The organism is Candidatus Neomarinimicrobiota bacterium (genome assembly GCA_041154365.1).
Lineage (GTDB): Bacteria > Fidelibacterota > Fidelibacteria > Fidelibacterales > Fidelibacteraceae > Fidelibacter > Fidelibacter multiformis.
The window spans coordinates 2133845-2249187 of record AP035449.1; the positions used below are offsets into that span (position 1 = coordinate 2133845).

A 115343-nucleotide genomic window follows, 5' to 3' on the forward strand; every position below is an offset into this window, starting at 1 on the left:
CGGACGGTCCGCCGATTTGCACAGCCTTGAACCGCCGTCCGTCCGGAATGCCGCCGCCCACATCAAAGACGATCTGCCGAAGGGTGGTACCCATGGGGACTTCCACCAGGCCCACATTTTTCACCTTGCCTGACAGGGCAAAAATCTTTGTCCCCTTGGAGGTGGCGGTCCCGATGGACGCATACCAGTCCGCCCCCCGGCGGATAATGACCGGTACATTGGCAAAGGTTTCCACATTGTTGATCACCGTCGGTTTACCCCACAGACCTTCGGTTGTGGGATAAGGGGGACGGGGCCGGGGCATACCACGGTTCCCTTCGATGGAGTTGATCAGCGCCGTCTCTTCTCCGCACACAAAAGCACCGGCGCCTTCTTTGATTTTCAGTTTAAAATTGAATCCGCTGTTTAAAATATTGTCACCCAGCAATCCGTACTTTTCCGCATCTGCCAGTGTTTTTCTCAGGCGCCTGATGGCCAGGGGATATTCGGCACGGCAGTAAATATATCCTTCTGAGGCTCCAATGGCATAAGCTGCTATCACCATGCCTTCCACCACCCGGTGAGGATCCCCCTCCAGTATGGCACGATCCATAAAAGCTCCCGGATCACCTTCATCGGCATTGCAAATCAGGTACTTCTTATCGCCTTCGGACTGACGGGCAAATTTCCATTTCATACCCGTTTTGAAACCTCCGCCGCCACGACCCCGGAGACCGGCTTTCAGCGTATCCTCGATCACATCCTCGGGGGACATGTTTTTCAACACGCGGCTGAGTCCCTTGTATCCTCCCCGGACAATGTATTGATCGATATTCTCAGGATCGATGATCCCGCAGTTTTCCAAAACCACTTTCTGCTGGATTTTGAAAAAGGGAATATTGTCGATGACCGGCAGGTTCTCCCAACGCTTTTCACTTTTTTCGTGATACACCCCCAGCACCTTGTCCCGCAACGGTTCATGGTTGATCAGGGTGGTTTCAATCAGGTTGGAAACATCTTTCGGAGTCACCCGGGCATAGCTGAGACGGGGATATCCGGGAAGTTTGATATCCACAATCACCTCTTCTGCGCAGTATCCCACGCACCCGGTGGAAATCAGCTCGGCTTCAATACCGCGTTTTTCCAGCTCTTCCTTAAACGTGTCGTACACACCCTGGGCTCCGTTTGCCAGTCCACAGGTCCCCATTCCCACAATAATCGCCGGTTTGTCCGTCTTTTCCAAAGTCAGGCGGGACTTATACTCCCGGATTTCCTGTGCCGTTTTGGCAGGAAGGGTGATGTCCGGGGACTCATGGATAATATCCATAAAAAGATCGGGGGTGACTTTAAAGTCTGTATGTTTTCGGCTTAGTATGTCAAAAAAATCCTTCATGGAATCTATCCTTTGTCTTTGAATTTTTTAATCAGCTTCTGGATGGATTTGGGGGTGAGTCCGCCGAAATACTCGTCATTGATCACGATGACCGGGGCAATGCTGCAGGCACCGATACAGGCCACGGTTTCAATGGAAAACATTAAATCTTTCGTTGTATCACCGGCCTTGATTCCCAGCTCCGATTCCAGGATCCGTAAAATATCCAGGGAGCCTTTTACATGACAGGCTGTTCCACGGCAGACCCTGATCACATATTTTCCCAGGGGTTTCAGACGGAACTGATTATAAAAGGTCGCCACGCCATACACCCGGCTTAAGGGGATGCCAATGTGTTCGGCTACCTTTTCCAGCTGATCCTCCGGCAAATATCCAAATTCTGTCTGGATATTCTGCAGCAGGGGGATCAACAGGGAGGCATCGTTCCGCGGATAGGCTTCGAAAATGGACTGATTGTTCATTCCTCTCCTCATGTTTTTCAGATCTGAAAGATATCCTTTTTCATCTGTCCAATAATAAGGAAATTTTTCTCTATTGGGGAGAATTTTTTACAGATTTTCCATCATCCGTATATTTAATTCTTAAATATTTGAGAGAATTTTCCAAGAGGAGAGAATGGGATGTGACGCGTGACAAGTAACGAGGGACGAGGGACGAGGGACGAGGGAGTTCAAGCACCTCACTGCGTTCGGTGTTCAAACGCTGCTGCGCAGCGTTCAAGGATCTCACTTCGTTCGATCTTCAATTCCGGCTATGCGGATTTAATGAGTGATTTCTTTTTTGAACACTGCGAAGCAGTGCTGGAATGCTGAGCGCAGCGAAGCAATTGAACGGCACAAAGTGCCGCTTGAATATTTAAACGCCACCTCGTGGTGTTCAAGCACCTTACTGCGTTTGATGTTCAATAGCCGCTGCGCGGCTTTCAAACCCCATTTCATGGGGTTCAAGCACCTCACTGCGTTCGGTGTTCAAACGCTGCTGCGCAGCGTTCAAGGATCTCACTTCGTTCGATCTTCAATTCCGGCTATGCGGATTTTAATGGGAGATTTCTTTTTTGAACACTGCGAAGCAGTGCTGGAATGCTGAGCGCAGCGAAGCAATTGAACGGCACAAAGTGCCGCTTGAATATTTAAACGCCACCTCGTGGTGTTCAAGCACCTTACTGCGTTTGATGTTCAATAGCCGCTGCGCGGCTTTCAAACCCCATTTCATGGGGTTCAAGCACCTCACTGCGTTCGGTGTTCAAACGCTGCTGCGCAGCGTTCAAGGATCTCACTTCGTTCGATCTTCAATTCCGGCTATGCGGATTTTAATGGGAGATTTCTTTTTTGAACACTGCGAAGCAGTGCTGGAATGCTGAGCGCAGCGAAGCAATTGAACGGCACAAAGTGCCGCTTGAATATTTAAACGCCACCTCGTGGTGTTCAAGCACCTTACTGCGTTTGATGTTCAATAGCCGCTGCGCGGCTTTCAAACCCCATTTCATGGGGTTCAAGCACCTCACTGCGTTCGGTGTTCAAACGCTGCTGCGCAGCGTTCAAGGATCTCACTTCGTTCGATCTTCAATTCCGGCTATGCGGATTTTAATGGGAGATTTCTTTTTTGAACACTGCGAAGCAGTGCTGGAATGCTGAGCGCAGCGAAGCAATTGAACGGCACAAAGTGCCGCTTGAATATTTAAACGCCACCTCGTGGTGTTCAAGCACCTTACTGCGTTTGATGTTCAATAGCCGCTGCGCGGCTTTCAAACCCCATTTCATGGGGTTCAAGCACCTCACTGCGTTCGGTGTTCAAACGCTGCTGCGCAGCGTTCAAGGATCTCACTTCGTTCGATCTTCAATTCCGGCTATGCGGATTTTAATGGGAGATTTCTTTTTTGAACACTGCGAAGCAGTGCTGGAATGCTGAGCGCAGCGAAGCAATTGAACGGCACAAAGTGCCGCTTGAATATTTAAACGCCACCTCGTGGTGTTCAAGCACCTTACTGCGTTTGATGTTCAATAGCCGCTGCGCGGCTTTCAAACCCCATTTCATGGGGTTCAAGCACCTCACTGCGTTCGGTGTTCAAACGCTGCTGCGCAGCGTTCAAGGATCTCACTTCGTTCGATCTTCAATTCCGGCTATGCGGATTTTAATGGGAGATTTCTTTTTTGAACACTGCGAAGCAGTGCTGGAATGCTGAGCGCAGCGAAGCAATTGAACGGCACAAAGTGCCGCTTGAATATTTAAACGCCACCTCGTGGTGTTCAAGCACCTTACTGCGTTTGATGTTCAATAAAGCCCATTATTTTTTGACATATTTATCGCCTTTTAATTTGCTGCGATAGATATAAGTGATAAAATTTGAAATCTTAATACTTAATGACACACACTGTTTTAGAATATTTTCATATTCTTGTTGATCAATATACTGAAAATCAAAAGCTCTATGAATCTGTGATCTTGTTTCTCCACATGAACCCTTTGCAATATACAAGAATTGAATAAATTCTTTGTTGCCTCCTCGTTCATAACCTTCCGCAATATTATCCATAATTGATCCTGATGATGATCTTATCTGATCTCTAAATCTTAAATCCTTCTTAAAAGAATTATTTTGTGTTAATTGAAAAATCTTTTGACTTAACATTCTGGCTTCTTTCCAAACCTCAATTTCTTCAAACCGCATATCCCATCCCTTAATAAATTCACCTCGAAATGATAACAACAATAAATTTAATTATCAATAGATAAATAAATTATTACTATTCCACTATATTATGATTTTCTTCATCTTGAACATCGAGCGCAGCGAGATGCTTGAATCCTTGAACGCCGAAGGCGTTTGAATGCTGAGCGCAGCGAAGCTATTGAACGCCGAAGGCGTTTGAATGCTGAGCGCAGCGAAGCTATTGAATGCCGAAGGCGTTTGAATGCTGAGCGCAGCGAAGCAATTGAACGGCACGAAGTGCCGCTTGAATTTTAAATCGCCGAAGGCGTTTGAAACTGCGCGCAGCAAAGTACCAATCCCTCACCACTCTCCACTCACAACTCTATTTTCCCATATAAATAAGCCTGACCGATAAGCCCGTGACAGGATGGTGACCTGTCGGCAGGTTGGAATCGGGATCCTGTTTCATGGTATTGAGGGCAAAATCGTGGGTGTATCCCGCTTCCAGCAGAAGGCGTTTACGAAAAGCCAGTCCGCCGACACATCCAAAACGGAGGGCTTTATCCTCCCGGACATCCTTCAAAATCCAGGTAATCCGGGGACCCAGCATGATGGAAGAAAGTTTTGATGTCCGATGATGCCATTCCCGGACGATATTGAGTTCCACACTCTGGTTTTGCTGGTAAATGTATCCGGCATTGATTTTGGTAAAGCGTGTGGCGCCGGGGATTCCTTTGGCCAGGTAAGTCATACTGAATCCGGATCCCCAAAAAGGGACCCCCACATGGAGATTCAGGTCCATTTTCGGACTCACACTCTGGTGCAGGCTGTAAACGGGAAAGAGATTCTCCCCGGAAAAGGCAAAGCTGTACGTGCGCGTGCCCGGTTCCATTTTTCCGGGATAGATGACAGGATGTCCGGCACAACCGGCCAGTCCAATCATCAGCACAAGGCTCAAAATGCTTTGCTTATATCTTTCCATACAAGATAAAGCAATTTATGCATAAGCAGATTTGAAAAAAAGTGAAAGATATCCGGAAGCTTATCCGGGTCCGGATTACGCCTTTAAACATCCGGAAAAAAAGTGACAACTTTCTGATGGGTGTGCTGTCTTATGATTGAAAAACGGAGAAGAACCATGAGAATACAACTGACATTAAGAACCATTGCTTACATTGTCCTGATCGTGATCGGCCTGTTGATGGCCAGCGCTAACGAGATGACCTGGATCTCGGCACGTTTCATCCTGGATCCGGTCCATGAGGCAAGTGCCGTCATTTTTCCTTTCTGAGAAAACCCAGGAACACGCCACAAGTCCCATCGTTATAGATGACAGTGACTTAAGTTTCACTTACCATACATCAAGGGGTCCCAATTGGGACCCCTCTCCCGTTTAGAGAGATTCTTTTTTTAAAACATGGGGATGTTTATCCATCCAGGCCAGGAATTCAAGGTCCCCGGCCAAAAGATCATAGTGACGCAAATTCTCCGGCCGGACCCATTCTATGCGTTGAAAGGCTTTATTTTGTATCCTGCCGGCAAAGGAGAGGATTTGAAAAAAATGGAGGGTGATGATTTCCCGGTGTTTGTATTGGTAGGGATAGGACACGATTTTGTTGACCCCGGTCACATGGATGGCGAGTTCTTCCGTCAGTTCGCGGATAAGGGCCTCTTCGGGTGTTTCACCTGCTTCTGCTTTTCCACCCGGGAATTCCCATTTCAAAGGATGGGGATCCCGGGGCAGACGCCGGCAAAGGAGAATTAAACCATCGGCCATAAGTATGCCTGCAGAAACATGTATCATGAAGTTTTCTTCCGCCTGAAAATCATGAGGTTTTCAAAACGTCCCTCTTCCCCCCTTATCAGATTTTTTACATTGCTCCGATGAGTCCACACGATGAAAAAAGGGATGATGATACTGAAAATCAACAACCACCGGCTGATCTCGTATCCCAGAAAATAGAGCACAATGTGAATCAGCCCGAAAAGACTCACCGCCAGCATGGAAGCCACGGAGACATAGCCGGTGAGAAGGGTGGTGAGGATAAAAACCAGGGCACATATCAGGACGATAAGCGGTGCAATGGCCAAAACCATCCCTGTGGCGGTGGCTACCCCCTTGCCGCCCCGGAATCCTCCAAAAACCGTAAATGTATGTCCCAAAATGGCACTGACACCTGCCAAAATCATGAGTCCCACCGGATCTCCACTCCCCAGCCGTGAAATCCAGTAGGCCGAGGCAAATCCCTTGAACATATCCAACAAAAGGGTCACAATCCCTGCAGCCACTCCCAACTGACGAAAGACATTTGTCGCCCCCATGTTGCCGCTTCCCAGGGTCCGGATATCCACCCCCTTCAGGATGTAACCCATGATCAGGGCCGTGGGAAAAGATCCGGCCAGATAAGACAAGACAATCACCCAAACATGATTCATGATTCATCTCCCTTCTCGTCTGGAGTCTTGAGAGAATCCGTCCCCCTGTCGGGATTCAGATCCTGGTGGACTGTCAGGCGCTTCTTTCCGGGAAAGGGCATCCTCGGTGGTGAAACCATCCCCCCGGAGATCAACATTTTCAATCCTTCTTCAATGGTCAGCCTGGTATCCACCGCATCCTCCCAGGGAATAAACACCATGTAGCCCGAGGTGGGGTTGGGGGTTGTGGGGACAAACACGTTGTACATGCGCATGCCGTCTGCCGCCAAAGACTGACCGGTGACAAAGCCGATGGTCCAGATCCCCTCGGCAGGATACTGAAGGAAAATCACCTTCTGAAATTCTTTCCGGCGGGATGAGCCGATGATTTCCACGATCTGCCGGGAAACCGTGTATAAACTCCCCAGAATGGGCAATTTGGACAGGCGCTTTTCGATGCGCTCAAACATTTTTTTTCCCAGCCAGTGGTTCACAAAGGCACCCAGGAGGAATATGATGAGAAAGGTGGCAATAAAACCGATGCCGGGAATGTAAAAGGGAAGAATTTCCCGGATATAACGGCCAAAAATATTATCGATAAAGCCAAAAATAAACTGAAAGGTAAAAATGGTAATTCCCAGGGGGATGGCCACGAGGAGGCCGGAAATAAAGGCTGTTTTGACATTCTGTCTTTTGAACAGGTTTTTCCACATGCTCATGGGATATTTACTCTCCTTCGCTGATACGTTCCGGATGTTCCGGGCACGTTTTCGGGATTTTCTCTCCTTTTTTAGAATAGGGACCGGGACAAAGGTCACACAAGCCGCAGATTTCACAGCGTGGATTCCGGGCGGTACATACGGCCCGGCCATGGTCAATAATCATATGATTCCACTTGATCCAGTGTTCCCGGGGGAGGATTTTCTGCAGATCAAATTCCACCTTTACCGGATCGGTATGCCGGGTAAAACCCAGGTGTCGGGAGATCCTTCCCACATGGGTATCCACCACAATGCCCGGCTGATGATAGGCCACTCCCAAAATCACATTGGCCGTTTTCCGTCCCACACCCGGCAGGCTGACCAGTTCCTCCAGGGTATGGGGGACTTCCCCCTTGTATTTATCTACAATCATTTGGGATGCGGCCAGAATATGTTTCGCCTTGTGGTTAAAAAAGCCGGTGGACCGGATGACGTCGATCAATTCAGGGAGGGGTGCCTGTGCCATGTCTTCGGGAGTATTCCAGCGCCTGAAAAGTTCGGGGGTGACTTTATTCACCCGTTCATCGGTACACTGGGCCGAAAGAATGGTTGCCACCATCAGCTGGAAAGCATCCACATGGAGCAGCGAACAGGCACTGGCAGGATACATGCGGTACAGGCGATGGATAATCTTTTCCGCTCTGCGCTGTTTGGATTCACGGCTTTCGGTGTCCTTCTGTAAATTCACTTTATCATCCCTTCGGTTTCGTCGTAAATTAGCAAGGATAGAAAGGAAAGCCTAAAAATTAATACACCATGAATCTTGACCTTTTACAGCATTTTCTCGAAGAAACCCCCTTGCTGAACATGCATGACGCCACCCTTTTTGCGTTGAATGAAAAGCACCGGTGGGATAAAGCCGATCCGGAAACCCGTACCCGGCAGATCTATGAATTTGTCCGGGATACCATCGCCTACGGGTTTCCCAAAAAACCCTTTCAACCGGCATCGGAAGTTTTATCCGCCGGGTATGGGATGAGTGTTTCCAAAAGCATCCTCCTGATGGCCCTGCTGCGGTATGTTCACATGCCCTGCCGATTTCACGGCTTCCTCATCAAAAAAGAGTTCCTCCGGGGCATTCCCGAAGATTCGGTCTATAAAAAAATCCCCCCTCTGCTGGTCCACGCCTGGGTGGAAGTCCTCCTGGATGACCGCTGGATTATCCTGGAAGGTGCCACCCTTCCCAAGGCCTTCATCGAAAAACAGGCAGCGAAAATTCCCTTCGGGACCGGTGAATTCAACGGATTGGGACTGGGTGTCCACGAACTGGATAACCTTTTGTACGAATGGACGGGGAAACATACCTATATCCAGCGGAATGCCATCCTGCGGGATTATTCTGTCTTCAACGCCCCGGATCACTATCAGATGGTTTTCGGAAACGAACTGAAAAAAATCCGGACCTATTATCCCGGAAAACGGCTGATCAAAAAGCTGAACAAACACCTGAATGCCCTCCACCCGGCGTAACACATCCTCACAGACCTCCCCCATCCCCGGAAAAACATTCCTGTTGACCTTCCTTCAGGGCCTGAGTATCTTACCATGCAGGCAGTCGTAGAAGAGAGGAGAACCGATGATTATAGGAACGACTGTTAAGCAGACACGGCAGACCACCCGGTCTTTTTTTATCAGACACATCAAAACAAAGGGACACTTTATATGGATTTAAAGCGCGCTTTAGGCATTGACCCGGACGGAGGGATTCAGCTGAATCATTCCGAACGACTGATCCAATACATCAATTTAAAACTGGCAGCCCTGGGGGAACCGGTCTTCGGAACCCTTCACGATAAGGAGTTCATTGAGCTGGCCCGGGATCTCATCTACAATCACCAGGAGAAAAACCGCCTTCTGTCCAATTACCTGTGTCCGGCGGATCAGCGTATTCAGAATTTCATCAACAACTATTTCAGCGACACCGATGAGGAGTGTTCCGTCCGGATCCCGTCAGACACCTTTATCCTGGATCATCACGGCATTGCCCGCATGTTGTCCATCCCGCCCGATGAAAATGAATATCACAACGGGCCGGTGTCGTCCTACCGGATCGAGCAGGGAATCCTCCATAATCCCAGGCACGACCGGCGGACCACCAAGGGAGTTTTTCATGTAAGCGAAGGAGGCCTGCCCATCCCCGATGATAAAAAGGCGGTGCCTAAAGAGACCTTCCGGCGCATTTTAAAGAAGGCCCTGGATGTTCCCAAAGAGATCATGGAGCTGCCCTTTACTGCCTCCCAGGATGAAAAGGCCTACGTGTGGACCTCCCTCCTGCTCCGGCCCACCGTGGTTCCGAAAGTCCCGGGATATAATGCCCGGAAAAGCATGGAAATCCGGTTTTTCGCCCCGGGTTGTCTGGTAAGCAACCTGGATTTTGTGGAATCCATTTTTGGAAATGCCGGAGACCCCTACCTTCCCCAGAATGATGCCGCGTTGGATATTGACCACTGGACGGGACACACAGGCTGTGTGATCCTGGCACCCCATCTGAACAGTCTGACCAAAAAGGAGATGGGACTTCCACCGGTGGATAAAGCCACCAAGCGGCAAAAGCGGGACGGCATGTGCTGGGAAAAGGAGGATGAACTCTACAACGACGGCCAGCCCTTTAAAATTACAGCCCGGACCGATGAAGGGGTGATTTTGACCATCATTTCGGATAATTACTTCGGATATTCCAAAAAAGAGGTCAAAACCCAGATCAGTTTTTCAGCCAACCTGTATGGGAATTCGGAGGAGGAACACGCCGGCGGGGCCCTGGTTTTTCCCACCTATGACCTGGGGGATGAATTCCGGGACGACAACCTGATTCCCCATAACGGGCTGACATTCAGCGAGATGGCATCCATGTACAAGGAGATTATGGAGGAAAAACCGGAAGGATACGCCGTCGATAAAACCTATCCCGAAATCAAGTATGTCCCGGAGGATATTCAGATCAACCTGAAAGAACAGGCCATCCGCTGGAAGAAAGGGAAAAAGCCCCAGACATTAAAACTCCTTCCGGATCATATCTACCTGATGCCGTCGGGTTACCAGATCCGGATGATCAAACAGCAGGATGCCCCCTTTTGGCAGTTGATCGGCACGGTGGCGGAAGGGACCTTCATCCACAAGCCCTGTACCGTCTCCGGCGGCGGCAAATCGGAAATATCCAAATCCATCGCCAATTCCATCATCTACGGTCCCTTTTTCGTGGCAGATGTCCGGAAAGATTTCAAATTGCTGGATGAAATCATCAAAAAGGATTATTCCACCCGTTTCAAGGATCCCAAGCGCAAAGATGACCGGCCATTTCTGGATCCGGAGCGCTCCATGGGATCGGTCATCAAGCTGCTGACACCCTCGGGAAAATACACGGATGAGTACAACAAATGGCTGCGCTCTATCCCCATGTACGTAAAGGGACTGGTTTTCATCGTCAAACGCTTTTATAAACAGGAATGGGGGGATAACTGGCGCGAACATTTTACGGTGGACAGTGTGAACGGCAAACCGGGGAATGAGCTCCGGCTCCGGAACCACCGCCTGTATGCCGCCTATCTGCGGGTGGGATTTGAAAAGGACGGAAGCTGGCGGACCTACAAGCTGCGGCAGGATTTTGTAGGGGCCCATAAATTGCAGATGGAGGATGATATCAGCGCCTCGACGGTGGTCCCTGCCCGGGAGTTGAATTACCTGAACCCGGATTACGACAATCCCAGCGTGAAAATCACGGAAAACTGCGAATTCCGCTTTTTCCAGCGGCCGGACGAGGCGATCAACCGGGGGTACGACAAGCAGGCCGAGGCGGATCTGGCCAAACCCAATACCTTTATTTCCAATTTCCAGCCCCTTACGCCTGAAGATGCCCGGGAAATCATGGATAATGCCATCCTTTTTGACAAATACACCGAACCCATGAAAAAAATCATCCGAAAAGCAGCCCGGAATCCGGAAGGAACCTATTTTGTGAGTTCCTCCCATCCCCGGATTGTGAATGGAAAACCGGGCAAGAATGTCCGCTATCTGCAGGACCGGCCCGATATTCTGAATCCCCGGGAACGTTACCTGGCCCAGATGGGGATCCGCCTGTACCGGAAGATTCCGGCAGATTCACCGGTCTATTTCCCTGTGAATACGGTCCTCCCCGGCCGGCGGAACAATCCTCCGGAACCGGGCATCCGGCCCCTGGCGGTGTATAATCCCATCCATTACCAGGAGCTGCCGGAACTCTTTATGGATTTCATCTGCAGCCTGACGGGGAAATCCCCCTCCACCACAGGTGCCGGTTCGGAAGGCGCCCTGACCAAAGCCCCCTTCAATGCCCTGGTCCCTACGTCGGATTTGAACAATGCCCTGGTTTCCTTTATTCTCACGGGATACGACGGATTTACCACGGCGGCAGGATATGTGGGACCCAAATACCGGGTGGATCACGATATCAGTCTGCTGGTCCCGGAAATCTGGTGCCGCCTGAAGGTGAAGGAGCGGGATCCGGAATACCTGAAAAGCAACGGATACCTGGAGAAAATCCGGGATTTCAAACACAAGGGCAAAATGGTTTATGCCAGCCGGCTGGGATACCGGATTACGGAAAAATTCGTTCAGGACTTTTTCGGGCGGGTGTTTGAAGACCCCCATACCGTTTTCAACGAAGAGATGCTGAAACCCGAGCTCCAGAGTATGGATGATTATGTGGATGGTATATTGAACATCACGGAATCCCAGGAGCGGGTGGCCAAATCGTACTTCAACGACGGAAGCGTGGCCGCTGCGTGTCCGCCCCTCAAGGCTTTGCTGGATATCATGGTCTACGGAAACCACCAGGGCAAAACCCTGGACGATCCGGAGATCCGGAAGATGTTCACCGAAGAGTACCTGCTGAACAGCGAGTGGTACCGGGAACGGCTGATGAACAAACAACTGACGGACATCGCCCACTGGCAGCAGCACATCAGTTATCTGAAACATTTCCTTAAGAAAACCAATTACACGGATGAAGCCGACCGCCTGGGCATCCGGGAGCGCCTGGACCGGGCCACCGAAATGCTGGAGCGTGTAAAATCGCCCTTTTACCTGAAGCGCCTGAAAGGGACGTTGGGGGCGGATATGATTTTTAAGGAATGAAGAATGATGAATGATGAATGATGAATTGAATGATAAATGATGAATTGAATGATGAATGATGAATGATGAGTTGGCAGTCGAAAGTCCAAAGTCGAAAGTCGAAAGTCGATAGTCAGTAGCGAGGGACGAGGTACGAGGAGCGAGGGGTGAGGGGCGAGCCCCGTGAAATACGCTTCGCTGATTTCACAGGGTAGGGACAAAGAAGGCTGGGGATTGGTGATTAGGAACTAGGGACTGGATAAAAAGGTTAAGGTTGCATCTCGATACAATCCGCCCATATGAATGGGCGGATCACTCGATGACCGAGGTTGAGGTTTAGCTTGGTTGGGGGCATCAATTGATCTACGTGACCCAATTCATCCCGTGAAATTCCCAATCTTGATTGGGAGCCCTATTTCACGGGATTCATCATTCAATCATTCCGGGCTCTGCGGGAGGATAAGCTCAAACTCAGAATATTCCTTTCAAACAATTTTTCATCCAATTGATTTAATTTGCCTGAAGATTTCATGTTTCTTTTTTTTGGCTTCTTCAAGGTCATAATCGGCTTGTAAGCCAAGCCAGAATTTAGCAGAGTTTCCGAAATATGCACTGAAGCGCAGGGCTGTATCGGCGGTGATACTGCGGAACCCTTTTAATATTTGTGAAATCCGGGTCTGGGGAATTTTTGTCTCTTTTGCACAGCGATACGCAGAGATATTCAGGGGTTTTAAAAACTCCTCCTTCAGAATTTCTCCGGGGTGAATATTTGAAAGTTTTTCCATCATCCTGACCTCCCTCATGTATGATAGTCTATAATCTCCACATCACATACCTGATGATCAGCCCATCTGAACACAATTCTCCATTGATCATTTATTCTGATACTGTAAGCATTTTTCCGATTCCCTTTCAGTTTTTCAAGTCTGTTCGAAGGGGGAATTCTTATATCATTCAAAGAATGAGAGTTGTTCAGCATCCTCAGTTTTCGTCTGCCGATGTGTTGTATCTCATCAGGTATTTTTTTTACACGTTCTCCTCTCCAAATTTTTTCAGTCTCTTTTGAAGCGAAGGATACAATCATATTAACGTTCTGCGTTACTAACGCTAAAGGTAATTAATAGTTTCAAAAAATGCCAGTCGAAAGTCGAAAGTCGAAAGTCGTTAGTCGGCAGCCTGCCCTGTGGAATGAGCGAAGCGTATTTCACAGGGTCGAAAGTCGAAAGTCAGTGACGCGTGACGCGTGACGAGTAACAAGTGGTTTTTGTGGAATAATTATTGTTTATTGTGATATTTATTAGTATAAATTAGTTAAGTGTATAAAACGGGGATTTGTTTTGAAATCGCACAAGGATTTGGATGTTTGGAAAAGAAGTGAGGAAGTGACGAGGGGGTAGGGATTAGGCATTGGTGACTAGTGACTAGGTTTGGTTCCGTGCGTCGATTAACCACTCAACCAAATTCATCATTCAGCAATTCAATTCATCCCGTGAAATTCCCAATCTTGATTGGGAGCCCTATTTCACGGGATCATAATTCATAATTCTTAATTCAATTCATAATTCTTAATTAAATTCATAATTCTTAATTCTTCATTCATCATTCATTTATCAATCTCCTCGTCAAATAAACAGGCAAATAATATCTTTTTCCGGCAATGTGTACATTTCGACTGCTCAGGATAATACTTTTTTCCGGATGATAGCGTTCTTCAAAAACTTTCAGACTTTTTGCTTTTGTATTGATTCCTGATTTCACTTCAACAGGGATAATTCCCTGTAAGGTATGGAGAAGAAACTCAATTTCGGAGGTTCTTCCTTCCCAGCAGAAAAGTTCTTTTATTCCCATAGAAACAAGTTCCTGCGCGACAAAATTTTCGGCGATATAGCCTTTATACCGTCCGAATTCCATATTATAAAGGACTGCCGGAGACAGACGGTTCATGGCACCCAGGAGTCCCACGTCGAACAGATACAGTTTGAACCGGTTTTCCGCCATCTGTCCAGACAGAGGTCTTTCCGCGGTATGAATAATAGATGTCTTCAGAATCAGTCCCGCTTTTTCAAGCCAGTTCATGGGAGCGGACAGTTGTTCATACCCTCTGAATCCGGGTATGGCATCTTTAAATTTAAATTTTGGTGCGGATCCGTCCTGTGTTCTTGCAAGTTGAGCAGGGACATTTCGCCACAATCTTTCAATATGCATGGCATTGATTTCACCGCTGTGTTTGGCGATATCTGCCATATAGGTATCCAGCAGATCATGTTGAACGTCCCGCACCTTTTGAAAAGCAAGGTACAAATTATCCTGAAATTGTCTGTATGTATCCACAACTTCCGGGAGTCCGCCTGTAATCAGATAGTGTTTCCACAGTTCCCATACTCTGTTGTGGAGCCATTCAGGCAGGGGTTCGGTCCGTGAATGATTTTTTAAGTAATTCAGAAGTTGTTCATTTCCACTCCCCAGAAGAAACTCCTCAAAGTTCATTGGACAGAGGTCCAAAAAGGTGACTTTTCCAACGGGGAAAGACTCTCCGCTCAGTCCCACCCCCAACAGGGAACCGGCGGCACAAACAGCCATTTGGGGCATTTTTTCATAAAAATACTTCAGACTTGTAAGGGCATTGGGAGCGTGTTGAATCTCGTCAAAAATGAGTAAATCTGTTTCAGGATGAATCAGTCCATCCAAAAAGAGTTGAATTTCATTCAGGATTCTGGCAGGATTCAGGTCTTTATCAAATATTTTCGTTGCCGTTGGATATTCTTCAAAATTCAGGACATGAACATTTGGAAACTCTTTTTGACCAAATTCTTTCAGGAGATATGTTTTTCCCACCTGTCGCGCCCCCCGTAGGATGAGAGGTTTTCTTTCTGTTTTATTTTTCCATTGAATAAGATTTGATAAACGACTTCGAAGCATCCCGCACCTCATGATTTTTGTCAAGGAATAATACGTGTATTATCACAATTTTTGCAAGGAATATTTTGCGTTTGTTGGTATTTTATGCAAGGAATGTGGGGCAGTCGAAAGTCGAAAGTTGAAAGTCGAAAGTCGAAAGTCCAAAGTCGTTAGTCAACAGTCGGCAGCCTGCCCTGTGGAATGAGCGAAGCGTATTTCACAGGGTCGAAAGTCGAAAGTCGTTAGTCGTTAGTCGGCAGCCCGCCCCGTGAAATGAGCGAAGCGTATTTCACAGGGGATTGGGGAAGTGACGCGTGACGAGGAACAAGGGGGGTGCGTGTGTCTATTGATGGTTATATTTTTGGCAGAGGGCTGGCACGAGCACGGTTACTGAGTGTAGTCGAAGTATGCTCGTGCCCTACGTTCTTTTCCAGGTTAACCTAAAACAAAATGTAGGGAACAGGCATGCCTGTTCCAGTCTTTGTGTACGTATCGAGATGCCGGACATCGAGTAGAACGCCGCCAGGCGATTGAATGATTATGTAAACATGCATTGGCATTGCAAGATTACATAAAATATCCCCGAAAACGGGGATAAGAAAGCGACTGGTTTCGAGAGCTTATGCTCTCTGACAGAGAAGCTTGGCAACTCATACCAGACGCAATGATTTAAAGTGTAAAACAATATAATAATACTAATCTATAAATTCAGCCACTTTTTTAAGACTGACACCGATTTTTGATGTTTTTCATGAGACATTCTTGAGATGTTTAAAAATTTCCATTGGACGGACGGTAAATCTTTAACATGCGGGATGTTTAACAAATCCCATTCGGGTTTATTTTCCTTTACAGACAAGATAAAGCGCTTATCTGATTCATTAAAAGCTATTTTCAACTAATTTATTAAGTCCTATCGTGAGAATAATGGCAAAAAGCACAGATCAATATCAATAGAGAGGCGTGGCATATTTCTGACAAAGAAATTTATTGCGGTCCCTCCTTTTAATGCTAAGGCCTTCTCACTGCCAATCAGGGGTAAAATTTTCAACAACAAAGATGCTTTTTGATAATATAATTCATCAATCATTTACATACTCTTCCGGGACAGTTATAAGAAATTCTTTATCCAGTTTTCCATTTTTAATGATTTGCCTTTTTCCGGAGCCCAAATGTATAAGATCTGTTTCCAGTTCATCAAACCAGGGATAATGGAGGCGTTTCGCCATAAACATGAACAGCCGGTTCACTTTGACCGAGGTACAGGAATTCAGTAGTGCTTGCATCACAGTAGGCCGCAGTGATGGAAGCATTTCCATCAGTTTAATGGCTTCATCAAACCCTTGTCTGTCCGGAATCAGATATAATATTTCCAGAAGGGCTCTTTCATTCGAGGAGATTTTGAAAGAATACTCATTTCTTTCAAAAGAAGTAAAAGAATCCTTAACTGAATAATCCAAAAAATTTGTCCGGATGAATTCAAATCGCCACGTTTTTTTATGGTTAAGAAACCACTCCGGCAGGTTTTCCTTCACAGGCGAAAACAGATATACTGTTTCCTGATTTAATTGGATATAGTGCGATATGCCCTGTAAAGACAGAGATGTTTTCCCCCCGCAATGAATATTCTTACCTAACTGTTGCTGAACCGCAGCCAGGGAACCAAGGCAATCAACTGTATCATGATATTTTTTAAAAGCACCGTTTCCCACACGTTCTATCCATGAACTTCTTACATAATGTTGGACAAGATCACTGTTGTATCCAAGCTTATTCAAATATGATTGGGTATAAACCAGACCATTGGGCCATTCAGAGATGAGAGAGTTTATTTTTGTTCTATTTCTTGTAGTCATGCTACGATTATACTATTTATATTAAACTATTTCAAAGAAAAAAGTCGACAATCGACAGTCGAAAGTCAAAAGTCGAAAGTCGAAAGTCGAAAGTAGCGAGGTGCGAGGTGCGAGGTGCGAGAAAGTGACGCGTGACGCGTAACGCGTAACAAGGGGGTGCGTGTGTCAAGTCCCCTCTGGAGAGGGGATTTAGGGGTGTGTAGGAGAGTAACGCGTGACGCGTGACGCGTGACGAGAGGGTTGGGAGCGTCAATAGACGGTGAGGGCGAAAAAGTCCCCTCTTGAGAGGGGATTTAGGGGTGTGTAAGGCGGCGAAGCCGCAAGGAGCGAGGGGCGAGGAAGGCTGGCACTTCGTGCCTTTTTGGAAGTTAGAAGCTGGAAGTTAGAAGTTAGCGCCACTTCGCGGCTGGGGATTGGGAACTGGGGACTGGGGATTGGGGACTGGCTGGGTGCGTCAATTGATCTACGCAACCCAATTCATAATTCATCATTCAATTCATAATTCTTAATTCATCATTCATCATTCTACCACAATGTTTTTATATTTTCCCGGTCATAAAATCATTCCACCCCATAATTTGGATATCTGTCATGGCGGTAGATTCTTTTCCTGCATAAATCAAAATTTTATGAACAGGGATATTGGGGTTGTGGAATTTTTTCAAATTTTTCAAATAATCCCGGTTAAATGTCATTCCGCCTTTTATTTCAATGGCGGTGATTTCCTGATTCTCTTTTTCCAGAATACAGTCAATTTCGGTCCCATTACTTTCCCGCCAGAAAAAAACAGCCGGTTGTTGACCGGAATGATACGCACGTTTTACCAGTTCGCTGATGACAAGATTTTCAAACAGAGCTCCATAGGCATAATGGGTTTGAACCACATCCGGATCTTTGATGCGCAGGAGAGATGACAGGACACCGGTGTCATAAAAGTAAATTTTGGGTGATTTTATCAATCTTTTTTGAAAGCTTTTATGATAAGGTTGCAGGAGAAAAAGGATATAACTGGCTTCCAGGAGAGAAATCCACGATTTTGCCGTATTAATACTCACGCCGGCATCATTGGCAAGTGAGGTAAGATTAAGTAATTGTCCGGCGCGGCCGGCACACAATCCCAGAAAGCGCATAAAGGTATTCAGATTTTCTATTGCTTTCAGTGAACGAATATCCCGCTCGACATAGGTTTGAATATAGGACGGATAAAAATCTCCAGGGTCTATTTGCTGATCATAGAGTCTGGGATAAAACCCGTTTACAATCAGGTTTTTTGGATCCTGATGATTCATTCGGGGTAATTCTCTCAAGTCAAAGGGAAATAAATGTCCAATATAAACTCGTCCGGCCAGGGATTGAGAAATCCGTTCATTCATTAAAAAACTTTGGGATCCGGAGAGGATATACTGCCCCGGTATATTCCTTTCATCGGAAATGTCCTGAATATAACTAAACAAATCAGGGAGATATTGGGCTTCATCAAAAATAATCCTGCTCCCCTGTGTTTCAAGAAAACCACGCATATCTGCAAGAATCAGTTCACGATGATCGACACGTTCAAGATTGAAATATTTGAAATCAGGAAATGACTTTTTCAGCAGTGTCGTTTTACCTGATTGACGTGGACCTGTCAGACTTAAAACAGGAAACTGCGTCATCATTTTTTTTAGATGTTTAGAAAGGCTTCGTTGAACATACATTTTATGTATTCCTGCATTTGTAATGCATATTTACATAATTATTTCGTGCAATGCAAGATGAAAGAGTCGTCAGTCGGTAGTCGGCAGCCTGCCCTGTGGAATGAGCGAAGCGTATTTCACAGGGTCGAAAGTCGAAAGTCAGTGACGCGTGACGCGTGACGAGTAACAAGGGGGTTGATTGGAAAAATTTCAGGTTGGGAAAACGGGCTTTTTTTGACGAGAAAGATATCGGATAAGGCCGATAGTCATGTTTTTGATTTCAAGTATTTCTTTTTGAAGTGATTCTAATAATTCTTCTGAAATGTACTCAAGATTATTTGAGATGATGAGTTGTGTTTCCAGTTCCGATAAACTGCCAAGAGCAACATATAAAAATTGGATATTCTCTTTTTTAGAATGTCTTGCTGAACCTTCTGCTATATTAGACGGAATAGAAACAGCAGATCGTCGCATCTGATTGATTATACCATATTTTTCTTTATCCGGAAATGTTTTGGTAATTCTGTAAATCTCCGTGACGAATACAATGCTTCTTTTCCAAACATCTAAATCTTTATGCGATTTCAAAACAACCTCACATGTTATACACTTAACTATAATATACTAAAATATTTCACACTAAACAACAGTTATCCTACAAAAACCACTTGTTACTCGTCACGCGTCACGCGTCACGCATTACACATCAACGAATTAAGTTGCATGAATTAATAAAAATATTTCATAATCGTCGCAGTCACCATGGAATTTTCAGTGGAAATGTTGCTGTCTATGTGAAATGCAATTTTATTAAAAGGCTGATATGCCGCCCGGATGCGGAGGCCGGTGCGGGTTTCAACGGAGAGGGGGTCAACGTATTCGCGAAGGTGGCGTTTGTCGGGGGTTAGGGATAGGATGTCTGCATATTGACCGGTCCAGAGGTCTGTGATCAGGTGCCACCTCTCCCCTATCCACACAGCAGATAAGGCGCCATAGCGTGTACGGCCGGTTTCAGTAGGCAGGAGGGGATACTCGCCTACATAGAAATCGGTAAAGAGTCCTTTGTGATAGCCAAATCCTGCAGAGGAAAAAGACACTGTGGCCAGAAGGGTTTGGGGCATCCAGGGGGACCGGTTTTCCGGGAGCGTGTAAACCAATTGTGTATGACTGAGGATTTCATCAGTCCGCACTTCCCGGTCCGGGGCATCGACCTGGAACTCATCTACATAAAGGCGGGAGGTGACTTGCAGGTCCCTTCCCTCCCACTTCAGATCGGCGTAAATGAGTCCGTTATCCGTATCCCCGTCAAACTCAGAGGCATGCTCCTGATCGGCATAGGTATCATAGTTGTGGACCACATAGGAAATAAAGGGATTGGACCAGGTCCAGTCGATTTCCTGATTGAAGCCGGTATAGAGTAAAAATTCTCCCAGTCCCAGGGACCATTTCTGATAGGAAAGTTCCGCCCGGTGAAAATTAAAAATCCGGTTTATGGCCTGTCCCTCAAACCGTTCATTTTTAAGGAACTGGATCCGGTTCTCAAACGCCCAGAAAGAACCTTTCAGGGACCAGTCCACCCCATCACCGGAAATCGTCTCCCGGGCATAGGGTGAAATCTGCAGATAGGGGTGATAATCGGGAAAGAGTCTGCCCAGGCGGAAATTCAACATATCTCCAGAATAGCGAACTTCTCCGGAAAAAAACCGTCCCGTGGAAAAAAAGACGGGCAGATCGGGACGGGCGTGGGTGGCACCCACGTAGGAGCGGTCGCGGTCGGTGACGAAGCAGGAAGTGGTAAAATGCCAGCGGGGAGTCAGGGGTTGATTTAATGTGAAGGCGGCGTCGGTTTCGCCACTAAAAGACTGTGAGAAAAAAAGCAATAAATGTGTACGATGATCATTCAAGCGCTGCTGCGCAGCGTTCAAACGCCTTCGGCGTTCAAGCACCTCACTACGCTCGGTGTTCAAGGAATCTATTGGCACTTCGTGCCGTTCAATTGCTTCGCTGCGCTCAGCATTCAAACGCCTTCGGCGTTCAAGCACCTCACTACGTTCGGTGTTCAAGGAATCAAAGAATGTTTTGCTCGTTTCAATTGTTTGTTTTGGGGTGTGGAATGATGTGTTAAGCATGTAATGATCCCATCCGGATAAAATTTGGCCATAAGAAACGGAGGAAATGAAAATGGATAGAAATAAAAAAAGCACCGGAAATGTTGGTGCTTTTATTAAGGATATCATTTTGTTTATCTTAGTTTCCATGAATTGAATTTAATTCAATGGAAATAGAATATTAAGAGAATTCTTTCATTATGCCGTGTGACTCAATATATTGATTTAGGAAAGAAATTGAGGAGGATTATTTCATGCGAACATTCATTTGGATCTTGATTGGGTTATCTGCTTTGGGTTTTATCCTGGCGGTAATATCTGCTTTATTTAACGTGTCTTTATTCGGTGTAACCGCTGAGGGCTTATCCCGGGCGTGTTCGAATCTGGCACTGATTGCCATAGCGGTGCATCTTGTTATGAAAGAGAAAGGATATAACAAATAGCACATTTTGTATATAGTAGCGAATTTACCAGGAACGTGAATTAACGGATGGAGACAGAAAGTCCCCTCTGGAGAGGGGATTTAGGGGTGTGTAAGATAGTAACGAGTAACACGTGACGAGGAGTGGGGATTGGGAACTGGGGACTGGTGACTGGGCTTGATTTGGGTGCTTAGACAAAAACGCTTTTAATCTAATTTATAATTATTTATATTTCTTTGCCCCCGAAATCAAAGAAATCTTTTATGATCATGAAAGAATTCACCTTCTTACATTACAACCCTAAACTAAAAAAATATGCCCGTCAACTCCGGAATAACAGCACTAAATCCGAACGGGAACTCTGGAAATATCTAAAGGGACGAAACATGAAAGGGTATGATTTTCATCGGCAAAAACCCATTGATGAATATATTGTGGATTTTTTCTGTCCAAAACTTATGCTGGCCATCGAACTTGATGGATACAGCCATTTATTGGAAGAATACCAGAAAAAAGATCGTCGCAAAGAATATCAGTTAATGCAATTAGGAGTCAAAACAATCCGGTTTTGGGATGATGAGGTTTTGGATGACATTGATAATGTTTTACGTGTTATTGAAGAGATTATAAAAGAAAGAGAAAAAGAATTAGAGCTATAAATGTATGTTAATATACAACTTACACACCCCTAAATCCCCTCTCAAGAGGGGACTTTTTTGCCTCCCCGTCCATTGACGTTCCCAACCAATCTCGTCCCTCGCACCTCGTCACTCGTCACTCTCTTACACACCCCTAAATCCCCTCTCAAGAGGGGACTTTTTTGCCCCCCGTCCATTGACGTTCCCAACCAAGCCCAGTTACCAATCACCAGTTCCTAGTCCCCAGCCGCAAAGCGGCGCCAACTTCTAACTTCCAGCTTCTAACTTCCAAAAAGACACGAAGTGCCAGCTCCCTCTCGTCCCTCGCACCTCGTCCCTGCGGCTTCGCCGCCTTACACACCCCTAAATCCCCTCTCAAGAGGGGACTTTTTTTGCCTCATAAGCCAATAAACGCCTCTTCCTCAAACCCCCTTGTCACGCGTTACGCGTCACGCGTCACGTACATAAAGATTTAATTATTGAAGAATGATTTCTTCCACAAATTTCCATTGAATAAGTCGTATCCCATTCCGCTTACAAATATCCCTGGCGATTTCAATGTTTTCCGGTTTGATGGTGCGGGTGGTGATGATGACGGTGTCGATTTTCTTTTTTTGGGCGAGGAGGGTGAGGTCGGTGATATTGCCCAGGACTTTCTGTCCGTAGACGTTTTTATTCCAGAGGCCGGGGTTGTCATCCAGGAGTCCCACAACACGGGTGGGATCCTGTTCAATATTGGTGGCGATTTCCTGGAGGTAGTACTGACAGCGCACGCCGGCGCCATAGAGGATGACGTGTTTGATGTTTTCATGGTTATTGCTATCCAGATAGATGGTATGGAGTTTCATGTGGAGGAAACGGAGAAAAATCCGTTCGGAGATCACCACCAGGGAGACGAAGGTCCCGAGGAAAATGAGCCGTTTCAGATAGCGCCAGAAGAGAATCTCCTCCAGGGAAAAATAGAGAAACACCGTCGCAAGGGCGTGTCCCAACAGCAGGGCACCTACCAGTCGCATATAATCTTCCGGTGTGGCCCGGAGCCAGAAGCGGTTGTAAACACCGGAGATCACCAGGCTGATAAAGAGCAGGAACGTAATCACCAGATTCAGGGACGTATGACTCATCATGCCGGATGAGAGGGTGAGTCCCTCCTTGGCGATATAAATGCGGTCAATCCCCCAGTAGGTGACAAAGAGGACGATGAGATCAAAAATCGGGTGTGAGAGTCCTACCAGGGTGGAGCGACTGGGTTTGGAAAAGCCCCGGATCAGGGCTTTGGAGGACTGGTGGACCTCCGTATTGATCAGTTGCCTCATGGAAAGGTAGACAGCCATAAGGATCATGGTCAGCATGAGTCCCAGAGAGGCATCTTCAAGGAAAAAGAGAAGAAAAGCCAGGAAGGAGAAAAACAAGGCCAGCATATAGATAAATAGCACTGCCCGACCCTGGTTTTTCGAAACGGCCAGGAGCCGATGGTGTAGATGTTCCTTATCCGCTCCCATAATCCGTTCGTGATTGGACCCATTGGACTGGCGGTTCAGGATTTTTTTCACACTTCTGCGCCAAATCGCCAGGAGCACATCAAAAAAAGGCACCCCAAGGATCAGAATAGGAATAAAAATAGCAGACGTGGTAGCCAGTTTATTGGAGGCCAGGATGCCTGTGGCCGCAAAAAAATAGCCCAGGAACATGGAGCCCATATCCCCCATAAAAATCCGGGCAGGATAGAAATTATAGCGGAGAAAACCTCCCACGGCACCGGCCAGGATCAGCATCATCACCGCATTAAGCCAGACGCCTTTCAGTCCGAACATCACGGCCAGGGTAATCGACGCCACAATGGCCAGTCCCCCGGCCAGGCCATCCATCCCGTCTATCAAATTAAAGGCATTGATAAAGCCTACAAACCAGATGATGGTAAGCACCAAAGACACAGTGTCAGAGAGAGGAATGCCGAACATGGCATCCAGGCGGACACCCAGAAGCCAGGAGAGCACGGCCACGACAATGTGTCCGGACAATTTCACCAGGGCATGGATATCATAGCGGTCATCCAGGTACCCAACCAGCGTCAGCAGTCCTACGGGACCGGCAATCATCCCCAGAAAATGCACATCCATGGTTCCGGACAGGGAGATGGTATGGGAGAGGTTAAAGAGTATCCCCGTGATAAAAAAAGAGAGAATAAATCCCAGACCGCCTCCCTTGGGAGTGGGCATCGTATGGATATGCCGCCCGCCGGGGGTATCCACCAGGCCGATAAAAGGGAGAAACTCAATCAGCAGGCGCACCAGTACCATACTGATGACAAAGGCAAACATCACAAGGAGGGTTGATACAAGGATGGTCGTGATCATACGCTTAAAACTCCCATAAAATTTTTAGGCTGTATCCTGACATAAAAACCATCCTTTATTTCAAGCACATTGAATCTAATCTAATACATCTCATACCGGTCTCCTCAAGAGAGAACATAATCACAAATTTATTATTGGACAATAATAAAAATGGCTGGCGAAAATTACATATAGCCAGCCATTATTGTATGATAATACTTTAATTATAATTATTATTTAGAATTTATCCCAATCGAACCATAGATCTTTGTCGAATCGAAAATTATCTGTGCCAGATTCATTTAAAGTAAAATTTGAAAAAACCAATAATTCTGAATTATTTTCAAGAGCCTTCATTCCATTCGCAAAACCAGGTGGAATAGAAAGAACGAGTTGATCATCTTTTCTTAAAATTTTATAATCAGTTAAATCTTTATCATTAATATTTGGATAGTTACTAATATCTTTCCATACAATTACGAACTTTCCTTTAATACACATAAAATATTTATGCTCTTTTAAATGTCCCTGCCATGCCCTTATCACGCTATCATCCGGATGCTTTATAATATACATTCTTTTTATTGGAGATAAGTCAAATTCATTATTGAATACCAAGATACCTCTTCTATCCTGATGAATATTACCAATTATTAATTTGGGGAATTCTCTATTAGTCATACTATAAATAATTATTATTATTAAACTTCATTCCATACTGTTCTTTTAATGTAATCGACATAACTTAAAATAATCCTCACTACTTTTTCACTCACATTTGGCATAGAATAGTCGCTAACCTGGCGGAAGTTTCTTTCACTCCCTGTTTTTTGGGTTTGCAGTTGAACCAAGCCTTGTAATATCCGCTCAGGATTCAAACCCACCAACATTACTGAGGATTCTTCCATGGCTTCTGGTCGTTCATGTGCCTCACGAATATTAAGCGCACGAAAATTCAAGATTGAAGATTCTTCACTAATTGTACCACTATCAGAAAGTACGGCGTATGAATTCATTTGTAAGGCATTATAATCGCTAAAACTCAATGGTTTCATCCATTTAACCAGTTCATGTATTTTAACTCTTTTAGATACTAGCATCTTTCGTGTGCGAGGATGAGTACTTACTATTATTGGGTAGTGATATATTTCTGCTATATGATTCAAAGATTCAAGAAAAGCTTTAAAATTCTTTTCATAGTTTATGTTCTCCTCTCTGTGGGCGGATACCACAAAAAACTTCTCTTTTCTAAGGTTGAACTGTTGAAGAACATCAGATTTTTTAATATGTGGTAAGTAGTAATTCAAGACTTCAAACATGGGACTTCCCGTTTTGATGATACGATCGGCAGGGAGACCTTCGCTCAGTAAATATTCACGAGCAATGCTACTGTAAGTCAAATTCATATCTGCTATATGATCTACAATTTTTCGATTCGTTTCTTCAGGCACTCGTTGATCAAAACAACGATTTCCCGCTTCCATGTGAAAAATAGGGATGTGTCGCTTTTTAGCAGGGATTGCACAAAGGCAGCTATTGGTATCGCCCAATACCAGGAAAGCGTCAGGTTTTACCTTTTCAAGTATTGGTTCAATATTGATTAGTATTTGACCAACTGTTGATGAAGCTGATACACCTGCTGCATTTAAAAAATAATCAGGTTTACGAATACAAAGATCTTTATAAAATATTTCATTTAGCTCATAATCATAATTCTGCCCGGTGTGCACTGTGGCATGCTCTATTGCCTCAGAAGTATCTAAAGCTGCCATTACACGTGACAAACGAATAATTTCCGGTCGAGTACCGACTACCGTCATTACTTTAAGTTTTTTCATGCTTCAATTTTTAATTTTTTGTATTAATAAAATAACGAAATTATACTTCTTCAAAAAAAGTATCCGGATCTTCCGGATTATATTTTTCATTAATCCAGAACAAGGTATAAAGATCATCATTACCGATATTGGTAATATTATGGGTAAACCATATTGGCATGTCCACAAAAGAGGGTTGACTCCCATCTAAAAAAAATGAAAGTACTTGATCAGAACCAATTCTACGTAAATCAATTCGGGCTTTTCCCTTAATCACAGCAAAACGTTCAGCTTTCCGTGTGTGGAAATGATTTCCACGGGTTATACCGGGAACAGTCGTTGAAAAACTAATCTGTCCCCCATTACTTAGTTTCATAACCTCAACAAAACTTCCCCGTTTATCTGAATTCAATTTCAGATGGAAGGGAAAAAAATCTGAATGGTTAATATAGCAAAGAAATGTATTGTACAGTTCTCGATTAAACGGATTTGTCAAATCCGGTATTTCTCCACTGTTGAAATAATTCTTTTTATATGATTCAAGCAGGTATAAAAGTTCTGAAACCCTGATCACAGTCGTGGAAGGTACATTAATCTCTTCAACGTAACAATCATTTTTATACTTAGAGTGTATCTCATCAATTTGATGAATGATCTGTTCAACTAATTGAGAAACATAGATTATTTTCAATTGGCCATCTATTTCAATTTTTGGGATTTCTCCATGGGTCAATTGGTAACAAAATGTAGACACAACAGAATTGTAATAGGGATGGCCGAAGGGTCCAAATACATTGGGAATAATTAAACCACTGAATTTAGCATGATTTCTATTAGCCCATTGTTCAAGTAATTTCCGACCTTCTTTTTTTGATTTTCCATACAAATTATCTTTTTCTTCCTGTGTGGAAGAAGAATAAAGTATATGCGGTGATGAATTCGTTTCTTCACATGCTGTAATAAGTTGCTTAACTAAACTGATATTTGTTTCATAAATGACATGTGGATCCTTGTGCCGGTTCATAGCAGCCAGATGAACAATAGCATCACATTGTACTACAAATTTTCCCAATTTTTTTATGTCATTGAAATATTCATCTTCAAAGGGAATGCGTTCATATTTATTTGGATATAAACCAAGTGTATTATAAAGATGTGTCCCAATGAATCCACTTTGACCCGTTATACCTACTTTTATCATTATCCATCCTACTTCATTTCATTCAATTGAATTTATTTAATCTTTTTTATTCAAGATATTGTTCAACTTCTTCGCCCAATATATCATTACGAATCATTGGCAGTTTTAGCAACAATTCCTGCATGCCTTTTACATCAAGGCGGCGGGTGTTGTGCGAGTGGTAGTCTTCCAGTTTGGAGATTTTTTCTTCGCCCACCTCAAAATATTTGTCGTAATTCAGGTCACGGGTATCGGCGGGTATGCGGAAATAGTTGCCCATGTCGATGTGTTTGGCCATTTCTTCGCGGGTTACCAGAGTTTCGTACAGCTTTTCGCCGTGACGGGTACCGATGACCCTGATTTTTGTATCCGTTTTGTACAATCCGATGAGTGACTCAGCCAAAACAGTAAGAGTGGCTGCCGGTGCTTTTTGCACAAACAAGTCGCCGTTTTCGCCGTTTTGAAAAGCATACAATACTAAATTCACAGCATCTTCCAGTGTCATCATAAAACGGGTCATATTGGGGTCAGTAATGGTAATGTCTTTTCCTTCCTTCATTTGGTTTACCCACAGCGGGATTACTGAACCGCGGCTGGCCATAACGTTGCCGTAACGGGTGCAGCAGATGGTGGTGGCTGCATCCGGTCCCAAAGCACGACCTTTGGCAATGGCCACTTTTTCCATCAGGGCCTTGCTCATGCCCATGGCGTTGATGGGGTAAGCGGCTTTATCAGTGCTGAGTACCACCACATTTTTAATTCCGTGCTGAACAGCTGAATCCAGCACGTTCTCCGTGCCGAATACATTGGTACGTACCGCCTGTGTGGGGAAAAACTCACACGAGGGCACCTGTTTCAGCGCTGCTGCATGAAAAATGTAATCCACGCCCGGCATGGCGCCATCCACACTGCGTTTGTCGCGTACATCGCCAATGTAAAATTTTACCTTCGGGTTTTTGAGCCGGTGGCGCATGTCATCCTGTTTTTTTTCGTCGCGGCTAAAAATGCGGATTTCCTTAATATCCGAATCCAAAAACCGGTTGAGCACGGCATTGCCGAAAGAGCCGGTACCGCCGGTGATTAAGAGTGTTTTATTTTTAAACATGATTTGTATAGTTTTTTAATTTTATTATGAAGTTAGTTCTTCAATTTTAGCTTTATATAAATTAATAACAATTTCCTCAGAATATTTATTTTCAGCTATTTTTCTACCTTCTTCCCCCATTTTTAACCGTTCATCTTGTGATAAGTTTATTATCATTTCCATTTTATTCTGAAGGTCGATTGTATCTTTTGCCTTACAAAGTAATCCATTTTTGCCATGTTCTACAACTTCACGACAGCCTGGTACGTCAGTTGTCACAATTGGAAGATTCATTGAAGCCGCTTCAATGAGTGATTTTGATAAACCTTCGCGGTATGAGGGTAAAACCATAACATCCGTATCCGAAAGTACTTTTACCATATCGTCCTGTTTCCCAATAAATTTTATTTGTTTATTTTTTAACCACTCATTTAATTCTTCTTGTGTGATCGCAGTTTTGTTTGCATAACCCAATTCTCCAACAATTTTAAAAACGATGTCTGCGTACTTTTTTGATAAATTATTTGCTGCTTGCATATATTCTACTATTCCTTTGTCTTTGAGCAACCGGCCCACAAAAAGAAATTTTTTTCCTTTGTTCGATACTCTTTTGAAGTTAAATCTAGTAGTGTTAACTCCTGAACCTGGTAATACGGAAAGGTTATTTCTATTTACTAATTTGGAATTGATGAACAGATCTTTATCTGCATTATTTTGGAAAAATACCCAGTTACTTTTTTTGAAAGCGATATAATACAAAAATCTCCCAATATAAGATGCTAAGCTTTTTTTTATAAAAAGTGTACCCAAACCACTCACATTATTAATAACAGGTATCCCCAATTTTCTGACAGCCAGGTTTCCATAAATATTTGGTTTTATTGTATAACTAAGAATAATGTCGGGTTGAACTTTCAGGAAGATTTTTTTATATTCTTTGATCAATTTTAAATCCTCAACAGGATTGGTTCCCTTATGGTTTATGTTGACTTTGAAATGTTTAACTCCATACTTTTCAAGATTATCAACATATTTATCTTCCGGAGATACAGCAAAAACATCATGACCATCGTTCAATAAAGTTTTAATTAAACCAAGTCGGAAATTGTAAATATTCCAGGCTGTATTGATAGATATTGCAATTCTCATATTGTTATCATTGTTAATTTATTCAATCAATTTCAAGGTGTTGAAAAAAAACAGCAGTGCTATTTTTGAATTTCTTGTAGGAAAACAATTCGGAATCAGCACAGTGTTGCTTCATCTTTAGCAGTTGACTATTATCTATTGATAACGCTTTTAAAAGTGATTTATTAAGGTTTTCATTCGTCGAAATATCAAGTATAAAGCCGGTTTTTCCATCGAATAAATAATCTTTTAAATCACTGGTAAGATTTGTAAGAACTGGTATTCCGGCTGTTATTGACTCCACAAATTTTGTTGGAAAACCAGCAGTATTAACCAAATTATTATCTCTTATAAAAATGGAAAAATCTGAAGATTTTAATAAATCCAAAGCTTCCAGGTGACCCTTTCTGCCATAAAAAAGAATATTATCACGAATGTTTTGGGAAACTGGTTGATTTGAAAATGATGTTTTATATTCAGATTCAGAAATTCCAATAATCTGAAATAAAAAATCGGGATAATGCTTTTTAATTTCGGATAATGATTTAATAATTAAATCCAACCTGTCTTTTTTACCGGCACCCGGTGAGCCAACATAGGTAAGAACCCTTATTTTATTTTTGCTGTAAATATTAGAATTCCGCCATTTTAATTCACTTTTATCAATTAAAGGGGGAAGTTTTACGCACGTTTTTTTCTTGTAAAAATTCATTAAAAAATTACTTATTGCAATAATGCCATCCATTTTAAAATGGACATATTTCATTCTTAATGAATTATCAATTTTTTTTATGGACTTAAGTAAAAAGGACCCTTCAGGTTGATACCATTCCGTAACATCAGCAATTATTTTAATTTTTCTTTTTTTACAGTAGTTTCTTAATCTCCATAATTTTATTGCAGGATAATTGTAAGCAATAACCATTGCAACATTATTCTTTAAGTCTTTTTCAACAATTTGTTTTACTTTAGATATGCTGGTTATATAAATGAACCATTTTTTTACCGAATCAGGATATTTTACTGCTTTTGAATAAAAAAGAAAATTATATGCATTAAACTTTTTGAAAAGCTGATCATCCCTTTCTATGGATTTATTTATTCCATTGAAAAATACTTTAAAGTTTAATTCTGAAAGTAATTTAGAATTATTAATAACCCTTTGCGCAGCAGCATTTCTGTCAGGGAATTCAAATCCTCCAATATATAATATATTTTCTTTTTTATTCATATTCTGCACTACTTATAATAATCAATATTGTTTTTGCCAAATACTCCAGAATCTTTTTCCTATACCTGCATTCAGGCTTTATATGGTATTGCAGACAAGTTTTTTCATGAGGTATTATTATTCCGTGTTTTTATTTCACCATCAATTCGTTTTAAATCTACGTATTCAATTTGAAACAAGTAGCTTTTGATATAAATCATCGACATGCTGTAATAATTTTTTTTGAGAAAATTCAGAATCAACAGTCTTTTTTGCATTCGCTGAAAGTTCTGATGCAATTTTAGGATTGTTATTGATAAATTTTAATGCATCTATTATGCTTTTTGAATCTTTTGGAGTTACAAGTATTCCATTTTCTTTATGTTTGATAACTTCCGGATTGCCTCCAACGTTTGTGACTATGGGGATTAAACCAAGTGAGCAGGCTTCCAACAATGCATTTGATAAATTTTCATGTAAAGTTGCAAATAAAAAAACATCACATTCGGCCAAAATTGGAAGCACGTTTTTTTGGTGACCTAATAAAAATACACGACCTTCCTTTATTTCACCCTCTAATTTTTTTTTCATTTCAGAAATTAAAGGACCATCGCCAATAAAAACAAATGAAAAATGATTTGGAGAAAATGATTTTATTGCCTCTATTATAAAAGTTATTCCTTTGTCGTAAACCATCCGGCCAACAATGGCCACTAATATTTTTGAGGTATCTATGTTATTTTTTTTCCTGAAATAAACAGGCTCTATGGAATTTGCATTTATTTCAGGAGCAGAATTATGAATGGTACCTATAAAATTTTCAGAAAACTTTTTAATCATTCTTTTTTTTACCATGGCTTTAGAAACAGTATAAACATGAGATGCCAGTTTTAGAGTAACAGGTTCTATAATCCAACCAAAAATAAATTTTTTAAACCAATGTGAATTTAAAACATCGGTAGATGAACCACGTACAGCAATTATTATCTTTTTCTTTTTTGCTAGTCTGGCAGCTACTACGGCATGAAATCCTGATGCCTGAAGGCCTGACAGATGAATAATGTCCGGGTTAAAAGAGTCTATTTGTTTTTTTAATGACTTAATTAAGCTAAAGCTAATTTTTCCTCCTGCATGAAAGTTTTGTGTTAAAAATCCAAATTCATATTTTTTATTCAACCAGGAATTAAAAATAAGTTTTGCCGCATTATTAGGACCACTTATTTGGTTTGGCATAATTAAATGCAGCATTATTTTGGGATTATTTTCCATTATATCTTAATTCGAGTAATTCTTCATGTCTAATAATTTGGTCTTCACTAAATCTATATTTAATAAGTTTTGCTGGATTACCACCAACTATAGCATAAGGTGGAACTTCTTTTGTAACAACTGCACCTGCTGCAACAACGGCCCCCTTCCCTATTTTTACACCTTTTAAGATAGTTGCGTTACAACCAATCCAAACATCATCCTGAATTATAACATCCTGGTCATTTTCTGACAACTTTTCTTTTACATTATACATATATTCGCCTAAGACATCTATGCGATGATTTCCTCCGCGGATAGTAACATTTGGACCGAACATTACATAGCTTCCAATATAAATATGTGAAATGCTTGCAATAAATGAAGCTCGACTTCCAATATAAATATTACTACCTAAATGAATGTTGTTATATGTAAATTCGCAATTTTGGCCTATATAAACATTTGGCCCATATTCTGCAATTAATAGTTTTTGTAAACAAGAGTTAAAACCTTTTAACTTCCTTAAAAATATTAAAATGATTTTTGCAATTGATTTAAGCATATTCAAATATTAGTTTTAAAAAAAATAATTTAGGCATAAAATATAATTTGCCTTTACAAAATTCATATAAAGCTTTTAGTATTGAATCAGAAAAGATTTTCATATCCTTAAGTAACTTGTTGTTCTTGTTTATTTTGCATAATATAAAATTTTTTATTTTTTGCATAAAGAAAAAGAATTAAAAAGAAAGATGCAGCATTTCCCAGTGTATGAAAAACCTGATTATTAGCAGGTATCATAAACCAGAATATAAAGAATTGACCAAGCAATAAATAGCCATAAGGATTTCCTGTTCTTATCGTTTTATTCCATAGTAATGAAAATTGAAAACTAACATAACCCATTATAATTGGTAATAAATAAAATGAAAAATCAGACGCCAGCCAGGGAAAAATCGTTGACCAGACACTCAAGGCCGGATAACCATTTATCATTTCATTCCGTACTAAATAACTATTCTGAAATAAATCCGGTACTCCCAGATATTTTACAAACATTGTTGAAATACCCCTGATGCTGGTAAATCCGTATGTTGTTTCAAATGGCAACTCTAAACAATAATCAAGACCAATATACCCGTGAGAGATATAAAAACCCAATACTTTTATACCTTCAAAAAGATCGTTTTCCTGGCTAATTCTGTTACTTATAAAAAAAAGAATAACACAAATTCCCACCAAAGCAGCAAAAAGAATTTTTATTCGCTTAGGTCTTTTAGAAAGTTTGCGAGGTAAGTTAATCACATTTTTTTTTCGTTTAATATTTACTATTGCAACTGGTATTAAAGACAAAACTACTGCACCAATTGTAATCATCGCCCCTGTTAAAAATGAGCTGATTATATAAATTATTAAAGTAACAATTGAAAAGAATTTAGTTCTTATCTTTAATTGTTTCCAATACAAAAATGAAAAAATAAGAAAAATATATTTAGTTGCGGATAATAATGTTAATGCGATGGTAATTATTGATCCAAAACCTCCACTTTCATCTAGAATATCTGGATTCCTGCGAATACTTTTCGTATAGATATAAGCTTGCCCTGGATTTTTCAAATAGTACGTTATCTCACTAAGATTTGGATAAAAAGATAAAATAATATTAACCGAATTAACTATAGTAATAATAGCAGAAATTATTATTATTTTGTCAACATTGCTCGTTTTTTCCCAAAAAGTATTTAACCCTAGTTTTTTTTGATTAAGAGATAATTGTTTACTATTTGGCAAAATATAACCGATAATAATTGATAGGAAGATTATTGTCATAAAAATTAATCCACGAGCACTAGCTGAATCATTTAGTAATAAATGCAACAAATAAGTGAAATTTAAATAAATTAATATCAGCACTATCGGAAAATAATCATATTTTGATTTAAATCGATACAACGAAAAATATTTATTACCTTTTTTCATATTTTAAAAATTTATGCTGATAAAATATCATTTAAATATTTTTCCATTGTTTGATTGTAATTCGTATAATCAAAATTCTCTTTTGCACTCAAGTGTGCATTATTAGACATTGTTGTAAATTTTTCTTCTGTCAAGCCTAAAGCTTTTCTGACGGCTATTGCAAATTCTTTTGCAGCCAGTTTATTAACAATAATACCATTTTTAAATTCAAAAATAAAGTTGCCCAAATCACTTGTTAAATTCACAATTACCGGCACACCTGAAGCCAGTGCCTCTGGTATTTTAGAGGGAAAACCCGCTTTAGAATATCTTGCAACCGGGCGTAACAAAAATAAAAAATGCGACTTAGACAAGTATTGTTCAACTTCATCTTTTGAGATTCTTCCAACGACTGATAAAATATTTCCCAAATTATTAATTAGTTTTTTACCGTTGGGCAATTGTTCTTTTAAAGTTTCTTTATCACAACCTGCAATTATGATTTTTATTTTCTCTTTTTCAGCCTTATTCAGCATTGCAAAACCAGCTAAAGCAATTTCAATAAAATCTTTTTTCTGTATAGAGCCAGCATAAAAAAAAGTAACAGGAGGCAAATGAGGTAAAGTATGAGGCAAATAGTCGTTTATTACTATGGGCGGGGGCAAATAAAATGTGTTACACTTTCTTAATTTGTAATAATTTTCCAAATATTTGCTAACGCATATTACATTTTTTGCCTTGGGAATTAAAAATCTATTCTTTAGATCATGTAATAAATATTTTAAATTAAATCTTCCAAAATTAAATTGAAAACTACTATGCCACTCTGTCACATCAACTAATTCAGGCAATTTGTATCTTTTGGAGAATAAACGTAAAATAATACTGTAATTTTTATATGAAGAAACTATTAAACAAACATTTTTTCTTTCAGTCGGTTTTAATGTGGATTTTAATATTTGTTTTATATCATATCTGTTTATAATTCTTTTAAACCTACTTAAGTTTGGTTTGTAATAGCTACGGTACTCAATATTTTTATATGCATACTGTCCTGTTGTTTTATTATAGTAAGCTTTATTAGCTAAAGTGTTTGTTAGAACAATAACCTTATATCCCGCATCTTGCATGGAAAGAGCCATTGCGTAAATCCTGTTTGCATTAGCGTCGCCTCCTGGGAAAGGAGAAAAGGTATATATGATAATAATGTTTTTCATGTTGAGAATTTATTCAGATGTAGATTTTTTAAATTTCAAATAGTAAAAAATAATTACAGATAAATAAGTAAATCCTGCAAAAAGCTTTGCATAAGCAGCACCGTATTCTCCATATTTTGGGATAAGCAGAAAACTACTCAACATTAGACTTCCTCCAACAAAAAAAGCAGAATTTCTTAAAGCCTTGCCTTTTCCATTTGCCCCCAAAAACCGATTAAAAAAATCTCCAAAACCATAAGCAATTACACCAAAACTAACGATAAAATTTAGAGGAATAACTGTTGAAAAATCTTCACCATAAATGAAATTTATAAATGGCGGTACAATAATCCACAACCCGAATAGTGATGCCAGACTTAAACCCAATGTTATTAAAAGTAACTTTTTAGAAACAATTTTATTTTTTGAAAAATCTTTATAATGGGTTGTTGCTATTGTGTTAGGTATAAATGTTAATGGCATTGTAAAAGTCAGAGCAAGGGAATAAAAACCAACGCCACTGTTATCTGCTCCAAAATAGCTAATTAATATTTCAGAAAAATAAGAGAAGCCTAAGGCAAACAAACTTCCTAAATATACATTTAAACCAAAAGATTTATTGTAATTCCAAATTTCAATAAATCTTTTCCTTAATCTTTTGAACGAAACATTGAGTTTCCTGAGTATAATCAAATAAACAATTACTTCAGTGCCTATGTAAAAACTCCAAACAACAGCCAGCCGGTTTATTTCGATATTCCTGAAAATAAAATAAAGTGCTGCAGACATAACTAAAAAACCTACTTTTGGATATAGTCTGACTTTTGCAAGCATTCGAATGCGATTATCAGCCTGAAAAAGTGTTTCAAAATAGCGTAATAATAAAAACACCCACCCAAATGGGATTACAAATAATAGAAAATTACTTAGTTGCTTTTCCTGAATGTTGACATCGAATAAAGCATATATTACCAAAAAAAATGTCATTATAATAAATAAACCACCGGTTATGGCTAATTCTGTCCCATAATATTCTTTTGCCTTTTGTTTGTCGTTATTTAAAACCAAAGCCCGATTCCCCGCCTGAAAAAAACCAAATGTGAAAATGATAATGGCAAAATTGAAGATGCTTTGAATAAATTTATAATCGCCATAACCCTGTGGTCCCAAATATCGGGTTACAACAATGCTAGTAATAATACCAATGGGAATGCCAATGATATTAACAGAGAATAATCCCAGTACTTGTTTAGCACGAGGGTTAGATCTATATTGTTGAATTAAGTCTTTTAACATTATAACCGTCCGCCAGTCAATTCCTTTTTTATTATTCCTTTAACGTCGAAAATCACTGCTCCATTATTTTTATGCGCAATTAAGTTGATTGAAAGAAATTGTTTGAGTTTACAGCCCCCTCTAACTCCCCGCCAACTGGCGGGAGAGGCCTGGTTGTTTGCTATCAGGTTCATTGAGCAGAAAAATAAGATTTAAACCAATCAATGAATCTTTCAATTCCTTTCTGAACCAGCGTATCGGGTTTATATCCGAGGTTTTCAACCAAATCGGTTACATCAGCTTCTGTCCTGGGCACGTCGCCGGGTTGCATGGGGAGGTATTCTTTTTGGGCTTCCCTGCCTAATGTTTTTTCAATGGCGGAAATGTATTCCATGAGCTGCACCGGAGAGGAATTACCAATGTTGTAGACTTTGTATGGCGCAGTAGAAACATTCACTTCGTGAGTTTCACGTGCCGGGGGCGCAGGGGTTTGGTTTATCGGGTTTTCAATGTCGGGCGAAATCACCACCTCCCTCCGCTTATCGGCGGTGTACTCCTCCTGTGAGGAGGAGAAATTCGTGCCCTGAACATTTTTTAGTGCAGGGGGATTGTCTATTACGCGGGTAACTCCTTCCACAATGTCGTCAACAAAAGTAAAGTCGCGCACCATGTTGCCGTTGTTGAATACTTTGATTGGTTTGTCTTCGAGGATGGCTTTGGTAAAGAGGAAGAGGGCCATGTCGGGGCGTCCCCAGGGGCCGTAAACGGTAAAGAACCGGAGGCCGGTGGTAGGCAGTCCAAACAAATGGCTATAAGTGTGCGCCATTAGCTCGTTGCTTTTTTTGGTGGCGGCATACAGGCTAATGGGATGATCGACATTATCGGCTGTACTGAGGGGCATTTTGGTGTTGTTGCCGTACACGCTGCTGGAGCTGGCGTAGGCCAAATGTTTTATGTTGTGGTGGCGGCAGGCTTCAAGTATGTTGATAAACCCAACGATATTGCTGTTAATGTACGCGTGCGGGTTTTCCAAACTGTACCGCACGCCAGCCTGAGCTGCCAGGTGGCAGACTTTGTCGAATTTCTCCTGTTCGAACAGTTGATTAAGCTGTTCACGGTCTTCAAGGTTCATGCGTACAAAGCTATAGTTGTAATATTTTGTACTGTCTACCTTGGTGTACCACTTTTCTGCTTCCCTACTTATGCCTGTTTCGGCGAGGCGGGCGTATTTAAGGTTTACATCGTAATAGTCGTTGATGTTGTCGATACCTACTATGGTGTCGCCTCGTTCGAGGAGCCGTTTGGCGAGGTGGAACCCGATAAAGCCAGCAGTTCCTGTTACTAATATTTTTGTCATACGTATGGACTTGTTATTGTTTTTGATTCACTTGAGAATGAAAATAGTTTCAATTATGTTTCTGAAGAATTTCCAAATTGTTGTTCAAGTTCACGTAGTTCTTTTTGTAGTTCCTCATATTCTTTTTTCTTCCGCACGATAAATTTTTTAGTCAGCCGCAATTTCTCTTCCATTCCTTTGGGCGTGAGCCAATAATAATATTGCTTTTTGTTTTCTGCAGTCGCAAAATTCTCGATCTTAATGAGTCCTTTATCCACCAGGGCTTTGAGGATGTAGTTCACCTTCCCCACGCTGTATCCCAGCTCCTGGGAGAGGGATTTTTGCGTGAGCTGGCCGTTGGCGCGGCGAAGCAACTCTAGATTTAGCTCATCTTGATTCATATGTTAGTCGACAGTTGACAGTGGACAGTCGGCAGTCATTTGTTTTTGTGGTTCGCTGTTATTATGTGGGGTAGCTGATTTTTTATTAGTCGACAGTCGTTAGTCGGCAGAATTTAGTCGTCAGTTGACAGTCGTCTGTCGGCAGTCATTTGTTTTTGTGGTTCGCTGTTGTTTTGTGGTGTAGCTGATTTTTTTATTTAGTCGTCAGTTGACAGTCAACAGTCGGCAGAATTTAGTCGTCAGTTGACAGTCGGCAGTCATTTGTTTTTGTGGTTCGCTGTTGTTTTGTGGTGTAGCTGATTTTTTTATTTAGTCGTCAGTCGACAGTCGTTAGTCGGCAGTTATTTGTTTATGTGGTTCGCTGTTATTATGTGGTGTAGCTGATTTTTAATTAGTCGGCAGTGGACAGTCGGCAGAATTTAGTCGTCAGTTGACAGTCGACAGTCAACAGTCGGCAGATTAGTCAGCAGTCGACAGTCGTTAGTCGACAGGATTTGGTTTCTTGGTTAATATTGATTGAGTGGATAAGCTATTTTTTCTTATGATATCTAATATTAATAACTGGTTTTAAACACGTAACAACACTGTTCAGGGATGGTCAGCTGAGAACTGACGACTGTCCACTGTTGACTGTCGACTGAGCACTGACGACTGTCAATTGTCAACTGTCGACTGAGCACTGACGACTGTCCACTGTTGACTGTCGACTGAGCACTGACGACTGTCAACTGTCAACTGTCGACTGATAAAAATGGTTCTTTAATTTTATAATCGGATGTCTTGCTTAACGATTTAATAAGTCCATTGAGAATTCTGCCGATTTCGTCGGTTTTGGCAAAGAGATCGTCGAAGTCTGATTTGGTGATGTATTGGAGATCTTTCGCCAGGTAGAGCATGGATTTGACTTCGCAGCAGGAACCATTGGCAATGTATAAAAATCGCTTGAAATCTAAATCGCTCCCTCTTCCATATCCTTCAGAAATATTGTTCATTATGGATACAGAAGCTCGCTGTATTTGATCTCTGAAACTGTAATCCCTGTTTTCTTTAAAGAGGGTGTAGAGATTGAGTGTGAGAACCCTGGCTTTTTGCCAGGCAACAATTTCTTCAAATCGTTCGATTTTCATTAATTAGTTGACAGTTGACAGTCGGCAGTCGGCAGAATTTAGTCGTCAGTCAACAGTCGGCAGTCGGCAGAATTTAGTCGTCAGTCAACAGTCGGCAGTCGGCAGTCATTTGTTTTTGTGGTTTGCTGTTGTTATGTGGTATGGATGATTTTTCTGATGTGGTTAAATGGAAATTTTTAATTGTATTTTTTTCAAAAAAAATTGGAATCTTCTACTACGTTATCTTGTACTCAGGAGCAGTGAACTAGCTATTGATGACCCTGTGAAATACGTTTCACTCATTTCACAGGGCAAACTGACGACTGATTACGCTCCTCAGCGTTACGCTGGAAGGCGTAATATGTATTGCCTGAAAAATGGGTCGCTAAATGTATATTCATTTTCCTGTTTTTCAATCAGTCCGTTTTCTATGAGTCCATGTATGGCTTTTTGGGTGGTTGAGGTCGCAGATAAGTGATATTTCAGGGCATATTCACGAGAAAAAATGTTGCGACCTTCCTGAGCTAACGCGTGAAGCAATTTTTTCTGATACCGGCTTAGACGATCATACAATTCAAAATAATAATCATTTTTTAAATCAATCACTTTGTCGAATGATTCATCGATTATCTCATGATCTACTTTTTTTCCCGAGTCAATCACGGACTGCCATATTTCAGAAGCTAAAAATTGTATATAATAGGGTATGTTTCCTGCTTTATGCATCAGATATTCTGATGTTTGCTTATCAATCTGAATACCACTTTTAGAAAAGCGTCCCATTAAAAATTCAATCGTTTCATCTTTGGGTAGGGGTCCAAGTCCCATTGCCGATGCGGAATTATAGAAAGGTCTGTTGCTCCGGGTAAACATCTCCATCAGCAAATGCGTTCGACTTCCAAGAAACAGGTAATGAACATTTTGATGATGCTGAATATGACTGCGCAACAAATTCTCAAAATTTTCACCATTCAATTTTTGGATATCCTGAAATTCATCCATGATCACAATGTATGGCTTTGATTTAAGTGCCAGTTTTTCCGGCATATCAAGCACTTTTCCAAGCATGTCATCCGAAATGGACGTTTCAGAAAATGTAAAAGATATTTCGGGTTTCCCGTTTTCGCCATAAGATAAGACGGGCTTTATTCCTTTTACATATTCAGAAAAAAGGCGAAGTATTCTTTTTAAATTCCCTTGCTTTTCAAAAAGAGCACTGGAATAAGATTTGATAAAAGATTCTTTCGAATAGACGGTCATAAAATCAAAATAAACGCAAAAATATCCCGCGTTTTCCAGTTCTTTCATCGCTTTTACGACCAAAGATGTCTTCCCAAAACGCCTGGGGGCATAAAGAACCAGATTGTTCCCACCCTTTAATGTCCTGACAATCCTGTCCTTTTCGTCTACCCGATTAAAAAAATACGGTTCTGTCACAATGGTTCCGTAACTAAACGGATTCATGAAGTGTCCTTGAGTTATTTAGTCGAAAGTCGAAAGTCGAAAGTCAGTAACGAGGTACGAGGTACGAGGTACGAGGTGCGAGTAGCGAGCCCTGTGAAATAAGTCCCGATTCATCGGGATATTTCACGGGGCAGGCAATCATCTCCTAGAAGTTGGAAGTTAGAAGCTGGAAGTTGGCGTCGCTGCGCTCCTGATAGTTGGTTCAGGGGTTCAGGGGTTGGGTACAGGTTCCGACTTTCGACTGTCCACTGTCAACTTTCTCTTCCCTCGCTACTCGAACCTCATTCCTCGTTACTCGAACCTCGATACTCGTCCCTGCGGCTTCGCCGCCGGGCACGGCTCCGCCACAAACAGTCCCAAACTCCAGGGCGTTTATGAGTATGCAATATATACATTTTGAGGTGATTCAGAAATTGAATTTTAATCAAATGTGACATTTGTCACATTTGAGGAGCGAGGGACGAGGAGCGAGTAGCGAGAATGATTGGGTGGGTTAGTTAATGGTTTTGGGGATATGCTATTATTATAAATATCAAACAGGGGGAAATTGGTATTATGTAATATACTGTAACTTGAATTAAGTTGCATATATTTAATGTTTATCTTAGTTTATTTATAAGAATTGAATTGTTTTGAAATGAAGTGATAAAACGTTTCAATATCAACGTATGTTTTTGTGAGGGTCAATATGAGTATTAAGAATTTTGAAGAGATTTTGGGTTGGCAGAAAGCGAAAGAACTTACATTAGGAATTTATGGCCTATTTAAAAATAACCGTGATTATAGTTTTAGAGATCAAATACAACGAGCTTCTCTTTCCATCATGAATAATATCGCCGAGGGATTCGATAGAAATAGTAATGCAGATTTTAAAAGATTCCTTTTTATTGCTCGTGGTTCCTGCGGGGAAGTCCGTGTATTGGTTCAGGCGGAAATGGAATTTTTTTGAGATTCATTTAAGGATGAATTCCTTCTATTTCGAGCAGCCTGATCGAGTTTATGCTGTCTTTCTTTCAGGCGCTGATTCATTTTTCCATCAAAGACTTCTTTCGGAGTGAGATAGTATAGGGCACTATGCAGACGTTCATGATTGTAGTAATGAATATACTTTTCTATTTGGCGCCGGGCATCATTCATATCCAGGTAACTTGTTCTACGGATTTCTTCAGATTTTAACGTCTTATGGAAACGTTCAATTTTTCCATTACTCTGGGGGTAATTTACCGAGGTCCTGGCATGTTTCAAACCACAGACCCGCAGATATTCTTTGAAGTCTTTGCTGATAAATTGTGAGCCGTTATCCGTAATCAGGCGCGGTTTCGCCTGGGGATATTTCTCGATGGTTCGCTGCAGGGTAATCTGGACATCCCATTCTTTCATTTCTGTCCGAAGCTCATGATGAAGGATCATCCGGGAGTAACCGTCCAAAACACTGATTAAATACATGAAAGTCCCTTTCACGTTTATATAGGCAATATCTATATGCCAGTGTTCGTGGGGCTTCTTGGGCTGCTTAAAACCTTTCCTCTTAAGACTTTTTTTCAAGGGACGCCAACGCATCAATAACCCATGCTTATTCAAAATACGATACACCGTAGACGGACTGACAGCAGCAATATCTTCATCTATCATTTTGTAGGTTAACCGACGATAGCCTTCTTCGATATGATCTTTACAATAATCCACAATCGCTTGTTTTTCACGTTCCAATATCCAAAAATCACGGGGAATATGGCCATTATGCCGATTCTCCTGGCCATAGCGCCTGACCCAGGTATAATATTTGCTGGAGCTTATCCCAAGCCTTGGGATAAACCACTTCTGGGGTAGTCCGCTCTGTGTTTTCATGTTTTTTACGTATTTCACAACGGCATCCCGTATATCCGGTTCAACCCATTTACCCCTCAAATCTCCCCATTGTACTTTTTTTTTAATCGAATATTATCTGCCATGATTTCGGCTATCAGACTGTCTTTCTCTTTCAACTTCTCCTCAAGCTGACTCATACGTACGCTCTGCCCTTGGACATGCTTCTGATGCTTCGTTCCAAAACTTTCTACAGCACCTTCAAATAACTGCTTCTTCCACTTATACAGAATATTCGGATGCACGCCGTAACGCCGTGCAAGGTCACTGATCGCTACTTGGTTCTCCAAGTGTTCACGAAGTATCTCGACTTTCTGGGTGGCTGAATAACGTTTCCTTTGATTCATCTTGGTCTCCTTCAATTATCCTTGTTCCTAACTTAACTATTCTCCATTTCCAAGTGAATCAAAACATCCGATCTATGGCTTATATCGCTTACGAACTCCATTACATTCAAAACTCCGATTTCAAAAAAATTCTTGTAACAACCGATGAAATTTCCAAAATCCTTCGCGGCCTCATCAAATCCCTATAGCCAAAAAAGTAACCACCATTAAGTTCTCTTTACCCCCTCGCCCCTCTCCTGTGAAATACGCTCCGCTTATTTCACAGGGCTCGCTACTCCCTCGATACTCGAACCTCGCTACTTGCGGCTTCGCCGCCTTACACACCCCTAAATCCCCTCTCAAGAGGGGACTTTTTTGCCCTCATCGTCCATTGACGCACCCAACCAATCTCGTCCCTCGCTACTTCCTCGCTACCCGCTACTCGAACCTCGCTACTATCTTCTTCACCGCCTTATCTAACTTCTCGATCACATTCGTGAAGCGAAAATCCGGCCTTTCCGGTTCGTCATAGCTCGTGTCTACTCCAGGAAGATTTTTGACTAACCCCTTCTCCGCTTTTTCATACAATTTGCTCCGGTCCTGGTGTTTGCAAGTGTCCAGATCGGCTTCGGTGTAGATTTCCAGGAAGCGGTCTTTGCCGATGATTTCGGCGACCTGGCGGCGGATCATGCGCCGGGGGGAGATGAAGGCGGCGATGACGATGATGTTGTGGTCGTTGAGAATCCGGGCGGTTTCAGCTACGCGGCGCAGATGCTCGGCACGGTCCGCCGGGGTGAAATCCAGCTCCCGGGAGAGCCCGGACCGGACGGACAAGCCATCCAAAACTACTACGGTCTTTCCCCGGTCAAACAGCTCCCGCTCCAGACGGTATGCCAGTTCCACCTTCCCCGAGCCATGGAGTCCCGTGATCCAGAGGGTCCTGCCCCGCTGTCCCATGACAGATACGCGCTCGTCCAGACTCACCTCCCGGCGCTCTTCACGACTTTTCCGCTCCCCGTTGGGAATGATAGTTGTCCCCGGCTCATCCGCCGCAATCCGATCGATGATCATGCCGACAGCACTAGTGTTGTGGGTGATGGGATCGATGAGGATAAATGCCCCGGTCTGGCGGTTTTTTTCGTAGGGGTCGTAGTAGAGGGGACGGGAAGTGGTGATGACGACGCGGCCGATGTTGTTTAGTTTAAAGGTTGCGGGTTGCGGGTTGCGAGGGCTCGCTGTGCTCGCTGTTGCGGGTTGCGGGTTACTCGCTGCGCTCGTTGTTGCGGGTTGCTCGCTGCGCTCGCTGTTGTGGGTTGTGGGTTGGGGGTTGCCGGGGTGAACGTCCCAACCCGGAACCCGAGACCCGGAACCTGCATCCTGCATCCCGGAACCCGAGACCCGGAACCCGGAACCCGGAACCACTGTTTCAATTTTTCTTAACGTGTTGACATCAACCAAGTAGCGGATGTCGTCAATTCTTGCTTTGGTGGAATGGGTGGTGTGTTTGATGATGAAGGAGGTGGTGGGATCCATGGGGGTTTCGTCCATCCAGATGAGCATGGCTTCGAAACGGCGGTCTGTGCGGGGGAGGTTGTTGGGGTGGACCAGCATGTCGCCGCGGGAGATGTCGATTTCATCCTTTAGCGTGATGGTGATGGATTGGGGGGGAAAGGCGTATTGGGGTTGCGGGGGCTCGCTGCGCTCGCTGTTGTGGGTTGCGGGTTGTGGGTTGCCAGGTTTAACGTCCAAACTCGGAACCTGCATCCCGGAACCCGAGACCCGGAACTCGGAACCTGCATCCCAAGACCCGGAACCCGGAACCCGGAACCCGGAACGATTATCATAATTATCTGCCGTAATAATCGATTCCACGATGCTCGTCTTCCGGCTCGGAAGCACCATGACGGTGTCTCCTACCCGGATAACGCCGGAGGCGACGGTGCCGGTGTAGCCCCGGAAGTCGTGGTGAGGACGGTTGACGTACTGGACCGGGAAACGCATGTCCACAAAGTTCCGGTCGCTGACGATCTGAATATCCTCCAGATAGGTCAATAAAGGTGGACCACTGTACCAGGGAGTACGAGTACTTCTATCGACCACATTGTCCCCCTTGAGGGCGGAGAGGGGTATAAAATGAACGTCAGGAATATTAAGACGGGTGATAAATTGTTTGTAATCCTTGACGATATTCTGAAAAATTTCCTGGGAAAAATCCACCAGATCCATCTTGTTCACGGCCAGGACGATGTGTTTGATCCCCAGCAGACTCACAATAAAGGTATGGCGTTTGGTCTGGGTGAGGACGCCCTGGGTGGCATCGATGAGGATAATCGCCAGATTGGCCGTGGATGCCCCTGTGGCCATGTTCCGGGTGTACTGTTCGTGTCCGGGTGTGTCGGCAATGATGAATTTCCGCTTGTTGGTGGAAAAATAGCGGTATGCCACATCAATGGTAATCCCCTGCTCCCGCTCAGCCTTGAGTCCGTCCAGCAACAACGCGTAATCAATCTCCTCTCCCGCGTGTCCCACCCGCTTACTGTCCCGCTCTAGAGACGACAAATGATCTTCATACAACAGCTTACTGTCGTACAATAACCGGCCGATGAGGGTTGACTTACCATCATCTACACTTCCGGCGGTTAGGAGGCGGAGGAGGTCTTTATCTTCGTCTTGTTGTAAGAATGCCTCAATGTTGAGGGGTTGCGGGTTGCGAGTTGCTCGCTGCGCTCGCTGTTGCGGGTTGTGGGTTGTGGGTTGAGTTGTTTTGTTTTGTTTTTTTGTCATTTTGTTGGGGGTCTCTTTTTTTGTATAGGCCTTGTTCTTAAATATTTGATCAGGTTTAAAATTTTCTTCCGGATACGATCACAATCATTTTGTAATGCTTGTGTTTCAGCATATCCTAAATCCTCAACAAGAATCAATTGTGTATTTAATTCTGCAATGGATCCAAGTGCAATATATAAAAATTGTATGGTTTCTTTATCTGTATGTCGCGCTGATCCTTCTGCAATATTGGATGGGATAGAAATGGCAGATCGCTGCATTTGACTGACCAGGGAATATTTCTGTGTATCAGGCAGTTGATTAGATGTCTTGTAAACAGTCCTTACCAATGCCATGCTTTCTTTCCATATGTCTAGATCTTTGTATGTTCCCATGTTTGCTCGCTGCGCTCGCTGTTGCGGGTTGTGGGTTGCGGGTTGCTCGCTGCGCTCGCCGTTGCGGGTTGCGGGTTGCTCGCTGCGCTCGCCGTTGTGGGTTGTGGGTTGCCGTGATGAACATCTCAACCCGGAACCCGCATCCCAGAACCCGGAACTCGAAACCTGCGTCCCTGAACTCCTCATCAGCTCATAATCTGAATCAATAATGGCCCCCCGAACGTCCCAACCCGGAACCCGTATCCCGGAACCCGGAACTTAAAAGTATCCCTCTCGCTTTTTCTGCTCCATACTCCCGTCCTGATCAAAATCAATCACCCGTGTGGTTCGTTCGGATTTGGTGGTAAGCATCATTTCTTCGACGATTTTTTCCAGGGTGTCGGCGTTGGATTCGACGGCGCCGGTGAGGGGCCAGCAGCCCAGGGTGCGGAAGCGGACCATTTTGGTTTCGATTTTGTCCTTGTATTCGTCGGGCAGGCGGTCGTCATCAGGCATGATGAGGGTGTTGTGCAGGCGGATAACAGGGCGTTCTTTGGCGTAATAAAGAGGGACGATGGGGATGTTTTCCAGGCGGATGTATTGCCAGATATCCAGCTCGGTCCAGTTGCTTAAGGGAAAGACACGGATGCTTTCGCCTTTGTTGATTCTGGCGTTGTAGATGTTCCAGAGTTCGGGACGCTGGTTCTTGGGATCCCACTGGTGGAACTGATCCCGGAAGGAAAAAATCCGTTCTTTCGCCCGGGATTTCTCTTCATCCCGCCGGGCACCGCCAAAGGCCGCGTCAAACCCGTATTTGTTGAGTCCTGCCAGCAAAGCCTGGGTCTTCATGATATCCGTGTGGACCTTGCTGCCGTGGGTAAAAGGACCGATTCCTTTTTCAAAACCTTCCTTGTTGTAGTGGACAATGAGATTCCACCCCTTCTCCTTCGCATATTTGTCCCGAAACTCCGTCATTTCCCGGAATTTCCATTTGGAGTCGATATGCATAAGTGGAAAGGGCACCTTGCCGGGATAGAAGGCTTTTTCCGCCAGCCGGACCATCACGGAGGAATCTTTTCCGATGGAATAGAGCATCACCGGATTTTCAAACTCCGCCGCCACCTCACGGATGATGTGGATGGATTCGGCCTCGAGCTCTTGGAGATGGGTTAGTTTGTAGGATTCGATTTGATTGTTGTGGGTTGCGGGTTGCGAGGGGCTCGCGTTGCTCGCTGTTGCGTGTTGCTCACTGCGTTCGCTGTTGCGAGTTGCTCGCTGCGCTCGCTGTTGCGGGTTGCTCACTGCGTTCGCTGTTGCGGGTTGCGAGGGGCTCGCGTTGCTCGCTGTTGCGGGTTGCTCACTGCGTTCGCTGTTGCGAGTTGCGAGTTGCGGGTTGGGGGTTGATTTGTTTTGTTTTTTTGTCATTTTGATGGGAGTCTCTTTTTTGGTATAGGCCTGGTTCTTAAATATTTGATCAGGTTTAAAATTGTGTGTTTAAGGGCTCGCTGCGCTCGCTGTTGCGGGTTGAGGGTTGTGGGTTGCCGGGGTGAACATCCCAACCCGGAACACGGAACTAACAACCCGGAACCCGTAACCCGGAACCCGAGACCTGCATCCCGGAACCCGGAACTTTTCTTCACTGTCTTAATAAAGGTACGACGGACTTAAAAATCCTCTCCACTGTCTTTTCAATTTCCGGCTCAGCATTTTCCACACTGAGAAAAGGATTTTCGGGGGCTTCGAAGGGAGAGGTGATGCCGGTAAAGTCTTTGATTTCGCCGGCACGGGCTTTTTTATAGAGTCCTTTGGGGTCGCGTTTTTCGCAGATTTCCAAAGGCGTATTGACAAAGATTTCCAGAAAATCATCTTCGCCGATAATCTCTTTGGCCATTTGCCGCATGTGTTTTGTCGGACTGATAAATGAACAGATGACGATGATTCCGCAGTTCAGGAAAAGTCTGGCGACTTCGGCAATGCGGCGGATATTTTCGACACGGTCTTCTTCTGAAAATCCAAGGTTGTTGTTTATCCCGGATCGGACATTGTCCCCATCCAGAATCTGGCAGAAAAAACCGGCATCAAAGAGTTTCTCTTCCAGCAGACTGGCCAGGGTTGTCTTGCCCGAGCCGGACATGCCGGTAAACCAGATCACTTTCGCGTGCTGGTTTAGAATCCGCTCTTTGAATTGGCGGGATTTGATTTTGTCGAAAACGGTGTGAATATTATTCATAGGAATGAAAAATTATGAATGATGAATGATGAATTGAATTAAGAATTATGAATTTGGTTAAGTGGGTTAATTGATGTTATAAGCGTAACACTATTTATTTTGTGCTTCCATTAATTTTTTTGCCACATCCCGGGCAATTTCTAATGTTTCAAGAACCGTACGTCCCTGCGCGACCAATCCTTGTATATCATCGGATGTTGCCAGAAACACGCCTTCTGGCAACTTTTTAATTTTAATATTTATAATTCTTTCCATGTATCACCTTCTTTTCAAATCATCCGTATAATAATAAGAATTCTAACCACCAAATAATATGCTGCATTGAATGAAGAATTATGAATGATGAATGATGAATTGAATTAGTTAATGATGAATTGGGTTGTGTAGATCAATTGACGCACTCAAACAAGATCAGCCGCGAAGCGGCGCCAACTTCTAGCTTCTAACTTCCAGCTTCCAATCCCCTCGTCACGCGTTACTCCCCAGTCCCCAGTCACCAGTTCCCAGTCACTACAAAATACGGATTCAGCAATTCCCGCTTATTATACCTCAGCTCCTCGTGGCTGTCCACACGCACGACCCTCTTTCCTGCCGCACTGGCAATAGCGTGGCCGGCGGCGGTGTCCCATTCCATGGTGGGACCGAAACGGGGATATTCATGGGCGGCGTTTTCGGCGACAAGGCAGATTTTCAGTGAGCTGCCTTTGGCGATAATATTCACCGTACCGTGTTCTTTTCGCCGGGCAGCCATATATTCTTCCGTGTCTTTGTTCATGTGAGACCGGCTGCCCACAAGGGTGTAGGTTTCGGGGAGTGTTTCGGATGGGAGTGATTGTCCCTGCGATTTCAGCGTCTCAAAAGTCACCGTTTCATCCATCCCCTCCCCTTTCCAGGCGCCTTCGCCCACCATGCCGGCATAGAGGGTTTTAGTCACCGGGACATAGATTACACCGGCAATGGGTTTATGGTCTTCAATCAGTGCGATATTGACCGTGAACTCCCCATTCCGTTTAATAAACTCCTTCGTCCCGTCCAAGGGATCCACCAGCCAGAACCGGTGCCAGTTTTTCCGGTCTTCCCAGGGAATATCCTTCCCCTCTTCACTAAGGATGGGGAGTCCGGTTGATTGCAGTATCTCCACAATCACCTGATGGGCAGCTTTATCGGCAATGGTCAGGGGGGAATTATCGGCTTTTTTCTCTATCGAAAAATCGGCGGTGGGATCTTGATAGATCTTCAGGATTTCGCGGCCGGCCAGGATAGTGGCGGAGAGAGCGCTATTTAATGATGAGTTATGAATGATGAATGATGAATTGAATGAAGAATTATGAATTTGGTTGAGTGGGTTCATTGACGCACCCAAACAAGCCTAGCCGCGAAGCGGCGCTAGCTTCCAACTTCTAACTTCCAGCTTCCAATCCCCTCGTTACGCGTTACTCCTCAATTCCCAGTCCCCAGTCACTAGCCTTCCTCGTCCCTCGAACCTCGTTACTCGTCCCTGCGGCTTCGCCGCAGGGCGCGGCTCCGCCACAAACAGTCCCAATATGCAGGGCGTTTATAGGTATGAAATATATACATTTTGAGGTGATTCAGAAATTGAATTTTTATTGAATGTGACATTTCTCACATTTAAGGTGCGACGGACAAGCAGAATAATTCTTCTTTTCTGCTTGATTGTTAAACACAGCAATAAGTATATTCAATTAAACCGAATAAAGGCAATGTCGATAGAATGAATAAATCTAAGGATCTGATGGTTGTGGTTTATTATGTTGTAAGCATATTTACAATATAGTTCTGAGTTCTGAGTTCTGTCGGAGCAAAGCAGATTAGAGAAAATTCTCGTTACTCGGACCTCGCACCTCGATCCTCGCTACTCGCTACTTATACCAGCAGTCGCTGCAGGATTCTTAAACATTTAAAAAAACCTCTACGCGATGCTTTCTAACCAAATAGGCGTAATTTATGGAATGAATTTACAATAATTGGCGTAATATTTGGAATACACGTCCATAATTCTTGATTTTTTTTGTATATTTCTACAGGATTATACAAAACTGGGAATGCTACCATGAAAAACAGAAAAATTGCTCAAAAACTGAAAGAAAGTTATCAATCAAAAACAGGGCGTATTCTTATCCTGACAGGTGCTCGTCAAACCGGGAAAACAACGCTTGCCAGACATTTATATCCCGGTTATGAGTATCTTTCCATTGAAGATCCGGTTATGAGGACCGAGTATTCCACGCTTACCGCATCTCAATGGAAATCGTTGTATCCCCAGGCTATCCTGGATGAGGTGCAGAAAGAACCCCGATTGATTGAAAGTGTGAAATCGGTTTATGATCAATGGCCGGAACCTCGTTATATTCTCTTAGGTTCCAGTCAGTTACTCCTCTTACAAAAAGTCAAAGAAAGCCTGGCAGGACGTTGTGTCATTTTTGAAATTTATCCCTTAACCCTGCCGGAATTAAGAACCGGTAACTGGGATGAACCGGTGAACGAATCTCTTTTTCAGCAGATCCTGACGGGGACAGAAAATGATGTTTTTCTCCCATCATTCCGGTTGGATAAACAGATGGTTAATAAAGAGAAGGCATGGGATCATCTGTTGACATTTGGTGCTTATCCGGCCGTCTCCGATGAATTGATAACTCCCCGGGAAAAGTATGAATGGCTGGACAATTATGTGAAAACGTATCTGGAACGGGATATTCGGGATCTTGCCACTTTTCGGGATTTGGAACCTTTTGTCAAATGTCAACGGTATATGGCACAAAATACAGGCAGACTCCTGAATGCTTCGGGAGTTGCGGGGCAATTGGGACTCTCCGTGAAAACGGTCCAACGGTATATCCGGTATTTTGAATTAAGTTATCAATCTGTTATTCTCCCCGGATGGTCAAAAAATCCCAACAAGCGACTGACCCGGATGGAAAAATTTCATTTTCTGGATCATGGCATTTTGCAGACGATCCTCCGGAAGAAAGGGGGTATCACAGGAGAAGAATTTGAAAGCATTGTTGTTTCAGAAATAGTCAAGCAAATATCAACTGTTTCCATGAACATCCCACTGTATCATTTACGGACTTATGACGGGAAAGAGGTTGATTTGATTCTGGAACTTCCGGATTCCTATCTGGCCTTTGAAATTAAAAAATCAGAAAAAATCACCCCTCGTGAAACCAAAAACCTGATCGGTCTGGAACACATTTTAGACAAACCTTTGAAACATGCCTATATTTTATCCAATGATCACAAAACACATCAAATTCAAAAAAATATAACCGCTGTGAATGTAAACATGTTTCTCGGATAATTCCCGCGGAGTTGAGTGTGTTAAATGATGTTCTGAATATTATCCGGCCTGGAACTATATTTTATTTAAGTTTAAGCTGGGAAAGAACGTAAGGTACGAGCACGGTTACTGAGCGGAGACGAAATATGCTCGTGCCAGATCTCTGCCAAAAATTTAACCGTCAATTGACACACGCACCCCACTCGTTACTCGTTACGCGTCACGCGTCACTTCCTTAAACACCCCTAAATCCCCTCTCAAAGAGGAAACTTTCGACTTTTGACTTTTGACTTTTGACTTTTGACTTTCGACTTTCGACTTTCGACTTTCGGCTAAATCATTTATTTTTCAAACACAACTTATTTCACAAGCACCTTTTTCGGATTGATGTATTGTCTTTGTATTCAATCTGATACATGTACACGCCAGACGGTGCAAGGTGATTGTTTTGATCATATTCATTCCAATACACAACCTTATAACCGGCTTGTTCATACGAATTTTCCAGGGTTATGATATGATCATCCAGGATATTATCTATGGAAATATTATCAAAACCATCTTCCGGAAGGTCGTATTGTATCGTGGTTGAACTGTTAAACGGATTCGGTAGTAATAAACTGGGAGATATCGTTTTCACGGGCTTCATGATAGATATCGTAAATCTCTTTATAGCCTGTCGGACCGGAGGTTCTTCCGGGAATCACCACAAAGTGGTTTTCCAGTAATTTCTGTTTTTGTGATTCGGTGAACGTGAAATCACTGAAATTTGTAACATTGCTGAAATCTGATTCGACGACATATTGTGGCGCATTGGGTTCAATGTCAACAAGATAGGGGATATATGTACCGAACTCCGTTTCAATCTCCCCTGCAATGTCTGCCAGCATCGTTGTCTGAACAAAAGATATATTAAATGCACTCAAAATGACTAACAGGAGTTTTACCTTCATTTTTACCTCTTCTTATAAACACAATATAATTGCTTATTTTATTTTAGTGTGAATTATTTCCATATTCAAGGATATATTTTTATAACAAATATTTTTATTGTAATAAAGAGGAAGAGGGGAAGGATAGAAGAGTAAATAGGAATGACCCCGGACTTCAGTCCGGGGGAATGAGAGAGAGAAAAAGCCCCGAACTTCAGTCCGGGGGAATGAGAGGGAGAAAAAGCCCCGGACTTCAGTCCGGGGTGTGAGTAGCGAGGGAGACGCTATGACGCGTGACAAGGAGGTGTGTGCATCTATTAACCCCTCCAACCAAATTCAGTAATTATTTAATTCAATTCTTCATTCATAATTCTTCATTCATAATTAAAAAAGCCCCACATCTCTGCAGGGCTTTTTTCACGTGGCTCCGGCCGGAATCGAACCAGCGACACAGGGATTTTCAGTCCCCTGCTCTACCGACTGAGCTACAGAGCCACTCGCGTGAAATCATCCTCAAAAAGCGTGGCAATTTAGAGAAGTCTTGCCTTATCAGTCAAGAAGTTTCTAAGATAAAAAGTCGTTAGTCGTTAGTTGACGGTCGACAGTCGGCAGTCGAAAGTCGAAAGTCGAAAGTCGAAAAGTCGATTGACTAGATTGAATAGAATGATTTGATTGATTTGATTGATTTGATTGATTTGATTTAGATTTTTTTTCTTAAATGAACTGGGATATAAGAGAGATGGGATATATGATTTCGTTTAGGTGACACCCCCCACCCCGGGGGTAAGATACACCGATATGCGACACAATGCAAGATAATATTGTTAATCATATATGTGTTATTTCGAATTATTTAATGGATAAAATACAGCCCTCATTTAAACTTTGCGACAGACCAAGATATCAGCTTATGGAAGATAATGAATTTGAAAGCTGCGCAGCAGCGTTTAATAATTCAAGCGGCACTTTGTGCCGTTCAATGGCTTCGCTGCGCTCAGCATTCCAGCACTGCTTCGCAGTGTTCAAAAAAGAAGTCCAAGTCACCTGTTGAAATCTGCAAAGCCGGGATTGAAGATCGAATGAAGTGAGATCCTTGAACGATGCGCAGCAGCGTTTGAACACCGAACATTGTGAGGTGCTTGAACACCACGAAGTGGTGCTTGAATGCCGCGTAGCGGCGTTTAATAATTCAAGCGGCACTTTGTGCCGTTCAATGGCTTCGCTGCGCTCAGCATTCCAGCACTGCTTCGCAGTGTTCAAAAAAGAAGTCCAAGTCACCTGTTGAAATCTGCAAAGCCGGGATTGAAGATCGAATGAAGTGAGATCCTTGAACGATGCGCAGCAGCGTTTGAAAGCCGCGTAGCGGCTCTTGAATACAGAACAAAGTGAGGTGCTTGAAACCCACTTGTCACTCGTCACGCGTTACGCGTCACTTTTTCAGTCGGTAGTTGGCAGTCGACAGTCGAAAGTCGGCAGTCGAAAGTCGAAAGTCGAAAGTCGAAAGTCAAAAAGTCGATTGACTAGATTGAATTGATTGATTTGATTGAAACCCCAGGAGCGCAGCGACACCAACTTCAAACAGGCCCGGTTACCAGTCCCCAATGAACGCACAAAAACAGACTCAAAACTCAAAACTCTCACTCTCTACTCTCCACTCTCAACTCTCAACTCTCCCAAAATATGTAATTGACGAACATTTTTCCGGCTGAAAGAGGGATTTTAACCAGGAGATTTTTCCCACAGTCAGTCCCCGGATGGGTGAATTGTGCTTGTGGATTTTTTCGCTGAGGAGGGAGACGTAAAAACTATCCAAAGGCATGCGTTTTTGGGATGTGATCCGAAGTTTGTGGGATGCCATGAGCTGTTTCATGGCTTCCGGCGTAAAATGATACAGGTGTCTCGGCGGATCCCAGGCAGCCCAGTGTTTGCCGTAATACCGGGCATCGTAACTCAGGTAATTCGGCACAGCTACGACCAGTATCCCCGAAGGTTTCAACAGGCGCTTGATTTGCTCCAGGGTGCCATGTAGATCGTGAATATGCTCCAGAACATGCCACAGGGTAATCACATCAAAGGTGTTTTCTGTAAGCGACTTCAAATCCTCCTGAGGGAATAGTGTAAGTCCGAAATGATCCTTAGCCCGTTTCCGGGCACTTTCATCCGGCTCCACACCGCATACATCCCATCCTGCCTTTTGCATCGTATGCAGAAAGTGTCCCGTCGCTGCGCCGATATCCAGGAGTTTCCCTTTTTTTAACCCGCTTGCTTTTTCAATCCGGCGCCGTTTGGAACGGAGCGTTTCTTTCCGGGCCAGGCGATAGAGCCGGTTGATGAGTCCTTTTTTGGTATCGGTGTGCGAAATGTAGGCTTCGGACTGATAATAGGCCGGGAGTTCATCCTCCCGGGGGAAGGGCTGGATAAAACGGCCGGTACAACGTGGACACTCCATGAGTGTGAACCAGTTTTGGGTCACCAGCCAGTCCTGAACCCGCATGACATCAAAACTTTCGGGATTCCCACAGAGGGGACATTCGATTTGGGTGAGGGGTTGGGGGGGTGTCCGGGTCATTTCACAATCACTCTGGCAACTTTGCCATCCATGGTGGTCACGACCAGATCGTCGTCAGTCCGGGGAAAGACAGGATTCACCAAAGCCGTACTGAGACGGTGTTTCCAGAGGATTTTTCCCGTCAGGGGATCCATGGCATGTACCTCTCCCCGCTGGGTGGGATAAAAAAGCACACCGTCTTTTTCAACCGGCGGCGCCATGCCGATATCATAGCCGAATCCACCAAAGGTTTTCCACAGGGTGACCGGTTCCCTGGCCGTGGCATCCATGCACACCACCGAATCCTGCATGGTCCGGGCATAGACCCGGGTTTTGTCTTCCGAGATCCCGATACTTTCCCGCACCATATGCTCAGCGGTCCGCCAGATGACTTCCCCGGTTTTTTCATCCAGAGCCGTCATCACCCGGTCCGGTGCCACAATAAAGACCACTCCGTTGGAAACAACCGGCTGGCATACGGCAGGCGAATAGAGAACGCCGGCCATGGGACCTGCCCATTTCCAGTCCAGCCTGCCTGTAAAACGGTCCAGAGCATACAGATGGCGGTCCCAGGCGCCGACAATCACATGCTCCCGGGTAACCGCCGGTGTGGCTTCAATATATTGTTCCACCCTGTCGCAGGTCCAGTTTACCGTCCCCTCTGAAATATTGATGCAACGAATTTTCCCGTCACTGCCACCGATATAGGCATTCCCATCCCTGACAGCGGCAGAGGAGACAAAGGGCATATCCCCTTTTACTTTCCACAAGGATTTACCTTTTCTCAGGTGGATACCATACACGCAGGAGTCGGCAGATGCCACAATTACCACGCTGCCTTCAATGACAGGTGTCCCCAAAACAGGCCCGTTCGTATGGAAACGCCACAACTCCTTCCCATTCCGCCGTTTCAGTGCCACCACATCCCCGTTATTGAGTCCAACAATCACCCGGGAGTAGGTAACCGCCGGTCCGCCGGCAATGAGGGAGTGCAATTCAGTCATCCACAGTGGTTCCACCTGGGGATATTTTTCATTGACGGAATAATCTGCCGGTTCTATGGGTTCATAATCGCTTTTTCGTTCATCCCGGAGTGCCATGGAATGCCAGGGTGCTTTCAATTCACCACCGGTGACCTTTTCCTGTACGATGAGGGAATCCTCTGTGAGGGTGACAATGTTGTATCCTCCCGCATCATTCCGTGCCAGGGTAGACCTGCCCAGGATTCCCGGAATGCCACCGTAATTTGCCACGGCATTGTGATGATGATGCCCATGGAGGATGGCCTGGACATTTCGGGTCCGGAGGATTTTCAGGATGTCCCGGTAATTCCGGACTGATTTATCTATGGGATAGTGGGTGATCACGATGATTTTTTCATCTTCCGGGGCAGCTTTGATCTGTTCCCGGAGCCATTGCACATCTTTAGGGGCCACAAAACCATCCCCCATACGGAGGAGGGGACCCTGGTGAAATCCTATAAAGCGGACGTCATCGATTTTCTTGTTGAAGCGGTCGTATCCGAAGACCCGGAGATATTCCTCTCCTCCGCTGTAGGTCCACTTGTATTCGTGGTTACCGGGAATCGCCAGGTAGTTGAGATTCAGACTGTCCAGGAGTTCTTTCGCCCGGGCAATGTGGCCTGGAAAATCATAATCGGTCAGATCGCCGGAAATGATGACAAAATCCAGGTCGGCCCGGCTGTTGATATCGCGGACCGCCCGGGCAAGATCCCGTTGTCCGGATTCCCCGCTGGTATGTGTGTCCGACATCCAGGCAAAGCGGAGGGTATCTCCGGCAAAGATACATGTTGTGATGAGAATCAGTAACAGAAGAATACGTTTCATAACTCTTCTCCGGTCTTTTTATGAAGTTTTCCTTTCCTTTACAGCAAAAAATCCTCCCTATTTAATCAGAATCATCCGTTTAACATCCGACACATCCCCTGCCTGGAAGTAAAGAAAGTAGAGTCCGGAAGCATAGCGAGAGCCGTCAAATATCACCTCATGGATGCCGGGAAACTGAATTCCATTTACCAGTTCGGTGACGAGGGCTCCCCGGATATCATACACCGCCAGGCGGATATGCTGTTGTTCGGGCACATCAAAGCGGATGGTGGTCACGGGGTTAAAGGGATTGGGATAATTCCCATGGAGGGCAAATTCCCGGGGGATGCCGGGATCTTTCACGGCGGTGACAGGCGTCACCGTAAGAACAAACTCCGTGGTATCGGTCAGTTCGCCTACACCCATATCCCGGACCATGATGCGGATATTGGCTTGTCCGGTAAAGGTTTCGCTGGTCCGGATGTAGATCCGTTCTCCCGAGGTATGTCCCATAATCCGGAACCACACATCGGCTGTATCAGATTCACACACAAAACGGTGGGTATCGCCCGGGTTGGGATCCTCAAAAAAGACAAAAAGGCGCAGACTTTTGCCCTGTTCCACGGATGTATCGGGAATGCTCTCGATCACCGGCGGCTGATTAGGCGGTGCCTGTCCGGGTGTTTTTTTCACCAGGCGGAAATCATCCAGCCAGATTATACCCGATTCGGCACTGTTATCGGTCCGGATCATCTGAAAACTTTCCAGGCGGTAGGATGAGCCATCCATGGTACCATTCGACGCTCCGGGCCAACTGCCGATGTGTGCAGGATCGCCCAGATCCCACTCCAGCAATTTCCAGCCGATCCAGTTGATGGTATCCCACCTGGATACTTCCGCAATGGCATCCCCCCCGGTTTCATACAGGGAAAAACGAAACAAATTCATACTACTGTCCCCGTACACAAAAGACTGGAGCGTCCAGGAAGTATCGATGGGGATCTGGGTTGGCGGACTGGATGCAATGTGGTTCCGTAGAAACCAGCCTTCCGTGGATTCCATATCCCACTGGTAGATCAGCCGTCCCGATCGCCTATTCTCTGCTTCATAAGCCGAACCGGGGAGATAATTATCTTCGGAGGATTTGTTAAAGGAGGATCCGGTGGGTAAAACACCTGCGGTTGACCCTGAAAACGTGGGGTCTTTCCAGTCCCCTTCTCCCATAAAATCATCCAGTATTTTCAGATCATGATAGTAATAATCTTTTGTGTGACAGGTAAGGGTAATGGGTTCATTGATGGCATTTCCCATGGTATCTGAAACGCCGGGACTCAAAGTCACCGTGACGGGGGCGTTGGAGACCAGGCGGGAATAGGGTCTGACACTGAGGACCGATCCCTCTTTCCAGGGTGTTAAAACCGCATCTTTTGAGATGTGGATGCCGTCTGTTGTAACGGCAATCCGTTCCGGGCTTACACTGGCAGGATCCAGTTCTTCGTTAAAGTAGAAAGCCACCGGTTCCGTTAAATCGATGTGGGGAACGGTGCCGGCGGGATGTGTACTGATGAGAACAGGCGGTGTATCATCCCGCAGGTCTGTCCGGAAACTGATTTCCCAGGCATCACCGCCGGTCAGGTCTCCGTTGCCGTCCAGGGGCATACCGGCGGCATCGGTGATATCCCCCGGGAGTGTGAGGGTATATTCCACATCATTTTCCAGATTGGATGTGAATGAGAGGGTTACATTCCGGCCGCCGGAGAGCCAGTTTGGGCGGTCCCACCTGAAATTCATGGCCGGTGGTTCCGGCACAATCGTAATTTTTTCCTCAAAAACCGCCGGATCCATCCGTTTGGAAAACCCAAATTCAATGGTCGTATTGATAGAAACCGTATCCCCGTCTGCCACGGAACAAGATTCCACGATGGGTGGATAGGAGATAATGGAATCGGTAAAAGCGATTTCGGAGACCGGTGAGGGATTCCAATAGCGGTTATAGGCAATGCCGTAATACCCGTATTTCCCTGAAAACAACTGGGTTCCGTCAAACGATTCCTGAATGGTGAACGGTGTCGGGGCATAGGTCATCCCTACAATGTCATCCACATCGGGATTTGGCGTACCGGATTCGGTGCGGTAAATCACAAGCCAGTATGGATCGGTAATACTTTCGGGAAGATCCATGGAAACGGCATAGCTCATGTCGTCATGCTTGGTCAGGATGACCAGGGGCATATATTCCGGGGCTTCCGTTGAGATAAAGGTAAGGGGTTTCATGCGGGTTTTCCGGCTAAAAAAGGTTTCGCCTGCTTCTTCCCAGTAGAGCATATCCTGCCAGCTTCCATAGCTGAAAAACTGAAACCCGTCCACCCAGTCCAGCTGCCGGCAGGCTTCCACGATACGGGGGTGATTATCCCAGGCAGACCCAAAATTATAGCTTCCCGGCCCTACAGAATAAAAGCGTCCTGCGGCAATTCCCGGCTGGATTTCCGGTTCCCAGTCTGTTGTTAAAGCCGTGATAAATCCATCGGCAGTTGTCCAGTGATAGTGCATGGGAGTCAGTTGATCCACCCAGCCTTCATTGAACCATTTTGCCGCATCCTGGTACACAGAATAGTAACCGGACCACTTTTTATAGCGCCCCAGGGCGGCGGCACTGACCCGGACCCAGGGTTTCACCTTCTGCACCGAATCATGGACCATTTCGACAAACTGATCCACACTGTGGCGCCAGTAACTTTCCCAGGAAGCATAGGGAATACCGGGAAGGCTGTCCGGTACACCGGCGCTGTAAGGGTGTTCAACATCATACAGATAGCGGGATCCTTTGGTCATTCCCTCGATGATTTCCGGTGAAAACTGGCCGTCAAAGGGTTCTTCTCCCCCCAAACTCACGGTTTTGCTGCTATATTCATTCCATCGGATATAATCATAATGCATACCGTCAATATCGTAGCGGTTGACAATATCCATCACCACATCCCGGGTATATTCCCGGACGGCTTCGAGTCCCGGTGAAAGAGCGTAATTCTCCGTCATGGGATTACCGTCTGCATCCCTACAGACCCATTCCGGATGCTCCGCCACCGGGGTACCGGGACGGTCGCTGTTGGTTTTGAATACATTAAACCAGGCATGGAGTTCAATGCCCCGCTTGTGGGCTTCCTGGATGGCATATTCCAGAGGATCATACCCCGGATCTTTGTAGCCCAGGTAGGAGCCCCAGGGTTCGTACGGTGAATTATAGTAGGATGTGCCCGCCTGGCGGACCTGCCAGAGGACTGCATTCATATTGGCTTTTTTGTGATTGTCCAGAATTTCCCGGGTTCTGGCCTTCAGTTGTTCCGTGCTCAGGTTGCCGCTGTAGGCATTCCAGGTAATGACCCATGTTGCCCGGAACTCCTCATTCACCGGGTCCTGGGCAAAGAGCAGGGTTAAAGGCAGCAGGAATATAAAAATTCGTGAAAAATGATGCATCGTTGCATTCTCCTCTTATCTCGTTCGGTTTAGTTTCTAAATAACATTTAAAAATAACATAAAAAAGGGTAAAGAGCACGGATGAATCAGGTGAATCGGTTAAAAGGGATGTTTTTCCACGAAATCAGTGATTACTCATTCAAAATGGTTCTGTCTCTGAATCCTTCGCCCTGGAGAATCGCCACATTTGAAATAATCATAAAGGCATTGGGGTCGATTTGCCGGACAATGCGCCGGATTTCTTCCACCTGCCGGGTAGCCACCACGGTGTAGAGGGTTCTTCGTTCCTTATCCGTATACATGCCATGGGAATCGAGTCCCGTCACCCCCCGGTGGACCTCCTGCATGATGCGCCGGGCGATATCAGTCCAGGCATCGCTGATAATCATGATGGCCTTTTCGGACATGAGTCCTTCCACCATCACATCCACAACTTTTGAGCTGATGGCCAGAGAGATCAGACAGAAGAGGACCAGTTCCACATCCTGAAAAATCAGTCCGGTCAGGATGATAATGCCTGTATCCACGATCATGAAAGACCAGCCCAGGCTGATATGGGTAAATTTATTGATCATGCGGGCGACAATATCGCTGCCGCCGGTCGTTCCCCGGCCCCGGAAGATAATCCCCAGGCCCACCCCCAATATGAGTCCGCCATAGACGGTGGCCAGCAGTTTATTGTCTGTCAGGGCGCCCCAGCCCAGTCCTTTATCAATCAAATCGGAAAAGGCGGAGGATGCCACAATGCCTGTCACGGTTTTTAAACCAAACTTTTTCCCGAAAAAATAGAGGCCCATCAGAAAGAGGGGAATATTGGTCACCAGCATAGTCAGGCCGGCCGGAATATGAAACGTATGATAGAGGATGGTTGCAATTCCCGAAACGCCTCCGGCATTGACCTTATTGGGGATAAGGAAGAGCATAAAAGCCACGGCCATGAGTAAAGATCCCACAAGGATCATCACATAGTCCTGGATGCTCTTACGTAAAATCAATTCTTTTTCCGTCATAAAATCACCTCCCTCTGCCTGCATTTCAAAGACGCGTAATTTATTGAATATTTACGGCGAGTCAAACAGAAGCCGGATGAAAATCCGTTTTATGAGGGGGGATGTAAAAGGTGTAGGTTGGGAAAGGTCAGGATGTCAGATAAAGGACCGAGAAAAAATGGAAAAGGGTCCCGGCCATGACGAACAGGTGCCAGATGGGATGAGTCCAGGCGACACGTTTCATGCGATAGAAAATAAAGCCCACAGAGTAGAGGATTCCTCCGATGATCAGGTAAACCAGGCTTTTATGGGGAAGGAGGCGAAAAAGGTTGGGACCGGCAATCAGGATAATCCATCCCATGGCCAGGTAGATCCAGGTGGATGCCGTATGGTATTTATCCAGGTAGATGGCTTTCAGGACCACGCCCAAAATGGCAATTCCCCAAACCAGTCCGAAAATCACCCATCCCCAGGGCCCCCGGAGGACCGTCAGGGTATAGGGGGTATAGGTCCCGGCGATGAGGACGAAAATAGTGGCATGATCCAGGCGGGCGAAGACGTTTCGGGCACCGGCCCAGGGCAGACTGTGGTAGAGGGTGGACATAAGGTAAAGCAAGACCATACTGACGCCGAAGATCGTATAGCTGGTCACATGCCAGGCTGTCCCTTCCCGGACTGCTTTCACAATCAGAATCACCAGTGCAGCAATGCTTAACAGGACACCGATACCGTGGGTAATGGCGTTGGCAATCTCTTCGGGGATGGAATAATCCATAAGGAATTTGCGGGTGGATTGTTTCATGAAGATCCTTCTTTTTTTAACGGCTTGAATTTAGGGGATTGAGGGGAGAATAGAAATGAAATCTGAGTACTTTTTTCTCCATCACCCCGACACCATAAATGGTGTCTCCCGTCACACGCAGGCATCACTTGGAAAAACAAAGAATATAAATATCCATTATTTATTCATATTATTTATATTGAATTATGTTGATATGGTAATTTTTGTTATCTATTTTATTTGCATGACAGGGAAAACATACAAATCAATTTTATATCATGTTGTGTTTAGAACAAAATATAATTGTCAATTTATCACAGAAGAGCGGAAAAACATTATTTATGATTTTATTCTGAGTATATGTAAAAAAAATGGTTACTATTTACATTGTATTGGAGGAATAGAAAATCACGTACATTTATTGATATATATTTCTCCACAAACTAGTGTTGCAAAAGCCATAGGAAATATAAAGGGTGCTACATCTTATTTTTATAACAGCCGATACGGATTTGATGAAAAATTAAAATGGCAGAGAGGATATGGGGTTTTTACTGTATCACCAGAGAATTACCAAAAAATATATAATTACATAAATAAGCAATTTGAACATCATAAGTATAAAAAAACGATCAAGCAATATGAAACTTACGACAATATAAACAACATTGCTTCGTATGAAAAGGACGCTAAAGCGCCCTGACCCTTATCCGGCACAGCAGATGAGCATCCTTCAGGATGCTTTCCCAAATAAACGACGGGATTTATCCCGTCGGCCATAAACATCGACAATAAAAAACAGGATTATCCCGTCGGCCATAAACATCTGGCTACACACTATGACTAACGGATATCCGCCATCACACCGACACCATAAATGGTATCTCTTGCTGTGAAAAGGACGCTAAAGCGCCCTGACCCTTATCCGGCACAGCAGATGAGCATCCTTCAGGATGCTTTCCCAAATAAACGACGGGATTTATCCCGTCGGCCATAAACATCTGGCTACACACTATGACTAACGGATATCCGCCATCACACCGACACCATAAATGGTGCCTCTTGCTGTGAAAAGGACGCTAAAGCGCCCTGACCCTTATCCGACACAGCAGATGAGCATCCTTCAGGATGCTTTCCCAAATAAACGACGGGATTTATCCCGTCGGCCATAAACATCGACAATAAAAAACAGGATTATCCCGTCGGCCATAAACATCTGGCTACACACTATGACTAACGGATATCCGCCATCACACCGACACCATAAATGGTATCTCTTGTTGTGAAAAGGACGCTAAAGCGCCCTGACCCTTATCCGGCACAGCAGATGAGCATCCTTCAGGATGCTTGTTCCAATAAACGACGGGATTTATCCCGTCGGCCATAAACATCAATAATAAACTACAGGATTATCCCGTCGGCCATAAACATCTGGCTACACACTATGACTAACGGATATCCGCCATCACACCGACACCATAAATGGTGTCTCTTGCTGTGAAAAGGACGCTAAAGCGCCCTGACCCTTATCCGGCACAGCAGATGAGCATCCTTCAGGATGCTTTCCCAAATAAACGACGGGATTTATCGCGTCGGCCATAAACATCGACAATAAAAAACAGGATTATCCCGTCGGTCATAAAAACATCTGGCTACACACTATGACTAACGGATATCCGCCATCACACCGACACCATAAATGGTGCCTCTTGCTGTGAAAAGGACGCTAAAGCGCCCTGACATCACTCATTCTTGCAAATCAAAAAAAAATATTCTATTTTCCCACGCTTTCGGAAAGCCACCTTAGCTCAGCTGGTAGAGCACCGCTTTCGTAAAGCGGTTGTCGCCGGTTCGAGTCCGGCAGGTGGCTCCACACAAAAAAGGCGCTGGATTCAGCGCCTTTTTTGTGTGTGTATGGTTCAGTCAGAGGGTATATCTTCAATGTATCCCCGGTTCGGAATGCTTAACCCGTAAGCCATGTACCGTTCCGTACCGTTGATGAGAAGCTGTTTACCAGATTGTTGGTGAATATAGGGCTCCCCGGAAAAAAATAAAATGAAAAAGTGAGTCTTTATTACGCCTGGAACAGAGCCAGGAGAATGGCAGAGATGAGCGGTATGGAGAAATTGTCATTCACCCGGTGCAAAAGGGCTTCACAAATGGACGTCAGTACGACTACAGCAAACACTTTCCAGAGCACCAGATGGGGATAGCCAATGATAAAAATCAGTACACCGGTCAGGATAAATGCACCGGTACCCATGAGGGTATGATTGTAAATCCACCTGATTTTTCCCCAGCGTTTTCCAATCAGGGCAGCGGCCGCATCACTGATGGAGAGGAGCAGACAGGCGGGAACGGCATAATCGGGTTTAAAATACCACAGAACCAGCCAGAATGAGATAAACTGCCAGGTGGCACCGGTAAGTTGAAAACCCATCTCTTCAGACTCCCGCATGGAGTGTCCCGCCAGCCATTTGAAAGTTTTCTGAAAAAATGGAATCCAGCGTCTTCCCACATCCAGACAGATAAAGGGAATGGAAAATCCCCCTAATGCAAGAAGTGTCATCTGCCGGGAGGTAAAACCGAACCATTCCGGCATAAAATATACTCCAAAGGGAATAACACCCGAAAGGACATGAAGGACTTTACGGTCTGTTTCTGTTTTCATCATACGTGTTTACCGGTTGTGTTTTTCTTCAGGAAGTTGACTCACCGTGAGCACGATACCCCGGGGTTCCTTAAGCACCGTTCCTCCTTCGACAGACTGGGACAAGACGGTGAAAGCCAGTAGATCATCCCGCTCCACAAAACGGACATCACTCACATCCAGTCCGGCACTTTCAATTTTTCGTATGGCGGCAAACTGACTCATACCCACCACATCGGGGACCGTCCAGGATTTGAGTCCCAAACTGGCATACAGGACTACCGGGGTTCCCCGTGTCACGTAGATGCCTGGATCCACAGACTGATCATAGACGACTCCCTGGGGACTGTTGGAATAATCCCAAAGCACCGTATCCAGTTCCATCTGATATTCCCGGAGGATAATTTCGGCACCCCGGAGGGTTTTACCCACGAGGTTCGGAAAGGGAATCTCTTTTTCGACGGTGGAAATATCCAGGTAGACCCGTCTACCCAGGCGGACTTTGGACCCTGGCCTTGGACGCTGATCCAGGACGGTAAAAGGTTCCAGATCGCTACTGGGTTTGGATTCCCCCCGCATGGGGATAAAACCTTCCCGTCGGAGCAGTGAGGCGGCACGGTCCCAGGGCATATAGCGGACATCCAGCAGGATGCGTGTATCCCGGCGGCTTACAATGAAAGGCATCATGATATAATCAAAAATCAGATATGCTGCAAAGCTTACAAGCCCCAATACCATAAAAAAGAGAATGATTCGTTTAATGAATCCCATGCGTCCTTCCGAAATTTTTCAGGAATTTACGTCCTTTTCACCCGACCTGCAAAAGAACCTTCACAATCATGACGGTGAGGATAAGTCCTTAGAATGGGTCGTACCGTATCTTTCCAGTGATCAGGAGCATTGAGGGGCGGATCCCCCCAGGAAAATTCAGGATGTGTATCCAGAAACGTTTGGAGTACTCCTACATTTTCCGCCTCATCAAAGGTACAGGTGCTGTAAATTATTTCCCCTCCCGACGGCACAACCCGGCTTACATTTTCCAAAATTTCCAGTTGTAGTGCCTGAAGTGTCTCAAGGTCTCCGGGGTTTCGCCGCCACCGCAAATCACTCCGTTTCCGAATGACTCCGAACCCGCTGCAGGGCGCATCCACCAGGTACAGATTCACACGGGGAAAAGTATGGGTCCGGGCGTCTGCTTCCTCCAGGGTATAATGGGAAAAATTCAGGCGGCGGAGGGTTTCATCCACCTGTTTTAAACGCCGGCGATCCACATCATAGGCAAAAATTTCTCCATCAGGGAGGGCTTGTTTCAGCAGGGCGGCGGTTTTCCCTCCGGGAGCGCTGCATACATCACAGGCCTGGCGAATCCCTCCTTCCGGGAAAAAATATTCCGGTAAAACCGATGAAACATCCTGGATAGTCACTGCGCCGCTCGAAAAAATGTCATGATCCATGAGAGGCTGAATTGAACTCACAGTCAAAAAATCCTCCCGGTCGGGATGGACACTCCTGAAAATATCCAGGTCTTTCAAAGCCTTAATCACTCTTTCCCGGGCAGTATCCTCCATAAGTCGCACCATACGAACCGGTGGCTGATTCAATGCGGATAGCAGATTTTCCAATTCATGTCCAAACTGTCCATTCCATCGCTCCACCAGCCAGTCCGGAAAACTGTGTCGCATGCCCGGGGAAATGGAAAAATCCTCCATAAAATGTTTATATCCCCCTGCATTCCGGAAACGGATAAGCTGTCGGAGAATGGCATTGACAAAGGTTTTCTGATATCCCGCCAGAGAAACGAGAGAATGAACAGTCCCGTAATCCTGCGTTCCCTCCATGTGAAAAATTTCCGCTGCTCCCATGAGTAAAAGGATCCAGGTTTGAAGAGGTGGTTTTTTGGGGGATTTTAAAAACCGGGCTATCAGGGTTTCGGATTGTCGATGCCATTGGATGGTCTGATGAACCAGGGCATCGCGAAAACGGCGGGATTGTGGATTCAAAGGGTGTTCATCTTTTTGAAGCAGGTGATCTATATACGCCTCGCCGGTGAACCAGCGCAGCAGGATATTCAAAGCATTTTTCCGGCTGTCAATCGACGCCATCGACACGCCTGTAAGATGTGATATCCCACCCGTTGAGAAAATCCGCCACATTCATCGCCCGCTTCCCTTCAGGCTGGATTTCCTCAGGATACAGCAGTCCATCTCCACAGTGGATGGCAAAAGTGTTTTTAGATATCTTTACCAGTGTGCCGGGATGGGTGTCTGAAACCGGTTCAAACCGGGCTTTGAAAATTTTTATAAGGGTGCCTTTAAGAAAAAACCGGGCTCCGGGGACAGGGGCAAAGGCACGGATGGTACGAATAAGCACCTGGCCGGGTTGAGTAAAATCCAGGACAGCCTCTTCCGGATGGATTTTCGGTGCCGGTGTGGCATGGGTATGATCCTGGGGGATGGGCCTGAGCCGGTGGGATTCCAGTCCGTCAAGGGTTTCCAGAAGGCATTCCGCTGCTAAAATTTTCAGACGGTCGTAAAGGGATCCGGTTGTATCATCCGGATGGATAGGGATGCGCTTTTGGAGAAGTACACCTCCTGTATCCACCTTATCCTCAATTTGAAAAGTCGTAATGCCTGTTTCCGTCTCGCCCTGGAGAATGGCCCGGTGTATGGGTGCAGCACCCCGGAATTTGGGAAGCAGCGACGCATGGGCATTTACCGCCCCGTAGGGAGGAATGGCATAGAGTTTCCGGGGAAGGATACGAAAAGCCACCACCACCAGAATATCCGGCTGAATCTCACGGATCGCCTGCAGAAACACCGGATCTTTCAGTCTCACCGGCTGAAGGATGGGCAGATTAAGTTCCATGGCACGTTTTTTAACCGGTGAGGGCAGGTGTTTCCGTCCACGTCCCCGGGGTTTATCCGGGATCGTTACAACGGCGGAAACCTGATGGCGGGAATGGACCAGTTTATCCAGGGAAGGGACGGCAAAATCAGGCGTCCCCATAAAAATGGTTTTCATATTGGGTGTATGTGCTTCGGAATTTTAAAAATTTTATGCCTGACGGGAAGCCAGTTCGGAAAGTTTTGATTTGACAAACATTTTCCGTACCGGACTGATACGGTCGGTAAAAAAAATACCGTTGAGGTGGTCATATTCATGCTGTATGACCCGGGCCGGAAAACCGGTAAAGACTTCCTCGTGTGTTTTCCGGTCCAGATCCTGCCAGCGGAGGCGGATGGTCAGGGCCCGGGGGACATTTTCCCGGATGCCGGGGATGGATAGACATCCTTCTTCCTGAAGTTCGGTCTCTTCGGACATTTCCAGAATTTCGGGATTCAGGAAGACGGAATCACCCCGTTCATCTTCAAATGCCGCAGCTCCTACGGTAAATATGGCACGGCTTTCCCCTACCTGATTGGCGGAAAGACCGATTCCATCGTCATCATACATGGTCAGCACCATATCCTGAGTAAAACGGCGGATGGTATCTGTCACATTTTCCACAGGCGCAGTTTTCTTCCGGAGGACCGGTGCCCCGTAGATATAAACTTTCAACCGTTTGGGGGTATATTGGGACATGATTATTTTTTCATGGCTTGCATAGGTTCAATTTTGGATGCGATGGCATTTTTCCGGACTTCCAGTTTTACATCCTTGCCTACTTTGATCACCACTGTGTTTTCATCTTTCAGGGAATCAATTTCACCGATGAGTCCACCAATAGTCACCACTTTATCCCGGGGCTGAAGTGAACTGAGCATTTTTTGGGTCTCTTTCTGTTTCTTCGCCTGGGGACGAATCATAAAAAACCAGACCACCACCATAATAAGAATAAAGGGAAATAAAGTCACCAAAGCACTGGGTTGCTGTTCCTGGGCGGCCTGTGCAAAAAGATTTAATAACATATTTTTTTCTCCTGTTTTGACGGATATTAACCATATTGGAGAATCAAATCAAGAATTCTACAAAAGAGTTGGTGTTCCTCCCGCAGAGGCACAGAGAGCGCGGAGGGATTGGATGATAATCCCATGAAATAGGGTTCCCAATTTGGATTGGGAATTTTACTGGATGAATGGAATTTTATCGCTGCTTTACAGCTTTTTCAGAAGTTAGAAGATGGAAGTTGGCGTCGCTTCGCTCCTGCATGGGATTCAAGCACCTCACTGCGTTCGGTGTTCAATAGCCGCTTCGCGGCTTTCAAACGCTGTTACGCAGCGTTGAAGGATCTCACTTCGTTCGATCTTCAATCTCAAGATATGCATGTTTTAATGGGTGACTTCTTTTTTGTACACTGCAAATCAGTGCCGCTTGAATTCTTGATCGCCGAAGGCGTTTGAACACTGAGCGCAGCGAAGTGCCAATCCCCTCAATCCCCCTCTCAGCCTCTTTACACCCTCTGCGGAATCCCCCTAATTAATCTCTCCCCCTCCGCCCTCTCCGCGGGAATATCCAAAACAATCTCTGCCTCTCTGCGCCCTCCGCGGGAGGAATAAATCCTCAGCCTCTCCGCTCACTCCGCCGCAATGCCCCCAAAATAATCTCTGCCTCTCTGCGCCCTCCGCGGGAGGAATAAATCCTCAGCCTCTCCGCTCACTCCGCCGCAATCCCCCCAAAATAATCTCTGCCCCTCCGCCCTCTCAGCGGGAATATCCAAAATAATCTCAGCCCCTCTGCGCCCTCCGCGGGAGGAATAAATACTCTGCCTCTCCGCCCTCTCAATTCTCCCATTCTCAATTCCCCCTAAAGCCCTTAAATTCTATCATGCACACCATACCGGAACTTTTGGCTCCTGCAGGGGATTTGGAAACAGCTCTGGCTGCTTTTGAAAGTGGTGCTGATGCGGTGTATGGCGGTCTTTCTCGCTTTAATGCCCGGGAGCGGACCCACAATTTTTCAGAGGCTGATTTTGCCAGGTTAATGGCCTATGCCCGGATACACGGGAAAAAGGTCTACCTGACCCTGAATACCCTGGTCATGGATCGTGAGTTAGCCGATGTGACGGATTTCCTCAGCCTTATGTCCGGACTCCGTCCCCATGCGATAATAGTCCAGGATTTCGGTATTTTACGCCTGATTAGGGAGCATTTTCCTGAACTGCCCATCCATGCCTCTACCCAAATGGCAGTGCACAATTCTGCGGGGGTTCATTTTCTGGCAGACAAGGGGATCAGCCGGGTGATTCTGGAAAGGCAGGTCACGCTGGAAGAGCTGGCACTGATCCAACGCCGTTCAAATCTTGAGCTGGAAGTTTTCATTCATGGTGCCCTCTGCTGCAGCTTGTCCGGCGTGTGTCTTTTCTCTTCCTGGATGGGCGGATGGAGCGGAAACCGCGGCAAATGCAAACAGCCCTGCCGGCGACGCTATTTTACACCGGATGGGAATGGCTTTTTCTTTTCCACCAAAGATTTGTACACCCTGGATCTCATTCCCCAATTGAAAAAGATGGGTATCGCCTCCCTGAAAATTGAGGGCCGCCTGCGAAAAGCCGATTATGTTCGTCCCGTGGTGGAAGCCTACCGGCTGATGCTGGATTCCCCCGAGGGTGAAGAACAAACAGCACTCAAAGAAGCCAGGGGTATTCTGAACCGGGCCTCAGGCCGGGAATGGTCTTCGGGATTTTTTAGCAAAAAAGCCATGAAATCAGTCATAAATTACAATTCCATGGGGAGTCAGGGTCAATGGGTGGGGGATGTGACATCCATTCGGTCCAATGGATTCCAGATGAAAACATCCCAGCGGATTTTTATGGGGGATAAACTCCGGGTCCAACCGGCATCCGGTGAAGAAGGTCCTTCTTTCATTGTGACCCTTATGCGTGAAAATACTAAACCGGTCCGGAGAAGTGAAAAAAACACCCGGCTTTTTATTCACTGCGATAAAGCAATTCCCGAAAAGGGAAAGGTTTTCCGCATCGGGAGTCCGGTGAAATATCCCCGGATAAATATGGATAAAATTCCGGAAATACGCCATTGGATCCATCTGGAGATCCGGATTCATCCCGGAGGACTCCAGGCCGTAGTCATCGATCCTCCCCTACCCCATTCCATCACTCTATCCGGCGATGTAGAAAAAGCCAAAAAGCATCCCGTTAACCGGCAGGATGTGGAATCCGAATTTCAGAAACTGAGTGTGGACGGGATAGGCCTTCTGGATCTCACGGTGATTCTGGACGGAGACTATTTTATCCAGAATAAAACACTCCGCATGTTGCGGCAATCTCTGGCCCGCCGGCTCAATGAGTCCCTGGTAGCATATCAATCCCAAAAAAGAAAAAATATCCCTGAATTTTCTCGCAAACCCCTGGAAAAAACCGGGTCAGAACCTGTCACCAGTGTGTATTGCACCCGGGGAGAGCAAAATCCAGGGGATGCATGGGTTATCCGGGATCTTGACGATCCGGCACCGGCCCATGAGCGGTTATTACCCCTTTTCTGTCCGGAAACACGACTTCAGGATCTGAGACAATCCATTACAAAGGCAATCCAATCAGGGACCCGTACTTTCCGTGTAAGTTCACTCTATGGATTTGAACTGCTCAAAGAATTTTCCGGAATCCATATTCATGGAGGATTTTCCCTGCCGGTGGCGAATTCCATGGCTTTTCAGGAGTTAACGGATTGGGGGGCAGACAAAATCCTCCTGTGGCCCGAGTTGGACCGTTCTGGATTTGAATCTATTTTGACACACTGGCGGGATAAGGCAGAGATTCTCACAGAAGGCCGCCTGCCCATCCTGATGACCCGGGGAGTAATTCCGGTGGAAGGGGATATCCGGGACAGCCGGGGCGCTGCTTTTACGGTGGTAAAAACAGACACCCTCACCTGGCTCTATCCTGAAAAAGGGATATCCATCAAACCCTTTGCGGGCGTTCATCAGTTTAAAATATTTACTGCAGATAAAAGCACATCCGGCACAGATTGGAATCTGAACCGGGAATGGAAGTGACCCTCCAATAAAAGCATCTTTCAGCCAGACAGTTTATTCACCTTTTAAATGAAATTTTTTCGTCAGATAAGCCCAGATGTCCCGGTCTGCCTGAAGCGTAAAGCGGGTCACCTCTTCTTCATGAGACTGGCTTAAGATCCGGGTATGTTCATGAAGGGCTGCGATGATTTCACCTGCCTGGTGGGGAATGTCCACAGTCCGGATCACGGTATTTTCATCCATTCGGGACTGTATTTCTTGGATAAGGCGGGTCAGTCCGATGGCTTCCTTCGCCGAAATCCACACCGCATCGGGATATTCCCGCTTCACCAGAGTTACATTCATGCTCTCCGGCACACGATCTGCCTTGTTGAACACCGTGAGAAAGCGCTTTTCGGGGATTTCAAAATCCTTCAGCACACTGTCGATGGTCGTCAGATGGCGGCGAAAATCAGGATCGGAAATATCCACCAGTTTGATCAGGAGATCGGCGGATTCTGCTTCTTTCAGGGTACTCCGGAAAGAGGCCACAAGCTGATGGGGAAGTTTCTGAATAAAACCCACCGTATCGCTCAGGTACACATCGCGCCCGTTGGGCATCGTCATTTTCCGCACGGTGGTATCCAGGGTCTTAAACAACTGATCTTCCACTTCCACTCCGGCTTCAGTGAGAGCATTCATCAGGGTAGATTTTCCGGCATTGGTATATCCCACCAGGGCTACATTAAAAAATTCATGACGGAATTTTCGTTGTGTATTTCGTTGAAGGGCTATTTTTTCCAGCTCTTTTTTGAGTTTTTTTATCTGATCCCTCAGGAGTCGGCGGTCAATTTCAATCTGGGTTTCTCCTGGTCCACGCCGTGCTCCTCCGATACCGCCGGCCTGCCGCTCCAGGTGGGTCCATTGGCGTGTCAGACGGGGCAGCATGTATTGAGCCCTGGCAAGTGCTACCTGGGTCTTGGCTTCCCGTGTCCGGGCATGTTGCTGAAAAATATCCAAAATCAATGCGCTACGATCCAGGACTTTCAATCCATCTCCCAGGATTTTCTGGACTGCTTTCGCCTGACCAGGATCCAGTTCATCATCAAAGATCACCGTCTCAGCTCCCAGCTCTTCACAGATATTTTTCAGCGTCTGAAGTTTTCCTTTTCCCAGGTAGTGGATGGAATGAAGGGTTGGACGTGTCTGAACAAGCGTATCCACAACCACACCACCGGCAGTTTCTGTCAGACGGGAAAGTTCTTCAAGAGACCGTTCGGTCTTTTCATGGTCACCGGGAAGTTCCACTGCCACTAAAAGGACCTTCTCTGTATCGTCTCGAATATCAGTATCTGTCATATTTTTTTGTTTTACCTCGTTTTTTCATATTCAGCATCATGAGTAAGAGTTCTCCCCCCCAGCAAAGAGCAGTAAGCAAAAAGAAAAGGGGCGTGAGGGACTTTCCTTTGAGGGTTTCCCGGAAAGCCCGGATTTCATCGGTCTGTGCCGGGATAATCTGCATCCCGGGGAGAGGGGATTCCAAAACAGTGTTTTTTGTCTCACTTTCAGGCCAGTTTACAGCGAAATGGGCCTGACTGCCGTTACTCACCAGGGTATATAAGCCAGGTATATCCGTTTCGGTATAGGGTTCCAGAATTTTCACCCGGCGTCCGTCGGGACGGATAATTTCATCACCGGCCTGGTGATTGGGGATGGGTTCACCTATCAATACATCCTTCCGGGTCATCCCTGTAAAGTAAAAAAGAAACGTTTTCAAAGCCCGGGTAAAGAGAGGATGTGTCCCCATTAGGTTGTCCGCCAACTTGAAGGGAGATGTCTGAATATAGATATTGTTTTCCTGAAGTGTGAATAAAAAGGGATTCCCATCGTTCAAGCGCAAAAGTGGTTGATATGGGGTCTCCGCCTGGATAGAAAAATACCGGGATACAGAAAATCCAGGGAGCTCTGAAAACACCTGATTTGCTGCTTCAGCCCTTTCTGTGATCCGGAACTGACCTTCAGAAAGTTCGTGCTCCCGGGCATCCTGGAGAGAAAGCATCTCTTTCCAGTCAGTATCAGGCAGGCGATCCATCACAACCCAGACCGGTTTATGTTGGGCAAAGCGGTGGATACGGTTTATCTGGGCAGCAGGAAGAGGATGAAGACCATCTACAATGAGCAGATCCCGGTTTTCCAGGGAGCTCCCGGAGAAAAGATCCGGCGAGACGGCTTCCACATTCACTGAGAGGAGGGCTTCCAGGGCGGGAAGCAGGTAGGAATCCTCTCCTTCCACCAGTAAAATGGATATATTCTCTCCGGCATTTAGGGAGAAATATCGCTGGTTAAAGGGGTGATCCGATCCTTCGGTCTTCACCATTCCATGATAATACCCGGGGGATTCAGCCAGGAAGGAAAATTCCACATATCCTGATGCGTCAGACCGGGTCTGGGCAATTCGTTTTCCGTTGACAGTGAGATAGGCCAGGGGATGGCGACCCTCAGGGAGAGCTAAAACGGCACGGACAGGGATAAATTCACCGGCGGGAAAATACCGGGCAGGAATATCCAAAGATTGGATCCATGACTTTTCCCGGAAAGGATTTAAGGCAAGAATCACAGGATCATCTGCCTGTTCACGAAGGGTATTTAGAAAGAGGGGCATCGCTTCATTGGCCTGGAGGTCGGTCAGGAAGAAGAGGTGTTCGGGAGGACGGGCACGCATGAGTTTTCGTGTAAGCGTTTGGGGTGACATTTTTTCATACACCCGGAGTGTATCCCAGCCGGGAAATTCAGTTTGGAGGGTATTGACAATGGTTTCAAAGTCTCTATGAAACCGTGAACTGGGAGAATGATCCACAAGAATGATTCCTTCACCGGGTCCACCCAAACGCCACTCACCGGCAAAGGGTCCAGCCAGAGCCAAAATCAAAAAAAGAATGCCCAGTGTCCGTAAGATGAGAATTATCCATTGCCGTAGCCGAATTTTCCGAAGTGAATCGGTCTCGATTTGTTTTAAAAGGCGTATGGAACTGAAATAGAACTTTTCATACCGCCGTTCACCCAGTAGATGTATGAGAACCGGTATTCCTGCTGCCGCCAAAAGGATGAGGATACCGGGCCAGAGAAATGACATAGACCCTCGTTTGTTACGGCATAAGTTAGGGAGAAGGAAGGAGAATTGGGAAGGGAGAATTGACAATGGAGAATTGAGAATGGGGAATTGAGAATGGAGGGGGCGAGGGGGGGGGCCTCCCGCGGAGGGCGCGGAGAGGCTGAGATTAATTAGGAGGATTGCGGCGGAGGGAGCGAAGAGGCTGAGGATTTATGCCTCCCGCGGAGGGCGCGGAGGGGCTGAGATTAATTAGGGGGATTCCGCAGAGTGTGTAAAGAGGCTGAGAGGGGGATTGAAGGGATTGGCACTTCGCTGCGCTCAGTGTTCAAACGCCTTCGGCGATCAAGAATTCAAGTGGCACTTCGTGCCGTTCAATTGCTTCGCTGCGCTCAGCATTCCAGCACTGCTTTGCAGTGTACAAAAAAGAAGTCACCCATTAAAACATGCATATCTTGGGATTGAAGATCGAACGAAGTGAGATCCTTCAACGCTGCGTAACAGCGTTTGAAAGCCGCGAAGCGGCTATTGAACACCGAACGCAGTGAGGTGCTTGAACACCACGAAGTGGTGCTTGAATCCCATGCAGGAGCGAAGCGGTTTCCAAAAGCCACAAACTGTTGACTGTAGACTTTCGACTGAAGCCCCAGGAGCGAAGTGACGCTAACTTCCAACTTCCAGCTTCCAACTTCTTATAAATGATTGGAATCTTTTTTCCTAACCGAAACCGGGATATAAGATGGATGGAATATATGATTTCGATTAGGTAGCGCCCCCCACCCCGGGGGTAAAATACAGCGAAATGCGACATGAAGCAAGATAATATTATTATTCGTATATATGACTTATTGAATCATTTAGCAGATTGACGTCCTGGATCAATGAACCTGTCCGTCAAGTAAGTTGTTGACAGTCAATCGTATCAGGATGTGTATTGCATATTTTATCAAAAAAGTAAGAGCTCTTTAAAAAAACCGAAAGTGTATTTTTATCGAATGGCAATATGAAAAGATTTTACGGTTATCCACGACTTTTACTGAAAATTACTGTTTGATTTAGCCATGAATGCTTATTTTACTTTTTTATTTTATATCAATCCGTTACAAAAGGAGGTACACATGGCATCAATAAGAGGGACCCGCACAGAGAAAAATCTGTTGAAAGCATTTGCCGGAGAATCCCAGGCACGGATGCGCTATGATTATTTTGCCAAACAGGCAAAAAAAGAGGGACTTGAACAGATTGCGGCCCTGTTTGAAGAGACAGCGCTTAATGAGAAAGAACACGCAAAACGTTTCTTCAAATTCCTGGAAGGCGGACCGGTAGAAATAACGGCCACATACCCAGCAGGAAAAATCGGCACAACACTGGAAAATTTGGAAGCAGCGGCAGAAGGTGAAAAAGAAGAATGGGGAGAACTCTATCCTGAATTTGCCAAAATTGCCGAAGAAGAGGGATTCCGGGATGTAGCTTCAGCCTTTAAACTGATTGCACGGGTGGAAAAAGCCCATGAATCCCGTTACAGAAAACTCTATAAAAACCTGGAAGAGGGAAAAGTTTTTACCAAAAACGGAAAAGTCGTCTGGAAATGCCGGAATTGCGGCTATCTTCACGATGGCAGCTCTGCTCCAAAAAACTGTCCTGCCTGCCTTCATCCCCAATCCTATTTTGAAGTAATGGTGGAAAGCTATTAAATAAGAAGTTAGAAGTTAGAAGTTAGAAGTTAGAAGTTGGAAGTTGGCGTCGCTGCGCTCCTGGGGTTTCAGTCGAAAGTCAAAAGTCAAAAGTCGAAAGTCGAAAGTCGAAAGTCAAAAGTTGTGTGTCAGGACATAGGTAACAGTTTTGTGTCAAGAGATATGTAACACTTTTCGGAAATAAGGTAGCCATAATTTTAGTTTTTATCATACAATTGAATCAATCAATTCAATTTTCTTAAAATATTCCCTGCGTCTCTGCGCCCTCCGCGGGACGAAAAATCCTCAGCCTCTCCGCGCCCTCCGCCCCAATCCCCCAAATTAATCTCTGCTTCTCTGCACCCTCCGCGGGAGGAATAAATCCTCAGACCCTCCGCCCTCTCCGCCCCAATCCCCCAAATTAATCTCTGCTTCTCTGCACCCTCCGCGGGAGGAATAAATCCTCAGACCCTCCGCCCTCTCCGCCCCAATCCCCCTAATAAATCTCAGTCTCTCTGCGCCCTCCGCGGGACGAAAAATCCTCAGCCTCTCCGCGCCCTCCGCCCCAATCCCCCTAATAAATCTCTGCCTCTCTGCTCCTCCTCGGGAGGAATAAATCCTCATACCCTCCGTCCCAATCCCCCTAACAAATCTCAGTCTCTCTGCGCCCTCCGCGGGAGGAAAAATCCTCAACCTCTCTGCGCCCTTCGCGGGAGGAAAAATCCTCTGCCTCTCTGCGCCCTCCGTGCTCTCTGCACCCCTGCGGGAGGAACACCCCACCACTCTCAACTCAATTAAATAATGATCGGAAAATCCGCCATAGATACGACGGTTTTTAATAAAGGGTTCGGGAAACCCGAATTCATCCTGCATGGCAGGGGGACGAAGGACGCGGGGAGATTTGGACTGGATGCGGGGTAAACCCCGGAGAAATTCAGGACTGGCCAAAAAATGATCCAATTGCTGCCTTTGACATTGATACACATAGGTCCAGGCATCAGCCCCCTTCAGGAGTAAAGGGTAAAACCGATCCAGCATACGGACCGGTTCGGTATTAGCCGGAGCATTCAAATCCCCCATGATCAGTATTTTTCGCCGGGAATAATTCTGCTGCAGATAAATGATCAACTGACGTGAACATGCCAGACGATCAGGCAATGAACGTCGTGCTCCACCCCTACGGGACGGATAGTGAAGCACACAGATGATAAAAGCCTCTCCCCCACCCTGCCTGAAACGAAATTCTCCCATAAGTGCTTCCCGGGTCGAATTTCCGGAGGGTAAACGGAAGACAAAAAAATCCTCATGCAGACACTCCAGCAGATCCTGCCGGTAGAACAAGGCACAATCTATGCCCCGACGGTCAGGTCCCTCCCGATGCAAAATCCCCCACTGCTCAGGCCGGCCCATCCTTTTCCTCAAATCTTCCAATACCCGCCGGTTTTCCACCTCAGCCAATCCTACAAGGACCGGTTTCACATCCTTCAGGATTCTTCCGATCTGTTCCATCTTGTATTGGTATACCCGCTGATTCCAACCCAAAAAACTCTCCGGTAAAAACTCCTCGTCTTCTGTCAATGAATCATCCACCGTGTCAAAACAATTTTCTACATTCCAAAAAACCACAGGATGGCTCCCATCCCCTGCCGAACAGGCAGCAATACAAAACAACGCATATACAGATAAAATAATATTACACTAATAAATTTAATTGTTTTGCGGGTTTTAGGCAATAATTTCTTTTAATTCATTCAGGTGATCTACCAGGTAATCGGGACCGGCATCCATGAGTTCACGGCGACTTGAATAACCCCAGGTAGCTGCCACAGCCATATTTCCCGTGACTTTAGCTGTTTTTACATCGACAGGACTGTCTCCCACATGGCAGAGGAGTCCTTCCTGTCCCGTTCTATCCCACACATGGTGGATAACATCCGGATGTGGCTTTTTTTCCGCCAGGGTATCCCCACCCACCACTACAGCGAAATAATCCTCCAGACCAAAATAGTTTAAAATTTTCCGGGTTATACTTTCAGCCTTGTTGGTAAGCAGGACCTGTGTTTTGCCGGAAAAATGGTCCAGAATTTCCCGGACACCGGTGTAAAGCCGGGTTTCAACGGTACAATGGGCTTCATAAAGAATTTTGTATCGTTCAAGGATGGTTACGTAAAGGGTTTTAAAGTCTTTTTCAGCCTTCGCTTGTGCCAGAACAGCTTTTAATGCCCGTTCCACCATGGGCGGAATTCCGTTTCCCACAAAGGCTTTCATCTGTCCGGCAGTTACATGGGGAAGTCCGGCTTCATCCAGGGTTTTATTCATAGACAGGGTAATATCGGGAATGGAATCCACCAGGGTCCCGTCCAAATCGTAACTGATGATCAGCGGTTCAATCACAGCCTTTTTTCTCCTTTTCGCGGCATTCACAGCACAATCCGTAAATTTGCATCACATGGGATGTGGGATAAAATTTATAATTCTGGCAGATCGTGTTTTGCCGAAGTTCGATAATATGATCATTGAATTCGATTACTTTCCCGCAACGCAGGCATTTCATGTGATCGTGGTGTGGTTGTCCCAGCTTGAATTCATATACACAACGGCCTTCCCCGAAATCCATTTTCCGGATCAGGCGTTTCTCAACCAGCATCTCCAGAGTCCTGTAGATAGTGGCACGGCTTACACCGGCGTTTTGCTGTTTCAAGATCAGATAGAGTGCTTCAGCGTCGATATGATCCCGATGTTCATACATGATTTCGATAATCATTTTCCGCTGCCGGGTGATTTTCATCCCTTCTTTTTGGAGTCTTTGGATTATTTCGTTCAATACGTCTGGATTCATCTTGCACCCCCTATGGGATCCGGATCATTCCGAAAACTGCAGGAATTTCGCGGCGATTGTTTTCACAACCCCGCCCTGAAATGCCACACGAAAGGCCGGTTGTGAACTGGGGACTGATGTCAAAACCTTCCCCCGGCCGTAGACCTTATGGTTCACGGTATCACCCACACGGATTCTTCGGGAGGATGCCAGGGGCAAAGTTGACGAATCATTGGCTGTTTTTTTGCGGGAAGGAGTACTTCCACTTTTCCGCTTCGGGGGAGAAGAACCCCCGACAAATGACCTTTCAATATCCCGCTCCCCCAGTCCAAAAAGGAATCTATCGCGGGATTTTTGTTTTTCAAACCCGGTTTTTTCCAGGCAGTCCGGAGGAATTTCCTGTGTAAAGGGACTCGCGATGGAGGGCATCCACTGGCCGTAACGAAGGCGGCGGCGGACACAGGTAAGCACACAGTGTTTCATCGCCCGGGTGATACCCACATAAAAAAGCCGACGCTCTTCTTCCAGTTCCTCCTCCTTCTCCTTGGCCCTTTCCAAAGGAAACAAACCATCCTCCAGGCCGGAAATAAACACGATTGGAAATTCGAGTCCTTTGGCACTGTGAAGTGTCATGAGCACCACAGCATCAGCCGCGTCTTCCCACTGATCCACATCCGTCAAGAGAGAGAGTTCCTGAAGAAAATCCTCCAGAGTGGCGCCTTCATTATTTTGTTCAAACTCGCCGGCGCTGTTGACAAATTCTTCCAGGTTTTCCAGGCGGTCTTCATTTTCATTGTTTTTATCGTCGGTTTCATACTGGCTTTGATAGCCGGATACCCGAAGGACTTCTTTGACGGCATCGGTAAGGGTAAGCGTTTCAAGGCGGGACCGGAGATGGACCATCATGGATAAAAAGCTTTTCACCCGGTGCCTGGCTGCAGAACCGAGTCCGGCCTCCTCAGGATACTGGAGCGCTTCCCAAAGGGTTCGATGGGTCTCTTCGGCAAAATCTTCCAGGCGTTCCAGACTGGTTTTTCCGATTCCCCGGGTGGGATTGTTGATAATCCGTTTTAAACTCACCGCATCACTGGGATTTACCAATACTCTGAGATAAGCCATGATGTCCTTGATCTCTTTCCGATCGTAAAAACGGGTGCCTCCGACGATGATATAGCGGATCTGACGGTTCAGCAGGGCTTCTTCCAGTTGTCTGGACTGGGCATTGGTCCGGTAAAGAATGGCATGATCCCGGTAACGGAAGCCACGAAAATGATTTTCCCGGATGGTATTGGCAATATATTCCGCTTCATCATGGTCTGTTTCAGCCTGATGGAGGATGATCTTTTCCCCCTTATCCGATTCAGTCCACAGGGTTTTGTCTTTCCGGTTCCGGTTTTTTTTCACAACAGCCGAGGCGGCTTTGAGGATGGTGGCAGTGGAACGGTAGTTCTGCTCCAGCTTGATGATGGTAGGATTGGGAAAAGTCTCTTCAAAATCCAGGATATTGCGGATATCGGCACCCCGCCAGCCGTAAATGGACTGATCATCATCCCCCACCACACAGATGTTGTGATGTTTTTCACTGAGTGCTTTGAGAAAGAGAAACTGGACCCGGTTGGTGTCCTGGTATTCATCCACAAGGATATAATCATAACGGTACTGCATCAGAGTGAGGACCTCGGGGAATTTTTCAAAAATCAAAAGGGGCATGATAAGAAGGTCGTCAAAATCCATGGCATTGTTGGTTTTTAGCTGCTGTTGATAAGCCTTGTAGATGGCCACCTTTTTTTCCGCCAGAAAATCGCTACGCATAACTTTCAGAGCCTGATCGGGAAGGATCATCTGCTGTTTGCAGTCACTGATAAAATATTTCATGCCATTGGCGGTAAGGGAAACGGCGTTGACAGCCATGGAATGCATCAGATCCCGGATGAGCTGGAGGGAATCGGCTGCATCATAGATGGTAAAATCCCGGGTGTATCCCAGGCGATGGGCTTCTTTCCGAAGGAAACGGGCATTGATGCTGTGAAAGGTTCCCATAGAAACCCTGGCGGCTTCGGGACCTAACATATGGATAAGACGCTCCCGCATTTCTCCGGCGGCCTTATTGGTAAAGGTGACTGCCAGAATCCGTTCGGGAACGGTTTTTTTTTGTTCCAAAAGGTATGCGATTTTTCGGACCAGGACCCGTGTTTTTCCGCTGCCGGCACCGGCGAAAATAAGGAGAGGACCATCGGTGGTAAGGACGGCTTCACGTTGCCGGGGATTGAGGTTGTCCAGAAGATGTGTCATGGAGACGGAGCCTTTTCACGTTGTTGTTGACGGTATACCTCCCAGCGGACCTGCTGAAAGGCTGCTTTGGCTTTCAGATGTTCCCTGTGGGTTCGGGAAAAAACATGGGACCCATCCCCCCGGGCGACAAAATAAAGGTATTTTGTGGTGTCGGGAAAAACAGCCGCCAGAATGGCATCCCGTCCCGGACTGTTTACCGGTCCGGGTGGAAGTCCACGGTAAAGGTAAGTGTTATAGGGCGAATTGATCTCCAGATGGCGCTGACGCAGGCGGATTTTAGGTCCGGGTACAATATACTGGATAGTTGGATCGGCCTGGAGTTTCATGCCCCGTTTCAGACGGTTATAGTAGACCGACGCAATGACGGGCATTTCGTCGTGGATCATGGCCTCGCCCTGGATAATGGAGGCGACCGTGATGATTTCCTCCACGGTTTTGCCTTTTTGACGGATCACCTGCCGGAGGGAATCATCCACTTCAACCAGAAACTGACGGATAAGGCGGCGAATAATTTCCCGGGGGCTGGCATTTTCATAAAAGTCGTAGGTTTCAGGATAGAGAAATCCTTCGAGGGAGGAAATTTCAAAAGGAAGATGAAAAAGATGGGCACTGTCTTTATAGGCTGCAAAATCCTCTGCTGAAAAGGAAAAATGTTTGCTGAGCAGGATGGCCGTCTCTTCAAATTCCAGTCCTTCGGGAATAGTCACCCGGATTTGGAGAGGTTGGGCTACCGAAAGAAAATTAACCAGCTTCCCGTAACTGAGTCCACCGGGAACCCGGTAAGTACCGGCCTGGAGTTCATCGGTTTTCCCTTTCAGCCGGGCGCTCCAGTAAAAACGGCGCCGGGATTCAATGAGTCCCTGCTGTATAAGGGAATCGGCAATCTGTGTAAAGGGCGCTCCCCGGGGAATATGGAGGGTCACCAGGGTATCCGAAGCCAGAGGATTGGCTTCTTTGGCAGGAATCCGTAAAAGAAAAATACCGGCGATGACAGCACAGAGAATCAGGATAAAAATCTGACGCGACGAAAGCTGTTCCCTTTTATTGGGATTTCGGGGGCTGAAACGCCTGAGCATTGAAATGTCCCGCTTTTAAATGGATTAATACCGGTAATGATCGGGCTTATACGGTCCTTCAACCGGCGTGCCGATATATTCCGCCTGTTTTTCCGTGAGTTCCGTGAGTTTTACACCCAGCTTTTTCAGATGAAGCCGGGCAACTTTTTCATCCAGAACCTTCGGCAGACGGTAGACTTTTTTCTCATGGTCATTGGACCAGAGTTCGATCTGGGCCAGGACCTGATTACTGAAGGAATTGCTCATGACAAAGGACGGGTGACCCGTGGCATTGCCCAGGTTCACCAGGCGGCCTTCAGACAGGAGGATGATGGAGTGGCCGTCGTCAAAACGGATCTGATCCACCTGGGGTTTGACATGGATTTTTTGGGTATCAGGACGATCCAGGACGGCATCCACCTGAATTTCATTATCAAAATGACCGATATTGCACACAATGGCCATATCCTTCATGGCAGCCATGTGATCAGCAGTAATCACATCGCAATTACCGGTAGCCGTGACGAAAATGTCCGGGGCATCTTCCTGGATGGCCTCTTCAATAGTTTTAATTTCATAGCCTTCCATGGCAGCCTGGAGGGCACAGATGGGATCAATTTCCGAAATGATCACCCGGGCACCAAAACCTTTCATAGATTGGGCGCATCCTTTGCCCACATCACCGTATCCGCAGATCATGACGGTTTTACCGGCCACCATGATATCCGTAGCCCGTTTAATGCCGTCTGCCAGGGATTCGCGGCAACCATAGAGATTATCAAATTTGGATTTGGTCACGGAATCATTCACATTGATGGCGGGAAAAAGGAGTTTTCCCTGCTCCATAAACTGATAAAGCCGGTGAACGCCGGTGGTGGTTTCTTCACTGACACCCCGGAGGCCTTCCGCCACACGATGCCAGCGTTTGGGATCGGCGTCCATCTCCTGAAGGATGAGCTTGTGCATAATCCGGAGTTCTTTATTCTTCGCCGTGATTTCCGGCAAAGTGCCGGTTTCGGCGTATGCTTTTTCCAGCCTGACGCCTTCATGGACAAAAAGGGTGGCATCGCCGCCATCGTCCACAATCAGGTGCGGCCCTTTATCTCCGTGAAGAAGAGCCATCTGGGTACACCACCAGTACTCTTCCAGGGTCTCCCCTTTCCAGGCAAAGACGGGAATGCCGGCATCAGCCATGGCAGCTGCGGCATGGTCCTGGGTGGAAAAAATATTGCAGCTGGCCCAGCGCACATCTGCTCCCAGGATTTTGAGGGTTTCCATGAGGACAGCCGTCTGAATGGTCATGTGAAGGCTTCCCGTAATCCGGGCACCTTTCAACGGTTTGGTGTGACTGTATTCTTCCCGGATGGACATGAGCCCGGGCATCTCTTTCTCGGCAAATTCAATCTCTTTTCGGCCAAAAGGCGCCAGAGAGATATCGGCTACTTTGTATTTCATCTGCTTCCTGTTTTTTTATACACGGTTAAAATCATCTTCATACCGGATGATGTCGTCTTCTCCAAAATAGTCCCCGATCTGGACTTCAATAAACACGGCTTTGTCGTTTCCTGTATTTTCGATCCGGTGTTTGTTCCCGGCAGGGATATAGATATGATCGCCGGCTTTGTAGGGCTTGCCTTCGTCATTGTTTACCACGTTCACATCCCCCCGGGTAATGACCCAGTGTTCACTGCGGCGTTTGTGACTCTGAAGGGAAAGACGCTTACCAGGGAGAACGGTGATCCGTTTCACCTTGTAATCCGGTTCATCCAGCAAAACTTCAAACATACCCCAGGGGCGTTCTTCGATGTAATTCATGCTTCTCTCCATTTAAGGTCTGGACAGATACCAGGAGGTGACGGCAAAAACATTCACAATAGACAGGATGGCGCTGAAAGTTCCCAGCACATCCGTCACCTGTTTCATAAACTTGGGGGGAATCATGATGGTATCGCCGGGACGAATGACCGGTAAAAGTTCTTTGTCACCGGTCTCGATATATTTTTCGATATCCACCGTGACGAGAATTTCCTCTCCTTCGGTTGTCCGTTCATTCCGGAGGACACGGACGTTGGTAAGTTTGGCCATATTGGTAGGTCCTCCGGCATAGGAGATAATACCGATAATATCACTGGTCAGGGGGACATCATAGATTCCCGGACGGACCACCTCGCCCCAGATTTTTACGGGATAGAGAAGTTCCGCCTGTTCCTGTCGCCCCAGGTTGTATCCGCTGGAGGTCATGGACCCCACATTCTGGGCGCTGAGGATTCCCGCAAAAAGGGTGAAGAGTACGAGTGTGATCCCAAATTTTTTCATCATGTTCATTCCTTTACCTGAAAGATTATCCATGGACTTTCACTGCCTTCGATTTCAAAGCCGGCCGGATCCTGGCGTCCGATGGCATCGACTTTCCAGCGGTAAGTATGATCCGGCGAGAGTGCCGATTCCGTGGCTTTGCCGTCTGTGTTAAAGGTCACCGACTGGCCCTGGCCCGTATAATCAAAGCGGGGCACACCATAAAACCATACGGTCTGCCGGGTTGTGATATTTTCAAGGCGAATATAATAATAATTGATGGAATATTGAAAGTCATTGGGAAATTTCCAGCTGAATTCAGGTTTCACCGGTGCTTTTTCCGAAAGGTTGGGCTCACAATCGCCGGGAGAGGGAGTGAGATTATAGCGGACCGTGTCGGAAGGTTCGCTTTTATTTTCCGAAACATCCAAAGCCCGGATATAATAGTAGTAGAGGGTGCCGAATTCAATTTCCGTATCTACATACTCTGTATCGGAGAGGGCGGGATTGAGAGAATAGGCATAAACCGTATCTATGGCAAAAAAGTCCAGCTCGCCTGTTTCGCTGGTATCCGGCGCCCGGTAAATGATATAGCCTTCCAGCTCCGGGTCAGGATTTCGGGTCCATTCCAGGTAGATTCCCGCCATTTTATCATCGGCATCAATGCCTGTTTCTTCATAATCCCAGGGAAGGGATTTGGGCACCATGAAAGGTCTTTGTGGCGGATTGGGATCTTCCACATCCTCACATCCAACAGTGAATAACAGCAACAATCCCAACAGGAGGATTCCAAAGCGTTTTGCTTTCATTCGGCATCCTCCCGGGTCAGGGTCAGTGAAACCTTATGTCCCACATCCAGGGGATGGTCCTGGAAAGCATAATCCACAATCAGGTGATATTTTCCCATGGGAAAACGCACGCCGGCACCGGCATTCATGCTCAGGTCGTCTTTGCCCAGGCGAAAAGCCAGCGCATCCATAATCTCCCACTCCACTCCCCAGTGGAAGGCAGGATCATCGAGCCAGACATTTTGTACCATGAGACGTAAATCGGAATAGAGAAAACGGACCGGCTGATGGAGTGCTGCCCCCCAGAGCATGCGCATTCGGGCCTGATCCACATGTCCGGTGGTCCAGTAGATGCCGGTGGAGTAAACATTCTGGGCTGTCACACCGAAAACAATTTCCCCCAGGTTGCGGATATAGAAAATCTCATTCCCGGGGATTATCAGGCGGAGTCCCGCATCGGCACCGATGCCCCGGGCAGATTCGCCATACAATGATTTATTCAAAACCTTTACGGAAATCCCCACAGGATTTTCGATAAAAAATTCATCATATTGCCAGCCCAGATCAATGCGATGGCGGATATGGCGGCCCAGGGTGAGGGTAATCAGATCCTCCCGGCTGTCAAACGTGGCATAGGTTCCCGCCTGGGTGCGGACAAAGTCCCGCCGTTCCAGGGTAGTCATGGAACTTAAATCCGGATGTTCTTCAATGGCATTCACACCTACCCGGTTCCAGAGGACAGACCAGTGCCAGTGATCACCATAGCGGTTTTTATAGCCCAGGCCATACTGAAAGCCCAGACCGAACAGGGCATTGTACTGGAGGTAAGTTTCCATCTTACGGCCATAAGAGAGTCCGGCAGGGTTGATAGGTACCGCCCGAATACCCGTCAACTGGGTTACCCCGATGTGTCCTGTTCCCATAGCGGCGGCAGGATAAGCGGCAATCATGAAGGCATCCCCATATTTGCCGGCCCAAAGGGCAGTGATACCAAGAAGAATTATGTACACACATCGTTTCATCATTTCAGTTTCACCACCTTCCCCCGAGCGGAAAAGCGTTCAGCAGAAATAATACCATGTATGCGATAAAAATAGACTCCGTTTGCCACAAATTCATCGTCTTTATCCCGGCCATACCAGGGGACTTCATGATACCCCACATCGTTGAGGGGCAGGTCGGTTTCGGCATTGAAGCGGTCGATGCGAAGAATCCGCCGGCCTGAAAGGGTGTAAATATCGATATAAACCTCATCAAACTGGGAGGTGAGTTCATAAATAATCTGGGTCCGGGCGCCGAAAGGATTGGGAAAACAGCCGTAATCGATAATTCGTGCAGAGCCTGTGGTCAGGAGTTCATACTCCGGCGAACAAGTTTCATTGCCCATGCCATCCATGGCCCGGACAGCCAGGGTATGGGTTTTTCCCAGGGTAAAATCGGGACTGAAATTGAGTCCCAGGCGCCGTCCGGAGGGATCCAGGACCCATTTTACGGCACCGTCCGTCAATTTTTCTCCGTCCAGCCACACGCCCCAGGTAAGGGGATCGGGATGAACGGTTTTATCATCGGTAATGATGGCGGAAAAACGGGCACCGCCTGAGACATAGGATCCGGGAAGAATTTCCCTGGAATTGACGGTAATTTCGATATTGGGTCCCTGGGTATCCAGGGGACGAACCCGAAGGATATAGCCGGGCATGGTGCCACGATACCCGTTTTCCACGTGAATGAGGGATAAAAGTCGTTTGCTATCAGGATCGTATACCGCAGGAATCCGGGTTGTATCTGTGCCGGCGGGACAGGTAATTGTATAGCTTACACCAGGTGAATCAAAATCCAGATAAAGGGCCTGAAGGGAATCCATCTCTGCCCCGGCAGACGTGAGATCAAAGAGGGTATCCACCAGGTTCACACCAGCAACCACAGGACTGCTTTCGGTAGTAAGGTTGAGTGTCTGAAACCAGGGATGGGTCAGGGAGAGTCCCTGGGGATAAGCAGAAAACCCGGTTTCATCTGCTTTTAGCCAGCGATTCATCAGGGTATCGGTCCACACATTATCCGTGGAATCTGTTTCCAGGTATTCGAGGGGAAAAATATCAAGAGTGATGGGGACTTCTCCATAGGGCAGGATCCAGTCCGGTATATAGTTGCCGGCCCCTTTGATGAGAAGCAGGGTATCCGTTTGAACAGGTTGTCCGGTCATCGTGCACCGGGCTTGTACGGCAATTTCGTCATCCACGGTGGAGCCCAGGGACAGGCGGAGCCCTTTATCAGAAGGTGTTACACCGTATATGGTCAGATCGGCACCGGGGAGGGGCTTGAGGATAAAAGATCCGGACTGTGTCTCCTGTCCGTTGTCATCCACAACCCGGATGGTCAGGGTTTTCCCGCCGGGAGAATCCCAAAGAATCGGACCGGATTCGTAAAGATCGTTTCCTTTGGCTGTCAGGAGTTCTTCACTCTCATCCTGCCAGCGGATCAACACGCTATCCACACCCTGTGAATCGAAAACTTTTACCTGCACCGATGCCTGTCCGCCGATTTCCGGCGGATTGCTGCTAAAGGACGGGTCGTAAATCACGGAAGCCCCGAAACTGAGGGGGGCATGGCCGGCCCGGTACGTTCTTTCAATATCATCCCAGTAAAAAACAGTGACATCACCTCTTTCAGCGCTTATGGTATCCGGCAGGGTGATGGTAAGCCGGGAACCGGATGCCGGTTTCAAAATTTGGTTTTGCAGGATGGGATGTTTGTTATCCCGGCTTCCCCTGGATGTCAGGTCCAGGGAAGCAGAAGGTGCGGAAAACCCGGGAATTTCCAGAGTGACAGATTCTCCCGGTGCGGCATCGGGGGGGGTGATTTCCAGTATGTTTTTAGCATCCTCAAAGGGTAAAACAATGGAGGGATCCCCCAGAATATTGTACTGATAAAAACCGGTTTTGGCATGGGTCGCCCAGCCGGTAGTGGATACATACTGGAGTTTACCCCGCTGTACAGCCTGTCCAAAAGATACACCTTCTTCAAAAAGGTACTGATAAATGGCCTGAAGCATCAAATAGTCATTCACCACCCACCCCAGACCGGAAGAGCCCAGAAAGCCCACTGAACCACCGGTCAGGCGGGTCAGGCCTTCACCCAGGCCCCGTTCCGTTTCAAATGCCGCCGTAAAACAGGTAAAGGATGTAATCACACAGGGTTTTTCGCTATTTTCAAGTCCTTCCACATCATCCAGGGTAAACAGGCTCCGGTCCGCCCATACGGCCCCGCCGCCATGTCCGCGAAAATTGATCAGGGGACGTCCTGCATTGATAAAATCGGACAACGTGGCCGTGGTACCGTAAAAAGGGCCTGTTTCGGCACTGGGATTAATATACAGGCGATCGATCTGGACCCCGTCGGGCATTTGTTGGCTGATCACGGATTCGGTTTGCTGTTTGAATTCATCTTCATAACCGGCAATCATCACAATACGGTTAAGCCAGTTATCCACCACGGGCTTTTCATGCCATGCCCGGAGTTTGGCCAGCGCGTTGGTAAGCTGCTCCGTATCCCGGACCGGCAGACGGCCGATGATCATTTCCTGGTAGAAATCCTCATCCACATCGCCGAACCAGGTATCGGTAATGCAGGCTCCGTAACGGTAGGTTTGAAAAAATTGGGTGGGAATCAGCATACCCTCTTTTTCCGTGGACCGGCCGGTCGCCCCGGCATCTCCTACGAGGAGTGCATAGCGGGGACGGATGCTCCAGGTATCCCAGGCCTCTTTCAGATAATCCCGGATGGCGTAGGGGGTCCGGTTACCCCAGGCATAGCGGTCGTACAGGCGGGTTACATCCACCACGACAGGAGTAAATCCCCGTTCGGTCTGTAAATCAATGAAATCCTCCAGATCCTCCATGAAATCCGGATGGGAGATGATGATATAATCCCCTTCGGCAGCAGTAAAGGTCTCTTCAGCCGGATCCCTGAAAATCACCGTATCGGCAGGAACCAGACCTTCAGGCCCCACTGCAGTATAAACCTCCCGACCGGTGAGGGATTTATCCTGAAAAAGCACAGAGTACCCCCGGTATTTGGCATCGTAATACACCACATAGTCCCGGAGCCAAAAACGGTCGTTTTTCAGAATCATCACGTCGGGTGTTGAAAAGCCGTTGAGTTCGTACAGATATTCACCGGGACCGGTTTCCATGGGAGTTTGGAAGCGGAGCTGATCCCCGGAGGTCCGGAAATAGCGTTCATATTCGATTTCAGCCCAGTCCAGGAGGACCATGTCGTAGAGCCGGTCGATGGTCGGATCGCCGGACATCACCACGGTCAGTTGATTATCCCCGTTATGCAGGTGACCGTGGGAAAAATTTTGACCTTCGCTGGTGACGATTTTTTCTTTTTGTCCCTCCCAGTTATCTACTGCCAGAAAGCGGTTATTGAGGAGGACTGTGAGTTCATGCTTTGGGGCACCGTAGGTAATTCCCTGAAATTTCAGGCGGATTTTCACCTGGCGTTCGGAATTCTGTTTGGGATGATCCAGGGAAATCAGAAAGGTATCAGAGGTACCGGCAATGATTTGATTGCCAAAAAACCAGTGGTCCGAGACTTCGGACATCTCATCCTGATCCACCTGGGAAAGCTTTTCCCAGCGCTCGGCCCTTTCCAGGCGGGTGATTCCGGTAAAACTTTCAGGCTGATAATCGGCATTTCCTGTGACTTCCCCTGATTCCTCGGTGAAACGGAGTCCTTTTGCCCGGTTCCAGGTAAGTTGAAGCACATCATAGGGACTGTGGGGATTGTGACGGTAGTCTCCGTAGGGGTTGGCCAGGGAATCGAGCCATACCAGGATCTGATCATCGGAAGCCAGACGTTCCGGTGAACGGGCAATAACCCGGGCAGGTTGTTCTTCGCCATGGTGAAAAACCTGAATCCTGTCAGGCCGGATATTCCGGATTTCCACCCCGGCATCGGAAAGCATCCACCCGTCAATGCGGACCATACCCGGTTTGGAGACATGCACGTTGGCAAAGGGTCCGCTGATGAGTGAATTCTGTGTTTTTTTCATCACCGGGTGTACTTGCCGGACTTTTTCAATATAAGGTGCCAGCTTTCCCGATCCGTCCGTAAGGGTGAGGGTCAGGCGGGTGATTTCCCGGCCGGTCGTGGCTGAGGCAGGGATGAGTGGATACACGATGAGGGAAAATCCGCCGCCGGAAAGGGGATGGATATCCCAGGGTTTGTTGATGGTTTTTGGGGGATTTTTTTCCACGATCTCCCGTCCGGCACCGGTAGCTTTTTCCCGGACAGGCATGTATGGCGTATCAAGGGTCAGGCTTTTTTCTTCGAGGATATCCATCTGGACGGAAACGGTGCGGGGATTTCCGTGAAAGAGAAAGACAGCCGCAGGGACCCAGTACCCGTTTACATCCAGCATAACGGTCTGTGGATCGTTGGCCAGATCCTTCCGGTCCCCATTCCAGGAAAGGGTGATACGTCCCTCTTCTTCCAGACGCTGAAAGCCGGCTCCCAAAACCAGGAGTGGAATCATGAGGAGAATAAAGGAATGTAAAATGCGGTATTTAAACATTACGTCCCGACAAATATTTAATCAAATCCGTCCGAAGGGCCGGTTCATCGAGTCCCCGCTTCAAAATCCCCCGGAAGGCGGTGGAAATTTTCCCCGTCTCTTCAGACACAATAATCACGAAGGCTTCGCTTTCTTCCGAGAGTCCCAGAGCTGCCAGATGACGGGTACCGATGGTAGGATCTACATCGGTATTTTCACTGAGGGGCAGAATACATTTGGCAGCAATCACCTGATCCTGGTAAACGATGATCGCCCCGTCGTGAAGGGGTGAATCGGTATTGAAAATGGATAGAATCAATTGTGTGGAGAGGGTCCCGTTAATGGCCACACCTTTTTCCACAATGGTTTTGAGTCCCAAATCCCGGAGAACCACAATGAGTGCCCCGATTTTCCTGCGCTGGAGTTCCATCACACTATGGATGAGTTCTTCTGTAAGGTCATAGGTTTCAGGAGAAAAGAGCCGCCGGACCAGGGGATTTTGTCCCACAATAAGAAGAATGCGCCGGAGTTCGGGTTGAAACACGATGACAAAAAAGATCAGCCAGGCAGTCTGAAGGCTGCCCAGGATCCAGGAAAGGGCCTGTAGATTGAGCAATCGGGCAAAAGATCCCAGCAGGATAAGAATAATTAGCCCTACCACCATCTGTTTGGCCCGGGAGTCCCTGAAAAAGGTATAAATCACGTAAATGAGTCCCGTCACCAACAGGATATCGATAATATCCAGAAGGGTCACCGTTAGATATCCGACATGGAAGAGATCAATCATGCTTGTCTCGTGTTATGGCATCCACCAGGCGCATTGCCTGAACCGTTTCTTTCACATCATGGACCCGCACAATGGACGCACCGTTCAATACGGAAGTTACGACGGCGGCAAGGGATCCGCCAAGGCGATTCGTCACATGGGAACCGTCGATTTTACCAATAAAAGATTTCCGGGATACACCGATGAGGATAGGGACTTTCAGGCTTGACAGTTCGCCCAGGCGCCGGAGAATTTCCAGGTTGTGCTCCAGGGTCTTTCCAAAACCGATACCGGGATCTACCACCAGATGATCTCCGGGGAGTCCGGCATTTTCAGCGATTTGGATACTCTCCGCCAGCCAGTCCAGAATATCCTCCATCAGGTCATCATATTCGGGATTTTTCTGCATGGTCCGGGGGGTACCTTTGATATGCATAAGAATCGCGCCGGCCTGGTGTTTGGCAGCGATATGAGCCAGCTCAGGGGATTGGTGAAAGCCGAAGATATCGTTGATGATGTGGGCACCGGCCTTGATTGCAGCCTCTGCCACGGCTGCCTTGGTGGTATCTACGGAGATAAAAGGTACCGTGCCGGCCAATGCTTCGACAACCGGGATCACACGATCCAGTTCTTCGGCTTCAGAGACGGTTTCGGCGCCGGGACGGGTAGATTCACCGCCAATATCGATGATATCCGCCCCCTCGGAAATCATCTCTTCCGCCCGTTTCAGGGCCTGATCCCTGGAGATAAATAAACCGCCGTCACTAAAGGAATCCGGCGTGAGATTCAAAATGCCCATGACAGCTGTTTTTTCGGTAAGGTCCATAGACTGACCATGGGCCATATGAAGCAGGGAATTGGCCGGTGTAAACAGCAGGGTTTCCAGCTCTTTCCCAATCCGGGGGAGTCTGAAGGGCTGAATTTTCAAATTATCTATCAGCCGCCGGTATTGTGCTTCGGTGGCCATGATGATGGCATGGGTTTGATCCACTTTATGGGTAATGCTATGTTCATGGAGGGCACATTCGGCTCCCAGGCTCAAGCACTCCTGCTTGAGGATATTGGCAGTCACCGGCTTCAGATCCCGGATCAACACCGCGCGAAATTGCCCCTTCGGCAACATGATTTTGATACCGGCAGAATGGACACCAATGCGGTGAAGGAAGGCTTTAAGGGATGTTAATGTTAATTCCTGCATATATCCTAAGTCGCCCTGGCTTACTGAGTAGACCTGCTGAAGTCTGTTCTACTCCTGTCTGAAGTCTCTTTTCCGTGGAATGATATCCGGGGTTCTTTTACCTTCGAAATAAATCCAGTCGTTTGTCTACATCAAGTACCCGGGAAAATGCTTCCCTGGCACTCCCCCCTCACTCCTCGCTATTCGCTACTTTCTCCTCGCTACTCGCCCCTCGCTCCTCGTTACTCTCTCCCCGTTCCTCGCTACTCGCCCTTCGCTCCTCGTTACTCTCTCCCCGTTCCTCGCTACTCGCTCCTCGCTCCTCGCTACTCTCTGCATCAGGCGTCGAAGGAAGTCCCTTCACCAAGGGATCGGTGTCGATACCGGAATCGCGGACAATTTGCAGGAGTTCCTGGTTATCGAGCATTTCACGGCTGAGGAGGGCATCGGCCACCTTGTGGAGGAGGTCCAGGTGGTCGGTGAGGATTTTTTTGGCACTATCGTGGGCAAAGGTTACAATTTCAGAGATTTCGTTGTCGATTTCCTGGGCAGTTTTTTCGCTGTAATCGGCGGTGCGGCCAAATTCACGTCCCAGGAAGATTTCTTCGTTCTGTTTACCGAAAGTAAGGGGGCCCAGTTTGGAGCTCATCCCCCATTCACAGACCATTTTCCGGGCGAGGTTTGTGGCCCGTTCCAAATCATTGCCGGCACCGGTAGTGATATCCTCAAAAACGGTCTCCTCGGCAGACCGGCCGCCCAACAGCACCTGCAACTGGGAAAGAATATAGTTACGGGAGTAGTTGTGCTTGTCGTCCACAGGCATGATATGGGTAACTCCCAGTGCCCGTCCACGGGGAATAATGGAGACTTTATGGACCGGATCGGCTTCCGGCAGAAAAAGAGCCACCAGGGCGTGCCCTGTTTCGTGGTAGGCTGTAATTTTTTTGTCTTTGTCGCTGATAATCATGGATCGCCGTTCGGTACCCATGAGGACCTTATCCTTGGCATCCTCAAAATCCCGCATTTCCACGGCTTTTTTGTTTTTCCGGGCAGCCAGGAGGGCGGCTTCATTCACCATATTGGCCAGATCGGCACCTACCATACCGGGGGTGCTTTTAGCCAGAATTTTCAGGTCCACATCTTTCGCCACGGGAATATGTTTGGTATGCACCTTGAGGATTCCCTCCCGTCCGTTCACATCGGGAATATCCACCACAATCTGGCGGTCGAAACGCCCGGGACGGAGGAGAGCTTTATCCAGGATATCGGGGCGGTTGGTTGCCGCCAGGACGATGACGCTGGAATCGGAATCAAAGCCATCCATCTGGACCAGGAGCTGGTTGAGGGTCTGTTCCCGCTCATCGTGTCCGCCACCGAGTCCGGCCCCGCGTTGGCGCCCCACGGCATCGATTTCATCGATAAACACGATACAGGGAGACGTTTTCAGAGCCTGTTCAAAGAGACCGCGGACCCGGCTGGCACCGACACCTACAAACATCTCTACAAAATCAGCACCGGAGATAGAATAAAAGGGGACCTTTGCTTCACCGGCGGCAGCTTTGGCCAGGAGCGTCTTGCCGGTCCCGGGAGGACCCAGCAGCAGGGCACCGCGGGGAATTTTTCCACCCAGTCGCTGAAAACGGTCGGGGTCTTTCAAAAATTCAATAATCTCCTGCAATTCATACTTGGCTTCTTCACAACCGGCCACATCATTGAAAGTCACCTGGGTTTTTTCCGGGTTAAACATCTTGGCAGGACTTTTCCCGAAGCTGAAAATCCCCTTTTGCCCGCTTCCGTTTCCCTGAAGGCGCCGCATCCAGAAAATCCAAAGACCGATAATGAGAATCCAGGGAATAATACCGATAAGGATTTCGGTCCAGTCGGCCGTTTGCTCTTTAAAGGTGTAGTTCACCCCGTATTCATCCCATTTTTCCAGCATGGGACTGTCCACAAAGGGGATAATAAGTGTAAAGCGGGTGAATTCAAACCGGGTGCCATTCACCGTGACGGTTTGGGGAGATTTGAGTACACCGTGGAATTCATTGCCAATGATCTCCCCTTCCCGGACCTGTCCGGCTTCCAGGTATTCGTTAAACTGGGTATAGGTAATTTCCCGCTCACCGATGGTATTGCTGGCAAACATATTGGCCAGAAAAATGACGGCAACAATAATAAAAATCCAGATGAGGGGAGTCTTAGGGGCTTTTTTCCAGTCGAAACCCGGTTCCCCGCCGGGTTTTTGTCCCGGACCGTTGCCTCCACGGGGTGGACGACCTCCCTGAGGTGGCCGTTTATTCGGGGGAACAGGTCTGCGGGGACCTCCTGGCCGGCGGTTGGAGCTTTGTTTTTTCTTTTGATCTTTATCGGGTGTTTCTTTCATCATCATTCCTGTTTGTTGTCGGGTGCAAAGGCATAAATATCACGAAGGGTCCGGTATTTCTGGTCCAGATCCAGTCCGTACCCCACGACGAAGCGATTGGGTATAACGAATCCAATGTATTCCGGTTCCTTTTTTAACTGGCTTACTTCTTTTTTATAGAGGAAGGTCACTACGCGGAGTGAATGGGGGGCATTGGAGAGCATGCGGTTCCGGAGAAAATTGATGGAAAGACCTGTATCCACGATATCTTCCACAATCAACACATCCCGGTCCGTAATCTGGGCACTGATATCCTTTACCAGTCGGACAGTCCCCGTGGATGAGGTGTGGTGGTAGGAAGAGATTTTGATAAAGTCCATCTCGGTTTCGATGGACATGGCCCGCATAAGATCAGCCATAAAAAAGAGGCTTCCGTTCAGGACTCCCACAAGGATAGGTGGTTTTTTTGCATTTTCCAGGTCATGGGAAATTTGATCCGCCAGTTCTTTCACCCGGGCCTGAATTTCCTGTTCGCTGAAAAGACAGTCGAGTTTTTGTCCTTGAAAAGGTCCTTCGTGATCAATGATCAGATTTTTTTTCGATGAGCTCATAGGTCTCCTTTTGCAGGGTGCAGGTGAGTTTTATGCAGGATGCCGCTCCGGAAGGCACGGAATAATGAACACTTCGGCGAACACCCGGGATCCAGAGAATATTTTCGCCATCCGTCACCACAGGATAGTAAGGCCGGATGAGGGCCGGGATACGGGCATCCTTGAGCAGATCACTCACCAGATGCTTTCCTTTCCCCATGGGTTCCAGGCGGTCTCCCGCTTTCCATCTTCGAATATACACTTTTATATGAATTAAATCATCTGCAAAATAGGCTTCGGACGGATTTGTTTCCCATGATTCGGGAATCTGCCCTTTTTTCCAGTCCAGAGTAATCCAGGAGGTCCAGGCGACACTGGTTTTGGGTTTCCACAGGGTCTTTTTTCCTGTATCCACACCGGTGGTTAAAAGAGCATGATCGGATTCCACAACCACCCGGTATTGATTATCCACCTGAAAAACCCGTCCTTTATCTGCCTCCTGCAAAAAACCGGCCAGTTGATCCAGGGTTTCGCGGCTTACGTGGGCGATGTCATCCTCCTGAGAAAAAAACTCTTTCAATAGAGCCCGTTGACGGTCTGTCCCGAGGGTTCGCCACCGGTCCAGATTGAGGTTCCATCCCCCCGGATAGGGAGAAAAAAGGCGGTCCAGATCCTCACGAAGGTAGGATTTCAACACACGGTATGCCAAGGATGCTGATTCGGCCAGTTTAACAAGATGGTCAGAGATGGCATGAAAGCCGTTTTTTTTCAGGTAGGGGAGGATGGTATAACGGATGCGATTCCGGGTGAAAGATTCATCCTTGTTGGATTGATCCTCGGCATATAGGAGTCCGCGGGTGAGGCAGTAGGCATCGATTTCCTGGCGGGAGACACGTAACAGGGGGCGGCGGATAGTTCCTCTGGCGGGGTGAATCCCCTGGAGGCCGTGAAAACCTGATCCTTTCAGAATACGATAGAGGATGGTCTCGGCCTGGTCATCCATGTGATGGCCGGTGATCACGGCAGTGCAATCCTCCTCTTTGGCCCAGGATTCGAGAAGGTCGTAGCGCATCTCCCGGGCGGTCTGCTCCAGGTTGCCGGATGGAGGGATTGTGAGTTTGTCTTCTCTGAGGGGGATCTCCAGATCGTGGGCAATATGACGGCAGAGGGCTGATTCCCGGGAATCGGCACCGGGACGCAATCCGTGATTGACATGTCCCGCTACCAGGTGCCAGTCCCAGGCCGGAGCCAATTCGTGAAGAAGGTACAACAATGCCACACTGTCCCGACCTCCGGAGAGGGCTACCAAAAGCCGCTCTCCCCGGGTGAGGAGTTTTTCTTCCGTGATGTGCCGGTGCACTTTATGTGCCAGGACTGACCATTCTGTCATAATCAAAGATAAGAAACCCCGGGGGTGAAAACCGCTTTTTTTCAGAGTCCGGCGGTAAAGGGGTTATGTTGTTTTTCATGGTTTACACTGGTTGCAGGTCCATGTCCCGGATAGAGAATAGTCTCGCCGGGAAGTGTAAAAATCTGATCCCGTATCGATGTCATGAGGGCTTCATGATCTCCGCCGGGAAAGTCTGTTCGGCCAACGGAGCGGTAAAAGATGGTATCACCGGTAAAAACACCGGTATCCGTCACAAGGATGATTCCTCCGGGAGTGTGTCCCGGGGTGTGCCGGTAGCTCAGGTTAAAGTGTCCAGCCTTCAATGGCTTTCTCCCATCCAGCCAGGTGACAGGCTTTGGTTCTCCGTGGTATGGCATGTGAAATTGTTCGCACATGGTTTTCAGGTGTTTCAGCACTTCCCGTTCTTTTTCGTGGAGAAAACAGGGAATGGCGTATTCTTTCATGATCAACGGCGCTGAAATAATGTGGTCCAGGTGAGCATGGGTACACACAATTCCAATGGGATTCAGTTCTTTTTCCCGGATAAAATCCAAAATTTTTTGTCCCCGGTCGCCCGGATCGATGATGAGTGTTTCACCGTCTTGGGTAAGAAAATACGTATTGGACTGAAAAATGCCCAGGGCAAGGGAATCAATCTGCATGGGTTTACACATAGGCAGCGATAAAGGTTTTACGATTTTTTAAGGTTTCTTTAAAATCCATCCATCGGCGGATATCCAGGCCGAACTCCCCCAGGGAGGCCTGAGCTCCGGGACGGGAGCCGTGAAAATCGGATCCACCGGTAGGAATCTGTCCGTTATTTGTAGCAATTTCCAGCAGCTGTTGGGACATTTCCTCGTTATGATCGGGGTGCCACACCTCGATGCCATCCAGCCGGGGATGGTTGAGGAGTGGAGTTAATCCGTTTGGACTACTTTTACCGGGGTGCGCCAGGACGGCGATACCTTTGGCGGCATGGATCAAATCCAGTCCTTCATCAAAACTCATTTTCGCTTTGGGCACATAGGCCGGTTTGTCGTAATCCAGGTAAGTATCGAAAGCTTCGCTGATGGATTTCACCCAGCCACGTTCCACCATGACCCGGGCAATATGGGGCCGTCCGGCAGCTGTGGCAGTTCCCAGACCCGCTTCCACCTCTTCCCGGCGAATGGGGAGTCCTAAATGCTGCAATTTAGCCACCATTTTGGCCATGCGTTCGTGACGGACCTTCCGGTAATAGCCCAGTTTTTCATTCAGAGAGGCATCCCCGGGATCGAAACCATATCCCAGAAGATGAAAATCAATTTCCTCATGGAGGACCGAGAGTTCCACACCGGGGATGGCAATACCCCGGAGCTTTTTTTGGAAAGGGACAAAGCCATGGACTGTATCATGATCGGTAAGTGAGGCAGCCATGACCCCTTTTCGGGTAAGTTTCCGGGCTACAGCGGCCGGTGATAGTTGTCCGTCCGAGGCGGTGGAATGGAGGTGCAAATCGGCATAAAAAGCCGTGGAGGAAGTTTTAAAACGAATCACGCCAGTCCTTATTTCAGCAAATCTTTCAGAGTATCGGCAATTTGGGTGGCAGAGAGTCCCGCCTCTTTCAGTAATTCAGTGCGCTTGCCGTGGGGGATAAAGGCATCGGGGAGGGTCATATTCACCACCCGGGTTTTTCCACTGTGGTTACACAGGGCCCGGATCTGCTGACCCAATCCACCGGCTGGTGCATTTTCCTCCACCGTTAAAAGAATCTTATGGGATTCTGCCAGCTGTTTCAGCAGGGCTGTATCCATGGGTTTGATGAAACGGGCATTGACAAAGGTCACGTCGGGAATCACTCCGGCCAGCATACGAAGAGCCAGTTCGGACTCATACACCATGGATCCGTTGGCAATGAGGGCCAGTTTTTTGCCTTTCTGGAGGATTTCCCAGGTGCCGGGTTCGATGGTTTCAGGTTCACGATTCGGCTCAAAGCGGACCGCTTCATCCCGTGGATAGCGAATCACATAGGGTTTATCCGTCACCGTCAGGGCGGAATGCATGAGATTCCGGAGTTCGTTTCCATCTTTCGGCGCAGCCACAATCACATTGGGCAGCATGGATATATAAGAGAGATCAAAAACACCGTGGTGTGTGGGTCCGTCAGCGCCTACGAGTCCTGCCCGGTCCAGGCAAAAAATCACGGGGAGTTTCTGGAGGGACACATCATGCATCAGGGGATCGAGGGCCCGCTGCATAAAGGTGGAATAGATGGCGACAATCGGGCGCAGTCCGTTGGCAGCCAGTCCGGCGGCAAAAGTGACGGCATGGCCTTCGGCAATCCCCACATCAAAAAAGCGGTCGTGAAATTTTTTGTCAAATTCAATGAGTCCCGTCCCTTCCCGCATGGCGGCGGTAATGGCCACGATTTTTTCGTTTTTCTCTGCCAATTCCACGGCTGTGTGTCCGAACACATGGGTATAAGACGGTGCCTTGGGTTTGGGTCCTACCTTGCCGCCCTGAATACCGTGAAAGGTGGTGGGATCGTCTTCCGCTTCTGTAAGTCCTTTCCCCTTTTTCGTAATCACATGGACCAGAATAGGGGTTTTGATATCTTTCAGACGGCGGAAGGTCGCCACCAGGGCCTGGATATCGTGACCGTCCACAGGACCAAAATAGCGGACCCCCAGTTCATCGAAGAGGATACCGGGGACCAGGAGATTTTTCAGGCTCTCCTCCAGCTTTTTGAGTCCACCCCTCAGCATAAATTTGCCCATGGAAAGCTTGCTGGTCAGGTTCCAGATCTTATCCCGGATGCGGTTATAAATAGGATCTGTGACAATCTTGTTCAGGTATTTGGACATGGCACCCACATTGGGGGAAATGGACATGGCATTATCATTAAGGATAGTGATCATCTGTTTTTTCATATTCCCCAGGTTATTCAGTCCCTCGTAAGCCAGTCCGCCTGTGAGGGAACCGTCTCCGATCACCGCCAGAATCCTCCCGGGTTGTTCCAGTAGTTCATTGGCCACGGAAAAACCCAGGGCAGCAGAGATAGAGGTGGATGCATGTCCGGCGCCATACACATCGTATTCACTTTCAGATCGTTTCAAAAAACCGCTGATGCCGCCATACTGGCGGAGGGTGTGGAGTTTATCCCGCCGGCCGGTCAGGACCTTATAGGCATAGGCCTGGTGGCCCACATCCCAGATAATTTTATCCTCGGGCAGGTCAAATACATACAGGAGGGCGATGGTCAGTTCCACCACCCCCAGGGAGGGGGCCAGATGCCCGCCGGTTTTTTTCACTGTTTCAATGATAAAATCCCGTATCTCATCCGCCAGGATCTTAAGTTCATTCACATTGAGCTTTTTCAGATCAGCCGGGGTGTTGACCCCGTTCAGGTATTGGTATTCCATATCACTTCCCGGATTGGGTTACACAGTGCCGGATAAAATAGTCATGGACCCGGACGTCATTGGTGAGTTCGGGATGGAAAGCGGCTCCCAGGAGCTGCTTTTGTCTTACCATCACCGCTTCACCCCGAAAGGTGGCCACAATTTTTGCTTCCTTACCCACTTTGAGGATTTTCGGAGCCCGGATAAAGACGGCATGAAAGGGATGCTCATCAAAGGAAAGAGTTACATCTTCCGTAAAGGATTCAATCTGGGAACCGTAAGCATTCCGTTCAATCACCGCATCCAGGAGTCCCAACTGCCGCACCCGTGGATCGGTGCAGCCCTTTCCCAGCATAATGAGTCCGGCACAGGTTCCGAAAACCGCTTTTTCCCGGGCAAAGGTGTAGAGGTCCTCCCAGGCCAGGCGGTATCCCAATTGACGTGTAATGACGGTAGATTCCCCGCCTGGGATGATGAGCCCGTCCAGATGTGTCAGGTCCGCGGCATATTTAACAATCACCGGTTGGGTTTGGAGGGCTTTCAGGGTCTCTGCATGTTTATGAAAGGCACCCTGAATGGCCAGCACACCGATTTGAAGCACCTACCACCCCCGTTTAGCCAGCTGTTCATCGTCAGGCAACCCCTTGGCAGGCTTGCCGAGCATGGCGTCTTTGAGTCCTTTCGAGACCTCCAGAAGCACAGCCGGATCGGTGTAATAGGTCACAGCTTTCACAATAGCTTCAGCCCGGGCGGAAGGATCGTCAGATTTAAAGATACCCGACCCTACAAAAACCGCTTCGGCCCCCAGTTGCATCATAAGGGAGGCGTCCGCAGGGGTTGCAATGCCGCCGGCAGCAAAATTGGGGACGGGCAGTTGGCCTTTTTGAGCCACAATTTCCACTACGGAAAAGGGGGCGCCCAGGCGTTTGGCTTCTGCCATCAATTCTTCTTTATCCATCATCTGAAGGCGCCGGATGCCCCGGTTGACTTCCCGCATGTGCCGGACCGCTTCCACGATATCACCGGTACCTGCTTCACCTTTGGTCCGCATCATCGCGGCCCCTTCGCCAATCCGCCGGAGAGCTTCTCCCAGATCCCGGCAACCGCAGACGAAAGGCGCTTTAAAATCGTGTTTCCAGATGTGGTTTTCTTCATCGGCAGGCGTCAACACTTCCGATTCGTCAATAAAATCAATCCCCAGTTCTTCCAGGATCTGGGCTTCGGCAAAATGTCCGATACGGCATTTCGCCATGACGGGGATAGAGACAGCCTCTTTAATCTTGAGAATCATTTCCGGATTGCTCATGCGGGCGATGCCGCCGTAAGCCCGGATATCGGCAGGTATCCGTTCCAGGGCCATCACGGCTGCTGCACCGGCATCTTCGGCAATTTTAGCCTGGTCCACATTGGTCACGTCCATAATGACGCCACCTTTCAGCATTTCGGCCAGGCCCACTTTCACTTCATAGGAACTCTTTTCCATGTCAGTCCTTCTTTCCACTCATATCGTTTGAATTTTTTCTATCACATCCCGGATCACCGCATCGGGGGTACTGGCTCCGGCAGTAATCCCTATTGATTGTACGGATTTTAAAACCTCAATATCAAGTTCATCCGCCGAGGCAATGCGTAGGACCTTCGGATTCAGCTTCCGGACCACGGCTTCCAGGCGCCTGGTATTGGCAGAGGTCTCACTTCCAATGACAATCACCGCTTCATTCTCCCGGGCGACCCGTTCGGCTTCTTTCTGATTCAGTCGGCTGGGTGCGCAGATAGTATTCACCACCCGTAAATCCAGCACCCCGGGAATCAGTTCTGCCACAATGGCCTGCAAATTAGCCTGAGTCTGGGTGCTTTGTGAAACGACACCAGCCTTTTTCATGGTAGGAAGATTTCGGGCTTCTTCCGGGGTGGCAATCACCACCGCATCTTTCACCTGTCCTGCAATACCGATCACCTCATCGTGACCATGGTCACCGACAATCAGACAGCGGCGACCTTCTTTTTCCAACTCCCGGATGGCTTTGTGGATTTCCCTTACCAGGGGACAGGTGGCATCGAGGATGGAAAATCCCCGACCGTAGAGTGAATCTTCCACTGCCGGTGTGGTGCCATGAGCCCGGAGAAGAACAGGAGCATCCTGAGGAATATGGTCAGGAGAATCGACAACCTGGACTCCTTGCCGGGCCAGATCCCCGATCACAGCCTCATTGTGGACTATATCACCCAGCATAGTCACGCGACCGTGTTTTTGTGCGGCGTCTTCAGCCATCTGGACAGCTCTTCGGACTCCGGCACAGAATCCACAGCCTTTAGCCACATCGATTGTAATGCGTGATTTACTCTTCATGGTGTTCCCTCAATCGCCCGTTTCACATCGCTCAGGATGGCGGGAATGGCCTCTTCTACCCTTTTTTTCAGATTTGCCCCGGCGGCAAAGGGGTGTCCACCGCCGCCAAAGTGCTGGGCTACTTTATGAATAACCACCCTGCCTTTTGAACGGAGGTTCACCCGGCAGGTTCCGTCCTCCATCTCCTTGAACATGACACTCACCTCCACCCCGGCAATGCTGCGCATGAAATCGCTGAAACCATCCAGGTCATCATAGGTGGCACCATATTTTTCCATCATCTTTTGGTAAATCACAAACCACACCAGCCGCCCGTCAGACTCAAAACGGAGATCCTGAAGAACGTGTCCCAGGAGTCTCATGCGGGCAGGTGAAAATTGTTCATAAATCCGGCAATACATTTTGTAAGGATCGATACCGTATGCAATCAGATCTCCTGCCATGTGATGGTCTTCAGCCCGGGTGTTGGAAAACTTGAAATTTCCTGTATCGGTCATGACTGCGACATAAAGGGCGGTAGCCATGGGAGAATTCAGGTGTGTGGGGTAAAAAACTTTCAGGTAATCATAGATCATATAGCCGGTAGAGGAGGCATGGGTATCTTCGATGGCCAGGAGGTACTTTTCGTGTGATATTTGAGGATGATGATCGATGGAAATCACAGCTTTGCCTGCTTCCCGGGCTGCCTGTCCCACATAACCTGCCCGGTCAAAATCTCCCACATCGAGAAAAATCACAAGATCTGCCCGGTTCACCTCACCGGTATGGATCGTTTTCACAAAAGTAGTAATTTCATGGTTTTCATCCAGAAATCGAAGGGATTCAGGCATAGATGATGGATTGAAGATAGTGACGGATTTTCCCAGTTGGCGCAGGTGATATGCCATGGCCAGTTCAGATCCGATGGCATCACCGTCGGGGTTCAGGTGAGTTGTGAGGACGACGGATTGGACATATTTCAGCCGTTGATTGAACTCCCTCCATTTACTGATTGTTTCCATAGTACCTTTCTTTTGAATGCAAGCGTTTAATTTAAAGAGACTTTTGATATGGAGAAAGAGAAGTTTAAAGGTATTGCAGACAGTCGAAAGTCGTCAGTCGAAAGTCAAAAAGTCGAAAGTCGAAAGTCGGAACCTGTACCACCACCGAACCCTTGAACCCCTGATCCCATGAGCTTCTGAATCCCTGAACCAACCATCAGGAGCGAAGCGACGCCAACTTTCAACTTCCAGCTTCCAACTTCTAGGATATGATTGCCTGCCCCGTGAAATGGGGCGGGGCAGTGACGCGTAACGTGTGACGAGTAACAAGTGGTTTTTGTGGGATAATTTTTATTTTTTGTAATATTTATTAGTATAACTTAGTTAATTGTATAAAATAGTTTGGAATAATCACTTGAAATCAAAAACAGGACTATCGGCCTGATCCAATATCTTTCCCATCAACAAAAGCCTGTCCCCTAAACCCACTCGCACACGTTACTTGTTACGCGTCACTTTTTCAGTCGAAAGTGGACAGTCGGCAGTCGAAAGTCGAAAGTCCCCGAACGTCGTTCCGGCTTATCGGGGAGAGTAGCGAGCCCCGTGAAATGGGACCCAATTTATTGGGATATTTCATGGGGATTTGATTGAAACACCAGGAGCGAAGCGACGCCAACTTCCAACTTCCAGCTTCCAGCTTCCAACTTCTTGAAGTTGATACCCTCATTCCCTCTGCATCTCTGCGTCCTCCGTGGGAATCCCCAAAATAAACTCTGCCTCTCCGCGCCCTCCACGGGAGGAAAAAAATCCCCTGCGCTCTCTGCAATCCCTTATTTAATCTCTGTGTCTCAGCGCCCTCTGCGGGAGGAAAAAAATCCCCTGCGCTCTCTGCAATCCCTTATTTAATCTCTGTGTCTCAGCGCCCTCTGCGGGAGGAAAAAGTCCCCCCGTCCCTCTCTTTATCGAGATGCTTTCTGTTTTCCAGTATCGTTTTTTGAAAGAGTGTCACCAATTCTTCTTCCGTAATGCCCTCATGGGAGGGAAAAAATCGTGTCAAACGGGCATCCCTGGGATTGGTAGGAATATGGGGGATCCGGAGTGTCTGTCCGGGAATGTAGTAAAAAGGGGATATTCCGGGGACAAGCGGCAGATGCTGAAGAAAACGCAGGGTTTCGAGTCCATCCTTATATCCTTCACCCGGCAGACCGGCGATAAAATATCCCATAACCTTCATGCCCAGGTTGTGGGCAATGTTGGCTGCCCGGGCAAAATCCTCCCGACTGTCCACACGTTTGGATTTTCTTAAAGATTCCTCGGAAAGTGTCCCCACCGAAAGATTCAGCATGACAAATCCCGCTTGCCGCATCAGGGTCAACAAATCCCGGTCCAATGTCCAGGAACTGAGTCCGTTCATGGCATACAAACGCAGGCTGTCCCCGTAGCGGTTCCGAATCCCCTCAAAAAGGGATACGGCAAAATCCCGGTCCACCGTAAGATTATCATCCTCAAAATCCAGGACCTTCACCCCCCGGTGGACCAGTCCTTCAATTTTTTTCAACACGGCTCCCACCGGCCTGTAACGCATGGTTCGCCCGAAGGTCCGCTCGATGGTACAAAAACCACAGCGATACGGGCACCCCCGGCTGGTCTGCACCATAGCCATGGGATAACCACCTATGGTGTAGGCTGATGCTTTGACCAGATCATGAGCCACCCGAATTTTTTCAACGGGGGTACAGATGCATTCCCCGGTCTGGTAGTCCCGAACCTGAATATCCGGCTTGTGAAGAAGGGCTTCCACCATCTTTCGAAAGGGGATCTCTCCTTCACCGGCGATGGCAAAATCAACGGGGATATCCTCACCCAAGGTAAAAAGTCCGTCCCTCACATTCTGGCCGCCTACAACGATATAAGCCTTCGGACAGGCTTTGCGGGCCAGTCGGATGGTTTGAATGGCTTCGTAGGAATAGGTGTAAAAATTGGAACTCACACCGATAAGATCCGGCGATTCCTCCCGGAAAAAGGCTTCCATCTTATCCCAGTCCATCCCAAAATGATAATACTGTCCAAAGGTTTTAACGGGGGTATCTGTCCGGTTTAAAAGCTTCCGGATACGGGTAAAATTTTTGGGCAGAGGGATGGTCCGGCGGTTGCCGGTGTGGAGAAAATCGACCACCTTGCAGGTGACAGGCAGATCTTGAATAAATCCGGCCAGACTCAACAATCCCAGGGGATAGTGCCTGTCCGGTGTAGTATAAAAATCTTCAACCGGCGGTTGACACAGTAAAATCTTCATGGTCAGAAACGGTAGATAAAACCGGCTTCCACCGTGGGGCCGTTCAGGCGGGTTTTTTCCGTATAGCTGCGGGTCGTGGCAGTATTTTCCGTGTACTCGGTGATACGGGTCTCGGTGTAAGGTGTCGCCAGCAGGTATCCCAGCCGGATCACAGGGGAAAACTCATTTCGGGGAGCCAGGCGGATACGGAGCCAGGGCTGCAATTCCACCGGTGCCTGCAGGTTAAGGGCACCATCCCCCAGGGCAAATTTACGATCCGCCGCAATGAGGCCCAGATCTACTCCCAAATCCACACGCAACCAGGCAGTGTTCACAAGGGCTGTGGATGCCGTGCCATACAGACTGATAAAAGTGATTTGATCCTTGAATTCCACCTGCCGGCCCGTCAGGGAATCCTGATCATCCACAACATCTTCCGAATAACGGTCCACACATTTGTACCGGATCCGAAACCCGCCCCCCCAGGTGAGATAGGCGGACTGTGATTCCAAAACCACACCCATCCCGGGCAAATGGCGCGTGTCCTGATGGTTGGTCAGCCGAAGTTCCGGCATAAATTCAAATGAGGGCTGATAATTTCCCATGACGGAAAAAAGTGAGATCTGGGCAGACAGACCCGTTGTAAATATCATGAGAAAAAGGGGGATCAACAGGTGATACTTTTTCATGGATGTAAATTAGGACTTATGGGGGTTGAATTGAAAGATGAAAGTTGGGTTCATGAAGAGTAGCGAGGTACGAGGTACGAGGTACGAGAGAGAAACGGGTCAACATTGTCACTCCCTCCTCGCTACTCCCTCCTCGCTACTCGCCCCTCGCTACTCGCTACTCGTTCCTCGTCCCTCGCTCCTCCCTACTCGTACCTCTCTATTTCAACATCAGCCGCCCCGCAATTTTCCTTCACCTGTTTCGGTGTTTTGGCACCAGGGATGACGGTATGTGTGGCAGGATGGGAAATGCAGAATTTCAGGGCAATCTGGGCTTTGGTGTATTGGGGATATTTATCGTACAAAGGCTGAAGCTTGTCCAGTTCCTTCAAATAGTGTTCCAGTTTTTCCGGGGACAGGTTCATGCTCCGGTGGTCTTCCTTGTCGAAACGGGTCTCTTTGGTGAATTTCCCCGTCAGAAAGCCGAAAAGCAGGGGTATCCGGACAATCACACCGGTCCCGTATTCCAGGGCTTTGGGGAATAGAACCTCCTCCGCCTCCCGCTCCAGCAAATTATAACGGACCTGAATGACGTCGATCAAATCCTTGTGTTCATCCAGTATAAAGGCCTGATTGGTTTCCTGAAAACTCTGGACACTCCATCCCGCATGGAGGATTTTCCCGTCTTTTTTCAATTGTTCCAGGGCCAACCACGGATCATCCTTTTTCAGGTTATCCGTGTCCCCGCTGTGAAGTTGAAGGATATCCAGGGCTTCCACATTCAGGCGCTTCAGGCTCTTTTCCGCGGCGGATATGATATAGTCTTTTGTGTATGTTTGCCGTATGGGACCATAACCTTCATCATCATCGTCACCGGCATGGTAAAAATCATTACCGGCCTTGGTGGCGATCACGATATCCTTTTTGCCGCCTCGTTCTTTCAGGACTTCGGCTATCAGTTCTTCCGAGTGGCCGAATCCGTACACATCGGCAGTATCCACCAGGGTTACGCCTTCATCAAACGCAGCATGAAGAGCTTTTTTTGATACCTCATCATCTGTTTTACCCCAGTTCATGCCTCCAATAGCCCAGGCGCCGAAACCAATCGCCGAGACTTTTGGACCTCTTTTTCCAAGCTGTACATATTTCATGGGTATCTCCTTAAAATTTTCTGTCAGTTAATGGCCTGAAGAAGGTCCTCGTTACAGTTCACTCTGTTTTCTGACGGAGGAAGGCATAATCTCCGGGGTTTTGAGGTAGAAGAATCCGGACATTTTCCGCACCGCCATGGGCTGTCTCAAGACTTTCTCCTTTAAGATTTTCCATAACCCGGAGTGTAAAAGGAATCGTTTCTTGGGGAGTGATCAGCTCCAGGATTGATCCGGTTTTTATCCGGTTTTTCACTTCAAATGTCCCCATGGAGGATGATTTGTCATAGGATTTCAGGATGCCTGTCACCTGGTATCGAAAACCGGCAGAGTAGCCATCCTCAAAATTCTCTCCGTATTGCCGGGGATTCCGGGTGTAAAAACCGGTGGTATAGGTCCGTGAACTAAGCGTGAGAAGGTCTCTCAGATGATCCGGATTGAAGGGTTTACCTGTCCACATATCGTCAATGGCACGCCGGTAGCTTCTGGCCGTTAAAGCAGCATACCATGCGGATTTAGTCCGCCCTTCCACTTTAAAACTCACGATACCGGCATGAACCAGGTCCGGGAGGAGTTCAATGGCACAAAGGTCCCTGGAATTCATTAGATAGGTGCCGAAATCATCCTCAAATATGGGCATTTTTTCGTGATGGTGCTTCGGTTCGGAAAGAGTAAACCCATCCGGGATTGGAAAGCGAGATTCATAGGGAGATTGAGATTTTTCCACATCGAGGATGGATCCTTTTTCCCAGGCAAGTTTGTATTCCCATCGACAGCTGTTGGTGCAGGTCCCCTGATTGGCATCCCGGTGGTTCAGGTAGTTGGAAATCAGGCAGCGGCCGGAGTAAGCAATACAGATGGCACCGTGGACAAAGGCTTCCAGTTCGATATCCGGTACTTTTTGGTGCATCTCCGCAATTTCATCCAGGTGGAGTTCACGGGAGAGGATAATCCGCCGGACACCCAGATCACGCCAAAAGCGGACGGTGGTCCAGTTGGTGGTATTGGCCTGGGTACTCAGGTGGATGGGAATGTGGGGATGACGTTTCAAGGCCAGGGCGATGAGTCCCGGATCGCTCATGATCAACCCATCCGGTTTCCATGCCGCAACGCGGTCCAGCTCTTTAAGAAATCCGTCCACTTTCAGGTTATGGGCGTATATGTTCATCACCAGGTAGATTTTTTTACCCTGGCGATGGGTATATGTGACAGCTTCCTCCAGGCTCTCCCGGCGGAATCCGATTTCCCGGGTCCGAAGGGAATACTTGGGTACCCCGGCATACACCGCATCGGCCCCAAAAGCCAGGGCAACCTTAAGTTTTTCCAGGTCACCTGCCGGGAGAAGCAGTTCAGGGGGACTTTTCTGAGATGAGCTGAAGCTTTGGGTGTGGGATGTAGGTGCTTCCATGGAAGAAAGTTACGTTTTTTGGTGAAAGAAAAGAAGTCCTGGTTAAAAGGCTATCCGGAGTTGGTACAAGGTGTTCCTCATCACGTGTCCATGGGCATGAGTTGTTGTATAGACAGAAAAAACTTCAGAAATTAGACGAATGGATAAATCCTACATGAAAAAAGCCGTGATGACGGCTGTGATGTTTTTTTGGGCAGCGGCGGGACTTTTTCCGGCGCCGCTTATTCTTTCACCGGCCGAAGGTCAGGTACCGGTAAAGGTCCGCCAACCGGTGGCAGGACAGCTTACCCTTGAGATACATATTCCCCAACTCATTCTGGAATCCGTTGTTTCACCAGCCGGAGACAGCTATACCCAAATCCGGATGGAGGGGCAATATACCACACAGGAACCGGGTCATCCCGAACTCCCTGTGATCCGCCGCCTGATACGGGTACCGGCGGACCGCTCCCTTAGCTTTACTCTGGACGATTCATCCCAAACGTTCCTGCTCCTGGACAGTTATGCTTTGCCGAATACCGTCTGGCCTGCCCAGCCTTCGTTACCTAAACGACCGGATATTAAACCCATTTTTCAAGATCCCGACATCCGGGCTTATCACCAGAAAACCCGTTTCCCGGCCGCAACACTGACCGATCTGGGCATCCTCCGGCAGGAACGGATTTACCGGCTCGATATCTATCCCGTCAATTATGACCCACAGAAAGGCCGTCTGGAACTGCGAAAATCCCTATCGTTGACTCTCACCGAATCTCCCGGAAAAGATATAAACACCCCGGCACCCTCTCCCCTCTTTTCCAAACTCACGGCGCCCCTTCTCAGCACCTCTGACGAACCACCCTCCCTCATTCAATCCCCACCGGGCTATCTGATCATAACGCCCTCGGCTTTTGAACCGGCCCTGGAACCCTTTATCACCTGGAAAACCCAACGGGGTTTTCAGGTAGAGGTACTGATCCTGGAAAGTTTGGGAAATCCGGATACAGCCACTATCCGCCAGGCAATCCATGAACGCTGGCTGAATCCTCCGGCCGGAAAAAATGCGCCTTCATTTCTCCTGCTGGTAGGTGATGAAGATGATATCCCTGTGTTTAAAGGAAAAGAAAGTGACCATTTCACCGATTTGCCCTATGTGACGGTCACTGAAGGGGATTACCTGCCGGATCTCTATGCCGGCCGTCTGCCGGTCCGCACAGCCGCTGAACTCACCAATATGATCGAAAAGATTATGTGGGTTGAATCCTACACATATCCCGATCCTGCCCATTTGAACAATGTTCTGCTCATTGCAGGCTGGGATGCCAATTGGGCGGAAATGTATGGCTATCCGGCGGTAAATTATGCCCACGACCACTACCTAAACACAACAGAGGGTTTTAACACATACCGTTTCCTGTCCAGCCAGGCAGAAGAATTTACCACAGCTGTCCGAGACCAGCTTAACACAGGTCACAGCCTGATCTACTACACCGGACACGGCTCCGCCACATCCTGGCATGATCCGGCTGTCAGTACCCTTGAGCTTTACGATATGCAATCCTGGAACGCCGCCCCTCTGGTGATTACCAACGGCTGCCAGACCTCCAACTTCGCCATTCATAACAGTTTCAGCGAAACCTGGATTCGCCTGGAAGACCGGGGTGCATCGGCTGTCATCGGCGCCACCAACGACAGTTACTGGGATGAAGACCTGTGGTGGGCGGTGGGACTCTACACCATCGGTTCGGATGGGCGAACCCCTACGCCTGAAGAGACCGGCACCGGGATGTTTGATATCCCCTTTACCCGGGCGGACCTGGATAATCCTTCGGCTCTTATCTATACCGGTAATCTGGCCGTCAGCCAGTCCGGTTCTTCCTATTCCCGTTATTACTGGGAGGTGTATGAGCTGTTCGGTGATCCGTCCATGACCCTCCGCTTTGGCGAGTCCGAACCACTGTCTGTCTTTAGCGAAAACGACATCGCCTGGAGTGCAGTGGATTTCTCCGTGGATGTAAACGGCATTCCCTATGCCCTGGCAGCCCTTTCCCTGGAGGATTCCCTCATCGGAGCCGCCTATACCGACGACTGGGGACTGGCAACCCTCACCTTCCCTCCCGTAAACAGCCTGGAGGATCTCCGGCTGACCGTCACCGCACCGGGATTCATCCCCTATGGAAAAACCATCACGGTGATTGAACCTTCCCAACTGATCACAGACAAAGATACCCTGGCCATCCTAACTGCAGACACTTTGTCGGTCACAGTCCAGGATCCTGAAAACAATCCCCTGGAAAATATGGAAATTTTCGCCCTCTCCCCGGGATATGCCTCGGATACGGTTTTGACTGACGCAAACGGACAGGCCACATTACCTCTCATGGTCCCTTACGGACCTTCACTTACCCTTTTTGCCCGGGATCCTGCGGCTTATTATCCCCTCCGGCGGGATACGCTCATTATCACCGGCGGACAAAATTTTACGACACCCGGACTTCATTTATCCTCCCAATATGGAGTGGAGGATTCCCTTCTTCTGAGGATTCCTTTCACCCTGACAGGATGGGCGGCAGATACAGCTGTCCAGGTGTGGTATACGCAAGATGGCCTCTCCTTCCCGGGGGGAAACGACACCCTGACGGTGGAAACAACGATTCCCGAGCCTCTGTATACCGCCATCACGGCACCAGGGTATAATACCTTTAGCCGAACCTTCCCTCTGGTTTCCCTTTTTACAAACCTTTTCGGATCCGTGACCGATACAGCCGGTGTACCTGTCCCGGGAGCCGAAATCCGGCTTGAAGGCAACAATTACCGCACTTACACCTTTTTTACAGACGATTCAGGCACTTTTCGAACCGTCAATCCTCTGTATATGGAGCCTTTGAATCTTCACATCCGGGCGTTTGGATATGAAAAGGCCGACACCCTCATCATACCCCGGTGGCCGGACGATTCCCTCGACCTGGTGCTGAACAAGAGTCCACGCCGACTCTGGACCGCCCGGGTTTACGATATTTACGGCGAACCTCTCCAGGCATGGTACCGTCTGTATATCGGCACCAGCGATTCACTCTATGCCCAAGGGACCTGCAGCAGTGCACCCGATTCCAACCTGCAGGTTTTGCTCCCTGATTACACCTATACCCTGCTTCTGACCCTGCCGGGCTATGTGCCAATCCGCCTGGAATTCAACACCGAGGAATCGCCTTATGCCAATATCCCCATGTCTCTCCGAAGCGGATACCTGGTCATCAACGACGATTCCGCCAAACGGTATAAAGATAAACACCAGACCATCCCCTTTTTGGAGGGAACATCCGGTAATTCCGCCTTCCTTATGGCCGATATTCTCCGGGATGCGGGACTTTCCGTCTCAGTGAAAAACAGCGCAGAGATCAACCCCTCCCTCCTATCAACCTATAATGGTGTTATCTATTCCCGGGGTGCCGATCAACAACCCGTCACAAGCACCATCCAAACCGCTTTGAAAGAGTACCTGGCCTGGGGCGGACCCCTACTGATTGAAGGGGGTGAACTGGCCTATGAACACTACGAGGATGATTTCGGCCGGGATGTGCTTCATATCAACAACTGGATTATTGACAAAGGCGGAGCTGTCACCATCACTCCGGAAGGCCGGGATATGATGCAACATCTTTATCCACTCCCCGGTGCATTGGAACATACCTATAGTGTATATGGCGACCAGGATGTGGTTGAAGCGGCACCCAATGTGATTTCTTTAGGATCCTGGAGCGAACGGGATGCTTACAGTTCATTGCTCCTGGTGCCGGATACCCTTTCCTACATGTCCTTTCATTTTGCCTCCATGACCCGCCCGGCAGACCGTCATCACCTGTTGTGGAATCTGATCCGGCTGCTGCCGTTTTTCAATCCTCATCAGGACTATGCACCCCACGCATGGATAGACAGTTACGAGGTGCTGAAAAAAAGTACCCTTACAGTGGATCCCCTGGCAACAACCTGGGACCCGGATGGAGACAGCCTGACCCTGGGAACCGTGTACAGCAACACCCTGCACGGTAGCTACACACCCGATTCCACCGGAGAGAAAATAATCTACACCGCTCCGGCTTATCCCGGAGTTTCCGATACCCTTTTTTATACCGTATCGGATGGGAAATATACCGACGAAGGTATGATTGTCCTGACGATTTCAGGAAACAATACCCCTTCTGCCGTCACCCTTTTGAATCCACCGGACCATTATATAAACCGGGACAGCAGCTCAGTGATTCTTCGATGGAGTGCGTCTGTGGATCCTGATCCGGACACCCTCAGCTATCTGCTGGGTATGAGTCAGTTCGATGGACTTCATCTCATGGATACCCTGCTGATGACTCCGGACACTCTGATGCGGGTTTTCCCCGCGGATCTGGGATTTGCCCCTGATTTGTCCATCACCTGGCAGATCCGGGTGACGGACGGTCAGGATACAAGCCGCTCGTCGGGGACCCGCCATTTTACCATGGACAGTTCGGCTTTCAATGCCCTGGATCCGGAAAATCTCCTGCCAGTCACCTTCCGTGCAGGTCCAAACTACCCCAATCCCTTCAATCCCATAACCACCATTCCCCTGGCTTTACCGGATGCCGACGATGTTACCCTGACTATTTTCAATCTTCGCGGTGCCCGGATTCGCCGTATGGGTCCTTTTGCCTACCATGCCGGCTATCACCAGTTGGTTTGGGACGGCCGGGATGACCGGGGACACCATGTGGGGACAGGCCTTTACATCGGGAAAATCCAAACCCGGCATGGACACACAGCCACGCTTAAAATGATTCATCTAAAATAAATCGATTTCGATACACTAGAAAAAAGATCAGATATAGTGACGTTTCAGGAGTTCTATATGAATTTTTTTTCGGATTTCCTGTTCAGGTTCATGGCCATCCAATACCCGGCAGCGGTCTGGATTTTGCCGGGCGATGTCCAGAAAACCCCGGCGGACTCTCTGGTGGAAGGCGAGTTTTTCGTTTTCCATTCTGTCCGGTGATTTTCCGCTGCGGGCCATGCGCTCGGCAGATGTTTCAGGGGATATATCAAAGATAAAGGTCAGGTCTGGAACCAGATCATGAGCACCGATGGCATTAATCTGGAGCACCATGTTCAGATTCAGCTGCCGGCCATAGCCCTGATAAGCCGTGGTAGAATCGTAGAAACGGTCTGAGAGGACAACCTTTCCTTCATCCAGGGCTGGACGGATCACTTCAGCCACCAGCTGGCTTCTTGCCACGGCAAAAAGGAGAACTTCCGTTGTGGCATCCATTTCAGCATAACGGGGATTCAGGAGGATTTCCCGGGCTGCTTCACCGACTGCCGTCGAGCCGGGATCCCGGATTTCCACCACTTCAAAGCCTTGTTCCCGGAATATTTGGGCTGTATGCCGGACCTGTGTGCTTTTTCCGCAACCATCCAATCCTTCAAAAGTAATGAAGTGCCCTTTACGATCCATGATAATAATTCACTCCAAATGTGCTGATGGTACCCAATCCCCCATAACTGAAAAAAGAGAGTTGCAGGGTAACTTTGTCATAGCGGTATCGCCCCCCCAATGCCAGTCCGGCAATGTAATCCTGTCCCAGACTGTTGCTTTGCAATCCTCTCCGGCGGAAATCGAGTCCGGCCAGAAATTCCAGGGGTGAACCGCTTTGAAAATATCCTCCCAG

The 115343-nt window shown here is 47.0% G+C and carries 100 protein-coding genes, 2 tRNA genes and 2 pseudogenes (2 of these 104 running past the window's edge); 17 read left to right on the top strand and 87 right to left on the bottom strand.

The window, feature by feature from the left end; genetic code table 11:
• Both strainIA91_RS09090 and nuoE read right to left on the bottom strand, forming a co-directional pair.
• Positions 1 to 1372, bottom strand: partial view of an NADH-ubiquinone oxidoreductase-F iron-sulfur binding region domain-containing protein gene (locus strainIA91_RS09090; protein ID WP_400166467.1) — the 5' portion only. The gene continues 623 nt to the left of window position 1, outside the view; the window shows 1372 of its 1995 coding nt (coding positions 1–1372); its start codon is at positions 1370 to 1372; its stop codon lies off the left edge, out of view.
• Between the two features lie 5 nt (positions 1373 to 1377).
• A complete protein-coding gene (gene nuoE / locus strainIA91_RS09095) occupies positions 1378 to 1833 on the bottom strand; it encodes an NADH-quinone oxidoreductase subunit NuoE (protein WP_400166468.1) in 456 nt (151 codons plus the stop codon).
• 307 nt (positions 1834 to 2140) lie between these two features.
• Here nuoE and strainIA91_RS09100 point away from each other — a divergent pair, with 307 nt between their 5' ends.
• The 3 genes from strainIA91_RS09100 (at position 2141) to strainIA91_RS09110 (ending at position 3554) form a co-directional block, all read left to right on the top strand.
• Positions 2141 to 2458 (top strand): hypothetical protein, encoded by a 318-nt coding sequence (locus strainIA91_RS09100; protein ID WP_400166469.1) that lies wholly within the window; start codon positions 2141 to 2143, stop codon positions 2456 to 2458.
• 242 nt (positions 2459 to 2700) lie between these two features.
• Positions 2701 to 3006: a hypothetical protein gene (locus strainIA91_RS09105; RefSeq protein ID WP_400166470.1), complete on the top strand. Its 306-nt coding sequence runs from the start codon at positions 2701 to 2703 to the stop codon at positions 3004 to 3006.
• Between the two features lie 242 nt (positions 3007 to 3248).
• Positions 3249 to 3554 (top strand): hypothetical protein, encoded by a 306-nt coding sequence (locus strainIA91_RS09110; RefSeq protein ID WP_400166470.1) that lies wholly within the window; start codon positions 3249 to 3251, stop codon positions 3552 to 3554.
• 102 nt (positions 3555 to 3656) lie between these two features.
• On the opposite strand, the gene strainIA91_RS09115 is transcribed toward strainIA91_RS09110, so the two are convergent.
• The 3 genes from strainIA91_RS09115 to strainIA91_RS09125 all read right to left on the bottom strand — a co-directional run bounded on the left by strainIA91_RS09115 (position 3657) and on the right by strainIA91_RS09125 (position 5004).
• Entirely contained in the window at positions 3657 to 4040 is a 384-nt protein-coding gene (locus strainIA91_RS09115; protein ID WP_400166471.1) for a four helix bundle protein, read from the bottom strand.
• Positions 4041 to 4124: 84 nt separating this feature from the next.
• On the bottom strand, positions 4125 to 4370 hold the full coding sequence (locus strainIA91_RS09120; RefSeq protein WP_400166472.1) for a hypothetical protein: 246 nt from the start codon (positions 4368 to 4370) through the stop codon (positions 4125 to 4127).
• Between the two features lie 34 nt (positions 4371 to 4404).
• Entirely contained in the window at positions 4405 to 5004 is a 600-nt protein-coding gene (locus strainIA91_RS09125; protein WP_400166473.1) for a hypothetical protein, read from the bottom strand.
• Between the two features lie 156 nt (positions 5005 to 5160).
• Between strainIA91_RS09125 and strainIA91_RS09130 the strand changes: the two genes are divergently transcribed.
• On the top strand, positions 5161 to 5313 hold the full coding sequence (locus strainIA91_RS09130) for a hypothetical protein (RefSeq protein WP_400166474.1): 153 nt from the start codon (positions 5161 to 5163) through the stop codon (positions 5311 to 5313).
• A 102-nt stretch (positions 5314 to 5415) separates the two neighbouring features.
• Here strainIA91_RS09130 and strainIA91_RS09135 read toward each other — a convergent pair whose 3' ends face one another.
• Genes strainIA91_RS09135 through nth form a run of 4 tightly spaced genes read right to left on the bottom strand, consistent with a single transcriptional unit; the run spans position 5416 to position 7886 of the window.
• Positions 5416 to 5826, bottom strand: coding sequence for a (deoxy)nucleoside triphosphate pyrophosphohydrolase (locus tag strainIA91_RS09135; RefSeq protein WP_400166475.1), 411 nt, complete (start codon positions 5824 to 5826; stop codon positions 5416 to 5418).
• Positions 5823 to 6458 carry a glycerol-3-phosphate 1-O-acyltransferase PlsY gene (gene plsY / locus strainIA91_RS09140; protein WP_400166476.1) on the bottom strand — a complete coding sequence of 212 codons (636 nt, stop codon included), beginning with the start codon at positions 6456 to 6458 and terminating at the stop codon, positions 5823 to 5825. Before plsY ends, strainIA91_RS09135 begins: the two co-directional genes overlap by 4 nt.
• Positions 6455 to 7156: a DUF502 domain-containing protein gene (locus strainIA91_RS09145; RefSeq protein WP_400166477.1), complete on the bottom strand. Its 702-nt coding sequence runs from the start codon at positions 7154 to 7156 to the stop codon at positions 6455 to 6457. Before strainIA91_RS09145 ends, plsY begins: the two co-directional genes overlap by 4 nt.
• A gap of 7 nt (positions 7157 to 7163) precedes the next feature.
• The gene (gene nth, locus strainIA91_RS09150; protein WP_400166478.1) at positions 7164 to 7886 is read right to left on the bottom strand and encodes an endonuclease III; all 723 of its coding nucleotides are present in this window, start codon (positions 7884 to 7886) and stop codon (positions 7164 to 7166) included.
• A 68-nt stretch (positions 7887 to 7954) separates the two neighbouring features.
• On the opposite strand from nth, the gene strainIA91_RS09155 reads away from it, so the two are divergent.
• On the top strand, positions 7955 to 8668 hold the full coding sequence (locus tag strainIA91_RS09155; protein WP_400166479.1) for a transglutaminase family protein: 714 nt from the start codon (positions 7955 to 7957) through the stop codon (positions 8666 to 8668).
• Between the two features lie 192 nt (positions 8669 to 8860).
• Positions 8861 to 12307, top strand: coding sequence for a hypothetical protein (locus strainIA91_RS09160; protein ID WP_400166480.1), 3447 nt, complete (start codon positions 8861 to 8863; stop codon positions 12305 to 12307).
• 476 nt (positions 12308 to 12783) lie between these two features.
• On the opposite strand, the gene strainIA91_RS09165 is transcribed toward strainIA91_RS09160, so the two are convergent.
• From strainIA91_RS09165 to strainIA91_RS09200, 8 genes and pseudogenes are all read right to left on the bottom strand, one after another.
• Positions 12784 to 13071 (bottom strand): HigA family addiction module antitoxin, encoded by a 288-nt coding sequence (locus tag strainIA91_RS09165; RefSeq protein ID WP_400168254.1) that lies wholly within the window; start codon positions 13069 to 13071, stop codon positions 12784 to 12786.
• Positions 13072 to 13085: 14 nt separating this feature from the next.
• Complete coding sequence (locus strainIA91_RS09170; protein WP_400166481.1) at positions 13086 to 13370, bottom strand: type II toxin-antitoxin system RelE/ParE family toxin; 285 nt, start codon at positions 13368 to 13370, stop codon at positions 13086 to 13088.
• Positions 13371 to 13885: 515 nt separating this feature from the next.
• Positions 13886 to 15205, bottom strand: coding sequence for an ATP-binding protein (locus tag strainIA91_RS09175; protein ID WP_400166482.1), 1320 nt, complete (start codon positions 15203 to 15205; stop codon positions 13886 to 13888).
• Positions 15206 to 16100: 895 nt separating this feature from the next.
• Positions 16101 to 16274: pseudogene (locus tag strainIA91_RS09180) on the bottom strand (nucleotidyl transferase AbiEii/AbiGii toxin family protein); the annotation flags it as partial.
• Positions 16267 to 17040 (bottom strand): type IV toxin-antitoxin system AbiEi family antitoxin domain-containing protein, encoded by a 774-nt coding sequence (locus strainIA91_RS09185; RefSeq protein ID WP_400166483.1) that lies wholly within the window; start codon positions 17038 to 17040, stop codon positions 16267 to 16269. The pseudogene strainIA91_RS09180 and the gene strainIA91_RS09185, both read right to left, overlap by 8 nt.
• 539 nt (positions 17041 to 17579) lie before the next feature.
• Positions 17580 to 18698 carry an ATP-binding protein gene (locus strainIA91_RS09190; RefSeq protein ID WP_400166484.1) on the bottom strand — a complete coding sequence of 373 codons (1119 nt, stop codon included), beginning with the start codon at positions 18696 to 18698 and terminating at the stop codon, positions 17580 to 17582.
• Between the two features lie 228 nt (positions 18699 to 18926).
• Positions 18927 to 19304: a four helix bundle protein gene (locus tag strainIA91_RS09195; protein WP_400166485.1), complete on the bottom strand. Its 378-nt coding sequence runs from the start codon at positions 19302 to 19304 to the stop codon at positions 18927 to 18929.
• Between the two features lie 140 nt (positions 19305 to 19444).
• Positions 19445 to 20620: a hypothetical protein gene (locus tag strainIA91_RS09200; RefSeq protein ID WP_400166486.1), complete on the bottom strand. Its 1176-nt coding sequence runs from the start codon at positions 20618 to 20620 to the stop codon at positions 19445 to 19447.
• Between strainIA91_RS09200 and strainIA91_RS09205 the strand changes: the two genes are divergently transcribed.
• The 3 genes from strainIA91_RS09205 to strainIA91_RS09215 all read left to right on the top strand — a co-directional run bounded on the left by strainIA91_RS09205 (position 20609) and on the right by strainIA91_RS09215 (position 21905).
• Positions 20609 to 20833 (top strand): hypothetical protein, encoded by a 225-nt coding sequence (locus strainIA91_RS09205; RefSeq protein ID WP_400166487.1) that lies wholly within the window; start codon positions 20609 to 20611, stop codon positions 20831 to 20833. The genes strainIA91_RS09200 and strainIA91_RS09205 overlap by 12 nt on opposite strands.
• Before the next feature lie 245 nt (positions 20834 to 21078).
• Positions 21079 to 21267, top strand: coding sequence for a hypothetical protein (locus tag strainIA91_RS09210; RefSeq protein WP_400166488.1), 189 nt, complete (start codon positions 21079 to 21081; stop codon positions 21265 to 21267).
• Between the two features lie 248 nt (positions 21268 to 21515).
• On the top strand, positions 21516 to 21905 hold the full coding sequence (locus strainIA91_RS09215; protein WP_400166489.1) for an endonuclease domain-containing protein: 390 nt from the start codon (positions 21516 to 21518) through the stop codon (positions 21903 to 21905).
• A gap of 455 nt (positions 21906 to 22360) precedes the next feature.
• Here strainIA91_RS09215 and strainIA91_RS09220 read toward each other — a convergent pair whose 3' ends face one another.
• The 16 genes from strainIA91_RS09220 to strainIA91_RS09295 form a co-directional block, all read right to left on the bottom strand.
• The gene (locus strainIA91_RS09220) at positions 22361 to 24241 is read right to left on the bottom strand and encodes a hypothetical protein (protein ID WP_400166490.1); all 1881 of its coding nucleotides are present in this window, start codon (positions 24239 to 24241) and stop codon (positions 22361 to 22363) included.
• A gap of 216 nt (positions 24242 to 24457) precedes the next feature.
• Positions 24458 to 24901, bottom strand: a complete 444-nt coding sequence (locus strainIA91_RS09225) for a WxcM-like domain-containing protein (RefSeq protein WP_400166491.1) — start codon at positions 24899 to 24901, stop codon at positions 24458 to 24460.
• A 20-nt stretch (positions 24902 to 24921) separates the two neighbouring features.
• Positions 24922 to 26058, bottom strand: a complete 1137-nt coding sequence (wecB, locus tag strainIA91_RS09230) for a non-hydrolyzing UDP-N-acetylglucosamine 2-epimerase (RefSeq protein ID WP_400166492.1) — start codon at positions 26056 to 26058, stop codon at positions 24922 to 24924.
• 40 nt (positions 26059 to 26098) lie between these two features.
• The gene (locus strainIA91_RS09235; protein ID WP_400166493.1) at positions 26099 to 27238 is read right to left on the bottom strand and encodes an NAD-dependent epimerase/dehydratase family protein; all 1140 of its coding nucleotides are present in this window, start codon (positions 27236 to 27238) and stop codon (positions 26099 to 26101) included.
• Between the two features lie 46 nt (positions 27239 to 27284).
• Positions 27285 to 28322, bottom strand: a complete 1038-nt coding sequence (locus strainIA91_RS09240) for a polysaccharide biosynthesis protein (RefSeq protein ID WP_400166494.1) — start codon at positions 28320 to 28322, stop codon at positions 27285 to 27287.
• A gap of 24 nt (positions 28323 to 28346) precedes the next feature.
• Positions 28347 to 29450 (bottom strand): glycosyltransferase family 4 protein, encoded by a 1104-nt coding sequence (locus tag strainIA91_RS09245; protein WP_400166495.1) that lies wholly within the window; start codon positions 29448 to 29450, stop codon positions 28347 to 28349.
• A 22-nt stretch (positions 29451 to 29472) separates the two neighbouring features.
• Positions 29473 to 30660, bottom strand: a complete 1188-nt coding sequence (locus strainIA91_RS09250; RefSeq protein WP_400166496.1) for a glycosyltransferase — start codon at positions 30658 to 30660, stop codon at positions 29473 to 29475.
• Between the two features lie 165 nt (positions 30661 to 30825).
• Positions 30826 to 31908 (bottom strand): glycosyltransferase, encoded by a 1083-nt coding sequence (locus strainIA91_RS09255; protein WP_400166497.1) that lies wholly within the window; start codon positions 31906 to 31908, stop codon positions 30826 to 30828.
• A complete protein-coding gene (locus strainIA91_RS09260) occupies positions 31898 to 32452 on the bottom strand; it encodes an acyltransferase (protein WP_400166498.1) in 555 nt (184 codons plus the stop codon). Before strainIA91_RS09260 ends, strainIA91_RS09255 begins: the two co-directional genes overlap by 11 nt.
• Before the next feature lie 107 nt (positions 32453 to 32559).
• Complete coding sequence (locus strainIA91_RS09265) at positions 32560 to 33870, bottom strand: hypothetical protein (protein WP_400166499.1); 1311 nt, start codon at positions 33868 to 33870, stop codon at positions 32560 to 32562.
• Positions 33871 to 33881: 11 nt separating this feature from the next.
• The gene (locus tag strainIA91_RS09270) at positions 33882 to 35066 is read right to left on the bottom strand and encodes a glycosyltransferase (RefSeq protein ID WP_400166500.1); all 1185 of its coding nucleotides are present in this window, start codon (positions 35064 to 35066) and stop codon (positions 33882 to 33884) included.
• Between the two features lie 9 nt (positions 35067 to 35075).
• Positions 35076 to 36341 carry an oligosaccharide flippase family protein gene (locus strainIA91_RS09275; protein WP_400166501.1) on the bottom strand — a complete coding sequence of 422 codons (1266 nt, stop codon included), beginning with the start codon at positions 36339 to 36341 and terminating at the stop codon, positions 35076 to 35078.
• Positions 36342 to 36510: 169 nt separating this feature from the next.
• Positions 36511 to 37677 carry an NAD-dependent epimerase gene (locus strainIA91_RS09280; protein ID WP_400166502.1) on the bottom strand — a complete coding sequence of 389 codons (1167 nt, stop codon included), beginning with the start codon at positions 37675 to 37677 and terminating at the stop codon, positions 36511 to 36513.
• Between the two features lie 53 nt (positions 37678 to 37730).
• A complete protein-coding gene (locus strainIA91_RS09285) occupies positions 37731 to 38057 on the bottom strand; it encodes a MarR family EPS-associated transcriptional regulator (protein WP_400166503.1) in 327 nt (108 codons plus the stop codon).
• A 731-nt stretch (positions 38058 to 38788) separates the two neighbouring features.
• Complete coding sequence (locus tag strainIA91_RS09290; RefSeq protein ID WP_400166504.1) at positions 38789 to 39184, bottom strand: four helix bundle protein; 396 nt, start codon at positions 39182 to 39184, stop codon at positions 38789 to 38791.
• Between the two features lie 321 nt (positions 39185 to 39505).
• Complete coding sequence (locus strainIA91_RS09295; protein ID WP_400166505.1) at positions 39506 to 40627, bottom strand: ATP-binding protein; 1122 nt, start codon at positions 40625 to 40627, stop codon at positions 39506 to 39508.
• Positions 40628 to 41315: 688 nt separating this feature from the next.
• Here strainIA91_RS09295 and strainIA91_RS09300 point away from each other — a divergent pair.
• A complete protein-coding gene (locus tag strainIA91_RS09300) occupies positions 41316 to 41576 on the top strand; it encodes a four helix bundle protein (RefSeq protein WP_400166506.1) in 261 nt (86 codons plus the stop codon).
• Here strainIA91_RS09300 and strainIA91_RS09305 read toward each other — a convergent pair.
• The 9 genes and pseudogenes from strainIA91_RS09305 to cysQ form a co-directional block, all read right to left on the bottom strand.
• Positions 41552 to 42535, bottom strand: a complete 984-nt coding sequence (locus tag strainIA91_RS09305; RefSeq protein ID WP_400166507.1) for an IS3 family transposase — start codon at positions 42533 to 42535, stop codon at positions 41552 to 41554. The two genes, strainIA91_RS09300 and strainIA91_RS09305, sit on opposite strands and share 25 nt — an antisense overlap.
• Complete coding sequence (locus strainIA91_RS09310; protein ID WP_400166508.1) at positions 42532 to 42840, bottom strand: transposase; 309 nt, start codon at positions 42838 to 42840, stop codon at positions 42532 to 42534. Before strainIA91_RS09310 ends, strainIA91_RS09305 begins: the two co-directional genes overlap by 4 nt.
• A 417-nt stretch (positions 42841 to 43257) precedes the next feature.
• Positions 43258 to 44202 carry an adenylyl-sulfate kinase gene (gene cysC / locus strainIA91_RS09315; RefSeq protein WP_400168255.1) on the bottom strand — a complete coding sequence of 315 codons (945 nt, stop codon included), beginning with the start codon at positions 44200 to 44202 and terminating at the stop codon, positions 43258 to 43260.
• A gap of 45 nt (positions 44203 to 44247) precedes the next feature.
• Positions 44248 to 45510: pseudogene (locus strainIA91_RS09320) on the bottom strand (sulfate adenylyltransferase subunit 1); the annotation flags it as partial.
• Between the two features lie 89 nt (positions 45511 to 45599).
• Positions 45600 to 45977, bottom strand: coding sequence for a four helix bundle protein (locus strainIA91_RS09325; RefSeq protein WP_400166509.1), 378 nt, complete (start codon positions 45975 to 45977; stop codon positions 45600 to 45602).
• A 258-nt stretch (positions 45978 to 46235) separates the two neighbouring features.
• On the bottom strand, positions 46236 to 47381 hold the full coding sequence (cysD, locus tag strainIA91_RS09330) for a sulfate adenylyltransferase subunit CysD (protein ID WP_400166510.1): 1146 nt from the start codon (positions 47379 to 47381) through the stop codon (positions 46236 to 46238).
• 211 nt (positions 47382 to 47592) lie between these two features.
• Complete coding sequence (cysC, locus tag strainIA91_RS09335; RefSeq protein WP_400166511.1) at positions 47593 to 48186, bottom strand: adenylyl-sulfate kinase; 594 nt, start codon at positions 48184 to 48186, stop codon at positions 47593 to 47595.
• Positions 48187 to 48276: 90 nt separating this feature from the next.
• Entirely contained in the window at positions 48277 to 48441 is a 165-nt protein-coding gene (locus strainIA91_RS09340) for a DUF1902 domain-containing protein (protein ID WP_400166512.1), read from the bottom strand.
• Positions 48442 to 48679: 238 nt separating this feature from the next.
• Complete coding sequence (cysQ, locus tag strainIA91_RS09345; protein WP_400168256.1) at positions 48680 to 49486, bottom strand: 3'(2'),5'-bisphosphate nucleotidase CysQ; 807 nt, start codon at positions 49484 to 49486, stop codon at positions 48680 to 48682.
• A gap of 771 nt (positions 49487 to 50257) precedes the next feature.
• On the opposite strand from cysQ, the gene strainIA91_RS09350 reads away from it, so the two are divergent.
• Positions 50258 to 51505, top strand: coding sequence for an ATP-binding protein (locus strainIA91_RS09350; RefSeq protein WP_400166513.1), 1248 nt, complete (start codon positions 50258 to 50260; stop codon positions 51503 to 51505).
• Between the two features lie 343 nt (positions 51506 to 51848).
• Here the strand turns inward: strainIA91_RS09350 and strainIA91_RS09355 are convergent, their stop codons facing one another.
• The 8 genes from strainIA91_RS09355 to trhA all read right to left on the bottom strand — a co-directional run bounded on the left by strainIA91_RS09355 (position 51849) and on the right by trhA (position 62055).
• Positions 51849 to 52124, bottom strand: coding sequence for a hypothetical protein (locus tag strainIA91_RS09355; protein ID WP_400166514.1), 276 nt, complete (start codon positions 52122 to 52124; stop codon positions 51849 to 51851).
• A complete protein-coding gene (locus tag strainIA91_RS09360) occupies positions 52081 to 52437 on the bottom strand; it encodes a hypothetical protein (protein WP_400166515.1) in 357 nt (118 codons plus the stop codon). The genes strainIA91_RS09355 and strainIA91_RS09360 overlap by 44 nt, the downstream gene beginning before the upstream one ends.
• Positions 52438 to 52838: 401 nt before the next feature.
• A tRNA-Phe gene (locus tag strainIA91_RS09365) sits at positions 52839 to 52911 on the bottom strand.
• 1162 nt (positions 52912 to 54073) lie between these two features.
• The gene (locus strainIA91_RS09370) at positions 54074 to 54985 is read right to left on the bottom strand and encodes a class I SAM-dependent methyltransferase (RefSeq protein ID WP_400166516.1); all 912 of its coding nucleotides are present in this window, start codon (positions 54983 to 54985) and stop codon (positions 54074 to 54076) included.
• Positions 54982 to 56811, bottom strand: coding sequence for a PQQ-binding-like beta-propeller repeat protein (locus tag strainIA91_RS09375; protein ID WP_400166517.1), 1830 nt, complete (start codon positions 56809 to 56811; stop codon positions 54982 to 54984). The genes strainIA91_RS09370 and strainIA91_RS09375 overlap by 4 nt, the downstream gene beginning before the upstream one ends.
• 57 nt (positions 56812 to 56868) lie before the next feature.
• The gene (locus strainIA91_RS09380) at positions 56869 to 60264 is read right to left on the bottom strand and encodes a family 10 glycosylhydrolase (RefSeq protein ID WP_400166518.1); all 3396 of its coding nucleotides are present in this window, start codon (positions 60262 to 60264) and stop codon (positions 56869 to 56871) included.
• Positions 60265 to 60395: 131 nt separating this feature from the next.
• On the bottom strand, positions 60396 to 61274 hold the full coding sequence (locus strainIA91_RS09385; RefSeq protein ID WP_400166519.1) for a YitT family protein: 879 nt from the start codon (positions 61272 to 61274) through the stop codon (positions 60396 to 60398).
• Positions 61275 to 61401: 127 nt separating this feature from the next.
• Complete coding sequence (gene trhA / locus strainIA91_RS09390; protein ID WP_400166520.1) at positions 61402 to 62055, bottom strand: PAQR family membrane homeostasis protein TrhA; 654 nt, start codon at positions 62053 to 62055, stop codon at positions 61402 to 61404.
• Between the two features lie 223 nt (positions 62056 to 62278).
• Between trhA and tnpA the strand changes: the two genes are divergently transcribed.
• Positions 62279 to 62737, top strand: a complete 459-nt coding sequence (gene tnpA, locus strainIA91_RS09395) for an IS200/IS605 family transposase (protein WP_400166521.1) — start codon at positions 62279 to 62281, stop codon at positions 62735 to 62737.
• Positions 62738 to 63831: 1094 nt separating this feature from the next.
• A tRNA-Thr gene (locus tag strainIA91_RS09400) sits at positions 63832 to 63907 on the top strand.
• A 201-nt stretch (positions 63908 to 64108) separates the two neighbouring features.
• On the opposite strand, the gene strainIA91_RS09405 is transcribed toward strainIA91_RS09400, so the two are convergent.
• The 6 genes from strainIA91_RS09405 to yajC are packed head-to-tail and all read right to left on the bottom strand — an operon-like array spanning position 64109 to position 68592.
• Positions 64109 to 64708, bottom strand: coding sequence for a diacylglycerol/polyprenol kinase family protein (locus strainIA91_RS09405; protein WP_400166522.1), 600 nt, complete (start codon positions 64706 to 64708; stop codon positions 64109 to 64111).
• 6 nt (positions 64709 to 64714) lie between these two features.
• Positions 64715 to 65455: a PASTA domain-containing protein gene (locus strainIA91_RS09410; RefSeq protein WP_400166523.1), complete on the bottom strand. Its 741-nt coding sequence runs from the start codon at positions 65453 to 65455 to the stop codon at positions 64715 to 64717.
• A gap of 26 nt (positions 65456 to 65481) precedes the next feature.
• A complete protein-coding gene (locus tag strainIA91_RS09415; protein ID WP_400166524.1) occupies positions 65482 to 66786 on the bottom strand; it encodes a transcription antitermination factor NusB in 1305 nt (434 codons plus the stop codon).
• On the bottom strand, positions 66773 to 67705 hold the full coding sequence (gene fmt / locus strainIA91_RS09420; RefSeq protein WP_400166525.1) for a methionyl-tRNA formyltransferase: 933 nt from the start codon (positions 67703 to 67705) through the stop codon (positions 66773 to 66775). Before fmt ends, strainIA91_RS09415 begins: the two co-directional genes overlap by 14 nt.
• A 33-nt stretch (positions 67706 to 67738) precedes the next feature.
• Complete coding sequence (gene def, locus strainIA91_RS09425) at positions 67739 to 68266, bottom strand: peptide deformylase (RefSeq protein ID WP_400166526.1); 528 nt, start codon at positions 68264 to 68266, stop codon at positions 67739 to 67741.
• Positions 68267 to 68268: 2 nt separating this feature from the next.
• Positions 68269 to 68592, bottom strand: coding sequence for a preprotein translocase subunit YajC (gene yajC / locus strainIA91_RS09430; RefSeq protein WP_400166527.1), 324 nt, complete (start codon positions 68590 to 68592; stop codon positions 68269 to 68271).
• A gap of 147 nt (positions 68593 to 68739) precedes the next feature.
• Between yajC and strainIA91_RS09435 the strand changes: the two genes are divergently transcribed.
• Positions 68740 to 69024, top strand: a complete 285-nt coding sequence (locus tag strainIA91_RS09435) for a hypothetical protein (RefSeq protein ID WP_400166528.1) — start codon at positions 68740 to 68742, stop codon at positions 69022 to 69024.
• Between the two features lie 424 nt (positions 69025 to 69448).
• Positions 69449 to 71632, top strand: coding sequence for a U32 family peptidase (locus tag strainIA91_RS09440; RefSeq protein ID WP_400166529.1), 2184 nt, complete (start codon positions 69449 to 69451; stop codon positions 71630 to 71632).
• Positions 71633 to 71665: 33 nt separating this feature from the next.
• Here the strand turns inward: strainIA91_RS09440 and hflX are convergent, their stop codons facing one another.
• Positions 71666 to 72949, bottom strand: a complete 1284-nt coding sequence (gene hflX, locus strainIA91_RS09445; RefSeq protein ID WP_400166530.1) for a GTPase HflX — start codon at positions 72947 to 72949, stop codon at positions 71666 to 71668.
• Positions 72936 to 74723, bottom strand: coding sequence for a BatA domain-containing protein (locus strainIA91_RS09450; protein ID WP_400166531.1), 1788 nt, complete (start codon positions 74721 to 74723; stop codon positions 72936 to 72938). Before strainIA91_RS09450 ends, hflX begins: the two co-directional genes overlap by 14 nt.
• Positions 74724 to 75817: 1094 nt before the next feature.
• On the opposite strand from strainIA91_RS09450, the gene rbr reads away from it, so the two are divergent.
• Positions 75818 to 76393, top strand: a complete 576-nt coding sequence (gene rbr / locus strainIA91_RS09455) for a rubrerythrin (RefSeq protein WP_400166532.1) — start codon at positions 75818 to 75820, stop codon at positions 76391 to 76393.
• Positions 76394 to 76714: 321 nt separating this feature from the next.
• Here rbr and strainIA91_RS09460 read toward each other — a convergent pair whose 3' ends face one another.
• The 27 genes from strainIA91_RS09460 to strainIA91_RS09590 form a co-directional block, all read right to left on the bottom strand.
• Entirely contained in the window at positions 76715 to 77998 is a 1284-nt protein-coding gene (locus tag strainIA91_RS09460) for an endonuclease/exonuclease/phosphatase family protein (protein WP_400166533.1), read from the bottom strand.
• 99 nt (positions 77999 to 78097) lie between these two features.
• Positions 78098 to 78766: an HAD family hydrolase gene (locus strainIA91_RS09465; RefSeq protein ID WP_400166534.1), complete on the bottom strand. Its 669-nt coding sequence runs from the start codon at positions 78764 to 78766 to the stop codon at positions 78098 to 78100.
• Positions 78759 to 79211, bottom strand: coding sequence for a Fur family transcriptional regulator (locus tag strainIA91_RS09470; protein ID WP_400166535.1), 453 nt, complete (start codon positions 79209 to 79211; stop codon positions 78759 to 78761). The genes strainIA91_RS09465 and strainIA91_RS09470 overlap by 8 nt, the downstream gene beginning before the upstream one ends.
• A 24-nt stretch (positions 79212 to 79235) precedes the next feature.
• On the bottom strand, positions 79236 to 81482 hold the full coding sequence (locus strainIA91_RS09475; RefSeq protein WP_400166536.1) for an ATP-dependent helicase: 2247 nt from the start codon (positions 81480 to 81482) through the stop codon (positions 79236 to 79238).
• A complete protein-coding gene (mltG, locus tag strainIA91_RS09480; protein ID WP_400166537.1) occupies positions 81479 to 82558 on the bottom strand; it encodes an endolytic transglycosylase MltG in 1080 nt (359 codons plus the stop codon). Before mltG ends, strainIA91_RS09475 begins: the two co-directional genes overlap by 4 nt.
• 24 nt (positions 82559 to 82582) lie before the next feature.
• Entirely contained in the window at positions 82583 to 83992 is a 1410-nt protein-coding gene (ahcY, locus tag strainIA91_RS09485; protein WP_400166538.1) for an adenosylhomocysteinase, read from the bottom strand.
• A 15-nt stretch (positions 83993 to 84007) separates the two neighbouring features.
• Positions 84008 to 84352: a phosphomannose isomerase type II C-terminal cupin domain gene (locus strainIA91_RS09490; RefSeq protein WP_400166539.1), complete on the bottom strand. Its 345-nt coding sequence runs from the start codon at positions 84350 to 84352 to the stop codon at positions 84008 to 84010.
• 12 nt (positions 84353 to 84364) lie between these two features.
• Positions 84365 to 84856: a polysaccharide biosynthesis/export family protein gene (locus strainIA91_RS09495; RefSeq protein ID WP_400166540.1), complete on the bottom strand. Its 492-nt coding sequence runs from the start codon at positions 84854 to 84856 to the stop codon at positions 84365 to 84367.
• A gap of 2 nt (positions 84857 to 84858) precedes the next feature.
• Positions 84859 to 85641, bottom strand: a complete 783-nt coding sequence (locus tag strainIA91_RS09500; RefSeq protein WP_400166541.1) for a hypothetical protein — start codon at positions 85639 to 85641, stop codon at positions 84859 to 84861.
• A complete protein-coding gene (locus tag strainIA91_RS09505) occupies positions 85638 to 86645 on the bottom strand; it encodes a hypothetical protein (RefSeq protein WP_400166542.1) in 1008 nt (335 codons plus the stop codon). Before strainIA91_RS09505 ends, strainIA91_RS09500 begins: the two co-directional genes overlap by 4 nt.
• Positions 86642 to 91198 (bottom strand): C25 family cysteine peptidase, encoded by a 4557-nt coding sequence (locus strainIA91_RS09510; RefSeq protein WP_400166543.1) that lies wholly within the window; start codon positions 91196 to 91198, stop codon positions 86642 to 86644. The genes strainIA91_RS09505 and strainIA91_RS09510 overlap by 4 nt, the downstream gene beginning before the upstream one ends.
• Complete coding sequence (cdaA, locus tag strainIA91_RS09515; protein WP_400166544.1) at positions 91191 to 91964, bottom strand: diadenylate cyclase CdaA; 774 nt, start codon at positions 91962 to 91964, stop codon at positions 91191 to 91193. Before cdaA ends, strainIA91_RS09510 begins: the two co-directional genes overlap by 8 nt.
• A complete protein-coding gene (gene folP / locus strainIA91_RS09520) occupies positions 91957 to 93141 on the bottom strand; it encodes a dihydropteroate synthase (RefSeq protein WP_400166545.1) in 1185 nt (394 codons plus the stop codon). The genes cdaA and folP overlap by 8 nt, the downstream gene beginning before the upstream one ends.
• 169 nt (positions 93142 to 93310) lie before the next feature.
• On the bottom strand, positions 93311 to 95500 hold the full coding sequence (ftsH, locus tag strainIA91_RS09525; protein ID WP_400166546.1) for an ATP-dependent zinc metalloprotease FtsH: 2190 nt from the start codon (positions 95498 to 95500) through the stop codon (positions 93311 to 93313).
• Positions 95501 to 95502: 2 nt separating this feature from the next.
• Complete coding sequence (gene hpt, locus strainIA91_RS09530) at positions 95503 to 96090, bottom strand: hypoxanthine phosphoribosyltransferase (RefSeq protein WP_400166547.1); 588 nt, start codon at positions 96088 to 96090, stop codon at positions 95503 to 95505.
• Entirely contained in the window at positions 96059 to 97459 is a 1401-nt protein-coding gene (tilS, locus tag strainIA91_RS09535; RefSeq protein ID WP_400166548.1) for a tRNA lysidine(34) synthetase TilS, read from the bottom strand. Before tilS ends, hpt begins: the two co-directional genes overlap by 32 nt.
• Before the next feature lie 41 nt (positions 97460 to 97500).
• The gene (locus tag strainIA91_RS09540; RefSeq protein ID WP_400166549.1) at positions 97501 to 98133 is read right to left on the bottom strand and encodes an MBL fold metallo-hydrolase; all 633 of its coding nucleotides are present in this window, start codon (positions 98131 to 98133) and stop codon (positions 97501 to 97503) included.
• Positions 98126 to 98995, bottom strand: coding sequence for a PHP domain-containing protein (locus strainIA91_RS09545; protein ID WP_400166550.1), 870 nt, complete (start codon positions 98993 to 98995; stop codon positions 98126 to 98128). Before strainIA91_RS09545 ends, strainIA91_RS09540 begins: the two co-directional genes overlap by 8 nt.
• A gap of 8 nt (positions 98996 to 99003) precedes the next feature.
• Positions 99004 to 100860: a 1-deoxy-D-xylulose-5-phosphate synthase gene (dxs, locus tag strainIA91_RS09550; RefSeq protein WP_400166551.1), complete on the bottom strand. Its 1857-nt coding sequence runs from the start codon at positions 100858 to 100860 to the stop codon at positions 99004 to 99006.
• A 1-nt stretch (position 100861) separates the two neighbouring features.
• Positions 100862 to 101440 carry a pyridoxal 5'-phosphate synthase glutaminase subunit PdxT gene (gene pdxT, locus strainIA91_RS09555; RefSeq protein ID WP_400166552.1) on the bottom strand — a complete coding sequence of 193 codons (579 nt, stop codon included), beginning with the start codon at positions 101438 to 101440 and terminating at the stop codon, positions 100862 to 100864.
• On the bottom strand, positions 101441 to 102322 hold the full coding sequence (gene pdxS / locus strainIA91_RS09560; RefSeq protein ID WP_400166553.1) for a pyridoxal 5'-phosphate synthase lyase subunit PdxS: 882 nt from the start codon (positions 102320 to 102322) through the stop codon (positions 101441 to 101443). It abuts the gene before it with no gap.
• Between the two features lie 18 nt (positions 102323 to 102340).
• Complete coding sequence (gene ispH, locus strainIA91_RS09565) at positions 102341 to 103189, bottom strand: 4-hydroxy-3-methylbut-2-enyl diphosphate reductase (protein WP_400166554.1); 849 nt, start codon at positions 103187 to 103189, stop codon at positions 102341 to 102343.
• Positions 103186 to 104190: a bifunctional oligoribonuclease/PAP phosphatase NrnA gene (locus strainIA91_RS09570; protein ID WP_400166555.1), complete on the bottom strand. Its 1005-nt coding sequence runs from the start codon at positions 104188 to 104190 to the stop codon at positions 103186 to 103188. Before strainIA91_RS09570 ends, ispH begins: the two co-directional genes overlap by 4 nt.
• An 895-nt stretch (positions 104191 to 105085) precedes the next feature.
• A complete protein-coding gene (locus strainIA91_RS09575; protein ID WP_400166556.1) occupies positions 105086 to 106465 on the bottom strand; it encodes a B12-binding domain-containing radical SAM protein in 1380 nt (459 codons plus the stop codon).
• A gap of 2 nt (positions 106466 to 106467) precedes the next feature.
• Positions 106468 to 107133, bottom strand: a complete 666-nt coding sequence (locus tag strainIA91_RS09580; protein WP_400166557.1) for a hypothetical protein — start codon at positions 107131 to 107133, stop codon at positions 106468 to 106470.
• A gap of 185 nt (positions 107134 to 107318) precedes the next feature.
• Positions 107319 to 108263 carry an aldo/keto reductase gene (locus strainIA91_RS09585; RefSeq protein WP_400166558.1) on the bottom strand — a complete coding sequence of 315 codons (945 nt, stop codon included), beginning with the start codon at positions 108261 to 108263 and terminating at the stop codon, positions 107319 to 107321.
• A 58-nt stretch (positions 108264 to 108321) separates the two neighbouring features.
• Entirely contained in the window at positions 108322 to 109668 is a 1347-nt protein-coding gene (locus strainIA91_RS09590) for a U32 family peptidase C-terminal domain-containing protein (protein ID WP_400166559.1), read from the bottom strand.
• Positions 109669 to 109807: 139 nt separating this feature from the next.
• Between strainIA91_RS09590 and strainIA91_RS09595 the strand changes: the two genes are divergently transcribed.
• Positions 109808 to 114469, top strand: coding sequence for a C25 family cysteine peptidase (locus tag strainIA91_RS09595; protein ID WP_400166560.1), 4662 nt, complete (start codon positions 109808 to 109810; stop codon positions 114467 to 114469).
• 27 nt (positions 114470 to 114496) lie between these two features.
• Here the strand turns inward: strainIA91_RS09595 and tmk are convergent, their stop codons facing one another.
• Positions 114497 to 115129: a dTMP kinase gene (gene tmk / locus strainIA91_RS09600; protein ID WP_400166561.1), complete on the bottom strand. Its 633-nt coding sequence runs from the start codon at positions 115127 to 115129 to the stop codon at positions 114497 to 114499.
• Positions 115119 to 115343 carry the 3' end of a hypothetical protein gene (locus strainIA91_RS09605; RefSeq protein WP_400166562.1) on the bottom strand. The gene runs 666 nt beyond the window's last position, so only the last 225 of its 891 coding nucleotides appear in the window; its start codon lies off the right edge, out of view; its stop codon occupies positions 115119 to 115121. Before strainIA91_RS09605 ends, tmk begins: the two co-directional genes overlap by 11 nt.

Coding starts and splice junctions, on each gene's coding strand:
- nuoE (WP_400166468.1), bottom strand. CDS start 1,833: ATGAACAATCAGTCCATTTTCGAAGCCTATCCGCGGAACGATGCCTCC.
- strainIA91_RS09115 (WP_400166471.1), bottom strand. CDS start 4,040: ATGCGGTTTGAAGAAATTGAGGTTTGGAAAGAAGCCAGAATGTTAAGT.
- strainIA91_RS09125 (WP_400166473.1), bottom strand. CDS start 5,004: ATGGAAAGATATAAGCAAAGCATTTTGAGCCTTGTGCTGATGATTGGA.
- strainIA91_RS09130 (WP_400166474.1), top strand. CDS start 5,161: ATGAGAATACAACTGACATTAAGAACCATTGCTTACATTGTCCTGATC.
- strainIA91_RS09135 (WP_400166475.1), bottom strand. CDS start 5,826: ATGATACATGTTTCTGCAGGCATACTTATGGCCGATGGTTTAATTCTC.
- plsY (WP_400166476.1), bottom strand. CDS start 6,458: ATGAATCATGTTTGGGTGATTGTCTTGTCTTATCTGGCCGGATCTTTT.
- strainIA91_RS09145 (WP_400166477.1), bottom strand. CDS start 7,156: ATGAGCATGTGGAAAAACCTGTTCAAAAGACAGAATGTCAAAACAGCC.
- strainIA91_RS09155 (WP_400166479.1), top strand. CDS start 7,955: ATGAATCTTGACCTTTTACAGCATTTTCTCGAAGAAACCCCCTTGCTG.
- strainIA91_RS09160 (WP_400166480.1), top strand. CDS start 8,861: ATGGATTTAAAGCGCGCTTTAGGCATTGACCCGGACGGAGGGATTCAG.
- strainIA91_RS09165 (WP_400168254.1), bottom strand. CDS start 13,071: ATGGAAAAACTTTCAAATATTCACCCCGGAGAAATTCTGAAGGAGGAG.
- strainIA91_RS09170 (WP_400166481.1), bottom strand. CDS start 13,370: ATGATTGTATCCTTCGCTTCAAAAGAGACTGAAAAAATTTGGAGAGGA.
- strainIA91_RS09175 (WP_400166482.1), bottom strand. CDS start 15,205: ATGCTTCGAAGTCGTTTATCAAATCTTATTCAATGGAAAAATAAAACA.
- strainIA91_RS09185 (WP_400166483.1), bottom strand. CDS start 17,040: ATGACTACAAGAAATAGAACAAAAATAAACTCTCTCATCTCTGAATGG.
- strainIA91_RS09190 (WP_400166484.1), bottom strand. CDS start 18,698: ATGATGACGCAGTTTCCTGTTTTAAGTCTGACAGGTCCACGTCAATCA.
- strainIA91_RS09205 (WP_400166487.1), top strand. CDS start 20,609: ATGATCATTCAAGCGCTGCTGCGCAGCGTTCAAACGCCTTCGGCGTTC.
- strainIA91_RS09210 (WP_400166488.1), top strand. CDS start 21,079: ATGCGAACATTCATTTGGATCTTGATTGGGTTATCTGCTTTGGGTTTT.
- strainIA91_RS09215 (WP_400166489.1), top strand. CDS start 21,516: ATGAAAGAATTCACCTTCTTACATTACAACCCTAAACTAAAAAAATAT.
- strainIA91_RS09220 (WP_400166490.1), bottom strand. CDS start 24,241: ATGATCACGACCATCCTTGTATCAACCCTCCTTGTGATGTTTGCCTTT.
- strainIA91_RS09225 (WP_400166491.1), bottom strand. CDS start 24,901: ATGACTAATAGAGAATTCCCCAAATTAATAATTGGTAATATTCATCAG.
- wecB (WP_400166492.1), bottom strand. CDS start 26,058: ATGAAAAAACTTAAAGTAATGACGGTAGTCGGTACTCGACCGGAAATT.
- strainIA91_RS09235 (WP_400166493.1), bottom strand. CDS start 27,238: ATGATAAAAGTAGGTATAACGGGTCAAAGTGGATTCATTGGGACACAT.
- strainIA91_RS09240 (WP_400166494.1), bottom strand. CDS start 28,322: ATGTTTAAAAATAAAACACTCTTAATCACCGGCGGTACCGGCTCTTTC.
- strainIA91_RS09245 (WP_400166495.1), bottom strand. CDS start 29,450: ATGAGAATTGCAATATCTATCAATACAGCCTGGAATATTTACAATTTC.
- strainIA91_RS09250 (WP_400166496.1), bottom strand. CDS start 30,660: ATGAATAAAAAAGAAAATATATTATATATTGGAGGATTTGAATTCCCT.
- strainIA91_RS09255 (WP_400166497.1), bottom strand. CDS start 31,908: ATGGAAAATAATCCCAAAATAATGCTGCATTTAATTATGCCAAACCAA.
- strainIA91_RS09260 (WP_400166498.1), bottom strand. CDS start 32,452: ATGCTTAAATCAATTGCAAAAATCATTTTAATATTTTTAAGGAAGTTA.
- strainIA91_RS09265 (WP_400166499.1), bottom strand. CDS start 33,870: ATGAAAAAAGGTAATAAATATTTTTCGTTGTATCGATTTAAATCAAAA.
- strainIA91_RS09270 (WP_400166500.1), bottom strand. CDS start 35,066: ATGAAAAACATTATTATCATATATACCTTTTCTCCTTTCCCAGGAGGC.
- strainIA91_RS09275 (WP_400166501.1), bottom strand. CDS start 36,341: ATGTTAAAAGACTTAATTCAACAATATAGATCTAACCCTCGTGCTAAA.
- strainIA91_RS09280 (WP_400166502.1), bottom strand. CDS start 37,677: ATGACAAAAATATTAGTAACAGGAACTGCTGGCTTTATCGGGTTCCAC.
- strainIA91_RS09285 (WP_400166503.1), bottom strand. CDS start 38,057: ATGAATCAAGATGAGCTAAATCTAGAGTTGCTTCGCCGCGCCAACGGC.
- strainIA91_RS09290 (WP_400166504.1), bottom strand. CDS start 39,184: ATGAAAATCGAACGATTTGAAGAAATTGTTGCCTGGCAAAAAGCCAGG.
- strainIA91_RS09295 (WP_400166505.1), bottom strand. CDS start 40,627: ATGAATCCGTTTAGTTACGGAACCATTGTGACAGAACCGTATTTTTTT.
- strainIA91_RS09300 (WP_400166506.1), top strand. CDS start 41,316: ATGAGTATTAAGAATTTTGAAGAGATTTTGGGTTGGCAGAAAGCGAAA.
- strainIA91_RS09310 (WP_400166508.1), bottom strand. CDS start 42,840: ATGAATCAAAGGAAACGTTATTCAGCCACCCAGAAAGTCGAGATACTT.
- cysC (WP_400168255.1), bottom strand. CDS start 44,202: ATGCAGGATGCAGGTTCCGGGTCTCGGGTTCCGGGTTGGGACGTTCAC.
- strainIA91_RS09325 (WP_400166509.1), bottom strand. CDS start 45,977: ATGGGAACATACAAAGATCTAGACATATGGAAAGAAAGCATGGCATTG.
- cysD (WP_400166510.1), bottom strand. CDS start 47,381: ATGACAAAAAAACAAAACAAATCAACCCCCAACCCGCAACTCGCAACT.
- cysC (WP_400166511.1), bottom strand. CDS start 48,186: ATGAATAATATTCACACCGTTTTCGACAAAATCAAATCCCGCCAATTC.
- strainIA91_RS09340 (WP_400166512.1), bottom strand. CDS start 48,441: ATGGAAAGAATTATAAATATTAAAATTAAAAAGTTGCCAGAAGGCGTG.
- strainIA91_RS09350 (WP_400166513.1), top strand. CDS start 50,258: ATGAAAAACAGAAAAATTGCTCAAAAACTGAAAGAAAGTTATCAATCA.
- strainIA91_RS09360 (WP_400166515.1), bottom strand. CDS start 52,437: ATGAAGGTAAAACTCCTGTTAGTCATTTTGAGTGCATTTAATATATCT.
- strainIA91_RS09370 (WP_400166516.1), bottom strand. CDS start 54,985: ATGACCCGGACACCCCCCCAACCCCTCACCCAAATCGAATGTCCCCTC.
- strainIA91_RS09375 (WP_400166517.1), bottom strand. CDS start 56,811: ATGAAACGTATTCTTCTGTTACTGATTCTCATCACAACATGTATCTTT.
- strainIA91_RS09380 (WP_400166518.1), bottom strand. CDS start 60,264: ATGCATCATTTTTCACGAATTTTTATATTCCTGCTGCCTTTAACCCTG.
- strainIA91_RS09385 (WP_400166519.1), bottom strand. CDS start 61,274: ATGACGGAAAAAGAATTGATTTTACGTAAGAGCATCCAGGACTATGTG.
- trhA (WP_400166520.1), bottom strand. CDS start 62,055: ATGAAACAATCCACCCGCAAATTCCTTATGGATTATTCCATCCCCGAA.
- tnpA (WP_400166521.1), top strand. CDS start 62,279: ATGACAGGGAAAACATACAAATCAATTTTATATCATGTTGTGTTTAGA.
- strainIA91_RS09405 (WP_400166522.1), bottom strand. CDS start 64,708: ATGATGAAAACAGAAACAGACCGTAAAGTCCTTCATGTCCTTTCGGGT.
- strainIA91_RS09410 (WP_400166523.1), bottom strand. CDS start 65,455: ATGGGATTCATTAAACGAATCATTCTCTTTTTTATGGTATTGGGGCTT.
- strainIA91_RS09415 (WP_400166524.1), bottom strand. CDS start 66,786: ATGGCGTCGATTGACAGCCGGAAAAATGCTTTGAATATCCTGCTGCGC.
- fmt (WP_400166525.1), bottom strand. CDS start 67,705: ATGAAAACCATTTTTATGGGGACGCCTGATTTTGCCGTCCCTTCCCTG.
- def (WP_400166526.1), bottom strand. CDS start 68,266: ATGTCCCAATATACCCCCAAACGGTTGAAAGTTTATATCTACGGGGCA.
- yajC (WP_400166527.1), bottom strand. CDS start 68,592: ATGTTATTAAATCTTTTTGCACAGGCCGCCCAGGAACAGCAACCCAGT.
- strainIA91_RS09440 (WP_400166529.1), top strand. CDS start 69,449: ATGCACACCATACCGGAACTTTTGGCTCCTGCAGGGGATTTGGAAACA.
- hflX (WP_400166530.1), bottom strand. CDS start 72,949: ATGACAGATACTGATATTCGAGACGATACAGAGAAGGTCCTTTTAGTG.
- strainIA91_RS09450 (WP_400166531.1), bottom strand. CDS start 74,723: ATGTCATTTCTCTGGCCCGGTATCCTCATCCTTTTGGCGGCAGCAGGA.
- rbr (WP_400166532.1), top strand. CDS start 75,818: ATGGCATCAATAAGAGGGACCCGCACAGAGAAAAATCTGTTGAAAGCA.
- strainIA91_RS09470 (WP_400166535.1), bottom strand. CDS start 79,211: ATGAATCCAGACGTATTGAACGAAATAATCCAAAGACTCCAAAAAGAA.
- strainIA91_RS09475 (WP_400166536.1), bottom strand. CDS start 81,482: ATGACACATCTTCTGGACAACCTCAATCCCCGGCAACGTGAAGCCGTC.
- mltG (WP_400166537.1), bottom strand. CDS start 82,558: ATGCTCAGGCGTTTCAGCCCCCGAAATCCCAATAAAAGGGAACAGCTT.
- ahcY (WP_400166538.1), bottom strand. CDS start 83,992: ATGAAATACAAAGTAGCCGATATCTCTCTGGCGCCTTTTGGCCGAAAA.
- strainIA91_RS09490 (WP_400166539.1), bottom strand. CDS start 84,352: ATGAATTACATCGAAGAACGCCCCTGGGGTATGTTTGAAGTTTTGCTG.
- strainIA91_RS09495 (WP_400166540.1), bottom strand. CDS start 84,856: ATGATGAAAAAATTTGGGATCACACTCGTACTCTTCACCCTTTTTGCG.
- strainIA91_RS09500 (WP_400166541.1), bottom strand. CDS start 85,641: ATGAAAGCAAAACGCTTTGGAATCCTCCTGTTGGGATTGTTGCTGTTA.
- strainIA91_RS09505 (WP_400166542.1), bottom strand. CDS start 86,645: ATGATGAAACGATGTGTGTACATAATTCTTCTTGGTATCACTGCCCTT.
- strainIA91_RS09510 (WP_400166543.1), bottom strand. CDS start 91,198: ATGTTTAAATACCGCATTTTACATTCCTTTATTCTCCTCATGATTCCA.
- cdaA (WP_400166544.1), bottom strand. CDS start 91,964: ATGATTGATCTCTTCCATGTCGGATATCTAACGGTGACCCTTCTGGAT.
- folP (WP_400166545.1), bottom strand. CDS start 93,141: ATGCAGGAATTAACATTAACATCCCTTAAAGCCTTCCTTCACCGCATT.
- ftsH (WP_400166546.1), bottom strand. CDS start 95,500: ATGAAAGAAACACCCGATAAAGATCAAAAGAAAAAACAAAGCTCCAAC.
- hpt (WP_400166547.1), bottom strand. CDS start 96,090: ATGAGCTCATCGAAAAAAAATCTGATCATTGATCACGAAGGACCTTTT.
- tilS (WP_400166548.1), bottom strand. CDS start 97,459: ATGACAGAATGGTCAGTCCTGGCACATAAAGTGCACCGGCACATCACG.
- strainIA91_RS09540 (WP_400166549.1), bottom strand. CDS start 98,133: ATGTGTAAACCCATGCAGATTGATTCCCTTGCCCTGGGCATTTTTCAG.
- dxs (WP_400166551.1), bottom strand. CDS start 100,860: ATGGAATACCAATACCTGAACGGGGTCAACACCCCGGCTGATCTGAAA.
- pdxS (WP_400166553.1), bottom strand. CDS start 102,322: ATGGAAAAGAGTTCCTATGAAGTGAAAGTGGGCCTGGCCGAAATGCTG.
- ispH (WP_400166554.1), bottom strand. CDS start 103,189: ATGAAGAGTAAATCACGCATTACAATCGATGTGGCTAAAGGCTGTGGA.
- strainIA91_RS09570 (WP_400166555.1), bottom strand. CDS start 104,190: ATGGAAACAATCAGTAAATGGAGGGAGTTCAATCAACGGCTGAAATAT.
- strainIA91_RS09575 (WP_400166556.1), bottom strand. CDS start 106,465: ATGAAGATTTTACTGTGTCAACCGCCGGTTGAAGATTTTTATACTACA.
- strainIA91_RS09580 (WP_400166557.1), bottom strand. CDS start 107,133: ATGAAAAAGTATCACCTGTTGATCCCCCTTTTTCTCATGATATTTACA.
- strainIA91_RS09585 (WP_400166558.1), bottom strand. CDS start 108,263: ATGAAATATGTACAGCTTGGAAAAAGAGGTCCAAAAGTCTCGGCGATT.
- strainIA91_RS09590 (WP_400166559.1), bottom strand. CDS start 109,668: ATGGAAGCACCTACATCCCACACCCAAAGCTTCAGCTCATCTCAGAAA.
- strainIA91_RS09595 (WP_400166560.1), top strand. CDS start 109,808: ATGGATAAATCCTACATGAAAAAAGCCGTGATGACGGCTGTGATGTTT.
- tmk (WP_400166561.1), bottom strand. CDS start 115,129: ATGGATCGTAAAGGGCACTTCATTACTTTTGAAGGATTGGATGGTTGC.